Origin of the sequence: Bdellovibrio sp. ArHS (assembly GCF_000786105.1) — a bacterium.
GTDB lineage: Bacteria > Bdellovibrionota > Bdellovibrionia > Bdellovibrionales > Bdellovibrionaceae > Bdellovibrio.
Genome location: NZ_JTEV01000004.1, coordinates 1 through 103,162, shown reverse-complemented (window position 1 = coordinate 103,162; position 103,162 = coordinate 1). Strand labels below are relative to the sequence as shown.

The following is a 103,162-nucleotide window of genomic DNA, read 5'->3' as shown; positions in this document are numbered from 1 at the left end:
GACCCCGGAACTTTCAAGTTTTCTATTTTTGTATTTGAAAAAGATAAAAAAGGTGTTTTGCGAATTTATGCCTACACGGATGTCCGCTACTATCGTGAGTTTCTTCCAGTGGATCAGTTTGCCTCTGTTTATAAATCACTTTTGCATAGTGGTTATGTGATTCACAACTACTCAACAAACGATAGTGGCAAGGCGTTCGTTAAAGAGCTTCTTAAGGCCAAATAGGAACCCAAAGCATTGGCCGCCAATTGTCTGTACAGCAATGTAAAAAGCACAGACCGAGCCGCCCCTAAAGTCGCCCAGAAGGGGCTTGGGACGGCACGGATCTTGGAATAAGGTCCCTGTTGAAATGGGGATTTTATGAAAACAGTTCTTTCATTTTTTGCGACAATACTTTTCGGTGCCAATGCTTTCACCCAACAATCTTCGGCGGAGCTGACTTGCCGGGCGCAGGCCAAGGAAATCGCGATGCAGACTTATTCTTCTTGCATCACCGAAGCACGCAACAATCAGGTTGAAGAAATCCGAAAAAGCTATCAGAAGGAGCTTTCCGAGCTGAAAGCTAAATATGATAAAGAGTTGAAAAAGATGGGTGGCAAGAAGTCCGCGAAGACTTCCTCCCCTACCGTCCAGGAGGTCCAGGCGGCACGCCCTGTTAAAGGGATAGCCAAGCAGCTTCCTGGCAAGGCTCCGGCGGCTCGCGAAGCAACCCCTGTACAGACAGTCTCTGAAGGCACTAAAGTCGTTACCATGGGATCTGAGGACGCTTCTAATGCTTTGGAGCAGGAAGCCTCTGACGCCGATCAGGTAGAAATCGTTGAAATGCCGGTGGAATAACCTTCCGTTCTCGTTGATTTTCCTCCCAGACAGGTCTAAGAAGAGTATTCTTAAAGAAATTTCTGGGAGGCCCCATGGGTGAGTTTAGCCTTACGCACATTCTTCTTCTTGCAATTCTTGGTTTGATTTTCTTTGGACCAAGCCGTCTACCACAATTAGGACAGGGTTTGGGTAAAGCCATCCGTGGTTTCAAACAGGGTTTGAACGAAATTGACGTGGACCCTAAGGATATTCACGACCATAAACAGGTGAATCATTCTGCCCAACAAACGACACAAACACAAAAGCAGACGGAAGCTCAAAACTCTTAATACTGCGACCAAGAGAAGTCTTACGTCGCGGCGGAAGACTTCTCGCCAAGAGTGTCTGAAATAATACTTAAAGCCCCGGCCCGCAAATAGGCCTCAGCTTTCTCTTTTTCATTGACCGTCCATAATGCCACAGGCACTTGGCGTTTCCTCCAGGCCTTTACGTCTTCCACTGTCACGTAGTGATGATCCAAATGCAAAGCATGCACACGCACGTAGGGCGCAAGCCAAAGATGCTTCAGATAAATCTTATTGTCGGGCTCATCTTCTTTCGTTGCCAAAAGGGCGCGGGGAACTTGCGGTAAAAGACGACTTAATCGCCATACAGATAAGGGATTGAAACTTGAAAACAACACCTGCTTTTCTTTGCCGTGTTTTTTCACAAGAGCGGCCACCGCACGTTCCAAAACACCATCCCACACCGCGGATGTTTTCAACTCAATATTAATCAATTCAGGAACCAATTTAGATTGAAGAACTTCTTCCAAAGAGGGTGCTTCGACCAGCATTCGCAACTCGGCGGCCGTCATATCCAGAACTGATTTTTCAAGACCTCTCAGTCGCTTCAAATCCGTATCATGGAAAACCACGGGTATACCGTCACCGGAAAGACGAACATCAAGTTCGATCATCGCAAGACCACGCGTCTTCGCCGCGGCGAAAGAGGACAGGGTGTTCTCCTGAGCTCCGCCCTGCCAATAACCACGATGTCCCTGATAGGCTGGAGGATGAAGCGCCTCTGCGGGCCACGGCTGGGCCTGCCAAGTAAAATGCTTATACACAACAAAAGCCAGCACCGCCGCGACAAGAAAAAATAGAACCATCACTTCCTCTTATCTTCACTGAACGCTGGAGCCTCACGAGTTCCCTCGATGACCCAACGACGATGATTTTTACCGTCGCGCGTGTGCACCTGTCCCTTCAGCCGTCCCTGCTCATCCCAAGAGCCGTCGGTCAATAACCGCCCGTTTTTTCCAACTTGTGCCTGGAAGTTCTTCCACTCAAGATTTTTCAAATTCTTGAACTGAAACTGTCCCGTCAGACTGGACATATTCAAAGAGTTTTGGTTCCACCAGGAAGCTTCCGTCACCTGTTTAAAGATCGGCGCTCCCGCAGAGGCATCGTTCATTTTCAAAGACCGAACTTGGGCATTCAGCAGAACTTCGCCCCGCGCCCAATCCAAAGAGGCCTTAGTTTTATTAAACTGCATGCCTTCCACATTCATGGCTTCAACACGAACAAGGCCCTTCAGATAATCCAGTTGTCCTTCCTTCAGACGAATATCCCCATCAATACTGATCAGCCCGATGTCTCCGCCATTCGTCATTAGGTTCTGAACGGGCGCCGCAAAGGAAATTTCATCAACACCCGCTTTGATCTCGACCTGACGGAAATCGCGGTCGGCCTTGACCTTAATGTCGCCGATAAAAACGCCGCCTCGGGGCTCAACTCGTTTCACTTGGAAATTCCAAAGATCACCGTCCAGCGTGATATCCCCGACCATGTTTTCGATGACTTGAGTGACACGCTGACCTTTATTAGAAAAAACAAACTCCAACCCGCGGTGTTCGCCGGACATCTTCATTTTACGATCAGATTGAATTTCCGCTCGCCCCGTGAAGCTGCCCAGTTCCCCAAGCACACTGGTGTCTTTAGGACGGTTCAACAAAACCAGAAGTTTCGCGACATCCAGACGTTTCACGTCGACCATAATGGGGGAATACTTTAAGGGTTCAAGGGCGGTGATATCAATTTTATCAACACGCATTTCGCCAAGATCTCCTTCCAAACGAAGATCACGAACCTCGAGGGGGATCTTATACAAGTTGTCGACAGCCCCGACCATACGCGCTTTTGAAGAAATCCAGACTTGCCGTCCGTTAAGATCTTTCGAAGCGAGGTTGTACTTTTGCAGAATCCCGAGAATCTGACTCAGGGGAATGTGTTTAAGATCCGATTCCACCGCCAACATGCGGTCATCCAAAGTGTAATTGGCAATCAGACTGTAATGACCTTCACGCCAATTGCCAAAAAAATGAGTCTGTACGACGGGCTCAGGACTTTCCTTGTACTGCATGTAAAGATTGGCGTGCGAAAGATAATCCCCCACCTGCTCATCTTTTAAAAGATGACTTTTAGCGGTCAGTTCGATCACGCGCGGTTCGAAGGACTTCACTTTGACCGCGAAGTTTAAAAGCTCAGAGAAATACTGCGGATACTTTTCTGAGGTGATGCGCAATTTCTGAATATATACGCCGGTGACGTCATTGCGATATTTATTGGAGGGCTCTGACGGTGTCAGTGTCACCAGGGGCGCTGGCTCCTCTGAACCTCCCGCTGACGACGGTTCCGAGTTTTCATTCGCACAGTCTTTAATATTTCCTCGCACACTTAATTGCACCAAATTCGCTTCGATATTTCTTACCGGTCCTCGCCCACGAAGGACATTGAGGAAGGAAAATGGCAGACGCAATTCATCGACTTCCAAAAGCGGGGCTCCCCAGCACTCTTTTGTCGATTCCATGCGCACCCCCGTGATCACCACGGCAATACGCGGAAGAACGCCATCGGACAGACTGAAATGTGCGGAATTAAAACTGACTTTGACATCCTTGTGGATGTGACTGGCCGCCTTCTCAATTCGCGCCGCGACTCGAGCAGGAGACAGCAGCGATTTCGTCGTATAACCGATAAAAAACGCCAATAGAAAACCCGAGACGAGAATCGCCATTCCAGGTTGTTCTGCAATAAGATGTTTGTCTGAATTTGAGCGAGCGTAAGAGCTTTTGCGCGAGTCCATGACCTATTGTCTCTTGGAGGCCATGGACCGACAATGTCTTTTCAAAAAAAATTACTTATAATGGAACTTAAGGACTTCGAATTCCTTATCGCCCTTAGGGCTTTGTACTGTCACCGTGTCACCCACGCGTTTGCCGATAAGGGCGCGAGCCAAAGGTGAAAGAATAGAGATCAAACCTGCTTTGACATCAGATTCGTCCACACCTACGATTTGGTAGGTGAATTTTTCTTCAGACTCAGTGTCCACGATCTCAACAACAGCACCGAAGACAATGCGGTCTGCTTTGATGAGCGACGTATCAATGACTTCCGCACCCGCCAATTTGCCTTGGATTTCAGCAATACGGCCTTCGATCATAGCTTGGCGCTCTTTGGCAGATTCGTATTCCGCGTTCTCAGAGATGTCCCCTTGAGCACGAGCCTCTTCGATAGCGCGAATTACAGAGGGTCTTTCTTCCAACAGAAGTTTCTTGAGTTCGGCCTCAAGCATCGCTTTTCCGCGAATAGTCATGGGAAGTTTATCAGTTGTATTAGTGGCCATTTCTTCTCCGTTGTTAGAAGGACACTTGTTTTACAGGATTCTCCTGGACTTATCAATGTAATATAACGCACTGCACTTATGACCAGCAGACCGTACCTTTTTGCATTGCGCGGCATTACAATCGTGAGATGGGCGCTAAAAAGAAAAGCGAAATCATCTGTCGCTGCAACAATATCAGCCGGGAAACCATTGAGGAAGCCATCCGCAATGGGGCGCATACTTTGAATGACATCTTTGACTCCACCTCGGCGGGTGTCGGCCCTTGTGGCGGATCCTGCCGTCGCAAACTAGGCCCTCTTTTAGAGCATTATTTAAAAACCGGTACTTTCCCCGATAAAATAACTGAGGATCTTTCCGGAAAAATTCCTGGCCCGAAAAAAGACTAAGCTGTCTTTTTTCCCAAACGATAGTCGATTATTTTTTGCACATCAGGACGGCAGGTTCCACAATTCGAACTTGCGGCAGTTTGCCGAGTGACGACTTCAGGAGTGTGTGCGCCCGCAACAACGGCCTGATCCACGGTATGCGCCGGCACGCTACGGCAGTGACATAGTTCTTCGTCTGCATAGGGAAAATGCCATTCTCCCCGTAATTTAAGAATCATTTCTTTTAGTAAAAGACTGGAATGATCATGTCCTTCCGGGAGCGGCCACTTGCTAAGATCATTGCCAAAATGACGGCGCATCGTCTGCATCATTCCCATGAATTCCGCACAGCCCAGAATTGAAACTTTTTTCACAGTTCCCGGATGTTGAAGATCTTCACCTTCACAGTCCACTTCAATTAAGTCTCGGCCTTCGAGTTCTACTTTTATTTTCATAGGAAGCCTTATTTTAGTGGGAAGTGCGGCGACCTCCAAGGCCAGTTATTGTTATTAATCAATCTCACCTAGGTCTTGAAGTCCTTTTAAATAAAATGGACAATAAAAGGCATGAATTCGGGCCTCTTGCGAGTCGAACTCGTCCCTATTTTCGAAGATAACTACGTCTTTGTCCTGATTGACGAAGACCAGGGCCAAGCCGTGGTGGTCGATCCTGGCGATGCGGAACCCGTGCTGCGATTTTTAAAGGACCGCAACATACAACTCAGCGGTGTTCTATTAACCCATCATCACAACGATCATGTAGGCGGCGTTAAAGCTGTCGCAAGATCTTTCAATGCGCCGATCTTTGCCCCACTTAAAAATAAAAATCAAATTCCTTATGCGACAACTTACGTGCAGGAAGGCGACACCCTTAACGTGGGCAGATTTTCCTTCTCGGTCTTTGAATTGCCCGGTCACACTCTGGGACACGTGGCCTACTGGTGTGCCGAGAAAAAATGGCTTTTTTCGGGCGATGTTGTTTTTGGCTTAGGTTGTGGCCGATTGTTTGAGGGCACTTACGATCAGATGTACGGCAGCCTTCAACGCATCAAAGCCTTGCCGGAAGAAACGCTGATTTATTGCACGCATGAATACACCGAAGCCAACCTGCAATTCTGTAAAATGCTGTCGAGCCTCGACGACTCGCCGATCACGGGCGACGACGAGGATTTGGAAATGTATGAGAACGAACTGACCAACCGACGAGGTCTGGATTTACCCAGCGTTCCCTTAAAACTTTTCATCGAGAAAAAAGTGAATCCATTTTTGCTGGCTCGGAGTGTGCAACAGTTTGCCTATCTGCGTGACCTGCGCAATAAACAATAAAGGTCCTGCCGAACCAGCCCCAGTTCCTAGAGATACCAAGAAAGCGTCACCCCGAGTTCTTGAGGCGAATTCACCTGCTTATAGTTCACCGTCTGCCCACCAATCGAAGAAGTTCGATCATAAATCACGTACTGAGAATTCAGAAGATTTCGGACATAAAAATCTATTCCCATATTCCAGGCATTCATAGCGTATTGAACAGACGCATCCCAATAGAATTGCTCAGGGGAATCCAGCGTATTTTCGGCATTCCCATAAGAGGTTCCCAAATAGCGAACGGTGCTAGTGGCCGTCCACTCGGAATTTACGTGATAGAGGTAATGAATCTTCCCCGTCCAATTGGGCGCAAAGGGAAATTCATTTCCAGAATAATCTTTACTTCCACTGACGAAGTCTTTAAAGCGCGTCTTCACATATCCAGCACCCACCGTGAACTGATGGCGAGACACGGGCTGCATCTGCAGTTCCACTTCTGCGCCATACACTTCCGAGGATGCGGCATTCACAACCTGGGTGTCGAAAATATCATTTGAAAGCTGGATCTGAACCTGTTGATCCTTCCAGTCTGTATAAAACACGTTCGAACTTAAGGTACCAAATGACTCACTCCACTTGTAAGACAGCTCATAGTTGCTGGTTTTTTCCGGGTCATACGAGTCGACTTTGGCGCGCTTGCGATTGATGCTTAAGCCTCCCGTGCGATAGCCCTCGGAATAAGAGCCGCTGTAGCTATGGGCGCCGTTGGTCACGGTGTAAGCGGCTTTGGGCAGCAGGATCGAATTGTCGTTCGTGTCTTCGTAACTTCCCGATACGCTGTTTAAGTAGTTATCGATAGCGGCGTTGACTCCACCGCCCAGATTCTGGGTTCGTTTCGCTGTGACTGTCGCGCCATACTTATTTTTAACATACTCGTAGCGCAATCCCAGATTTAAGGATTGGGTGGAAGTGAACTTCCAAAGATAGGAATCGAACAAGGCGAAAACCGTGCGATACTTTTCCGTTTCCTGAGTCGAGTCAACGGGCGTGTAAACGCCCGCAGAAACCGGATAAAGAATATTAAAATGAGCCCGGTCGTTCAGATAATAATCATGAGCGTGGAAGCCCAGAACATTTTTCACCGAGCCGCTTTGGTATTTCAGTAAGTTTTCAAAACTCACGAAACGGTCTTGGTGCTCTTCGGTTCTGACTCCGGCTGTGGGGTTGCGAGTTCCATCGGCATCACTGGTTTCATCGTTGTGGGCCAAAGAAAAAGCCACCACCGCCTCATTACGCCAAGACTCGTTGATTTGTTTTGAATATGTTAACGAGGTCTGCTGATTGGTGGTCTTGCTGTCAGAATCCACGTCTTCATCGACTTCATAGTCAAAGGGGTTGGAACTTTGCACATAGTTTCCCCCGGTTTCATTCTGAAAAAGTTTACTATTCCAACGCAAAAAGTCCGTGGCATTCAGATCGTAAACCAGATCCAGCGTCAGCGCCTTTTTGGATTTCTTCCCCCACTTGGAATTATTGGTCGCAAGATTCTTGATAAATCCATCGTCTTGATCATGATTGTATGAAATCCGACCTTTCAGAGCGCCTTCAAGCCACGCAGTATTTCCCAAAAGAGAAAGATTCAAACGATTGTAGCTGCCGTATCCCAAACGTCCCATCACTTCATTGTCTGCCGTGGGCTTATTATGAAACAACAAAATACTTCCGGCCAAAGAGTTCACTCCCTGAGTCGTAGACTGTGGTCCCCGGTAAAGTTCCAACTGGTCGGTGTCCCACAATTCAAAGCTTCCGGCTTTGATGGCCAAGTCGGTCTGAAACACGTTGTCGATCAGGACCGAAGACAAATTATCCTTCTGAAACCCCGTCACACCGGTATTGTTAATACCACGAATACTGAAGCTATCATCATTCTTGTTCACCGTGACATTCGGAGAAGCATTGATGACCTGCAAGGATTCCTTTTGCACCGGGGCATCGACTTCATTGCTTTTCAGAACGGAAATACTTTCAGCGCTTTCCTGATAAGTCTTGTTTTCCTTATGACCTTGAACTTGGATACTTTCAATCTGGCTTGGCTGAGACTCTTCTTGAGCCCGGCCCACAGTTGGAATTAATAGCAATATAAATACAATGCTCTTCATATGTTCACCTAAATGTAAGTCGTAAAATTAGGAACCGCTCGATGAATGGGAAAAACTTCTTTTTGCATTAAGTCGTTAATGATCTTCGCGGACCGCCACGCCATCAAACTGGTCTGCGGCTCAGAGATGCCATGACCGTGACGACTGAAATTCAAAGCGTAGATCTTATTTTTCTGAGACCCTTGCCAAGAAATTTGGAAGTTTTCATTCATCTGAAAGCGACCGTCCTGATCAAAATGAATCAGGTCATGCAAAGGTTCAATGATGGGGGGAATATTCACTCGGAACCCTGTGCTTAAAATGACCGTATCGGCACCCGTTGTCTCTTCCGTTTGATTGAAGCCGTTCTTAATGGTCAATTTAAAACGATCCGCCCACTTTTGCAGACCTGTCACCCGACGATACGGAAGAATCTGAATTTCACGAGGGTCTTTCCAGACATGCTTTAACTGATAAAGATCGCGATATAATGTCTCGAGGTACTCTGGTGTATTGCCATCGCTGGCAAGCTTTTGATGTTTTACGATGGGATCTTTCAAGGACTGATCCAGTTGTAAGAAGTCCCGCACATAAGACGGCGCAAAGTATTCATTCACAAAAGGTGAATTATCCAAGGGCTCAAGATTGGGGCGACTGGCAATCAGCTTAAGACTTTTCGGCGAACCCCATTTTCCCTGCAGGCAGTTGCGAAAAACCTCAAGCCCCGTCTGTCCGCCACCGACCACCACAACATCTTTGTTAGTGGCATCCAAAACTTTAAGGTAGCTGGACTTGGCGTGGAACACTTCGGGCCCCTCAAACTCTTTGGCAAAATCCGGCAGGTGCGGCGCTAGGCCCGTGCCAATACAGATATGATTGGCGGTGTAGGTATCCCCATTGATTTGTAAAATGAATTTTTCCCCGTCATAGCGCACGGATTGAATTTCGCTATTGAAGTGTAAATGCTCTGGCATTCTTTCACTGGCCCACTGACAGTACATCTCAAATTCGCGCCGTGTGATGGCCTTGCGGTTCGTATTGATAAAGGAATAGTACAGACCGTTTTGCACCAAATAGTTCATAAAGGAAAACGGATTGGTCGGATCGGCCCCGGTCACCAGATCTTTCAAATAAGATGTTTGCATTTCTGAATCGGCAAACATGATTTCCGAGTGCCAGTCAAAGCGGTGTTTGCGATCAAAGAAGGCGAATTTAATTCCCTCGGTCTTGTGCAAAAGGGCCGCGACGCTCAGATTGAAAAGTCCGATACCCAGACCAATTAAGTCATAATGTTTATTCATACACTCACCTTTTTCAAAGACCGGGCAATAGGATTTATCAAGTCATCGCCCAAGATAGGCAACGGTCGCTCTGCCGAATCTGCATACCCAATCTTAAATCGCACCTTGTTCACCAACACGCGGTGGAATTTTTCTTGTAACAGATCAATACTTTGAAAATCTGGAGCATTCGTCAGTGCCGCATTGTCTTGCCCATACTTTTGCAGACACTGACCCAACAGGGCGTAAAACTCGTCTTCCGGGTACATATCGCACTCTTGCAAGGTTTCTGAGATAAATCGTAAAACCGTGACTAAATGACCAGTCAAAAGATCATGAATCAAATAATGTTTCGGTAATCGCGTAAGATCAAATTCTGAAAGAACTTTGGAATCCTGACTGAGTCTAAGATCCCCTTGAAAGTCCTTTAAGAAAATTCCCGTGGGCGTGTGATTTTTCAAGCGCACAACCACGTTTTGACCGTGAGCTACAAGCCCAACACCGTAGCGAACTTGCAGGTGGTAAAGAGGAATGACGATGTTCTTAAAGTAGCAGGTCAGCCACTCGCTCATGCTTAAACCGGAACTCTGCACATAGGCACCCATTAATGACTGCCCGTTCTCATCAACATGAAACAAACTGCCAGCTAAAATGGCTTTTTCATCGTGACGCAGGTGAAACGCCGAACTTTGTCGCCAAAGCACACCTAAAAATTCGTGGTACCGATAAGGTGCCGCGGATACTTTCTGATAAAGAGGATGCGTGACCGAAAGACCTGCTTTTTCTTCTAGAACGCACACGGAAGCCAATTGCTCGTCGTCACGACAGAGTTTCGTCAGCGCGCGACTTAAGGCAGGACCTTGTCGCATATATTTTCCCGGAATTCCGCGAATGGCCGACGTATTGAGAATTGTAATCGGAAGCTTTACATCCAGCTTTTCGGGACGAGAAATGTTAGAGAACGTGCGCAGGCTGATTTGTGGCACGTAGTGATCACCCCAAAATCCCAGACACTGAATATGACCTGAGTGAAGAAATGAGGCGAATTGAATTTTTATGTAACGTTCCCACTGCCAAGGATGAACCGGCAGGAAAAAATATTTCGCTTCATCTACAGACTTTTTCGCAAGCTCTTTTTTGAAGTCCGACAGGTTCTGCATGCACTCTTTAAGAAGGTCTTCTTGCTGAAGGTCTTCATCCAATCCCGCCAGGCACAGAGTACGATCAACCGCCAGCCAGATGAACTGGATCGGCTTTTTAAACTCCGGTCCATAAAGCTCTTGATCTGCGGCACTCCATCCCATGCGCCCTTTATTCAGAAGAATTTTGGGGTGTCCCTGAAGAAAACTTTGCAGCTCTTCGCCGTTCATAGAGGTCAATTGGTGGGACGTGAAATGACGACTTCTCTGCAAAATATTGAGATCCGCATAAAGTGTGTTATGCATTTCCTCCAAAAAGTTAGCCAGGATGATATCGTCCATTCCGGTTTCTTTTTGTATATCGATAAAAAACTGACCCGCGTCTGGGACTCTTTGTCCGTTGCGCAAAATCGAGGACGCCTGCACCTTCAGATCCGTCCAGACACCGCGCCAGGCGGTAAAACTATAGTGCACACCCGATGACAGTTTCAATTCATAGGCACCGACCGTGGTTTCATCACGCTTATCCAATGCCCGCGGATTCAGAACCTGCTCATAGGTCAGTTCCTGCAGACTTTTTGCAATCATTCGCGAATTAATTGTGTTCCAGTCGGTCAAAGAAATCATAGATAGTTATTCCCAAAGAAAGCTTCGCGTTTACATTCTAACAAGGCCGCACGTTTGTGAGGAAAATCAAATTCTTTCAGTTTGCTCCAGGCTTTGAATGTCTCTAAATATTTTAGAACGTTCGTGTTATCAGAGCGCGGTTCGGCCATGATTCTTCGTGTGCGAGGCTCTTCAAGAAAAATATAGTGACAGACTGCTTTCAGAATAGCGTCGGTGTTTTTAAATCCTAAGACATCGATGTTCCCGATTAAGAAGTGAAAGCCGCGGTCAAAGGCCTCTGCTTCGTAATACGGTCCCAGACGATCTTCCTTCGTCCAATACATCTCAAAATAGCCAATCGGAGTTTCATCAAATTCTAAAATCACCGGAAACTGATGCGAATCCTGCAAGCCTTTTTGCAGATAATCACGCAACTCTTCTTTGGGTTTGTCCAATTCCCAAAATTTCAGAACGCGAGGCTGATGATGCCACTCGTGAAAAATATCCAGATCCTTTGCTATATCAGCGACACGGAAGCGCAAAACTTTATCAAGACCCGGGATGTATCTTTGATAAAGCGTTTGTCCTTCTTGTACAACGGGACGTACCGGGTGCGACACTTCTTTTGTTTGCATCCATTTTTCCGGAGTCACGCCCTGCATTCCGTTATGCACCCACAAAGGACGCAGTTGAAAGAAGTCCGTGCGCTGAACCGTGATGGGTTCTGCCGTCAGTCCCAGAAGCTGTTCTAACTCGGGATGTTTTTCAGAAAGCGAAATCTTCTGCCATCCGGGATTTAAACCAAAAAGCGCTTCTAAAATCGCCAAAGAGCCGGTCAAAGAAATGTTTTCATCCCAGGAAAGAACTTGGGACTGTTCTGATCCGTCTAGCTGAAAATGCCAGTTCTGAGTCCCGTTAGTAATAGTTCCTGTCGAACCAGCCAAAGAGACCTGGAAGTTTTCCTTCGTAGCACAAGCCTGGGTATTAAATAAAACTGTGGAATTCATAGAACAGACTCCCTGTAAATCGTCGCAAGAGGATTTTCGATCAGATTGTAAATGGCCAAAGGATTGGCCGCTGTGTTTTCATTCAAATTTTGCAAACTGCAGATAAAGTTTCCCTTTTGATAGATGCGCGGCTGCTTTAGAACGTAGTCAAGGAAACTTGAGTCTGGTAAAGAGGGGTTACTCATCCCCGTCAGAAATTCGCTCAGCATTCGCAGAAGATCTGCTTCACCAAGTCCTTGGGGATGTGCGAGCGCGGCAATGACATTCCAAGTGGAATTGATTAAAAGATAATAAGCGAAAAGAATATTTCCTTTGTTATCGAGAATATTGCCATTTTCGCGATTCAACGAAGCCACGTCCTGGCAGAAAAGTTGATAGCCGTGCTCGCTGTAGCCCGTTCCCTGACAATCGCGGAAAAAAGCTTTTATCGGCAGGCCTTTTTCTATTTGTAGTATTAGATTCTGTTGATGGGCTCCTAAAAGAACACCGTATTCAGATTGCGCGACGATAAAAGGTTTCATCGCCACCTGCAAATACGCCCGGAACCACTTTGTGCTGGCGTCCGGTAAAGAAAGTCCCTCGTCCGTGGCAAGCTTTACAACTTGTTGCCAAAGCAGCGTTTCCCCACCCAAAGGGTTGTCCTGCGCCAAGGTGGCGACGACGATGTTTTCGGAAACCTCACTGTTTTTTAGAAAAGGATTTTCCCGACACACGACAATGCTTTCTGAAATGATCCCGCCACTGGGGTCCTTCAAGGCGGCAAAGGCCGGTTCGAAGATGATTTCAAACTGCGGGTTTTCTTGGCGGAACTTTTTCCCTTGCGCGGTGTTCATCACATCATAAACCTGCAGTCCGCGCACAACCTCGACATCCGTCAGATGACGAATGGAGTTTGTCAGTTTCACAGTCAAAGAAAACTTCAGCATATAGGGGCTTGTTTCAGAGTAAACAGATCGCAAAGACGAGGTGGGATACCAGGAGCCCTGCGAAGAAAGACCTGCATCGACCAAAGCGCCAGATCTGATGTAATCCTGGACCACCGCGTTTTTTAAAAGATGTTGCGCCTGCCAGGGATGCACCGGCAACGGCAGCATTCCCGCAGGAAGGACACCGGCCTTTTCGGATTCAAAAAGAACCTGAGTCCACTGTGATATTTTAAAGGCCGAAGCTTTTTCCAAATGCAAAACTTCAGGCTTTACAAAGAACCAGCGCAAAGCAAAACAACCGCCCATCTCGGGGGAATAAAGCGCAAAGTCTTGATCATCAAAACCTTCGCGCATTTTTGGATAAGGATGAAAGTTATGACCGATCATCAAGCCTTGCTCGGCCCGAAGGAACGACACCGGCTGACTGTAAAGTTCAGTTATATCCGAAGACCGCTGTCGGAGTGAGGTCTCAATATTTTGCTGACTGTTTTGCAAACGACGCAGGAAGGTTTCCTTCTTTTCGGGAGGTTCATTCCAGTGCCCGCATAAAAGATCTAAAAGCAGATCGACCGCTTTAGCGAAGTTTATGGACTCTAACGAGTTGTTATTTTGTAAATAAAAGCTTCCCTGATATTCATGACGTCCCAGAAGAGATTTTTTAGTGAGTGGGATTAAAAGCCGCCCTCTTTCCCCCACCTCTACCGCGATGGACATCTCTTGATAAGAGTAGTTTTGATATTCTCGAAATAAAGAATTCAAAAAACAAGACTCCGTGTGCTTAAGGGCGAGAGATTTAAAGTCAGACATATTTCTCCTCGCGTTTTCTGTTTCTATAGAGCAACGCTATGCTGGCCATCATCAGAAAGGCAAAAAGAGTCATAACCCCTTCAACACTGAAGAACTTCATTTTGAATATGAATGAAGCCACTGCGCCCCCTAAAGCATAACCAATCGTATTGGCGGCAGCAGCCAGTCCGGCGCGACGCCCGAAATGTTCTTGCGCGCCCTTGGTCGCCATCAGCGCCAAATAACAAGGAGGTATTAAAGAGATTCCCACAGACAAAAAGGCCACGGCCAAACCTAATTGCAGCTGATTTTCCATATACTGCAATCCCAGACTGCCCAACAAAAGACTGCAAGCTCCTAAAACCATCGCTCCCTGCCAGGGGTTTTTAAAAAGAATTTTACCAAGAGCTTGAGTTGCCACAGCCAGAAGAGCACTTCCCAACAGAACCTGCGCCATGAGCTCACTGGAATCTGCGCTGCTCAGTTTGAAAGTTTCTTTCAAAAGCGACGCCAGCGAAAAATTCAATATACCGATGAAACTGGTGAAAAGAAGAGCCAGAATCACCACGTTTTGCACTTGCACAACATCAGACCACCAGCTCTTAAACAAGCCTTGCGGCAAAGCCGTCGCACGAGGTTTCGGGCTGTTCTTCACAACTGCAAGATTCATAAGAAAAAGTACCAGAGAGCAGAAGGCCGCCCCCTGAAGGACCGCCAACATATTTTCTCCGCCACCTAACAATAATACCAGAGGGCCGAACGCGCGCCCTATATTCAAACTCATCGAGTTGCTGAGCAAGGACTTTAAAGCCGCCTGGTCGGGATGAAGATCGATTTGCAGAGCTTGCGCTACGGGAACTATCGCCGACGCCGTCAATCCATAAAGCAAACGACTGCTCCACATCAGCAACTCATTCTGAAAAATCGATCCAGGAAACAACAACAGATATAAAATAAGCGCTGACGAAAAAAAGAGGCCTAACATTCCCACCGCCAGGATCTTCATTCGTCCCTGGTGATCACTCTGTGACGCCCAAAACGGACTGGACCACAAAAACAGAAAAGAACCCACGCTGAAACTAAGAATAACAGAGGAAACACTTAAGTTTCCCTTTTCCGCCAGCAACGGAATAAAAGTGAAGGTCATCATTTGCATGGCGCTAAAGGTGACACTGTTCAGATGTCCTAGCAGGCTTCTTAGATTCATAGTGAACCCTTACGCAGCCACTGCCAGAAAACGCGCAAAACAAAATAGACCGGTAACACTAAGAGCAAAACTAAGAGCGTGTTGAAATAGCCTTCAGTTAAAAAACTTCCGACCACGGCCACCACAGAAAACACCGCAATCACCGTCGGCACAAGATAGCGTCGCTGAAAGTTTGACCCCTTCCAGATTCTTAACGAGATGGTTCGCACACCTTTATCGGGTTCGCTTCGTTTACGACGACGATCCAGCCAAATATAAAGGCCAGTCACTGGCAAAAACAAAGAAATCACGGAAAGAAGAAACCACACAATTTTTAAAATCAACCCACCATAATTGCCAAAATGCAGGGGCTCGGACAGCATCGCCGCTTTCAAGTACCAGGGCAATGAGCGCACCTCACTCAGCTGGCCTGACACCGCATCCACGACGGCGAGTTCAACCAAGCGTTCTGTCCAAGCAGTACTTCCGTGCATCAGTACCAGAAAATGTCCTGGAGGAGAAAACTGCGAATCCGGAAATGCCAAATAATCAAAACTGGCTCCCGGCAAAGCCTTGTGGGCTTCTGCAAGCACTTGATCCAGTGAGGCATAAGGAGGCGCGGGCGCTTGCGGATACTGTCTTGTTAACTTTTGCAATTCACTATATTGAAAGACTTTTATTAAAGTTGAAGAGACTCCCAGAAGAAGCCCCGTCAAAGCGATCATCAGCCCCCAGGCAAAAACACTGGTTCCCAGAAGACGATGCCAGTCACTGCTAAAGGTTCGAGGCGTTCCTTGGCGAACCTCTCCAAAGTAAGTTTTCTTAGCAAAATTACCGTAAATAAAAAAACCTGAGATTAAAACGAAGGCGTAGAGCAAACCCACAAGGCCCACATAGATTTTGCCGTTGGAACCTAAGAGCAGTTCTCGATGCAGTCGTAGAATAAAGTCCATGAAGGAACTGGGCTTCTTCGGTGCTGCGACCTCTTCGCCTGTATGAATATTAAAATAAATACGGCGAGATTCGCGAAAAAGCTTGGAGCCATTCAATCCCAGCCGCAGTTGCGCGATTTCAGGATGGTCTTCTTCCAAATTGAAAGCCAAAGGACGATCCGATGGATAGCGCTTCAGAATATTTTGCACATGAACATTTAGTTCCGGCAAAACTTCGGCTTCAACATGCTTTCCTTGTGCGACGGTTCCCTCTATTTCATCTTTGAAAAGAAGAATAGCTCCTGTGGTTATGAAGACAAAAAGATGAAGGGCGACGAACAGGCCGACGTAGATATGAAGCTTATAAAAGAATTTAAAAAAGCGATTTTTCACGACCAACCTGCGAATGGGAATCAATTCGGATCAGCGTTTCTAACATGATGAAAAAAGTGGAACAAGAGAGTTCACCTGAAGCGCTTTCTCTGAAAACGTAAAGAGAACTTGTTGCAAACGTAATGAGAGCACCTCGGAGTTCAGCCTCTACCGGCGCCTGGATGGCGCGAACCGAGCGACAGCCGGGCGGTGGCTGAGGCAGGAGGCCGTGCTGAACGGAGCACCGATAAAGTATTTCCTCCGCACCAAATCCCCTGCGCTACAACCAGACCCGTGGATCAGTTTCTACTTCACACGACCCGTTACTTGAAGGTGAAGACCGACTTTATCAGAAGAACAAAGCTTACCAGCATCGGCGACAGGAACGTACACCGCCACGCGACCGTGAAGGTATTTGTAGGCGTTAAAAGAAAGAAGATTATCCAAGAAGGCTTTACCAACCGCGCACGTCGACGAACCTGTCGTTGCGTAAGCATTGGACTGAACCAGCTTTGCTGTCCAAGCAGCATTGTCCGCCAAAAGAAGAGAACTGTAGCTGCACGTCGCGCCGTCTTCGACAAAAGTGGCTTTCAACAGGATATTATCCAAAGAATAGTCGGCAGAAGCCGTGGTGAACTGAATGTTCTTGGCTGCAATCTCTTCGGGCGTTGCCACTTGCGTATTTCCATCGTCGCAGACATAAGCCGTGAACTTCGCCAACCATCTTTCACCTTCTAGAACCAAGTCTTTGTTTTCTTGTGCGTGCGCTTGTGCGAAAGCGAAAGTAGTCAATAAAACCAATGCCATTTTTTTCATTTGATCTCCTTGTTGTTTTTATATCGACATCGCGATTACTAAAAACAAACCGATTCAAGGGTCAATAAATATCGCTTTCATTGTCTTTGAGTTTTCATTTACATGAACTCGTTCATTTATTGAAAACCTATTGATAAGACAATGAAAGAACACCTACCCCTTCTTCGGAATCTCCAAAGTCGAAACAAATTTGCGACGAAACGAAAATATCTTTTCAACGTCTTTGCGGACAAGCTTTCCGGCAACAAGCCATCCTAAGTACCCCATAGGTAATCGATAGCGAACCCGGTCGATCATTAAAGTTCCGCCACAGAACGGACGAAATTCGTGCGTGTGATGCCACAGTCGATAAGGACCTGAAAGTTGGTTGTCGACAAAGCGATGAGGTGGCTGCCATTCATCAATCTCGGTCTTCCATCCCACCGGCACGCCGTGAATTTTCAGCTTATAATCAATCAGTGTGCCCTGCTGAATTTCGGGAGTGGAAATCTTCACGATGTGAAAATTCAATGTCGGCGGAGTGATTCGTTCCAGATTGTAAGCATCCTGAAAGAAATGAAAAACTTTTTCCGGAGGTGCAGAAAGAAATTGTTCTGCGTAAAAAACATCCTCACCATTTTTATAGGGTTCACAGATTTGCTCTAGCGCCGCTTCCACAGTTCGATACTTAAATTGATAACCTAAGCCCTCGCTCTTTTGCGTAGAACCTCGCATAGACGACAACATAACCGTCGCCACCTCGCCAAAGAGAATCTTCAATGCGGATTCGGGAATCGCCGGCCCCAAACCTTTACCCAACTTTTCAGCAAGTACTCTGGAAAAATCCCGATTGGTAACTGGCTTGGGCGCCACACCGTTCAAAGCCCCTTGCACCTGCGAATTCTCTAACGCAAAAACGAAAAGGCCAACGATGTCGTCCAGATGAATCCAACTCATGTAATGAGAGCCGGCCCCCAAAACGCCCCCTAAACCGGCCCGGAACGGAAACATCATTTGTTCTAACGCTCCTCCCTGTTGAGACAACACAATGCCAGTGCGAATAAAGGCTTTTCTTCCGGGCGCTTTTTGTGCTTCGTTTTCCCAAGCTACCGTCACGCGAGCCAAGAAGTCTGTGCCGGGAGCATGATCTTCCTGCAAGGATTCATCACCGCAACTGCCATAGTAACCAATCGCCGAACTGGAAATAAAAGCACTCACCGACTCGGGAACACTTTGAATAAGATGACGAGTCCCTTGAACACGAGAATTATAAATTTTCTTCTTTTTCTCTTCAGACCAGCGCCCCTCGACAACGGCTTCGCCCATCAAGTTGATCACCGCATCGACATTGAGTTTTGGGTCCTGCACAGGACCGTCCATCAAGTCACCCACCACAACTTCGCATGGAAACGGCAACGTCTCGCGCGCTTTGGCCAGACTGCGGCTGATCACGACGATCTCGTGTCCCTTCTGCGCCAGGACTTTTCCAAGTTCTTTCCCGATAAGCCCTGTGGCTCCTGTTATTAAAATTCTCATTACGTCCTACTTTCTAAGAGCTTTTGCATAAGCCTGCAGACAACGACCTCGCGCTTCCGCGTGATCAATCATGGGTTCAGGATAAGCACTCGTCCCAATCTCTGGCACCCATTTCTTAATATATTCCCCGTCAGGATCAAACTTCTTTGCTTGCGCTTCCGGATTAAAGATTCGAAAGTAAGGAGCCGCATCGCAACCCGTGCCGGCGGCCCACTGCCAGTTTCCGTTGTTTGCGGCCAAATCATAATCCAGAAGTTTTTTGGCGAAATATCTTTCACCTTCGTACCAATAAATTAAAAGATGCTTACACAGAAAGCTGGCGGTCACCATTCGCACTCGGTTGTGCATATAGCCAGTGGCATTCAATTCCCGCATTCCAGCATCCACCAAGGGATAACCTGTTTTTCCTTCACACCAACGGGTAAAGTCGGCCTTGGATTTACGCCAAAGGATGCGATCATACTCCGGCCGGAAACTTTGTTTTTCCACCAGCGGATAGTGCCACAGGATCTGCATAAAAAAATCCCGCCAGATAAGTTCGCTCAACCACACCTCGGAATGCTTTCGGGCTTCGCGCGCCAACTCGCGAATACTGACCGTGCCAAATCGCAGATGCAGCCCCAGATGACTGGTCCCATGTTCCAACGCAGGAAAGTCTCGGGTATTTGCATACTGTTGGATGACTTTCGTAGACACCTTTGCCGACGGAAAATCTTGTTCCTTCCGTTCAAATCCCAAATTTTCTAAGGAAAGCATGTCCTCGATCATTGCGGTTTTCGCAAAAGCACCTTCATATTGACTATTAGGATAAGACTGCAAGTAAAAGGCATTCAACTTCGAAAGCACTTTTCTTTTGTAAGGCGTAAAAACAGTGTAAGGTTTGCCACTGTCGGTAAGAATCTCATCTTTTTCAAACAATGTCTGATCTTTAAAAGTCTTGAATTCGATCTTCTGCTGCGCGGCCCATTGGGACACTTTTTCGTCTCTTTCACGTGCGTAGGGCTCATAGTCATGATTTGTATAGATGGCCCGTACATCCTTTTCTTGTATAAGTTTTCTCAAGATGTCTAAGGGTTTTCCATGACGCACTAAAAGATCTGAACCGAGGTGATTCAGCTCTTTTTTAAGATTCATCACAGTTTGATGAATAAAAGTCACACGCGCGTCACGGCGGTCTTCGATTTTGTCCAAGATCTCGGTGTCGAAGATAAACAGTGGAAGAACATGCCCCTTCTCTTTAAGGGCCGCATAAAGTCCCGCGTTATCCTGAAGTCGTAAGTCACGGCGGAACCAGAAGATTGTCACATTTGCCATAATAAAAGTTTAATATTTCCGTAAGTTAAGGTAAATTTTGATTCCATGGACGACAAAAAGTCTGACAAAAAACAAACTAAGAATCTCGATAAGATTAAGTCTTCGATGTTTTCCCGTAGTTTGTCCTTAGCCAAGCTCACCATTCAAGCTGGCGCGTCCTTAGCCCAACATGGTGTCACATCTGCCTTAAAATCGAAAGAGGATAAAGAAGAGAATTGGAAAAAGCTTTTACAGAATCAAGCCTCCTTAATAAGTTCTGAACTCGGCGAACTCAAAGGAAGTTTGATGAAGGCCGGGCAAATGTTGTCCATGTACGGAGAACATTTCCTTCCTCCAGAAGCCAATCAACTTCTACGCTCCTTGCAGTCTGACTCCATTCCGCTTACTTGGGAGGCTATTGAGCCCACCTTAAAAAAACATCTTTCCGCTGAAAAGCTTGCCGCATTGGAAATCGAGAAGGAAGCTTTAGCTTCAGCCTCTATGGGGCAGGTCCATCGCGCTCGGGTGAAGGCCACCGGCGAAAGCATTGTCTTAAAGATTCAGTACCCCAATGTCGACAAAGCCATCGACAGTGACTTGCGCGCGATCCGAACTCTTTTAGGTACACTCAAACTTCTGCCCAAAGACTTCGATCTCAATCCTCTTTTTGCGGAAGTTCGCGAAATGCTGGTGCAAGAAACAAATTACGAAATTGAAGCCCAGCTCACTGAAGAATTTTACGAAAGATTGAAGAATGATTCGCGCTATGTCGTACCCAAGGTTTTACGCGAATTCTCGGGCCCTAAAATTCTGGCAACAACCTTTGAACGCGGCATCCGGGTCGATGACCCTCTGATTCAAAGCCTTCCCCAAGAACGCCGAAACAAGTTGGCACTTAACTTCCTGGATCTCTATTTCCGCGAGATCTTCGAATGGGGGGTCGTGCAGACTGATCCGCACAGTGGCAACTATCGAATCCGCCTTAATCCACAAGGACATGATCAATTGATTCTTTTGGATTTCGGCGCGACACGATCTTATGATGCCGCCTTTTTAACGCCTTATCGTCGCATGGTGAAAGGCTCTCTTTTGAATGATCGTCCGCTTTTTCAGGAAGCGGCTTTGGATCTTCGTTTTATCCAGGAAGGCGATGCGGAAGAATTAAAAAAACTTTTTGAAGAGTTCTGCTTCGAAACTGTTGAACCCTTTATCACTGCGGAAGATCCTCGCAATCAGTTTGGGCGCGTCGATAAAGAGGGTCTTTATGACTGGAAGAATACGGATCTTCCCCAGCGTCTTTCCAAAAAAGCGTTTCAGATCATTCGGCATTTTTCTTGGCGGACGCCGCCTAAAGAAATGATTTTCCTGGATCGAAAAACCGGCGGCGTCTTTATTTTTCTTTCTATCATTCGCGCCAAGATTCGCGGACGCGACCTTTTATTAAAATATATCGAAAGGATTTCTTAAGTGAGGCTGCGTCTTCTGCTTATTTTCTTATTCCTTCCCGTCTTGAGTTTCGCCGCACCCACCGCTGGTTTTGATGTGGACTTTAAACAGATTTCCGCCGTGCCTTTAACCCCCGCCAAAGGCATTCCTTTTGCGAATCTCAAAGGCAAAGTCGTCCTTGTGGATTTTTGGGCCTCTTGGTGCACACCCTGTAAAGACGCTCTTCCCCACTACAACCGCCTTTACAATACGTACAAAAACAAAGGCCTGGTGGTCATTGCCGTCAATGAAGACGACGACATGAAAGAGCGTGATGCCTTCTTAAAGACGCAGTCCTTTGATTTTTATATTTATCAAGATAAAGACAGAAAAATGCTGGGCGAGTTTAAAGTGCAGGCCTTACCCACTCTTTTTATCTTTGATAAAAACCTTAAACCCGTGACCTTCTATCGTGGGTTTGGTCCTGACAAAACAGCCCTGCTAGAGAAAACTCTTCAGGATCTTTTAAAATAAAAAGTGGCGGTTTTTAGCCGCCACTTTTTTTAAACTCAGATCCATAGATTTTTTATCTCTGACTCAGCTTCATTTCCGCCGGCGCCAGCCAGATATCGATGATATCCCCTTGCTTCACTTTGCCTTTTTCCGTGTACCAGAACTTGGCTCTTTCGCGAGCTTCCGCGTGACGGCCGATAGGTCGAACCACACCCTTTTCATAGTTCAACGAAATCTTAGTGATCTTTGCCGACAGTTTCACAACTTCTTCTTTTTGCGAAACCCCGTCACCATTGGCATCATTCCAAAGCACCAGTTTTTTAAATTCCTTGTCTTTTTTATCGATGAAGCCATCTTTGTTCGTATCAAATTTCTTCAACACCTCAAAGCCGTTGACCTGATCCGCATTGTCACCAAAAAGCTCGTTGCGTTGATCGATCATGCCGGAACCATCACGGTCCAAGGCCACGAACCAACCCGGAGATTTTGCCTCGGGCCACATGGTTTTACCAAAGGGATTCAACGGGAAGTCGCTGATCGCATCGAATTTAGGTCTTTGCTCGTCCCAGAAAACCATCAACGGAGACCAGTATCCTCCGCAGAATCCCGTTTGCCCTGGAAAGGCGACGTTGATGTCGATGTTGGACTTATCAGAAGAAACGGAGATCCCCCCGAAGGAGGCTGACAAGGGGCCAGATTTTCCCATGTAAGCACCGCAAGGATAAGTCGGCTGACTTGAAGAGTAGCCATAAGATCCGTAAACGGCTGTGCCCGTACAACTTGTCACTTCCTGATTGAAGGAATAACTTTTTAGATAAACCGGGCCTTTACCACTTTCCGTGATATTTCCTTCGTCATCCACCGAGACACTTGTCGGAATCGGCGTTTTCAAGATCACACTGTTACCAAAGATACCAGCGGAACCGCCACCGGGAATCGAATACTTGTCGGCATCCATGGGTGTAACGCTGACGTTACCGGATAACCCCGCAGCGGTAACCAGCATTGCCGGGTAGTCCACTTTAATTTCGTATTCTTTTCCACCCATCACCAGAATAAAGCTGGCTTTAATGATGGAACTTGGCGCCAGAGGATTTCCCACTCCACGAAGATTTGTGCCGAAGCAAGAGTTGTTCACCTTGACCATGACTTCGGTTTTTCCAGAGCGAGTCACAAGACCCGACGCCGGAGCGGATACTACCGATTCTCCTGACGTCGCCGAGTTGACTGACATCGGAAAATCTTTATCAGCCGCTAAGGATGGAATACCCCAAAACACGAGCGCCCCTAATGCGACACTGTTTTTTATAGACGTTCTCATACATTCCCCCTGAGACCTTTAAAGACCTGCGGTCTTTGTCGGGTCCTTTTTATCCATTTTCTTAACCTTAAAATAAATCATGCGTTTTAAGACAGAGTCCCGACGAAGCTGAAACTCTTCCACCCCGTCTGCCATCAGATACGGAGACGACCACTGCCCATTTTCATAGATGGACTTATAAAGATTTGCCGGCGTTCCCGCATAGCGCAGATCCTCGTGGGCCTCTAAATAATATCGGACCAGACGAACCGCCCGCATACGAATCAACGACTGACCCCCGCCAATCGAAGGTGCCGCTCGTAAAAATTCATCCACCGTCGCCAAAGTTTTTCCCGACTCAGGCTCGGTCGTATCAATCAAGCCTTTGATGGTCGCATCAATCTTCAGCGCGTTGCCGTCGACGTAGCCGATATAAATCGGACTGCGTGGGGCGATTTTCATATCGACCGATCCATCCGGATTGATGGGTCGCAAACGCGCGGGTGTATCTAACATAAGCGCGCGCCCATTTTTCCAGAAACTCTCTCTCTGCTTTTCCACCCACTTATTTCGATTCAATGATGAAAAAGAAAGAGTCGCGGATTTGTTAAAGTCTGCAGGAGCCGCACCAATATCGTAAGCCGCAACCGGATCATAATTCATCAAGGGACCCGCGCCGAGATCCTGCAGAAGAATAAACAACTCGGTCCGTCCCTTGAGGTTCAAAGTGATATTTCTTTCAAGGGCCTCTTTATTACCTAAAAGATTTGCGGGCACGTCCGGATAATAATCGAAAAAGGACAAACCCTTGTCATCCTTCACGGTCAAATTATTATAAGAAGGCTCTACCGCATTGAGATCGGAAAAAACCACCCGCTCGGCCAAATTCGTATCGATGGATTCTTCCAGTTTCGTTTGCAGCTTGACCTGCTCTTTGGTCACCATCAACTGCGTCGCTAGGACTGCCGTCGTCAGGATGGCAACCACACCAATACCAATGGCAATTTCTATGGCTGTGAAGCCTTTTTTATTCATCAGCATCATTTTGCACTCACCACGAAAACATAGTCCCGATAAGGATCGGTCCAGGATTTATGGGTCATTCTTAAGGTGACCTTGTAAAGGCCACGAAATTCTTCATAAGGCTGAATCGTATAACCATAGGTGCCGGCACATTCCTTACAGTCTTCGCGCCTTGCCACACGACCGCTGTCCCAGGCCATCGGCAACTTATCCAACGCCAAAACTCCAGAGGTGCCCTCTTCATAGTTGAAATTAACCTGATAATTTTCCACACCGGCTTTGATATTTTCCGCAATATCATTGATCTGTTTATCAGACGACGACAGTTGCACCGTCTGCGCTGTTGTTTTTCGCAACTGGGCCATGCCACCGACAAAAGCGGTTCCGACGATTGTGAGAAGAGCAAACCCCACCAGCGCTTCAACCAATGTCTGACCTTTGTTATTCCATGTTTTCATTATAAGCCTCCGTCGCGCGATTGCTCTGCCACAAAGAAACGGACCAAGCGACGCTTACATGTTGTATTTGATGCTCCCGAGATCAGACCACAATCGGGGTCTACGGCGGTCCACTGGAATGGATCGGCCTTCGCGCGCAGACTGATGGTATTGCAAGACATGCGATCCGCCACACCCTGAACCGAAGGGATCGGATGCCAGATCGGATCTACCCGTTTATTACAGTCGACCCCAGAAAGGGATTTTAAAATTCCCGCAGCCCGCAATTCTTTCGTCGCCTGCGGATGATAAATAGAGCTCCAAGTAATCCCTGCACGAAGGGCGTCAGGATGTAATTTCAATTTACCAACGATGAACGAACCAATAATACGAAGAGGTTTTGAACGAGCCTCAATCTCAAGCTCATCACAAGCATAAAAACCTGTCACAAAATCAGACGTGGAATCGATCAAACACTTGCCGACAATAGAACGAACCTGAAAAGTCGCCGTGCTTCTTGTCGAATTGACAATCTCTAAAGAAGGAAGTCCCGGATCTTTGCCGACCTCATCGCCGCCAGCGAAGTTCCAGGAAGTTCGCGTGCTGGTCGCAAAACTTGTATTCCATCCAGCGCCGCCAAAGGATTGAGAGGACTGCGCATTGCGGGCATTTTCACAATCTTCCGCAAGTTTCGCCCAATCCGTTGCGCCTTCATTCAGGCTTTCCGCCGTACTCGCGGGAGTCCGAGAGACTGCATTCGGAGGATTCAAATTATTTGTTGTCCCATCAAATGAGAAATTCAAATATCCCAAAAGATTTTCATTGGCAGGATTGACGATGGGATTACTTCTCCAATAAGTCCCGTCATAGGCTTGAACACCCACCACAGGTGCGATCTTTGTACCATCCTTGCCGATAAGACTTCCGGCATTCTTCACGCGAATTTGCAGATCCAACTTATCGTAAGAAACAAAACCCCAGTAAGACGTCACTTTATCCGTTTCGATTTCGATGATCGGCGGGTTGGCCACAAGGTATTCATAGTTGGTCACCGCACTGCGCGCCGTTTCTACCTGATAGTTGGCGTTTTCGACCGTCTTTTGTTGATCCACCAATTGCGTGTTTAAACTGGTGATAATCTTTTTGGTTTCTGAAATCTGCGCCTCGTAATCCGCGATTTTCACAGGATCCTGATAATCTCCTTTAGGATCGCCCGCCTTCTTCACAGGCTTCGCTTCTTCTTCTGCGAGCTTGGTTTCTAAAGACGTAAGTTTTGCGCGAGCGGCATCGAGATCATCCTCAATTTTGCCATAAGCCGCCACGGCACTATCACGCGCTGATTCTTTAGCAGAAACCGCCGCCTTCAAACTATTATAATAAGTCGTCGATCCGACTTGGGCCTTTAAAGTTAAAGTGGCTTCCCGAGGCATTTGCGCCTCGACCCACTTGTCACCAATATCCACCCGCACTTTTACCAGAGCGTCGTTGTAGGTTTTGCCTGAGTCCAAATTCGCTGTGCCTGAGCCCCAGTTGTCTTTGTTCACGGTCAATGAATCTGTCTGTCTGCTAAAGTAGTTCCCGTTAGATAAGAACAAACGATAGTCAAAATTGTTATTATTCGATGAATTTAAAGTGACTCCCAGCTTCGACTGATACATATATTCACGGCTGGATTGTTTTTTTGTCAGCTCAATACACTGACTCATCAAATCACTCTTCGGAACTGTTCCGGTCAGAATGCGGGCGAAGTATTGTAAGCCCAAATCCAGACCACCGTCATTTTCAATCCCTTTAAGGAAGCCACCGAAAGTTCGCGCATCCGCCCAATACCGGTCCGTCATACCGCCGGAAGTGCGTGGCATAAAGTTAGAGCCTTTCGACTTCACCCAACCGTTGCCAAGATAAACACGGTCCGCAAAGGTCACTGGCGAATATTGAATGGCGGCAGGATCCGTTTCGTCCGTGCCGTTATCGACCGCGATGTGAATATTTCTGTTAACAAAAACCGGACTTAAGAAGACCAACCCCTGGCTATTGCCTAATTCCGCACGATTGTTAAACTTATGAATCGACAGATCCCCTTTGTCCATTTGTGCGTCCCACGTCGAATCTAAATGAAGATCGTTAGGGACCAACAACGCAAAAGACCCGACTTCACGGGGGTAAATCACAATCTGCGAGCTGATCATCAGTTTTTTGCTGCCAATAGTAATAGGCTCGGCCTGATCTCGATGTGTTTTTAACGACACCGAAATCGTCGCATACACTTCACGACCGGAACGCGGCAAGAAAGGACTGTCGTCGCGCGTGATTTTCACGCCGATCCCGTCGATAGACACGGGCTTGCCATCAGCACCACGAACCATTTTCAAACTTTGCAAAACCGGAAATAAGGGATGGTTTGTCGAAGCCGCATTCACGCGAATGTAGCGGTCGATTTTTTCAAGACGAATATTGTTGGTATCGACTTCACCAACACTTTGACCGTTGGCCACCAATTGACGAATGAAATTTTCCTGCTCTACGGACATAATCAGCCGTTCGACACTTCCCGTATTCGTCAAAGTGCACTTTTCGGTGGGTTCGTTTAAGAGCATGTCATCGTTGGAAAAGCAGTATTTCTGGCGCACACCAAAAATCACATAATCCATCGCACTATTCAGCGCAAAACGAACATTGACCAAGTTCGCAGTTTTCGTGACTTGCTCTTTTTGGCCAATCACAAAGTTCGTGAGAAAGTAAAAGGAGGTACTCATCACGGCGGTGGCAGCCAAAATTTGCAACAAAACGTTACCTGCGGAGTTACGTACCAAATTTCGCATAATGTTTCCTAACGTTTCCTTAGCGTACTTATCGGACTTTATTAGGAAAAACTTATGTTAAGCGCGGAGACATAACGAGATTTTAATGCGGGAAACGTTCCGACTTGAGACAGAAACAGATTTCGTTTTTGCAACAGTTTATTTGTGTTCAGGATCGAGACACATGAAACCAGCCACTTCCGTTTCAATCGTGGCCTCGACAATGCCAAAATCTTTGACCAACTTTTTGACCTTCATTTTTACGTTCTCCATATCAGAGACCGTTGCTTGCGCACTAAGGACCACGTGGCCGGTATAAATATGATTCTCTCCATCCAGCGACCAAAGATGTCCGTGGTGGACATCTTCCACTTTATCGATTTTGCGAATGGCCTTTTCGACGGACTCCACATCGATATTGGCCGGTGAAGCCATTAAAAAGACCTTAAGTGCTTCACGCACGTTCTTAAAAACATTGAACATGATCCACAAAGCCAACGCGATGGCCATCCCCGCATCCAGTTGGGGCAAAGAAAAGAACTTCATAGCCAAAGCGCCGATTAAAACCAACACCCAGCCCATGACGTCTTCAATCATATGCCACATCAACATCTTTTCATTCAGCGACTCACCTTTGGAAACTCGATAGGCGGCAAAACCATTTACCGCCACCCCCAAAATGGCTAAGAGAATCATCCCATCCGCATGGGGCTGCTGCGGATTCACCAGGCGTGGCACGGATTCGATTAGAATCAGAACAGAGCCCACGATCAAAATGATTCCGGTGATCAAGGCTCCCAGGGTGGAAAAGCGTCGATATCCATAAGAAAAATTCTCGTCACTTTTTTTATGCGACAGTTTTTCCAGTACGATGGCTAAAGTCACAGCCAGCGCGTCGCCGAAGTCATGCAAGGCATCACTGAGAATAGCCACACTGTTCGTCCAGAGCCCACCGACCAATTCAATACAAGCAAAAGCCAAATTGAGTGCCAAAGCCCATTTCATCCTGCCCATCACAGCGCCGTGAGAATGATGGTGATGATGCCCGGAGGCATGCGAGTGTTGATGGTGATGATGGGCGGACTTTGGCGTTTCTGACATAGTTCATTTAACTCTTTTCTATGTCAGGAAGTCAATCGGCGCCCCTCAAGATTGACCGCATTTTCGGAGCGTGCTACTTCTTTTTTCTATGACAAAACCTACTTTCAAGAAATTTGCATTTGGCCTTCTGTTTTACACAATTCTGGTGATTTTGTGGGGGGCCTGGGTGCGCATTTCACACTCGGGTGACGGCTGTGGCGACACCTGGCCTCTTTGTCATGGCCAACTGATCCCGGAAGCTCAACGTGGCAAGACCTGGGTGGAATACGGTCACCGTCTGATGTCGGGCATCTATGGGCTTTTGGTTCTTTATTTCTGGTGGGTGGCACGAAAAATCTATCCCAAAAAACATTTCGCCAGAAAGATGGCAACGGCCACTTTAATTTTCACAGTCACTGAAGCTCTTCTGGGGGCGAAGTTAGTTCTTTTCGGTTTGGTCACCACCAACGATACTCCTTACCGCGCTTTTGTCATGGCCCTTCACCAACTGAATTCGTTCATGCTCACTGGAGCTGTGGCGTTGACCTTTTCAGCTTCCTTGCTGCAAACCGAACTTCAAACTCCTTCCAAAGAAGACAAGCGTTACCGCTATCTGCCCTGGGTGATCGTCGCTATCGGTGTCACCGGAGCCTGGGCTTCGCTTTCAAATTCTCTCTTCCCTGCAGAGAATCTTTTTGATGGTTTTTTGGCGGATCTTGATGCCAACTCGCACTTTTTGGTGCGTTTACGCGGCTTGCATCCACTGCTGGCTCTTATCGGCGGCGGTGGCCTGGCCTTGTTTTTCTGGGTGAAGGCACAGACGGCGGAATCACTTTTAGTGGAACGTCGGTCCTATCAAATGAGTCTGACTCTGATCACAGCTTTGGTATTTGGAATTCTGACTTTACTTCTTCATGCGCCAGTGTGGATGAAAGTCGTTCACTTGGCTTTAGCTCACACGGTGTGGGTGATCTTGTTGCAATGGGTTTACTTCGTTCGCGCCGAAACAGTTCATCTGGAAACGATGGAAACAAGCCCTGTTAAGTCGTAAGCTCGTTCGATTCAACCAGACGGTGCAGAAAGCGCACCTTCTCGTTGATGTCGTCGTATTCTAAAACCATCTGTTGCAAATCGTAATCTCGCACCAAATAAGAGGCGAAGCTTCCTATGATCTCTTCCGGGCTGACCAGATTGCGCATAAAAATATCGCGCTGTTGGGGATCAGGCACATGCGTCTGAATCCAGCGAGTCAGAATCCGATGAAGAGCGTTCAACTCTGCTTGATATCTGGGTTCAAGAATGGTTTTTTCGGGAATGATGTGACCTTCACAAATAATATAAGGCGTGCCCCGATCAAGCACCTTGCCTAAACGTAACTTGCCTTGCCCCTGCAAAAAGATCAAAAGAGTTCCGTTAAGTCTTTCCTCGACGATTTGTGCATATCCATATCCCGCAATGTCGCGAACAAACGGAACCGTCTCGCCGGGCCGAACCGACGCGACCTTAGCCGGGTCTTCGATAAAACCCAAGGCAATGGGCGTCTGAGTTGCCACAGCTTCTTTAATCATCGAGAGATAACGGGGTTCGAAAATATTGAGAGGCTTTGTTGTTCGCGGAAACAATGTGACATTAACAAGAGGGAATAAAAAGACTTCCATGAACAGGACTCCTCAACTTGAAACTTCATTATAAAGACTGTAGCCTAGAATTGCTATGGAAAAGGTGGACTTAAAAATGCGAAACGTGGTCTTTTTTGATGGGGTTTGCCACCTTTGTAATGGTTTTGTCGATGCAGTTATCAGTCGTGATAAAACTCACTTTTTTCTTTTCGCCCCCTTGCAAGGGGTCACGGCCGAAAAGCTTTTGTCCCCTGCAGACAGGACCAATCTTGATACAGTGATTTACTTTGAGAAAGGCAGAATCTATCGTCGCTCTGCTGCGGTTCTGCGCATTTTATCGGGACTGGGTGGAGCCTATCGAATCTTTGCTTTGGCGCGAATTATCCCGGGACCTCTGCGCGATCTCCTTTACAATTATGTCGCAAAAAACCGCTATCATTGGTTTGGCGAAAGAGAGTTCTGTCGCCTGCCGACTCCGCAAGAGCGCTCTTACCTACTTCCCTAAAATTTTTCCGACAAACGGGCGATCTGCCTCTGAAAGATCACTTAAAGAAATTTCTTCGGGCAAACACCATCTAAAGGCATCGTGCTCTGTTAATACCAGATCTCTTTCCTGAGTCTCAGCCCAATAGACCCGCAGGCGTATGAGCTTTGTGGGGTATAAAAAGTCCTCTTCGCCGATAAAGTCACCCACCCGGATGGCAATTCCCAGTTCTTCCTCGATTTCCCTTTGCAAGGCCTGCTCAGAAGACTCATCCATCTCGACTTTTCCGCCGGGAAACTCCCAAAAACCCGCGCCACTTTGCTCCGGCCCCCTGCGCACAATAAGGATTCTCTTTTCCGGATCTGCAAAACGGCGAATGACGGCGGCAACCACCACGACCGGTGTCTTTTCTGTCATGTTTTTTCCTCTTTCTTAGGTCTAAGTATATAGGGGCCTTTTGTCTTTTTTGAAGATTTGTTTTAATCTATTTTTCAGAATGTTCTCATATCACCAAACTCTTTCTCACTTCAGTCGTTCTAATGTCACCATCTGGCTTTCCATGGCCTTTCAAGCAGGCGCTATCAATGCCGGGGGCTACTTGGCCTGCCATCGCTTTGTTTCGCACGTCACTGGGTTCGGAACTTTAGTGGGAACCGAAGCCGCACAAGGACGCTGGATGCAGTCCTTGGCGATGTTTGCTGTCCCGGGATTTTTCATCGGCGGCACGATGCTTTCGGCTTTCTTCGTAGATCGCCGCATCCAAACCGGCCGCAAACCTCTGTATCCGATTGTGATGTTTCTGATTTTCTTTCTCACCACTTCCGTCGCCATTTCTGGCACTCTGGGAGTCTTTGGCGAATTTGGTGCTCCTTTGGCGCGTCACGGCCATCTTCTGTTAGCAGCTTTGTGTTTAGCTTGTGGTATTCAAAATGCGACGGTGACTTCGGCCTTTGGCGCCATCATTCGCACGACTCATCTGACCGGGATTACCACGGACTTGGGAATCGGCATCGTGCGGGTTCTTTCTCACTCTCACAAAATTCAACCCCGCACGAACGAAGTGCGTGCGAACTGGATGCGTGCGGGTCTGATTTCATCTTTCACTTTGGGTTCATTGGTCTCGGCCTATGTTTACCTTCACGCACAGTATTGGGGCTTCCTTATTCCCGCCTCCATTGCTACAATCCTCTTCTTTTGGAGCCTTATTCACTTTAACGAGCACGACGGAACTTCATCATGATTGATACCCACAATTCCTATTTCATCATCCTGGTCAGCGGGGTGGCTCTCTTTTTGTACGGGATGGGACTAGCCTCGTCGTCGCTCGAAAAGTTGATGGCGGGAAAAATCACCCTTTTACTCAACCGTCTTTCGCAAAGTAAATTCTTGGCGATTCTCACGGGTGTCGTCCTCACGACACTTATGCAAAGCTCTGGAGCCGTCACGTCTATGTTGGTGGGACTGGGGTCTGCCCGAGTTATCAATTTACGCCAGGTGATGGGTGTTATTATTGGCACGGCGATCGGCACCACCCTGACCGTTCAGTTCATCTCCTTGGACTTAGGCTCTTATGCCCTGCCCGTTTTTGCGATTGCTTTTGCGTTCTATTTTAAGGCCAAAAAAACTGTCTTTAAGAATCTTTCTTTGGTCTTCATGGGCTTTGGCTTGCTTTTCTTAGGTCTGAATTTGATTTCGGTTTCTTCACATCACTTCGCCGAAAATCCGATGCTCACCGACTTGTTCCAAAGTGTTCGTGACAATCCTGGATACTCTTTACTTATTTCCATTGTTTTCTGCGCCTTTGTGCAAAGCAGTGCCGTCACTATCGGGATGGCGATGAGCCTTGCCGCTGTGAAGGCGATCACCTTCTACGATGCGATGATCTGGGTTTATGGTGCCAACATCGGAACCACTTCAGTTGCATTGATCGCTGCGGCTGGAGGCAATTACGTCGGCCGTCAGGTGGCGTGGGCGCATTTCTTCTACAAAACAATCAGCGTTGTGATTTTCTATCCATTCACACAGCTTTTCATTGATTTTCTGACCACCTTCGACACCAGCACTTCCCGTCAGATTGCCAACGGCCATCTTATTTTCAACGTTCTTTCTGCGGTGATTTTTTATCCCTTCATCAACAAAGGCGCAGAACTGATCGAAAAGATGTTTCCAAAACAAGCTTCCGAAGAGTTTGGCACTGAATTCGTCAAGCTCGACAACTATCAATCTTCGGCTTTGGCCGTTTCCTATGCCAATCGCGAGATCATGCGCACAGCCGACATCGTTTTGGGGATGATCAAAGACTCTATCCGGCTTTTTGAGACCAACGATCCCAAAGATTTTGACTCGATCAAAGATCGCGACAACAAGGTGGATTTTCTTTATCGCGAGACCAAAATGTTTCTTCTGGATCACGCCAATAAGTCCAACACCGTCGTCCATCAGAATATTATGAATATGATCATGTTCTTAAGTGATCTTGAAAGAGCGGCGGATGCCATTGACATCAATATTCTGGCCTTGGCGATTAAGAAGAACGCCCTAAAGCTTGAGTTTTCTACCGAAGGCTGGGCAGAAATTTGTCAGATGCACCAACAGGTTGTTAAAGTGGCCGCGATGGCCATCAATGCTTACCAAAATAAAGAACTCTCCGAAGAGGCCATACAGCTGAAGCGCGACCTTGCCAAAACGGAAATTTCCTTGCGCGAAAATCACATCAGCCGCTTGAATCGAGGGATGAATTCGTCGATCAACACCAGTTCCATCCATTTGGATCTGTTGAGCGAATACCGACGTATTGCAAGTTTATTATGTAACCATGCTTACAATTCGAGATCATCAACATGACACAAAGCCTAGTTCCCATCAGTCTTTTAGTTCTCTCCAATGTTTTTATGACATTTGCCTGGTACGGGCATTTGAAGTCCTTCAAAGAGTCGGCTCTTTGGGTGGCTATTCTAGTCAGTTGGGGCATTGCTTTTTTTGAGTATGTTTTGCAGGTTCCAGCCAACCGAATTGGCTACAACCACTTCACCTTACCGCAGTTAAAAATCATGCAGGAAGTGATCACCATGGTGGTCTTTGCCGGCTTCTCGGTTCTCTATATGAAACAGTCGTTAAAGCTTGATTTCTTATGGGCGGGCTTATGTTTGATTGGAGCCGTTTATTTTATTTTTCGCTCCCCTTAAAAATTATTTTACTTTCCTGACTCATTTCAAGATATACTAGGGGTATGAAGTTCATATACATCCTCGAAGATGATGAACGAATCCAGAAGGATCTATTCGACACCCTCAAAAGTATAGATCCCAAGCTTCATATTCGCTTCTTCTTCAGCCTTGCAGAATTTCACGAATGGCTCAAATCAGCACTGATGACGGGCCCGTTGGCTTTGGCCCCGGGGGGCCGTAAGTATAAAGATGATACAAGCGAAGACATCGCACCTGCCGCGACTCATGAACTTCGCTTGGTGGTCGCTAAGAATGAATTTTTTGGTGTGCAGAACATGGGCCTGATAAAACGGGCCCGTGAATTTTTCGTGCGCAAGAAAATGTGTTCCGAACAAGAGCCCACCGCCCTGATCCTCACCGCCTTTGACAGTCCCGATTTCGATATTGGTCTTGCCGAAGAACGCATCATCAATAATGTGATCTTTAAGCCCTTTGATAAGCTCATTCTGAAGCAGCATTTAGAATATGCGTTGACAGGACACCACCCGGTGACCTCAAGCACCGTGGCGTCCATGAATATTCGTTCGACCATTGAGATGCTGAAAGAAGTTTCCCTGAATTCGATTTCGGAAGTGGGTTTTACAACGCTGAATAATCACGAAATCAAGATCGGCGCGATGACCAAGTACTATAGTGATTCTTTCACATCTGGAAATATCAAGAGTGTGCTGGCCTATTGCAAATCCTGTAAGGCCGTGTCCGACAAAGAATTTCTGTGTGAGTTTCTGTTTTTTGGCGCGGATAACAAACAAGTCAGTCAACTGCGCAGAAATATTCTTCAAAACAAAGCCCATCAGCCCACGGAACTTCTCAACACCCATGGACGCAAAACCCGTATCCTGATTTTAGACGAAGATGCGGCGTCAGGACTGGAAATTAAAAATTTCTTTACTGATAAGTTTTCCAATGCCGAGGTCTTTCAATACACTTTACTAGGACAATTGCTTTCCGACCTTGCCGACAAGGACACGGTTCATAAACAAGAACTTCCTGAAACCTTTGATCTGGTTTTTGCAAACTATGAAATATTCGAAGTGGAAAAACAGAAGCGCTGGGAACAGATTCAGCAGTATCTTAAAGATCGCGCGGCGAAGCGCGGGTTTGAGCTGAAAGACATTCCGGATCTTTACTTAGTCTCGAAAAGAAAACTGAGCTTTGACATCATGAAGGAGCTCTCTGCCTGGGTGAAAGAGATCTTTTTTACGCCGCTGGATAAGTCCTATATGCTTAAAAAGGTCCTGTGCATGAATCCAGGCCTCTTAAACAAAGAAGCCACCTCCGTGGCTAGCGCAATGAATTCGGGCTCGTTGAAAGTCGCAAATCCCGTCGAAATCACCCAAATTTCAGAAGCCGGTCTGGTATTAAAATACTATCGAGCTATCAGCATCGGCGCATTCCGAGAATTTATCTTGTGGCGCCCTGAAGAGCTGGACACACCGGAAATCATCGGCACTGTGAATTTTCATGAACCGGATAAAGCGGGCGGCGCTTATCTTAATCATTTTGTCTTTTTTGGCATGAAGGACTTCTATCTAAAACATATTCGCCGATGGTTGTTGGAAGCCTACATTAAAACCAAAGACAAAGAGTAGTCTTTGCCTTTGGTTTCTTGATCACACTGGCCTATATGGATTTCCGTTTTAACAACAACGAATTGCTGACTACAGAAACCGAGCTCATAGCCATGGCCGCTCCCGCAATCACTGGATTCAACATCCCAAAGGCCGCTAACGGAATTCCCAAAACATTGTAGAAGAAAGCAAAAAACAAGTTCTGGCGGATTTTTCTTAATGTCATTTCGGAAAGCTCAATCGCATGCACCACGGACTGCAGATCATTTTTCATCAATGTTACGTCAGCCGTTTCAATGGCGATATCGGTTCCCGAGGACATTGAAAAACTAACATCCGCCACCGCCAAGGCAGGGGCATCATTAATACCATCCCCCACCATCGCGACACGCTCTTTGCGTCTTTTCAACGCCACAATGACACTGGCCTTATCTGCGGGTTTTACGCTGTGTTTGTATTCGTCGATACCCGCTTGTTTAGCGATTTCTTTGGCCGTGCCCTCGTTATCCCCGGTCAACATGATGACTTTAACACCCTTCTTTTTCAGTTCCGCAATCGCTTCCTTGGAGGTCGTGCGAATTTTATCAGCCACGGCGATATAACCTAAAATACGCTCGGCATCCGCTAGCGCCATCACGGTTTTTCCCTGATTTTCAAAACCTGCAATGACTTCTTTGTTCAAAGAAAAATCCGCTGCCACCCAGTGAGGTCTGCCCAGCTTCAAAGACCTTTCTTCAATGACACCCTCGACACCTTGACCCGTCACGGATTTAAAACTTTCCACCAGGAATAAATCCTGCTGAAGTTTTTTTGCTTCTTCAACGATGGCGGCAGCTAAGGGATGAGAAGAGCCCGCCTCAAGGCTGCCTGCCCAGCGCAGAATATCTTCTTTAGACCCGTGCACCGCAAACACGTCCGTCACCTGAGGACGTCCCTCTGTGATGGTGCCTGTTTTATCTAAAACCAACACTTTGATTTTTTCCGCTAGTTCCAGGGCCTTTGCGTCCCTGAAAAGAACCCCGGCTTGAGCCCCCTTACCAATACCCACGACGACCGCCGTCGGTGTCGCGAGTCCTAAAGCACAGGGGCACGCAATAACCAACACCGACACCGACGCGATAAATGCCGATGTCAAGTCTCCCGCAAAAAACCAGGTGGCAAAGAAAGTAAGAATACTGATCAACACCACCACGGGCACAAAAACGCCCGAGATCTTATCGGCCAACCGCTGAATCGGCGCTTTTGAGCCTTGCGCCGTGGTGACGATTTTGATGATTTGCGCTAACTGGGTTTTGCTACCCACGCTTGTTGCTTTGATCTTCAGTGTTCCTTCTTGATTCATAGTGGCTGCATAAACGGCATCGCCTGAGGCTTTTTGCGAAGGAATGCTTTCTCCCGTCAGCATGGATTCATCCACAGAGGATTCTCCCCCCACAACCACACCGTCCACAGGAATACCTTCGGCATTTTTCACGATAACAATATCACCGACTTTCAACTCAGAGGTCGCGACTTCCAACACCTGTCCGTCTTTTTCGATAAAGGCCTTTTTGGGCTGTAAACGCAAAAGACCTTCCACCGCTTCCGAGGTTTTTCCTTTCGCCCGGCTTTCCATCAATTTTCCTAGAAGAATCAAAGTCACGATGGCCGTACTGGCCTCAAAGTAGACATGCTGATCCGTCCAATTAAAGACCGTCACAACCACACTTAACAGATACGCCATGGAAGTCCCCAGCGCCACTAAGACATCCATATTGGCACTCTTAGAGCGAAGAGCAAAATAAGAACCGCGATAGAATCTCCATCCAATCCAAAACTGAACCGGCGTCGCTAAAATCAACTGCAGCCATCGCGGCATAAACTCATGATGTCCGCCTGCAAACATCCAGACCATCTCAAATAGAAAGGGCACCGTTAAAACGGCAGAGATGATAAAGTGTGTGCGCTCTTTTTTATACTCAGCCGCCGCCTCTTCCTTAAATTTCGCCGCATCGACATCGTCGTTGATTTCATAGGCTTGGTAACCAATATCCTGAATCGCCTTTAGCAGCTCAGACATCTGAGTGTTGCCCCGCAACTCGACGTGGGCCTTTTCAGTCGCAAAATTGACCGAAGCCTTCACATCAGGAAATGAGTTAAGAGTTTTTTCTACTTTCGCCGCGCAATTAACACAGGTCATACCCATTAACTGTAGTTCAGCCGTATTTTCCGCATTATTGATTTTTTCAGAGTCCATTTTTACCTGCCGATCTGTTCTCAAGACTAGGAGACCACCCCGGTTTTAGTGACAAAATAAATTTGCTAGATTTTTGTCACAAATCCCCAACCCTTCTCCTATGATGGATTGAGAGCAAAGGAAAATCATGAAGAAACTATTGACGCTGTTGTTTATGACGCCATTTATAGCTTTCGCCCATGGCGAAGACAAAGAAGGCCCTCATGGGGGACATATTCGTATGCCCGGCGCCTTCCATACCGAGCTGATGCTAGATGAAAAGCACGAAGCGCATATCTTCCTTTTGGACATGGAGTTTAAAAACCCCACCGTGCAGAACTCAAAAATTGAGGTCTATGCACTGAACGGAAAGACAAAAGTGAACTTCCAGTGTTCCATTATGGGAAAGAATCATTTTCACTGTGTGCCTGAAAAGAAGTACCCTTTAAAAGGAGAGCTGCGAGTTAAAGCCGTTCGCGACAACCTTCCGGGTAACGAAGTCAGCTATAAATTGCCTTTGCCTAAATTCGCGGAAGAAAAGACCCCCTCGGGTCATGACCATCACTAAGAAACAGGGCGCACTTTCTGCGTCGCTGTCACTATGGACGTAAATTCTTTTTGAAATTTCACCATCAGAGCCTCGGCCACCTGCCGAGGCTCCATCTGCAAATCTTGTAAAGACAAGGTTTTCACAGGCGTTCCCTGGTTCGTGACATTCATCGCAAAGTGCACCATCACAGAGACCGGCGACTTGGTCGCAATGCTGATACTGAGCTTGCGATCTTCCCAATAAATATCATCCCCGTCGCGCACCAAAGAAGCGTTTTTTAAAACCGCAGAATTAGACTGAAGATAATCTTTTGCTATAGCGGCAAACATTCGCTGCAACGCCACGCCCGAGAACAAATCACGATCGAAAACTTCGATAATAAAATGCAGCATCTCATCGCCTTTAATTTGCGCCTGCTCTAAAAGGTCTTCTCCATCCACCATATGCTCAAAGGAAATAGAGCACGGTCCTTGCCAAGAAACGATGGAAGGCCCCAGAACTTTGTGTTCCAGATAGGCAAACAAAGAGTGCAACTGAGTTCCGTCATAGGGAAATTTTCGCTCGATAAAAAGTGTCTTCATTCAGCAGAGTCCTTAAAAAGATGTTTCACATCCACATTCGCCGAAGCAAAGGCGCGCTTGGCGCGCTGACAGGATTCACACTGCCCACACCACTGTTCACCCGAAAAGTAGCAAGGCCAGATCATTTCCCAAGGAACCTTAAGGCCATGCCCCAAGCGAACGATATCAGGCTTTTTCAAATGAACCGTGTAGCATCCGACAGTGACATGATTTGACGTCGAGTAATACAAAGCCTTGGTTGCTGTATCCATAAATTCTTTGGAATTGTCAGGAAAGGTTGCCGCTTCCTCCACGTTAAATCCGGGAATGACGGCGATAGCCCCCAACGCCTCTGCGTAAGCGGCAGCGATATTCAGGAAAATACCGTTTCGATTAGGAACCCACACCGACTTTGCGGATTCCGCCGACTTTTGTAAATTATCGATTTCGACCTGGGCGCCGACCGGCACGGCCTGTTCCGCAACAAGAAGAGACGACTTGTTAAAATCCTTAAACCACGGAAGATCCACAACCTTATGGGGAATTTTCAAATGAGCGGCAATTTTGGCCGCCGACTCAACTTCCTTTTGCGCCGCCCGCTGACCATAGTTGAATGTCAACGCCAATACGATTTCATGACCATGCTTGATGGCATCAAATGCATTCACCGTCGAGTCCAAGCCCGCCGATAGAAGTACCACAACTTTTTTTACTGGTTTCATGTGCTAGCTACCTTTAAATCGCGAATCAGAATCTGCACCGTTTTTTGACCGGCGTAATAGTTCCACTGAAGCTCTCCTAGAATGTGGTAGAACCCAGGAACGTTTTGCAAAGTATCCAGTTGCCGAGGTGTCGGCGTGAAAAGAAGCGCTTCTGCCGAAACCTTGCCTTCCGGATCGGCAATTTTCAAACGCAAATGGCCCCCTTTCAATTCTCGTTTTGAAAGGACCTGAATATTTGAAAAATGAATCAAAGGAATGGCGAAACCCGCCCCGAAAGGGCCGACGAAATCGTACCACTTCATAAGAGGTGCTCCGACCTCAGAAAGCTGAGCCTCGACATCGTAGAAAATTTCTAAAGGCTTGGGCTTTTCGCGAAGTTCGGAAAAATGGCCATCCAACTTTTCAATAAAGGTTGCGACCCGTGTTTCCGCTATTTCAAAACCCGCCGCGGCCGAATGCCCGCCAAAACGGCTTAAGAAATCTTGGGCGCTGGACATAGCCTCGACCAGACAAGCTTCCTGCCCCTGGGGTAAACGCGCGCTTCCCACAATCATACCATCGTCACCCACCGATCCGACAAAAGCGGGCTTGTTGTAGATTTGGGTCAACTTGGTGGCAATCAAACCAACCACGCCCCGGTGAAAAGACTTTGAGGCGACAAAAACAAAATCCTGATAAGGCCATTCCTTAAGTAAAGCTTGAGCTTCAATTTCGGCGTCGTTCTGTAATTGCACACGGGTCGAGTTGTTCTTCATCACTTCCCGCACCATGCTTCGCGCCTTTGCGGCATCTTCTAAAAGAAAAATATCAATAGGCAAAACACCCGACTCCATGCGGGAAAGCGCATTGAGCTTAGGCGCAAAGCGAATCGCCACATCCTGACTGGTTAACGGACGATCCACCAGATCCAACTCTTCAAGTAACGCTCGAAGTCCCGCTCGTTTGGTCTCTGCAAGTTTTAACAAGCCATGTTTTACCAAAACGCGATTGTCGTCCACCAAAGGAACCATATCGGTCAATGTGCCGATTGTGAAATAATCCAGAACTTCTTTTAAATCCCAATTGTTTTTAGGCAGTTGAGCATGATCTTGAAAGTAACGTTTTAGACCACGCAAAAGATAGAAAGCAACACCGGCACCGCAAAGATATCCTAAGCCTGACGGACAATCCCCCTGGTTCGGATTCACCACAACATAGGCGTCGGGAATCGTGTCAGCGGGAAGATGGTGATCTGTAAGGATCACATCAATACCCAACTCTTTAGCCCGGTTCACCGCCGCATGAGCCGTAATCCCTACGTCCACCGTAATTATGACAGTAACACCTTGCTTGTGCAGTTCTTCTACTGCCGCGACGTGAAAACCATAACCTTCGGATAACCGCTTAGGTTGGTAATGCAAGACCTCGGGAAATCCCAAAGCCAGCATCCCTGTTTTAAGCAAAGCCAAACCCGAAGTTCCATCCAGATCGAAGTCAGCATAAATGCAGATTTTTTCTTTATTAAGATAAGCCTGACCTAGACGCTCAAGAGCTTGAGACATCCCCTTTAACAAAAGAGGATCTTTCAAATCAGCGAGCTTCGGGAAAAGAAGCTTCTCCACTTCTGGAGAAGCCGCGAACCCCCGAGCCGCTAAGATCTTACCGATAAGAGGCGGCCACTGCCCTTCAACCATGGAGGGCACTTCAGCTTCTATCGTTAAATCACGCGGCTTCCATAAAGGGTTCATTCCGTCCTTACTTCTTACGCTCTGGCTTTTTTAAGATTCAACTTTTCCATCAAAAGCACCAGCGGAGCTGCTACGTAGATAGAAGAGTACGTACCGAAGAAGATCCCCACACACATCGCGAAGGCAATGTCTTCAACTGTACCGTCGGCAAAAACGTACAAACAGATCGCAGAAATGAATGTCGTGCCTGAAGTGATCAGGGTACGAACCAACATTTCATTGATAGATCTATTGATAACGAATCCGAATCCTTTTTCGTGGTGATGACCTTCGATTTCACGGATACGGTCAAAAACCACGATCGTATCATTCAGCGAGAAGCCGATCAAAGTCATGATCGCCGCCAAAATAGCCACGTTCACTTCTTTACCTACGGCCACGAAAACCGCCAAAGTGATCACCGCATCATGGAATAGACACAAAACCGCACCAGGAGCGAATTTGTAGTCAAAGCGAAGCGCCACGTAAATCAAGATAACCAACAAACAGTAGAAAACTGCCAGAAGGCCATTACGTTTAAGCTCCGCCCCTACCTGAGGACCCACAGTATCAACACGACGAATGTCAGGCTCAGCCGAAGCAAACTTCGTTGTGATCACACCACGAATCTGCGTCAAATCCGCATTAAGGATTTCATTCGTTTCTTTATCGGTTTTACCCGTGCGGCCTTGGAAACGAACGATGTATTCATTTCCCTCGCCGAAAGATTGAACTCCCACTTCGCCCAACTTCAGATCATCGATAGATTTACGAAGATCCTCAATTGTCACAGCCTGCGCAAACTTCACCTGAATTTCTGTTCCACCCTTGAAGTCGATACCGTAGTTGATACCGTTCACAGCAAGATAAATCAGAGAAGCAATTGTTAAAAATAGAGAAATGCCCCCAAACAACCAGGCTTTTCCAACAAAATCAAAACGTCCGAAAGAATCATTTTTAATAGTCATGCTGCACCTTCTACACTGCCAACTTTTTCACTTTAAATTTGTGAACCAAAAGATCCACGATGACTTTCGATACGAATACGTTTGCGAACATAGAAGTCACAATACCGATCAAAAGAGTCACAGCGAAACCACGCACCGGACCTGTACCGAAGTACAACAAAACCACAGCTGTTGCCGCCGTTGTAACGTTGGCGTCAATGATCGCCGACATCGCACGATGATAACCTTCTTTCACCGCCACAGTAATTCCGTGACCTAAACGAAGCTCTTCTTTGATACGCTCATTAATCAGAACGTTGGCGTCAACCGCAAAACCCACAGTCAGAGCAATACCGGCGATCCCCGGCAAAGTCAGAGTAAAACCCATGCTCGTCATCAAGGCGAACAAAGAAAGAATATTCACACCCAATGCAACACTCGCAACAACGCCCATTGCTCGGTAGTAAACCAACATGAAAATAACGATGATAGCGGCGCCGACATAGGATCCCAGCTTCGCTTTATCAATCGCATCCGCACCCAAAGTAGGTCCAACACGACGCTCTTCCAATTGCTCCAAAGAAGCTGGCAAAGCACCCGCGCGAAGGGCGGTGGAAATCATCTTCGCTTCATCCATCATTCCATTACGGTCACGGCCACCACCCAAAGTGATCACCGCCTGACCGCCAGCAATACGATCACGAATGCTTGGTGCTGATTTAACAACTTTATCCAAAACAATCGCCATCTGTCTGTTGACGTTATTGCCAGTCAGGTCCGCGAACTTTGTCGCCCCCGCTGAGTTGAAATGCAATGATACTTGAGGAGCCCCGTATTGATCGTAACCCACAAATGCGTCATCCAAAGCATTGCCGCCTAAATCCGTGTCCGTTTTTAGAAGGAATGGGATCGCACCGGCTTCCATCGTCGTCGCATTCGCTGATTTTTCGAAATAGATCACCGATTTTTCCGGCAATTTGGCAGCCAAGTCCGCATTGAGCTTGGTGACGTAGTCGGAATACTTCATGGTCGTCATGTTATAATTTCCAGCTTTTTCCGCATCTGCGATCATCGCTTGAAGCTCTTGCTGGGACTTTTCATTAGACACGATCATGAAATCCAATTTCGCCGTTGTATTGATCAACTGCTTCGCTTTTTCCGCATCCGCCATACCCGGAAGCTGAATCAGAATGCGATTAGAACCTTGCTGAGAAATAGACGGTTCTGCCACACCGAATTCATCGATACGGTTACGGATAGTTTCAATGGCCTGCTGAATGACGCGATTTTTGTAGTCATTCAAATAAGCATCGAAGTAACGAGTTGTGATCGACGTGTCTGTTGAGTTCATAACCTGCAGAACAGTCGAGTACTTTTCTGATAAGAACTTTTCCACAGCTGCCTTACCAGCTGCATCGTTCACATCAATAGTTAGCTCACCCAAGTTAGGATTTGCAGATTTCACATCTTTGAAAGCGACATTTTCTTTTTGCATGTCTGCTTTCATCGAAGTGATCAGGCGGTTTGTACTTTCAGAAACAACGCCATCCACGTCCACGCCCATCACCAGGTGCAAACCACCCTGGATGTCCAAACCGTAGTTCAGCTTTTGTTTTGAAGGCCACCAAGCCTTTTCACCGAAATTAATAACATTTGGGAGTACCCAAACGATGGCTGCCGCCACGCCAAGTGCTGCGAGAATAGATCTCCAACGAAGTCCTTCCATTATTTCTTTTCCTCTGCTGTTGCTGCCTTCTGAGATGTTGCAATCTGACTGCGAAGCATTTTTACTTTCACACCGTCAGCGATTTCCAAAGTAACGAATTGATCCGTGATGCCTTCCACGCGACCCAAGATGCCAGATGACGTGACCACTTCATCGCCACGTTTTACTTCCGACAAAAACTTCTGATGATCCTTTTGTCTTTTGGCTTGAGGGCGGATGATGAGGAAATAGAAAATAACGAAGATGAAGATAAATGGCACAAACATTTCAAAGGCTGAGGGTTGAGTGCCTGTTGCTGTCTGCGCATGAGCTGTTGATGCAAGAAGTCCAAATAACATGATTCCTCCAAGTTAATAACTGACAGTAAAATTCAGCATTATTCTTGAGAAGAATCAATATTTTAGTCGAGGGAGCTCGCAGATAAGGTTTTTCTGCGTTGCCGCGTCGAAGCGGCTAGCTGTCCTTCTTTGCGAATCGCGTCAAGCAGTCGTTGCGATACTCTTCCCAACGGCCTTCTTCAATGGCCTTACGGGCACGCTCCATCAATTTCATATAGAAATAAATATTGTGAATCGTGTTCAAGCGCGAGCCTAAAATCTCACCACTCAGGAATAAGTGGCGCAAATACGATTTGCTGTAATTGCGACAAGTATAACAATCACATTCAGGATCCAGAGGCGATGGGTCCTCACGGTACTCGCTGCGTTTGATACTGACCTTCCCCCGCCAAGTGAAGATGGTTCCGTTACGTGCCACTCTTGTAGGCATAACGCAGTCAAACATGTCGATGCCTGAATCTATAGCAATAATAAGATCCGTAGGCGTCCCCACTCCCATCAAATAGCGTGGCTTATTGGCTGGCATTTTGGGCGCGACATGCGGCAGAAGCTCATGCATCAGGTGAATGGGTTCTCCCACACTGAAACCACCCAAAGCGTAGCCCGGCAGGTCCACAGAGCAAATCTGTTCCATGCTTTTCAGACGATGCTTCAGACTGAGGCCGCCTTGCACGATCCCGAACAACAAACTTTCTTTACGAACCATGGCATCACGCGAACGCAACAACCAACGATAGGTCAAGGCCATGGACTTATCGATCTCTTCTTCCGTTGCCGGATACTGAAGACATTCGTCAAAGGCCATGATGATATCAGAGCCCAGATCCATCTGGATCTCCATGCTCTTTTCAGGGGAAATAAAGTGTTTGGCACCATCCAGATGCGAACGAAATTCCACACCCTCTTCGGACATGTTGCGCAACTGAGACAAAGAGAAAACTTGAAATCCACCAGAGTCCGTCAGAATCGGGCCATGCCAATTCATAAACTTATGCAGACCACCCATCTTCGCGATGGTTTTTTCTCCGGGACGTAAATGCAAATGATAGGTGTTGCCCAGAACCACCTGAGTTCCGCACTCTTTCAGCTCTTCCGGAGTCATCGCCTTCACCGTAGCCTTGGTACCGACCGCCATAAAGACCGGCGTTTGCACCGGGCCATGAGCTGTCATAAGGGTCGCGCGACGTGCGTTTCCGGCCGTATGATGAACTTTGAATTCGCCTGTGGTCATGGTTTTGTTTCCGTCTAACATTTAATCCTCAATTGGCAGGGGCTCCGGCTTGTCGTCTCTTGTCCAACAAGAAAGGTCTCCGTAAGAAAAGAGCCGGAACTTTCTCTCAATAGCCCAGTGATAGCAAGCTTTTACTGTTTCCAGGGAAGAAAATCCAGCGACCAGGGCTAAGAGCGTGGACTGGGGCTGATGAAAGTTCGTTAACAGGCGATCGACGACTTTAAACTGATATCCTGACTGAATAAGAAGCTTCGTAAATCCGCGAAATCCCTCTGAAGAATTTCCCTGCAATAAACCTTGCGCGGCACTTTCCAGCGAACGGGTCGTGGTCGTCCCCAAAGACCAGACTTTGCCGCCCTTTTTACGAGTGTTGTTCACGACTTCCCAAGTGGCTGCCGGGATCTCTACATATTCTTCGTGCATATCATGGTCGTTCAGATCTTCGGCGGTCACCGGCAAAAAGGTGCCCAAGCCCACGTGCAAAGTGACCTCGCCAATGACGACACCCTGGGCTTTTAAGGTTTCCATGTCTTGCGCAGAAAAGTGCAAACTTGCGGTCGGCGCCGCAAAACTTCCTGGAGATTTTGCCCAGGCGGTTTGATACCAAGACTCATCCGCCTCGACCGTGTGACGTTGATCCCGGGCTTTTTGAATGTAAGGAGGCAAAGGCAGTTCGGCGACTTTCTGAAAGTAGTCTTCTTGGACCTCTTGGCTGAGGCGCACTTTTTGCGGGCGACCTTTTTCAAGCAAAGTCATACTCAGTCCCAAAGGCAGCTCTAAGACCGCTCCGACTTTGTATTTTTTTGAAGGGAATAAAACTTCCCACTCCAAAGCCTGAAGCTGCTTGAGAAAAAGAATTTCTACATCTCCTGCAAATACGCGACGCTTTAACACCCGCGTATTATTAACAACCAGCACATCGCCGGCGGGAATGCGCGCCATCAGATCCTGCAAGGAAATTTCTTGCGGTCTGCCGTGCCCAACCCACATCACGCGGGATGGCCTTTGCGGAGACGTCGCGATCAACTCTTCGGGAAAGGTGTAATCTAAATCTGCCAATTTCATGAGCCCCGTTAAATACCACATTTTTAAGGGGGCCGCTTCTTTTTTGTACTTCAGCGCGGCATTCGCTGCAGCGAAGTACAAAAAAAGGTAGGATGTTTTTATGAGTGCGGGTCCTTTATTGCTTATCGGTTCGGCTTTTTTGCATGCGGGCTGGAATGCCCTGGCCAAAAACTCGAACGACAAAGAAAGCTTTCTATTTTTAACGATTTTACTTTCAGGAATTTTCACATTTCTGACCGTCCTTATCTTCGGCCACATGGAATACCCCAATAAAATCGTAATAACTCTGGGAGTTGTTTCCGGAATATTTGAGGGACTGTATTTTTTAACTTTAGCAAAAGCTCTGCGCGCCACCAGCCTGGGAAAGTCTTATAGTATTATGCGCGGAGGAGCGATGATCGTGGTCTGGATTGTCTCGACTCTCTTTCTTCACGAACAAGCGGCGGCCGTACAATATCTCGGGGCCTTCATTATTTTTTCCGGCATCATTGCCATGAACTTAGCGGGAAAGCAGGCTGAGGACGCCTTCTTCGACAAGCAGGACATGTGGTCCTATCTCAGTGCTATTTTTATTGCGGGTTATCATCTTACTTACCATCAAGCCTTGGAACAAGGCGCGGAACCGCGCACTCTCTTTTTTATTGCCATGGTGATATCTTTGCCCTTTTTATTTTGGAGTCTTCGTCAGAACCCGTTCACAAGAATAAAATCGACACTGCAAACTCAGGGCGGGACAGTTTTAGCGACGGGCGCTGGCGCCACGGCCTCGTTTTTGATCTTTCTTTATGGTTTAAAAGTCTCGGCTCCTGGCTTTGCCATTTCATTGCGAAACACATCCATTTTTTTTGCTGTCGTCTTTTCGTACTTCCTAAAAGAAGCTCTGACGAAAAAACAAATACTCAGCGCCTGTGCCATCGGCATCGGCGCCTTTCTTCTAAGTTTGTAAGAGCCTTTTTACAATGTCAGCGGCAGCGATATACTTACGACGCCCAACTTGTTTTTTAATTTATTGTCGATCTCGCCGGAAAGCGGGCCGGCTTTTTCTATATTCGTGTCGTCGTATTCCAAATCCATGTACTCGACGTTAAGACTGACCATGAAAATTTTGAATCCAAGTCCGACCTTGGGGCCTTTGGCTCCCGTAAATTTCACATCCAGGCCACCGCTTTCGTCAGGATCCAGTTCGCCGCCAAAAATATACCCGCCCCAGATGCGCAAGCCGATGTGAGGCATCTGCCCGCCCAGAATCATACCGTATAAAGTCGACTTTGCATCGGCATCATAATCCGACGCTGAGTTTTCAAATTTTGGTTGCGAGTACGCACCATCCAATCCCACAAAAAAGGCAGATTCGTAGTGGAAACCCAGCTTGAGGTTCGCCCCCAACCCCTTCGTGTTTCCCGTAGAATCCCCCAAGGGCGTCGGCCACTCCAATTCATTATCTCCCTTTTCATAAGTGATGCCCGGCTCGATGTAAAATCCAGCATAAGCGTGAGTGGACACGAAGAATCCAAACACCAGCAATAAAATACTCAGATTTCTCATGGGGGACCTCCTTCACAGGTTTTTGCGAAACCTACTCCATGTAAACCATAATCACAGCCTTAGAGGCTTTGGCCTTCTGGCCGAAAAATCCGGTTTCGTCTTGAGTTTTTGGCGCGGAACCACTTTGCTCAAGCGCTGTTTTGGTTTTTTCGGTGGGCGTTTTAAAGAACTTCTGAAGTGCGTTGGGTCTTTCGGTCATGTTGTACGTATTGATGTCATTGACAGCGAGTTCTTTTTTTACAAATGCTTTGATGTTTTCACCGCGCTTTTTGGCAAGATCAATATCGGACTTTGAAGCCTTGGTGTCCTTCGCGGGATATTCACGGTCGGCCCAGGCCGCCACTTTTAGTTCGTCGATCTTGCCGCTTTCTTTCGCAGATTTAATCAAACCACGAATTTCTTCTTTCGCAGAGTCATTTAAGGCCGCTTGACCTTCGTCAAACGAAATTTCTGTCACCATCGCGGCGCCCAGATTTTTAGAAGCTGTTTCCGTTTCAGAGTCCACAGCGGCTGCAGCCTTCATTGAAACCAAAGAGAGAAATGCGAAACCTACGGCGACTTTGTTGATTATTTTCATCGAAAACTTCCTTTCCTTGATAATCAGAGAAGGCCCCACCACGGGGCCCCGTCTGTTTAAACTAAATTAATGCCTAACGTTTGTCTGAGCGTGAGCCGCCCATATTCTGACCCTGGTTTTGATTCGAACCTGAGGATCCTCTTTGACTTCCGGAGTTTGATCCCTGTTGGTTGGATTGACTGGTTTGGTTGGGATTTCGGGATTGGTTCCCCTGTTGTTGATTTGATCCTCCTTGCGGATTTCTGGACCCTTCCCCGAATTTGAGGGGTTGATTGGAATTTCCGGTTTGGGAACCGAAGTGTTGCGTGTTTTGTGCTCCATGAGTAGGACCTCGTTGTTCGGGATTGTTAGAAGGCGTCATGCTTTCTCCTTTTTTGTTTTAGTGCAATCACAGGAAGAGCGACTGCACATTCTGTAAAGCAGGAATCGGACCAAGAAGAAAAGACAGTGAGATCGAATAAAAAAGAGACGAAAGATTTTCTGCCTAGGGACGGCCCATCTTGCCCCACAGCTTAAGGGGAATAATTCCGCCTGGGCCGCCTACGAATGACAAAAAGAAAACGCTATTCAGTGATGGCCATCACAATGGACTTTGAAGCCTTCGACGGCGTTTTGACAGCGGTGTCGGTTGTCGGCACACCCGCAACTTCCAAAGATTTTTTCACGCGTGCATCTGCGGTATTAAACATTTCCTGCAAAGCATTGGGTCGTTCCGCCATGCTGTAAGTTTCAACATCAACACCTTTGCTCGCGGCCTCGATATATCTGCGGATCGCCGTATTTCTTTTTTTAACCAGTTCCACCTCGGCCTTTGATAGCTTTTCGGTGTGGGTGGAAGGATATTCCGAATCGCCCCAGGTGATCACCTTAAACTCTTTCACATCACCACGCTTCTTCGCCTGATTTACCACCTGCAGAATATTCTTCTTCATGCCTTCTGATAACGTGGCCGAACCTTTTTTAAACGCAAACTCGGTCACATAGGAGGACTCTTCTTCGGCTGCCACTTGTTTGGCCTCAATACTGGGCCCTGGGGCAGCAGCGGTTTTTTCCGCCTCTTTTTTTTCTTCAGTGGCACAACCAAAAACAAAGGTCGATACTAAACACAGAGACATCAGCTTCACGTTCATAACTCACTCCTATTTTCCTTTTGGGTTTCTATCCATTTGATATTTGTTTTCAAGACCGGTGGGAAGTTCCTTGGTGTAGCCATGCTCCAAAGCGCTTTTCACAATGCCAGCCTTGTCCAAATTCAGTGTTCCTTTTTCATATGAAAAGTTCACTCTCGTCGCGACCGTTTTGTCAGATTTTCTGCTAAAGATCAAATTGGCCAGTTCTCCCGAGATTTCAATCCCGAAATGTTTGACTCCTTGAAAGTCTTTTTTATTCCCCACGGCCTGCATATTTTTAATAAAGGGTTTTGCATACCCCTGAAGCGCATTATCTGCTCCCTTCACTTCCGCATAGACATCCATTTTTCCGCTTTTGAAACTCAAGGGCAGTTTATGGGTCAGAAAAGGATTCAAAGAGGTGATATCAAATTCTTTCACCTCAAATGAAAGGAGCCACTCCGCCGGGACCTTCCACTGATTCACTTCCCCCACGGCGTACATGGTCGCAGAGTCTTGCAGAACCGCCTTGATCTTAGCTAACGTGATCGGGTCCTTCTCTGTCGCGGTGGCGTTGCTCACCCGACCTTCCATTTGTGTGACCTTGATCTTCAGCTCTTCCGGCAGCCCTTTGACATCGGCGATAGACACCTCCGAGTTTTTAATCTCAATACTGGAGATACGAATCGGCAAAACCTTCTTACCAAGTTTTTGCGTGTCTTTGACAGATTGTTCTGCGTTCTTTTTGACGGCCTCCATAAGTTGATTGCTCAACTCCAACTGTAAGCCTTCGATCACCATATCCGTGCGAAGATTTCCATGGAGCAGATCGCGCCACGCTAAAGAGACATCAACATATTCAACCTTTAAAAACCGAAAGGAAGGATCTTTAACTTTAGCTTCAATTCCCTCCAGACGATAGGCGCCGCGCAGAAAACTTAAACTGAGATCGTCGGCGCGAATCAAAAACACTTTTGAAAAATCCCCAAGAAATATATTGAGCGGATATAAAATAAGGTAAGGAAGCGCGATACGAAAAGCGACGAGCAAAAAAAGAAGAATGATGAGTGTGCGTTTTTTCAAACCGGCCTCCGGAATCGATGAGCTTAAAAGAAAAGACCCCCTCGGATTCGAGGGGGTCTTCGAGGGAAACAGACTCAAAACTAAATCTGTTGCGAACGATTTTTTTCGCTGGCTCGTTCATCCGCCGTTTTTTGACTGACTTCAGAGGAGCTGGAAATATCTTTGGCTCCACAGGTCTCAAGAATTCTTTCCGCTTTTTCTTCCCAATCCGAATCATCAACATGAACGGAAAGAAGGATGCCGCCTTCTTTCACAAATTTTTCATATCTTTTGGCTTCATATTCGGGCATTCCGATTCCCACCAGAGCGCCAGCAATTCCACCCACGGCGCCTCCGACTCCCAATCCCGCCAGAGCGGCCATGATCGGACCCGCGGCAACAAGAGGACCGAAAGCAGGTATGGTCGCAATCGCCCCGATACCGGCTAGCCACCCCAACGTTCCACCGACGACCGCGCCAGTGCCGCTACCGACCGCCGCACCTTCTGGGGCTTTAGTCCCTTTTTCATGCGCGAAGGTGGCTGTATCCCCTTTATCGGGCATCAGAACAGAGACGTCCTCGGGACGGAAGCCTTCTACCTTTAAGCTGCTCACGCAGCTTTCCAGACCTGAACGATTTTGAAAAATACCAAACACCACTTTTCTACCTTGTTTAGGCATAACGACCTCCTTGATTTTACAATCTAATAATTTGAAACTTCAGTTTGATTATCTACATTCCTAGCGCCCTGAACCCGCCCAGCCAGTTCTTCAACGCGCGCTTTTTCCTGATTTGTCGCCACGGCACCCTTCAAAGTAATATTTCCGTTTTCAGATATAACTGTAATATTTTTTGCGCGCACAGAAAGTCCAGGGTCATTCACCAGTTGCTGGCGCACTCGGCGTGTCAGATCGGTGTCTGACTGACCCATGGAGGCTTGATCCATGGCTGTCACCCCTGCGGCACCTCCGACAGCTCCTGCACCATAAGAGTTACGGCGTCCCGATGATGAAGACGAAGACATGCCAGATGGTTCCCGGCTGGTTTCAGAGTTTCGCATCGATCGATCATAATTGCTTTCCCTTGCAGATCGACTTGACGAACCCCTGTTCGTGCCATTGGCTTCCCTGTCTAAAGAACTTCCCAGAGACTTGGTTGCCAGCTCCGTGTCTGTCATGTTTTCCCCAATAGCGAACGCCAAAGAAGAACTCAGTCCCACCGCAAGTATTGTGATAATACTTTTTTTCATAATGACCTCCAGTTTTTGATTCTCGTTTTTTTTGCGACCGCTTTAATCATAAGACAAGATGAAAACTCACTCACCGTGTTTGATAGCATCATCTACGGACAAAGCTCTGACGAATGTCACTAGTCGTTCAAAAATGTAATGTGTTTCAAAAAGATTTCTATTTCATGCTGAGACTTGAATTTCCAACTCCAGGAGGAACACGATGGCACAGCAACCCCGAAGTTCACATGGACGTAAGCAAGAAAACCGTCCCCGCCGAATTGATGAGCGCGAGGACTGGTATGAGCGCGACCCCATGGATGAAAGATCCGGTTACAGAAATGATCCGCCGTTTTCAGAGGAACGTCAGACTTTGCGTCGCGATGACCGCTCTGAATATTCGCGCCCGACCGACTATTATCAAAAAAGAAGCTACGATTCGTCCTACGACTACACCGGCCGGGCCTATCCGCGACCACGTTATCAGGGCTCATCGGAATACCGCGAAGAACTGGACAAGGCGTATCGGCAAAACTATGGCGAATACAACCCCGCTTCGGCAGCCTATGCTCCCTCATCGGGCTTTATCGGGTCTTCTTCGTCATCAAGCTATTTCACCAACCAGCAAGAGTCCGCAACGCAAGGACAGTATTATGGCAAAGGTCCCCGCGGCTTCACACGCACCGATGAGCGCATCAAAGAGGAGGTTTGTGAAGGACTCACGCGCCACGGACTTATCGACGCCCAAGATATTGAAGTGGATGTGGACAACGGCATCGTCACTTTGGCCGGCACCGTGCCCGAACGTAAAATGAAACATCTTGCAGAAGACTGCGCAGAAAGCTGTTTGGGAGTCAAAGACATCGTCAACAACATTCGCGTAAAAAAAGAAGCTGAAGAAGACAGCCTTCCCGCCTCACCGTCCATCGAAAAAACGACCTCCAAAAAAGGCCGAACCACCCCACGACATTAAAAACGAATTAAGGAGATAGAAATGGCACAATCACTTAAAGGAAAAAATATCGCAATTCTCGCTACCGATGGTTTTGAAGAATCCGAATTGTTCGAACCCAAAAAAGCTTTAGATGAAGCCGGAGCCAAAACCACGATCATCTCGTTGCAGGAAGGAAAAATCAAAGCCTGGGCGAAAACGGATTGGGGAAAAAGCATTGACGTGAATGTGACCGTCGAAAAAGCCCGTCCTGAAGACTACGATGGTTTGATGCTACCAGGGGGCGTGATGAATCCCGACAAACTTCGCAATGACAAAAAAGCCGTCGAGTTCACAAAGAAGTTCGCAGAATCGGGAAAACCCATTGCCGCGATTTGCCACGGGCCTCAACTTCTTATCGAAGCCGGCACTGTGAAAGGCCGCCGCATGACATCTTATTCTTCGGTCAAAACCGACTTGAAAAACGCCGGCGCGAACTGGCAGGACGAAGAAGTCGTCACCGACAATGGCTTGGTCACAAGTCGTGGTCCCGATGATATTCCGGCCTTCAATCGAAAAATGATCGAGGAATTTGCGGAAGGCCGACACATGCAGCGTCCCGGAATTGATGCCTCGATTTAAATTTGTTATTTTACATTTCCGATAAAAGCTCTCTTCAGATATGGAGAGAGCTTTTATTTTTCCAACCCTAAGTGGAGTTTGTCGGAGGATTTCTAGGAAGGACGACCAAAGAGCGAGACAATAAAACCTGCAATAGGAATCAAGGAGGTTTTTATGAAAACTCTACTTGTTATCGCACTGACTAGCCTCTTTGCAGCTAGTACGGGAATGGGACAGATGACAACGTCACCCAGCTCGACGGGCACTACGTCGGGAGCAACAACGGGTTCTTCCACCACCAGCACGACAAATACAGGTTCGACATTGGATAACTCTACGTCCAGCGTGAGTGGCGCGCCCACAGGACCCCAAGGTCTGCCTCCCGCAACCAGTCCACAAACTTCACAAAACACTTTGCAACCGGGACAAAGTGAACTGGAACGCTCGCAACTAGAAATGCAAAGAACTATGGAAGAAAACCAACGGGATTTGCAAAACCAAACAACCCCAGCAAGTCCCTCGACAACAACACCCTCCTCAACACCCGGTGGTACCAGCACCTTCTAAGGAGTGAAAATGCCCTGAGACTTTGGCTCCAGGGCATTTTTTATACTTTTAAATCTTTTTCGAAGTAGTCACACAAAGAATCAACCACAGACTCTAAAGACTGGTTTTGCGCAAAGACCTCGCGCTGTTCCTGATAACTGGGCGAGGCCATGTCTTTTTCGACCATATCTTGAAGATATTGTTCATAGCGCATGGCTGCCGCGTCCTCTTTCATTTCCGAAATCAGATCCAATATATCTTGGCGCACGGACTTGGTGTTTCCCTCGTTATCAATCAGAACTTCTGCGTCCAAACCATAGCGAGAAGCTCGCCACTTGTTTTCACGGATCAACCAATCCTGCGGTGTGGGTCGTTGTTGATTACTATCTAATCTTTTTTCCAGATAGCGCGCTAACAAGTGAATGAAAGAAACCAGGCGAGAGGTGCGGCGAATGCCTGGCAGACCATCACAAATACGGATCTCGAGTGTCCCATAGTGAGGACTCGGCCGAAGATCCCACCACACGTCTTTGAAGCTCTCAATACTGCGACTCTTAGTCAGTTTATAAATGATGCTTTCAAAATCCGCCCACGTCTCGACTTTGCAGGGGTGCCCCCCGGCGGGATGCGATTCAAAAATAGTGATGCGCGAAGAAGCGAGGCCAGTATCTCGTCCCGACCAATAAGGTGAACTTGCCGACAACGCCAGGAGATGGGGCAGATAGTACAAAAACTCATTCATCATCTGAATGCAGCGGTCGCCATCTTTCATGCCAATATGGACATGCAACCCATAGATCATCAGCCGTCGGGCAATATGTTGGTTGCGCTCAATAATATATTCGTAGCGCTCGGAAGGATAATAAATCCGATCCTGCCACCGGGCAAAAGGATGCGTGCCATTGGAGGAAATGCGTGCCCCCGCCTTCTGGCAAATGCGATGCAACTCACGAGAGGAAAGCAAAAGTGTTTCTTCCACCTCTTGAACATTGCGACAAATAGGCGTGTCGATTTCCAACATACTTTGGAAAATCTCGGGCTTTAAGTGCGGCCCCGGCAACGACCACTCATCTAGAATTTCTGGAGAAATCGGATAAAGATCACGCGTCTGGGGATTGATGATTTGCAATTCAACTTCCACCCCTAACGTCAGAGATTCCGATTTTCCGAAGGCAATATTTGGTATCGTCATAATTTCACCCTACGGGAAAGATTCTTGTTAGGGCAAATTTATATCGACAAAAACGAATGATAACGCTCTGCTCGCGTTAAATTAGACCTCGGTCTAATTTTTAAATCAGAATATCTGTTAGTTCGCGACTGTCCATTTTTTTGACGAACGATTCTATTTTTCAAATCCGAGCTCCCCTTCTTTCCAAAATTGGAAAAACCGATAAATTCTAACGGCACAAAATAATCCAAAGTTATAAAAAGGCGGTTCCCGTGAAAAAGTTGAAAACATGGTTGTTCGTCGCTCTTTCGTCGATACTTTTCTTTGCGACAACAAGTCATGCGGCCCTGAATCGTGCCGATCTTGGTAGTCTTTCTGCCGGCGTCTACAAAATTGATTTGGGCGATGATTATCAGGTGACAGTACAGATCAATAAAAAATTAGCTGTGACATTGTTGGCAACGGATATTGAATTAGAACCAGCCCTGGCGTCGCACACCCCTTCGCTGAAATCTTTGGCTGGCGGACCTGATGGACTTCCATTTCTTCAAGTTTACGTCATCCTGGGAAGTGACGAAGATACCACGACCTACATCATTCGTCTTTTCCCCAAACAGGACGCTGAAGACCGTGCTTCCCTGGAACTGGTCGATGTCGTGAAGACCGTGAACGACGGCCCCAATTCCTATACAGATGTCACCGTATTGAAAGACGCGAAAATACAAAAACTGAAATAGCAACGAGCCCCCGCTCCTCCGCCGAATCAAGGCGACGCCGTCGAAAAAGAAACACTGAAAAAACACATCCCTTCTACCGCCATCGTGGTGGTAGAACCTGGATTGCTTAGTTTATCAAAAAACTTTAACCTGACATCGCGGTCACTTATGCAAGAACAAATATCTAAAGGAGAGCTTATGAGCTACGTGGACGGATATCTCATTCCTGTGAAAAAGACCAAAATCAATGCCTACAAAAAAATGGCAAAGCTTGGCTGCAAAATATGGATGGAGCACGGAGCTCTGCAATACTTCGAATGCGTTGGGGCCAATCTTAAAAGCCCGTGGGGTACCCCTTTTGCAAAAGTCTATAAATTGAAAGCGAATGAAACCTTGATTTTTGCGTTTATCATTTACAAAAACAAAGCCCATCGCAACAAGGTCGTCAAAAAAGTCTACGCGGATCCGCGCATGCAGGCACAAAACGGCGAGATGCCTTTTGATATGAAACGGTTTTCAGTAGGAGAATTTAAAGCGGTTGTGGAAGCTTAGTAACGTTGCTTTCAGCGGGCCTTGCCGAAAAATTGGGTCCGACGGATCTTCTTAAAGCCTCATCTGTGCTGATATCATAAAGTATAGACCTCTCCTAGAGGGTTGTCAAAAAAAACCGTACTGTTGGGCTCTTTATTTTCACCCCATTGAATTTCTCTTCCCTTTTTTATAAAGCCTTCCCACCATCAAGGTGGAGGCGCCGATGACCAAATCGCTGACACTGAAAGCAGATTCCCAAAGTTTATTAACGCAACTCATTGCCAATGCAGATCTGGTTCGCGATATTCAGAACCTTGATTCAGGGGTTGTTAAAAAAATTATTCAGCAGATCGGCTTAGAGGACGCGGGCGAATTTCTAATGCTCGTCAGTTCAGAACAACTTCACGATGCTATGGAACAAGATATCTGGTTAAGCCCAAAGCAGGGCGCTGACGAACAGCTCAACTCTGAGCGTTTCCTCACCTGGCTAGAAATTCTTTTAGAGATTGGCGCCTCTTTCGCCGTCGAAAAAATCGCGGAAATGGACGAAGATCTTCTTTGCGCCGTGCTCGCAGAAAAGATTTTGGCTATCGAAAACGATGAGCTGGCCTTGATGGCCCAGGAAGCCGATGAAGACGAACACAGTAAAAACCGCTACCTGGAAAAAGCCCTGGAAAGCGTTCACAATATGGACCTGGGTGAATATGTCATTATGGCTAAATCCGCCCAGCATTGGGACACGATCTCGCATCTTTTAATAGCTATGCAAAAAGAGCATCAGGATATTTTAGATCGTCTTCTTTCGCGCCTACAAAGAATCAGCCTGGAGGAGATTGATGACTCGGACGGACTTTATGAACTTCTGAGCGAAGGTGAAGTGATCACAGGTGATGTCACCGCTAAACGCAGCGAGCGCCGTGAAGAGCAAGGTTTTGTTACCGCCTCAACGTCCACAGCATTCTTAAAAATGATCGAACAAAGCACGCTGGCAGAGCTGCAGTCTGAGAAGGAGCAGGATCACATCACTAAAATGTACTTTCGCAACCTTAAGCCTGGTAAACCTCAGGGGGTTAAAACGATTTCGCCAAATCTTCTACAAATCCTCAAAATGCACAGCCTTCACGCGGAAACAAGTTCAACTCCTTTGCAGCTATCTTCGGCCAAAGAAAGATCGGCTATTCGAAACTATCTCACCGAACTGCGGACGAGCAACCAAGAGCTTTTTCAGAAAAAACTTGGCGAGCTGAACTATCTGGCGAATATTTTAATGACCGGATATCAGCATCGAAAAGAACCTTTGCGTCCTATTGAAGCCATGGATTTAGCCATATCTGTTTGTGATCGCGGTTTTCAAGTCGCTCAGAGTATGCAAGACGATATCAACGAAGGTGAACTCGTGAAGCTGTTTAAAATCGGCTGGAAGAAATTTAAGAAGTAATTTGCGTTCATAGATTCCACGTTTTTTTTCAGTCCTGACCACCTCGGAGCGAAACACTTTGATGAACCTTCTTGGTAAAGTGGCAAAGGCCCACCAACTCAATACGAACCCCATTGAATAGCCGGAGAATTCATATGAGCTCACTTATTGAAACTCTTAAAGAAGCCCAAAAATATGCCCTGTCCATCGAGCACATTCCCCGAGTTTCTTACCACCACGTGGAATGCGGGTGTTGTCAGCTATGAAGCGGATTTTGTGAATCGAAAAGTCACTTATTACGGAGTTAATGGCGAGTCCTGCGTGGAAGACTATCCGGCCATCGAAATTAAAAAGTAGTTGGAGCCTGGACCGACCCCAGAATGAACAGCAGTTTAAAGCTGTTAGTGGTGCGCGGAGAGGGACTTGAACCCTCACGCTTGCGCATACGCCCCTCAAACGTACGTGTCTACCAATTCCACCATCCGCGCGCGAGACTTAATAAGACCATTGTCATTCCCCAGAGTCAATATATTGCAGTACGCAATAAAATCACGGCCTGGACCTCGAAATGCACACATTTTTAGCAAAAAACTTTAACCTGAATATGTAGCCTACCAGTCCTATGAGTAAGAGCACGGATGCTCTTAAGACGGAAACAAGAAGACGCTAGGATGGCACTGCTTGAATCCGAGGCCAAGGAAGGCCGAATAAAGGAGACGAACTTATGACTGAATTACATGACGTAGCAATGTTCTGTATCTTCTACTCCGGAGTCGTAATGTACGCCCTCTGGATCACAGTGGCCCGCCGCCCCCAAAGGGTGGAAGTGAAGAACAAAAGGGCCTCTTGAAAGTGATTTAAATTCTATGTGTTTTGCGACTCTTCGAAGGTTTGGTGGTTCCCTTCGTGAGTCCGGGGGAGGGATGACCTCCCCCATTTTTTTTGCCAAAGACTTACCCATCCCCATTCTTTTTTACACAATCTTTGCCGTTATAAAGTAAACATCAGGCGCTCTAGTCTAAGCAGAGCGAATTCGTACACCTCTTTTTGAATATTTCCCCTGTCCTTAAAGGGTTTCATTTAAACTGCGCGAACTTAAACCCAACCCTCAAGGAGAATTTCATGAAAATAAAAACAGGTTTCGCCCTTATTTTAACGACTCTATCCGTAAGTGCTGCTTATGCAGAACAGGTCTCTTATTCCAATAACGTCGCTACTTCCGCCAGCGCCCCGGACGGATCTGGCAGTCAGATCACAGAAGGCCAACCCATTTCCGTCAGCAAACACTATAAAAAAATCGTGGATGCCGCTCAAGTCGACGCCGTCGTAGCCCTTCAAAATGGAGAAGTTTCCGATCTTCTGGTTGAGGCGATCACGATCCTTCGCCAAGAAGCCACAACTCAGCAGGTGGTTCTTTCAGACGAAGAAATCATTAAACTTATCGCTAAGGGTCTTTAAGATGAAACACAAGCCCTTCGTTTTAAGGTCCTTTGCATTTTTTGTGATGATCAGCATCTCCGCAAATGCACTTGCCAAACCGAACGAGGGGCTGGTCACTGAAATTTATCATCAGGCGCTGCAAAAACTGCCGCCGATGATGCAAAATACGCTGACCAAAGCTCGCGTGCAAGTCGATCCCTCTTTCAGCGATCCAGATCACATCGCTTATCAAAAAGGAAAGTCCATCTTCGTGGGCAAGACATTTCTTTCCCTCGCCACTTTCTGGGGACAGCGCCGCGCCATCACCGATGCGACGGTCGTTAAGACCACGGGTCTGGACTTCCAAAAGAAATCCTTCCACCACCGCAATGTGGATCAATTTTTAATAGCGACCCTGATTCATGAAGCAGCACATATTTACGATCAAGCTCGGGACTTCACGGCTCTGGAGTCCAATGCGATCGTGAATTGCCTTAACGACGGCGGAACGACGGGCTTAAGCTGTGAGTTGTATAGAAACAGACGTTTCTCGATCTCTGATAGCCATACTTTTTTAAATCTCGTCGGTTGGGTGGCACAAAGTTCTCTGAATCACCGCCGCTTGAACGAGCTTTTGCTTTCTCGCAGCCCCGATCCTTACGAATACTCTAGCCCTCAGGAAGCTTTCGCGGTGAACCTTGAGTACTTTCTGCTTGATCCTGAATATAAATGCCGTCGCCCTTTTCACTACGAATTCTTTAAGTCCCGTTTTGACTGGGCCCCCTTTCCTTCAACAACTTGTCCCGAGTTAAATAATACTGTTTTTGTGACGGACCCATCGTCTTTTAGCAAAACATCAATGGCTCTTGATCCGGAACGACTTTATGCCGTCGATTATTTATTGGCAGGCCCTGGCCCCGAGGTCATGAGCCGTTGGGGGCATGCGATGATCCGATTCATTTTCTGCCCGAAGAACACGCCCCTGCAAGAATCCTGTCGGAATAACACAGCCAATAGCATAGTGCTGAGCTTTCGCGCCCGGGTCGATGAACTATTCATTAACAACGCGATGGGACTGCAGGGAAAATACGACTCCGTCGCCTTTTTCTACCCGATGGCTTCAATCATTACGGAATACAACACCAACGAGCTTCGCGATCTACAAAGTTTCGAAATACCTCTGACGAAAGAACAGAGGAAAAAGTTTCTATCTGCCGCCATTTATTCCCATTGGAATCATCAGGGCCGTTACTACTTCCTGAGCAACAACTGCGCTACCGAAACCCTGAACCTGATGAAATTCGCATTCCCCGAAAATGAGCTGTTACAGGAAGTTTTCGCGACAACGCCAATTTCTTTGGCCGAAACCCTCAAGCAGATCGGCGCAATTCAATCTTTACAGAAGAGGCCGGGATATTCCTACCCGTCCAAACTTCGGGTCTTCAGCGACGCTATAAAAAATCTCAATGAAAAATTAGGGACGTCCTTCCGCTCCCTTGAGGACTATGCTTCTTGGAATGAAACTTCGAAAAGTCGCCACTTCGCCAATCTGCAGTCCTTGCCCCGCATCACCCTGCTGAATCTTTATCTTCTGGAAAACCGTCACTATGCTCTATTGCGCGTCAATACCTGGTCGCAAATTTATCGGTCACTGGAAAAAAACGGCGACGACTTTGTGATAAATGATTCCTATAAAAAAGTGTCTTTACTGAATCGCAACACCTCCACCCCTGGCCTGCTCTTAAGTTCAAAATCCTATGGCATGCCATTGAAGAACGAGGTCGAAGACCTCAATGACAGCGACCTTTGGCCGAGAATTGATGAGGCCTCCCAAGACTTCAAAAGCGCCCGCGAACATCTTCAGTCCAAGTACGCCCCTTTGTTAAACGATGTCGTCGTAGCGGAGCAGCGGCTGCGAGTTTTGCAGGCTCTATTTTAAACTGCGTCTTTGCCCGGACTCATGAAATATTTCCATCGCTTAGATGTAAACACAGCACAGTTTTCAATGCCTCCGCAGAGGTCTTGAGAATTTTTTTCCAGAAGCCCTTCCCAGACGAAACTTAGCTCCCGTTTTCCCGACGAACGCTTTATATCGTTCTGGTCAAAATACATCGAGGTACAAATGAAATTGCAGGTCTTGCTGTCACTTCTAGTGACTGCATCTATTTCTCATGCACAAGAAAACACGCCACCACTCACTTTAGAAGAGGCGGCGAAACTTTACAAACCGACTTACAGAACCAACTTCAGCACAGACATGAGCGCATTCATGCAAAACTCTCCGATCTTTAACGGCTTGGGTTTTGTCTACGTCAATCCCAACGGTGTTTCGCCTAAAATCACCGAGTCCGTGGTTTTTCACACCAACACAGTTAAGGTTCCGGTCACCACGACAACCATCGTAGATGTCCCTTACACCTACACCGTCCCCGTAACGACAACAACGACGGTCACGGTTCCTTATACCTACACAGTTCCGGTAACAACGACTTGGACGACAACTTCCGTCGTACGAACAGAGGTCGTCACCCCCTATTCAGTTACCAACTCAACAGCATCGTACGCCCTCACTTCTGGATGGGCTTCTTCAAGTGTCTCAACGGTGGCTGATGTAACGAACAGCATCCTGGCGAATAGTGCCCAGCTCACCCCTAGTGAATCTCAAAAAATCTTTGGCGGCGACTACGCCAACTATTGGGTGATCCATGGTGCCCCCACCAGTGCTGAAGATGTAAAAGCGGCGTTAGCTTCGTCAGGGACGAAGGCTCCTTGGGACAATGGTGTTATCGATATCTCTGGCTGGACGACCACGGGGGTTCGCAACGCCAATACGACGACAGTTATTTCTAATCCCGCCGACTACGTGGATGGATCTGGAGTTCTTCATCGCGGACGCACGATCACAACGACCACTTATAATGCTGTCGAGGATAGAACAAAAACGAGTGTCGCATTCTGGCAAGATACCAATAGCAACGGTTTGGTTGACGATACCGATACCGTCTATGTCTATACAAACGATCAAATGCTTATGACCGGGGATGCCACTCGCACCGATGTTACAGAAGCCGGTGAACGCGTCACTTACCGTGACGACTTGGTGACGGAAACACATTCTGAAACGCATATGGAAGAGCGTACTGGCACTCGCGAAGAGACAGTCACCGAAACTCATGACGAAGAACGCACGGGAGTTCGTCAAGAAGAGCGCACAGAAACTCACGAAGAAGAAAGAACAGAAACCACACAAGAAGTTGTCCGTAATAAAAAGAACACCTGGAAGTTCAGCTTCTCGCCGATTCTTTCTTTGGACATTCAGACGCCGACTAAAATCACGAGTCTTGATTCCCAGTTTGTGGTCCCAACGGTTTCCCAGGGAACCAGCCGGAAATTTATCGAGCCGGCCTCGGCGACCAAAGGTTTCTTAGTTGAAAAGAAAATGGCTGTGACCGGCGCGATAGGTGGCGCCGTGGTCGCTCAATATTCAGCCTGGAAACCCGGCACCGCTTTAACTTTAGGAATGGCCCCTATTGCTGGAACGGAAAAAACTTATCGCACGATCGTGAAAACCGGCTACGAGGCTGAAAACGTCACCGTGCCTGCTGTTCCCTCGTCATTGTCAGATCTGAAAAAATTGAAAGTCGGCGACACGATCAGCTTCGCTCAAGTGGGTGGCGTGATGTTCTCTGCCGGCGCGGCCTATGTGGCCTTGAATGTCGGTGTCAATTACATCGCGATCGGACAATGGAAAACAGACATCCAAAAAGTGAATGATTCCATTTATTATGTGAATCGCACCGCCGTTAAAATGAATAACTTTGGAGCCTCCATCGGTACGACGTTGACGATTGCTTATTCGGCAAATCAATTTAAATCGACGGACTCGCAATTCAGTTGGGTCTTCAATGCCGCCGATCCTCAGGGCGCCAAAGCCTTGGAAAACTTTGTTTTCAAAGGTATCGCTTTGGATGCGCAAAAACTGGTAAATGCATCGGGCGAAACTGCGGTTCTGGCCGTGACGAAACAGGATAACATTGCCCACGGCGCCTTGCGCACGATCAGCATGGGCGTTCCCTACATCACGACAAGCTGGGGAAAAGGTCGTATTAATCAAACCCAACTTACGCAGTACTTCCCGGACAACACCCTTGGTGACGCCAACTATTCAGTTTACCTGAAGGCTCGCGACAGCCGGATGTTCAACTGGATTGAAAATTCAACAGTCGCGTTTTCTGCGGGCCGTTACAATGTTCGTGACGTGAATACAAACGAGCTTCAGGACTCGGGTTACATGGGGCAGTTCATCGTGTCTTATACTGACACTCACACCAAAGGTTCTGAACTTCAGCGCGTGGTGAACCAACTTGTGGCATTGACGGGAATGCATAAGGAACTTTACGTAGAAGTTCCAAAAATGAACAACCTGGGCTATGGCGCCCTGTCTTTCCAACTGACTTTTGATAAGTCGGCCACGGATTTCTTAATGGCATTGGCAACCGATCGCTCAGCTTCGCGCAAGCTTGAGCGTGATGCGCAAGTCTTCTTAAATGGTTATGTCCGAGGTAATGGCTTTGACCGTAAAAACAACTGGTCTTCGACAGATCCAATCGGTATGTGTGGAACGATCTATGACTACAATATCGATGTCTGTATTGGCCAGGCTCAGGAAGCGACCTTAGCTGCGACGGGCGAGGCTATTGTCAATCTGCGCGACATGAAGGCGGCGTTAGAACGTGGCGATCGCCGTGCCTTCACCACCGCTTACGCTGACTTTGGTAAGTCATTAACGGCAAGTCCTTTCACATTCCAGGCAGTCCTTTCGGCGGCCGTCGCCGGAACTGCGGGTAAGGGTGTTAGCGCCTCTTACAACGTTTCTGGAACTAGAATTAAAAACTATTCTTTGACGCCTTCCTGGGATGCGACTCTTGTCAACGAAATCAATCCGCTGACAAAGTAATTCCTCACACGATATGAAACAGAAAAGCCGGGTCTTCCCGGCTTTTCTGTTTTTCTTGAATCACATTTTAATTTAGATACGTCTCATCCTAAATCCGCGCCCCATCAACCTATCGATTAAAGCCGCAGGTAAAAAGCGTCCCATCGCCGCGAAAAGCTTCACGTTCTTGCCTAACAAATAATAGCGGTCAGGACGAGGTGATTCTATTGACTGAAGCATAACCTCCGTCACGGTTTCAACCGGAATCGCCGTCTTCACCGTTTCACTCACACCCTCTTTGAGAGCTTCCAACTGAGGACCGTAGACTTTTCGCATCTCTTCACTCATTTCGCGTTGCCGGTCCTCGCTATGGGAAATGGATTTGGACCAGATCTCGGTGCGGACCGGGCCCGCTTCGATCAAAATGACCTTCACCGCGAACGGCATCATTTCCCGGCGTAACGAATCGTTAAAGGACCGCAACGCAAACTTGGAAGAACAATAAGGCGACAAAAAAGGTGTGGAAATTTGCCCGCTGATAGAGCCAACGTTAACAACCCTGCCGCGGGTTTCCCTTAAAAGAGGCAAAAAAATCTGCGTCAGACGAACAGGCGCAAAAACATTCACGGCAAAGAGATCGCGCCACTCCTTTAAAGGCAATGCCTCGATCGGCCCCCCGATGGCCACGCCCGCATTATTCACTAAAATAAATTCTCGGTGACGATCCCACGTTTCGGTGACTGTTGTAAAAGCGTTCTGAATATCTTGTTCGTTCACGACATCTAATTTCAACACGGTCAAGAGTTCAGGATATCGGGACTGCAAGGATTGCAGAACTTCGGGACGTCGGACACCGGCCCATACCCGATGACCTTTTTCACAAAGCCTCTTGGTAAGATCAAACCCAATGCCCGTCGACGCTCCTGTTACCAAAATCTGTTTCAAGAAAAACTCCCTTGCTGTTTCTTTGGTATCATGACCCGTCTTCAACTGTCCACCTTCGCTCGACTGCGACCGGGCCTTGTGGAAAATTATAAACCTGACCGAGGGACGCAAGGAGAGCGTCTCCCAGAGACACACAAAACCCTGTTGCTGCGAATTTCCACCTCGCCACAGCTTTCACAAAGGAACAAAGGTCCAGAGTCCCCTAGGGTGGAAAACACTCCTCCATTTCTTATTCTCTGAAATATCAGAAGAGTCCCGTTAACTCGTTCTTTAAAAATCCGAAACGTAACCATCCAATGAGGAGGACGTTTTTTTATGAACAAAACAAAGCACTACGAGTACTACGGATATCAGTTTAAATCTTATTATAAACCTGCGGGTCACGGCTACGAAGTTGGTTTCACTTTCGAAGGCAAACCCTTATTCGTGGGTAACTTCGTACACAAGAAAGAGGCTATGGAATGGTGGCGCTCTTTCAATCAGGAAATTCCTTACTTTTTCGCAAAATATCAATTCCCTGTAAACGGCCCGCACCAATGGATGACAAAGTTCTTCACCAATTACATGTACACTTGTTATTACGCATGGCTTGACAAGAAATTCAATAAGTACACAAAAGAGTACTCGAAGTCTTACGAAAACAATGTGAAGTTCTATAAGAAAATGCAACCTGTTTGGAAAAAACGCGCTGAAAAGCGTGCGGCTTAATAATCAAGGCGCCAATTCAGAGGAGATGGCAGAGCTGTCTCCTCCGTTCCGCCGACGCCCCCCCTTTATCTCCCGCGACGCCCCACCCCAAGCGACTTATTGTGAGACAGATCTGCGCCACTCTGAGATTTCCATAAAGCTTCAATACTTCTGTTATTCAATGAATTCATGAATCGCAAAGCTCTGATAAAAATGTCTCTGTTCGGTATCTTGTTGGCCCTCGTTTTAAGCGTCACCTCGCTGCTGTTTTTAAATCGTTTTGCTTCTACTCAAGCGTCTCGATTCCGGGAGGAATTTTTAACTTTTTATGCTTCGTCCCTTTCCCGTAAAATTCAAAAAATGTCCTGGGAAGATCTTCGTCATGCAAAAAAGATTCTGCAGGAAGATCAGGGTTTCGGTCCTCCTCCACCGTTTGGTCCGCCAGGCCCTCATATGCCACCACCACCGAATGGCTTTCGTCCACCAAGACCGCCGAGGCCGCCGGGACCACCGCCGGGTCCTGAGATGTGGTTGGTCTCTGAAACGGGTGAAATTCTTGCACAGAAAGGGCCGTCGAAATGGAACCTGTCTTGGTCGTCCTTGCCTCGTCCCAATGACGAAAAGAAAATTCTCAATCAGGAGGACTTCTTCCGTCTTCGACCGTCTGTCTCTGTGATTAAGCTTGCCACCGATCTTCCGCTCTTTTTAGTGGTTCGCGAGAATAAATCCCTGCCCTTCGCACCTCTATTGATCGCGCAGGCTGTTCTGACTTCGGCGATGATCCTGATCGGGCTGGTAATCGCATTGGTTGTACTATTTTTCTATCTTCATAGAAAATCAAACGAAGCCCGCTCGGTTCTTCATCGTCTGGAGCAAGGCGACCTGAAAGCCCGCTTTGAAATCCGGCGCTTTGATGAATTTGCGGGACTGATGGTGGACTTCAATCGGATGGCTGAAGAAATTGAAATGCTGGTGGGCCGCATCCATACCACCGAAAAAAAAAGAAAGGAACTGCTACAGGAACTAGGACATGACTTACGCACTCCTTTAACCAGCTTGAAAACGAATTTTGAAACTTTGGAACTTCATCACGAAAAATTAGGTTCCGAGGAAAAACACCATCTGTTTAGTGTCTTAAATAGTGAGGTGGACTATTTGAAAGATCTTCTGGAAAAACTGATGACAATCGCCGCTCTCGATGAGCCCCATTATAAAGCCACCACTGCGCACATTGATTTGCAAGAGCTTCTGCTTCAAGAAATTAAAACGCGACAAAATGCTTCGGGGAACAGCCTGACCTGGACACTCGACACCCAACTGCAAGACATCGAAGGCATTGTACTTGGTGACCCTCACTTGATTTTACGCCTATTACGAAATGGATTGGACAACGCTTCTCGTTATGCGGAAACAAGAGTCCATGTCGAACTAAAGAAAGAAAAAGACAAACTTCAAATCCATATCAATGACGACGGCCCCGGCTTCGACGACGAGTCTTTAAAAAACTTTGGCGTTCGCAAGGAATTTCAAGGAAGGAAAATCACCAAAGGAGGCCATATCTCTTTAGGCCTGGGCGCCGTAATTATGCGAACTATAGCTGAACTTCACAACGGCAGCATTCACATCTCCAATCAGCGGGCGATAAATCAGAAGGCAGGTGCCTCTTTAAAAATTGAACTTCCTCTTTCATATTAGGGAAGCAAATCAAGATCAGCAAAATGGCGGAAATCCTCCTTCGGAGGATTTCTCAACGAATTTTCACCTAGCGGGATTTATTCTCAACAACTGGATTCTTATACAAGCCTTCCCGTATCCTGAATAAGGCGGAGGTGCACCATGCGAGTGGTTCGTTTGTTTTCCGGAAGCGAATGTCAAAGTTCCCAGCTCTCAAAAGAGGCCATGATCCTGATTAAAACACTGGATAACAATCAAGGCTCTTTCCAAGACATCGCGAAACGATGTTGCCAAGCCGGCGCCTGCCCAGTTCTATTCCTGTTGCGACGCAAATAAAAAACCCACGACAACAGTGCCGTGGGTTCTAGGAACAACGCCCGGAGAATGAGTCGAGACACTCTCCGGAGGAAATCTATTTCTTCTTCGGTAAAAGTACGCCATCGATGATATGAATAATACCATTCGCAGCAGGGACCGAAGCTACGATCAAAGCATCGTCCACATAAAGCTTGCCGTCTTTTCGGTGAATCGTCACATCGGTCAGATCGACTTGATTCAAGACGCGCCCGTCAGTCAAATCCGCCTCTTTAAGAATTCCAACAAAAACGTGATGCTGAAGAATATCTGCCAGCGCCTCTTTTTTATCCGCTTTCAAAAGACCTTCCACGGTGCCCGCAGGAAGTTTATCAAAAGCACTGTTCACAGGAGCAAATACCGTAAACGGCCCGGGATTAGCTAGAACGTCAACAAGCTCTGCCGCTTGAAGTGCTTTCACCAGCACCGTGTGATCTTTAGAACCCACAGCAATCTGCACAACATTCTTTTGTGAAACATCATCGACCACCGCGGCCTGTCCTGGCACCGGAGCCGCCGCCGTTCCTTCTGAAGAAACATCTGCTTTATTGGTGCAGGAATTGAGTGCAACAGCAATCACCATTAAACCAACTATCTTTTTCATATACTTTTTCCTCTATTTTTTATCGATACTGCGGAAGTACTCAAGAATCGCTCTGGTTTCATCCTGAGTGACATTCTGAAAAGTCATTTGTGTCATGTACTCACCCAGAAGTTCCTGAGCGATTGGATCCTTTTGTGTCATCTCTTGAGGATTCAAGATCATATTCATGATCCACTCGGGCTTTCTTCGTTCCGTGACACCTTTCAGATCCGGCCCCACATATCTTTCTCCCATCTTATGGCAAGCAGCGCATTTAGCCGAAAAAACTTCCGTACCATGTTTAACCAAGTCGGCTTTAATTTCTGACTCAAGAACCAGAGAAGTAATAGGACCCACTCCAATGTCTCCACCTCCAGTCGTAGGTGCTGCAGCCGCAGAGAAAACATCGGGACTACTCACTTCTTCTTTCTTCGTACAACTCACAACTGAAAACATATTGATAACAAGAAACGCTAAGACAATTTTCTGCATATTCTATCTCCTTATGACGAAGGACATAATATCCGAACAACGAATTAAGATAAGTGATGTAAGTCATGTTATGGCACAAACACCAATGGCAACGTCAAAAAAAATGAAAGGAACTGCCATGAAAATAAATAACAAAACTATGGTCACTGTCGCAGTGGGCATCGGCTTTGCGGCATCAATGTTTGCCTGTACGCCGAAGAAACCCTCCAGCGCGGGCGGCGCATCGGTCAGTAAAAACGCAGCAGAAAAAGTTTATGTAGCACCTGGTAAGCACGACGAATTTTACTCATTTCTATCTGGAGGTTTCAGCGGTCAGCTCGCAGTCTACGGCCTTCCTTCAGGTCGACTTCTTAGAGTGATTCCCGTGTATTCAGTGAATCCTGAAAACGGCTACGGATTTACCGAAGAAACAAAAAAAATGTTGAACACCAGTCACGGCTTCGTCCCGTGGGATGATTCGCACCATCCGCAATTGTCTTTAACGGACGGAAAAGTGGACGGTCGTTACGTCTATATCAATGCCAACAACACTCCTCGTATTGCCAAAATTGATTTAAAGACATTCAAGACGACTGAGATTATCGAGATCCCCAACTCTGGCGGAAATCACGGATCTCCGTACCTTACGGAAAACACCGAATACCTTATTGCCTCGACACGTTTCTCGATTCCACTTCCCAATAAAGACGTGGCGTTGGATAAAATGAAAGAGGAAGTAAAAGGAACCATTTCCTTTATTAAATTCGGTAAAGAGGAAAAAATGGAAGTGGCCTTCCAGCTTTTGGTTCCAGGTATCGACTATGACTTGGCTTCCTGTGGTAAAGGCATGTCTCACGGATACTGTTTCTTGACGTCTTACAATTCCGAAAAAGCATCGACTCTTATTGAAATCAACGCTTCGAAGAATGACAAAGACTTGTTGGCAATCGTGAACTGGAAAAAAGCGGAAGAATGTGTCGCCGCCGGCAAAGCGAAAACCGTTGACGGCCAGCACGTTCACAATGAGTTGAATGAAGCCACTCATACCGCCACTTCAACGACCATCGAAAAAGTCAAAATGTTGGATATTAAGGACTGTGACGGCGTTCTATACTACGCCCCGGTCGCAAAATCGCCTCATGGTGCTGACGTCGATCCATCCGGTCAATACATCATTGCCGGAGGCAAACTGGCGGCTCAGATCACCGCTTATGACTTCAACAAGATCGTCAAGGCGATTGAAGACAAAAAATTCAGCGGCGACTATGACGGCGTGAAGGTTTTGGACTACGAATCTGTTTTGGCCGGAGAAGTTAAAAAACCCTGTTTAGGTCCTTTGCACACTGAATTTGACGGTAAAGGCAATGCTTATACATCCTGCTTCGTCAGCTCTGAAGTCGTGAAATGGAAACTCGGAACTTGGGAAGTTGTGGATCGCATCCCAACCTACTATTCTTTGGGTCACATCATGATTCCAGGCAGTGGCTCAAAACAACCTTGGGGTAAATACCTTTTGGCGATGAATAAGATCACCAAAGACCGCTATCTGCCCGTGGGACCAGAGCTGCCGCAATCCGCGCAGTTGATCGATATTTCGGGCGATAAAATGGAAATGCTTTTGGACTTCCCGACCGTCGGTGAACCGCACTATGCCGTGGGATTCGAAGCCAGCCTAATTAAAGACAAGGTGAAAAAGATCTACACATTGGAAGACAACAAGCATCCGTTCGTAGCTCGGGGCGAAAAAGAGGCTCGCGTGGTTCGCGAAGGCAATGTGGTGCACGTTTATGGAACAGCCATTCGCTCTCACTTCATGCCTGACAACATCGAGGGCATTAAAGTGGGCGACACCGTCTACTTCCACGTGACGAATCTTGAGCAGGACTGGGATATTGCGCACGGATTCTCTATCATCGGTGCCAACACCTCAGAGCTTCTTTTGATGCCAGGTGAAACTAGCACGTTCAAATGGACGCCTTCAAAACCAGGCATCTATCCATTCTACTGTACTGACTTCTGTTCAGCGCTGCACCAGGAAATGCAGGGTTATATCCGAGTTTCCGCGCCGGGCTCGTCAACTCCGCTAAAATTCAATCAAGGAAAATAACGGAGATCAGAGAGGGGCGATGCAAGTCGCCCTTTTGAATTTAGAGGTATCTATGAATAAAAAAATAATTCGAATTCTTCTTCTGGTGAGTCTCATTTTTTTGGCTTCAACACTGATTTTGCCGCTTTGGGATATCGCTATTTTTGCGCCCCAATATCCGGAAGGATTGAATCTGCAAATCTGGCTGAATAAGATTTCAGGTGATCTTAATAATATTAACATTCTGAACCATTATGTCGGAATGAAAGCGATCACGCCATCAGACATTCCCGAGCTGGTTTATTTTCCCAAGCTCATCGCGGGCATTCTGGTTGTGGGTGCCGTGGCCTTGGCATGGCCTCATCTTGTCAGTATCGGTCTTTATTTCCTGAGTTTCGCAGCCTTTTCGCTCTTCGCGCTTTATGACTTTTGGAAATGGGAATACGACTATGGCCACAACCTCAGTCCGGATGCTCCGATCAAGGTGCCTGGAATGTCTTATCAACCGCCTCTTTTCGGTTCAGAGACTCTGCTGAATATTTCCATCTATTCCTATCCCGCAATCGGCGGGTGGCTGATGATGGTCTCCTTTTTAGCGGTTCTTTATGTTCTCTATTTAAGAGCCAAAGAGCTCTGGGGATAAATTTATGAAACAATCGCTGCACCTTCTTAGCATCCTTATTCTATCAACCCTGCTATTGTGGGGTTGCACGGAAAAAAAAGTCGAACCGATTCATTATGGGCACGACTATTGCGATCATTGCAAAATGCAGATCACGGATAAAAGATACGGTGGAGCTTTATTAACCAACGAAGGTCGCACTTTGAAGTTCGACTCTGTGGAGTGTCTGGCCCACACCCATCACTCTGAAAAGGATCATATTAAAGAGGTCTATTTCGTTGACTTTGCAAGTTCCGAACTCACCCGTCAGGACCGCATCCAGCTTTATAGAGACGAAAGCATGCGGGGCCCCATGGGTACGAATATTCAAGCTCACAAAAAGGAAATGAACTTACCAAAAATAAATTTAAATGAGGCGGAGCGATGAACTTTTTCGCCCTTCTTTCAATATGCCTGCTTTCTTTCTTCGGCACTTCCGCATTTTCGCGAACGTTGGAAGTGTGCGCTCATTGTGACCTCCAAACGATTCGGTCTGCACTACACAAGGCCCAAGACGGCGATCTAATTCTGGTCAAGGCCGGAGAATACAAAGAAGAAACCCTGACGATCACAAAAAGCATCAGCCTTATCGGCGAAACTGGTGCCACAATTTTCCACCTGGGTGAGGGGGATACAATTCTCATTCAGGCGCCCAACACCACAGTCAAAGGATTTAAAACTGTCGGCTCTGGCAAAAGCACCTATCATGACTACGCCTCTATCAAAGTTTCTAACACCTCGGGCTGTCTGATCGCAGACAACCAGATCGTGGACTCACAATATGGAATCATGATTGCCAATTCCAGCGCCTGCAGCGTCAGCGGAAATAATATCACCACCAATTCCGTACCGGCAGGTCTTTTAGGTGATGGAATTCACCTTTGGAAAACGACACACATGCGGCTGACAAAAAACACCGTGCACGGTCATCGCGATGGCATCTATCTGGAGTTCACCGAAGCCGGAGAAATCTTCGACAATACAATCCGGGGAAATCAACGCTACGGACTGCACTTTATGTTTTCTAATGACAACACCTTTCGTAACAACACGTTCAGCGGTAACGACGCTGGTGTCGCCGTGATGTACTCTAAAAGAGTCAAAATGCTGAACAATGAATATGCGGACAACAAAGGGTCTGCCTCGTTCGGTCTTCTTTTGAAGGACATCTCGGACTCTGAGATCGTCGGCAACGAATTCCTCAGGAATACCGTGGCCATTTTTATGGAAGGTTCCAACAGAAACAATATCCATTCGAATCGTTTTGATAAAAACGGCTGGGCCATTCGCCTGCTCAGCTCGTGCGATTCGAATCTGTTTCAGGGCAACGCCTTCCTGGATAATACTCTGGAAGTCGCGACAAACTCGCAAACGAACTTAAATACCTTTAAAGGAAATTATTGGGCTCACCACCAGAATGTCGATTTGAATCAGGATGGAATTGTGGATCTTCCCTACCAACCCACCAGTTTTTCCTCATATTTACTTGAGAAATACAATCTCAGCATTCTTCTTGTGGGCACGCCGATTTTGAAATTCCTGGATTGGGCAGAGCAGATGTTTCCGGCCATTTCTCCAGTCAGTCTACGCGATCCAGAGCCTCTCATGCCGCATTTATCCCGGGGGAACAAATGATAGAAATTCGCAGTCTTAGTAAGTCTTATGGCAAAAAGAAAGTCCTGGATCGTCTGAACGGCAAGTTCGAAGAGGGATTGATTCATGGTATTCTGGGACCGAACGGTTGCGGCAAAACGACTTTGATCAAGTCCATGCTGGGACTGGTCCATATCGACGCAGGCGACGTTCTTTTAGACGGCGTGCCGTTGAAAAATTGCCGAGAAAAAGTCTCCTGGTTACCCCAACACCCCGAAGCTCCGCGCAACACCTCGCCGCAAGAACTTTTCACCTTCATCGAAGATCTGCGCGGAGAAAAAGCCGTTTTCAAAGACTTGCTGATCCGTGAATTTGATTTTTCCAGCGAACTGACAAAGCCTTTAAAGGCTCTTTCCGGCGGAAACTTTCAAAAGTGTTTTCTGATTGCGACTTTAATGTTTGATGTCCCTTTGATCATACTAGACGAGCCTACAGTGGGCTTAGATCCCGTGGCTGCCGCCCATTTTAAAAAAATTCTTATGGCCAGGGCACACAAGACCACCGTTCTTTTAATCTCGCACATTACCAGTGAAATCGAACAACTTTCTGACAAGGTCCACTTTCTTCTTGATGGCCAATGGGCCTACAGCGGTCTGGTCAGTGACCTCGAAAGTCAAACTGGCGTAACGGGCTTTGAAAGTTCGATCGTCCATGTTCTTTCTAAAAGCAATGAGGTGTCTCATGCGAAAATTTAAGACTCTTTTTAAATATGAATCCCTCGCCCTCGCTCAAAGCCGTTGGCTGTGGATTTATTTAGCGGCCTTCAATCTTATTCTTTTTGCCCTCCGTTACTTTAGCAACGAGCCTCAACAGCTTTTTGTCAGCACCATGAACTCAATCTTATTCTTTCATTCAATCGGGCTTTTGCTTTTTGCGACCCTTTCTTGGCAAAACAACTCAGAATTCATCTCTTTGATACTGACCCAACCTATTCAAAGAAAAACCGTTTTCATCGCCCGCTTTCTGGCCTTCGGCCTTTCCCTTGCTCTATTTACGGATGCCTCCTTGCTTTTGCAAATGGGGGCTTCTTTATCCCCTGAAGAAAACTTGCGCCTTCTGGTCAGCCAAACCGTCGTCGAGATTATTTTTACCGGTCTCGGATTTCTTTTGGCTATTCAAATTCAAGATCGACTGAAAGCCATGGCCGTTGCAGCGGGACTCGTTCTTTTATTCTGCCTTGTTTTGGACAGTGTCAGTCTGTGGATTATCATCAATTATGCGTCTTATCCCTTAGAGAAAATTATCTTAGGTCTCAGCGCCTTAAACCCTCTGACTCTTTTGAAATTCCAGAACCTGGCACACGACGAAAATTCGCTATGGATCGGTTATGCCGGACTGCTTTTACAGCGAGCCTGGGACAGTGGATTCATTCAGACTCTATGCGGTCTGGCACTTTCATTGTGGATTGTACTGCCAGTCTCGGCCGCCTGGGTCAGATTTAAATACAAAGACTTTTAAAAGTGACGGCAATATCGAAATTCGTATAGGCTTTTAATATGAAAGAAAAAGTAGCTATCCTTGGTGCCAGTAAAAATCCAGAGCGTTATTCTTACCTTGCCTTGAAGATGTTGCAGGAATACGGGCACACGGTCTTTCCGGTGAATCCGGGCCTTGAGGAAATCGAAGGTGTGCCCGTTAGCGCGTCTTTAAATGATTTAAAAAATATCGACACCGTGACCCTCTATATGAATCCCACGAATCTGCAGGCCCATGTTGATAAAATTCTTCAGCTTAAACCGCGACGGGTGATCTTCAATCCCGGGACGGAATCTCGGGATATCGAAGCCACCTTACAGAAAGCAGGCATTGAGACATTAGAAGCCTGCACTTTGGTGATGCTTCGTACGAACCAGTTCGAAAAGTAGATCAAGTGGTCCAAGCTTATCAGAGCCCTATTTTGTTCTGATGTGCAAAGACTCTGCATCTCATAGTGAAACAGCCCTTCAAACCTTTGAAACGCTTCATTAAATCCAAGGTTCTCCGGATCGATGGACGGCACCTGCTTTGCTAATAAAAGAAAGCAGGAGAACCTTTGATGCAGCTTTTGGCTTTATTTATAGTCCTATTCCCCGCGCTCTCGGCATTCGCCACAGAGAATCTGCGTCTTTTTGAGTGGCATACTCAAGAAGCCATGGCACCTTTAATACTGCCTGTTCGCAACAATGAAACTCCGGAAGCAGCGGCAGAACGCTATCTGAAAAACCTGGAAAAGAATCCTGATCTGATGGAACTCTTCGAAGGACGTCGTCCTTTGCTTTCTGCAACTCGCTTTATTCCGGTGACGCAGGAAAATCGGGAAAGCCGCGCTTTGTTGATTGCAAACCTGCCAAAAGACTACACGCGAAACTCCTTACGCGTGCAAAACTTCAAGCGTCTGTTTCAGCAATCTCGACAAACTTCTTATATTCTTCCCGTCAATGCAAACTTGGGTTTAAGTCACGATGAAACCCGGGAACTTTTCAAACATATCGCAGAGAAATTTCCGCTGATGGTTGCCATGGGTGGGGATGACGTCGACACCTATCTTTATAAAAAAGAAAACATCCATGCAAAAAACACGAATCCTACGCGAGATCAATTCGAAGTGGCTTTGATCAAGTCTTATGTTGCACAAGAAAAAGGTTTTTTACTTGGCGTCTGCCGCGGCTCACAAATCACTTCTGTAGCTTTAGGATATCAGTTGATTCAAGACATTCCCTTTCATATCGGCGCTCAGGTTGCCCATGGCAATGACTGGCACCCGATCCAGGTGGTGGAAACGAAGTTCAATCTTTTAAAGCCATTCGCAGATGCGCAGATGAAGATGACCGTGAATTCCTTGCATCACCAATCCGTCATTTTTAAAGAAGGTGGCTTCCTGCAAATCGCAGCGCGAAGCCACGACGGCGTCACCGAAGCAACGGAGTTTAAAAATGGCCGAGGACTCCTTCTGCAGTTTCATCCGGAATTGATGAATAACGAATTGGGCGCAAAAATTCTGTGGAAACTTGTGCAACAAAAAAACCAAGTGATGGCCGCCCGCTGCGCCAAAATCTTCTGATTTCGACAGCCCGTTATGCCAACTTCCTCTCTGACTGTTGGCACTCCTTTAAGAGAGTTTTTGCGCTTCAACGAAAAATAGGCGTTGCTTCCCCGGAATGCTCCTCTAACATAAAGTCATGCTTGAACAGATCTTCCTGCACCAAAAACAATTCAGTCTTCAACTTCGCAAAGAGTCTTTAAAGACCCGTCTGGAATCACTTAACAAGCTGGAAGAGGCCATCCGTTCTCACCTTGCGGAAATTATTGAAGCCTTGGCGAAAGATTTCCAAAAGCCCGCCGCGGAAACATTGCTTTCAGAGGTCTATCCTACTTTGCATGAAATTCATTTTGCCAAAAGCCAGCTAAAAAAATGGACTCGGCCCCGTACCGTCAAGACCCCTTTTCTGCTGATGGGAAGTACCAGTAAAATTCACTACGAACCACGCGGTGTGTGTTTAATCATAGCTCCCTGGAACTATCCATTCCAGCTCACACTGGCGCCGCTTATCTCTGCCCTAGCGGCGGGTAACTGCGCTATTCTTAAACCTTCGGAATATACGACACACACTTCCAGACTCTTGAAAAAACTGATCGACGAAACCTTCGCACCTGAATACGTAAAACTCATTGAGGGCGGACCTGAAACCAACGCGGCGCTGTTAAGTCTGCCATTTGATCATATCTTTTTCACTGGCAGCACACGGGTCGGAAAAATTGTGATGGAGGCCGCCAGCAAACATTTAACCAGCGTCACCTTAGAACTGGGTGGAAAATCTCCGACGATTGTCGACGCCTCTGCGAACCTCGCCCTGGCTGCCGAAAAGATCGCTTGGGGAAAATTCTTGAATGCTGGTCAGACCTGCGTCGCCCCAGATTATATTCTGGTGCAAAATGAAGTCTTGAGTGAATTTAAAGCAGAGCTCTTTAAACACATCGAAGGCTTTTACGGTAAAACGCCCGATGAAAGAAGAAAGTCGCCGCATTTCGCGCGGATTATTTCCACCCACCACACGCAACGCCTAGCGAATATGCTCAAAGAGGCGCAAAAAGATCAGGCCCTCGTTTCTTTTGGCGGAGACGTCGACATCGAAAACCATTATATTGCCCCGACGGTTTTAGAGAAAGTCGACGCACACAACGATCTTATGAAAGAAGAGATCTTTGGCCCGCTTCTGCCCTTAGTTCCTTATAAAGATATCACCGAAGCGATTCACTATATCAACGAACGCGAAAAACCTTTGTCCTTGTATATTTATTCAAATAGTAAATTGAATATTGAACGCGTTCTTAACGAGACCAGCTCAGGTGGGGTTTGCGTGAACGATTCAATTCTACACTTCATGAACCCCCATATGCCCTTCGGCGGCATCGGACATAGCGGCATGGGCAGCTCTCATGGCTTTTATGGGTTTCGAAATTTTTCACACGAAAAGGCCGTACTGACTCAGTCCTGGCTGGGGCGAATGACTCGTTTGATTTATCCGCCTTATTCCGACTGGAAATTGAAGCTGATCCGTCTTTTGCTTAAATGGAAGCTTTAATCCAGTTGCAAAATTTTATCTCGATCACCCACAATCCAAAGAACATCCCCTTTGCGCAAAGTCTCTGACGAGTCGGGATTCAGAAGACGCTGACCTTCCCTTTCAATTCCGACAACAAGACCATTCGTAGATTCGCGCAATCCCGATTCGCGAATGGTTTTGCTTAAATAAGGTGACTCTTCGGTTAACAGATACTGCTCTAGGCTGTATTGCGCCGCCTCGCCATCGTTCAGGACCGAGGAAACATCAAAACTTTCCGCATCAATAAAAGCTTTAAACTTCAAAAGCTGCTCGTCCGTACCAATCACATGCACTTGATCATGCGGCATCAGACACTCGTTGCGACCTGGAGCCGTGATGCGCTTTCGCCCCCTTTCAATCAGAGCGATCGTCACACCATACTTTTCCCGGATGGAAAGCTGATGAAACGGAAGACCTACATAGGGTGCTTCCGGAGGAATAATAAATTCCGTGATGTGCGCATCCCAGGGAGCCAAAGCACGATTGCTTTTCCGGGCATGCTTCTTTTGCACATCATCATGCAGATTAGAAAGAAAACGATTCTCAAACCATTGGTAAATATCCCGCAACTTATGCGACAGAACATAGCCAACAACAACCACCATCCACAACGTGATTCCCACGGCCCATGCCAAAGGCACAAACTGAGCCACCATCGCCCCTAAAAGTCCCACGGCAAGCATGATACGCGAAACCAAAAAGACGTAGTTGTGACTTCCCTTGCCTTGTTCGACCAAAAGAATTTCAAATTGCTTCGTTCGACCAAATGCCAAGGCCCAAAGAAAAGGTGCCGTCAAAATCAGTGTCGCACTGAGGGCAATAAACTTCGCCGGCCCTTCTTCCACCTGGCGTTCCAATAAAAAAGGTAAAAACACCCGAGACATCAGTAAAAATAGGGCGACAACGACAACGGAATTTAGGACGACTTTTAAAATATAAGCACGAACTTGTTCTTTCCATTCACGATTTCCCGACATCGAAAAAGAAATCATACTATAGCTATCCAAAGCGGCGATCAGTTTGGCGGGAAGAACCTTTTCCAAAAAAGCGTAAACTTTTTCGGACGATCTAAGCATATATGGCGTCGTAAAAGCGGTCACGACCGAGACCGAAACCGCAATAGGATAAATCTTTTCACTGACAACCTTTAAAGTTAAACCCAAAGTGGCGATGATAAAGGAAAACTCGCCGATTTGTGCAAGACTCATCCCAGACTGCACCGAAGATTTCAAGGTTTGTCCCGCAAGCAATGAACCAATGGTCACACTAAAGGTCTTTCCGACAATGACCACGGCCGAAAGAATCAAGACCTCTTGCCAATTATCACGAATCACGACGGGATCAATCAACATACCCACAGAAATAAAGAAGACTGCGGAAAAAAGATTCTTGATCGGCCCGACCAGGTGATGAATACGCTCACCTTCAATGGTTTCCGCCAAAATAGAACCCATGATAAAGGCCCCCAAAGCAGATGAAAAACCCACAGAACTAGCAAAGACCACCATAACCAAACAAAGACCGACAGCGACCACCAGAACGGTTTCTTCCGTTAACAGCTTTTGTGCCTTCTTCATAAAAGATGGCAGCATAAAAATACCTGCCACAAACCAAATTGACAGGAAGAAGGACAGCTTCACGATCGCGCCTAACATTTCTGTACCCGCGAAATCCCTGGTTAAGGCCACCGTGGTCAGCAATACCATCAAAAGGACGGCGACCAAATCTTCAATCACCAAAATCCCAAACACCTGACTGACGAAGCGAAGGTTCTTAAAACCCAGCTCTTCCACTGTGCGTATAATAATAGACGTGGAGGAAATGGACAAAATCCCGCCCAGAAATAAGCTGTCCATCGGAGACCACCCCAACAGGCGTCCCGTGACATAACCAAAGACAATCATCATGGAGATTTCAAGAATCGCCGTAAAGCTGGAAGAACCGCCCACCCGGAACAGCTTCTTAAAGCTAAATTCCAATCCCAGGGCAAAAAGTAGAAAAATTACGCCGATTTCAGCCCAAAGATGAATACTGTCGTTACTGACAATCGTCGGAAAAATCGTGGTCTTGGGCCCCACCAGAAAACCGGCTACCAGGTAGCCAAGAACGATGGGCTGGTTGAGTTTTTTAAAAATCAAAGTCACTAGCCCCGCAGTTCCAAGAATCAGGGCTAAATCAGAAATCATTGCAGGTAGATGTTGCATATAAAGAGTATGACAACTCTTGAACCTGCTCACAAATAAAAAACGGCCTCCTTTTTCAGGAAGCCGTCTTTAGTTTTGGATTGAAAGAACTCTTACTTCGCGCTGATAGCTGCAGCAACGGCCGCTTCTGCGTTCACAAGACCCGCACCGTACTCATTGTTCGTATTAGGACCCAATGGAGTTGCAGTTTGTTTTAGAAGAGCTTTTACTTGTGCGCCTGTCAAAGCTTTGTTTGCAGACTTCATAAGAGCAACAACACCAGATACGTGGGGAGTCGCCATTGAAGTACCATCAAACGGAGAGTAGTCTGTCGCAACTGTTTGTAGAGTCGCTTTTACCGTCTCGCCTGCCGCGATAGATTTCACGATTTGTTGACCTACGCTTTGTTCGATCATGAACACAGAGATAGGAAGAACAGAACCGTCATCAGTCAAAGCACCATTGATCAAACCAGGAGCGTTGTTGAAGATAACCGCACCAGCTGCACCCGCTTTGATCGCATTTTTGATTTTGTCAGCAAAAGTGATTTCACCACGGCTGATCAAAGCGTATTTGCCTTTAACGTCGATGTTTGCGAAGTCCGTGTCTTTACCAAGACCTGCAGGCACAAGAACGTTGATTTCAGGAGCCAAAACTTCTTTTGCACCTTGGAAAGTTGTCGAAGCGACTTTCGCAGATTTTGTACCGATAGCGATTGTCACAGAAGACTCACGTCCCGTGCCTTGTGGTACGGAAGAAACTACCGCAACACCCGGAGCTACGATCGCCAACTCAGGACCATATTGAGAGAAATCCGCTTTCGCGTTGTTGATGTCAGTAGCACCAACCGCGATCACTGTAGAAAGAGCCGCTGGGTAAGAAACACGGTTAGAACCGTTGTTACCAGAAGCTGCAACCACTGTGATTCCCGCTTTGTCCGCTTTTGCAACAGCATCACGTTCTGCAGGAGTCGACCACATACCACCCAAAGACATAGAGATTACATCCACTTTTTCTTGGATACCCCAGTTGATACCTTGAGCGATAGATACGTTTGAACAACCGTTTTCAGAGCACACGCGACCCGCAAGGATTTTCGCCTTAGGAGCGACACCCGTGAAACCAGTTTTATCCATCGCACCAGCGATCGTACCAGCTACGTGTGTACCGTGACCGACGTGATCTGTGTAATCAGAACCGTTGCTGTCGCCAGTGAAGTCCTGTCCTTTTTCGAAGTTTGTTTTCAAAGAAGGGTGACCTTGGTCAATACCTGTATCAAGAACAAGAACGCGAGCGCCTTGACCTTGACCCGCAAGAGCCCATGCTTGCGGAGCTTTCACTGCATGGATACCCCATGGAGTTTTTTGTCCAACTTTTTGTTGAGACTTTTGCGCTTTTGCCAAGAAACCTTTTACTGGGCGTGGCGCCTCATGAAAAATTTCTTTTTCGACATAAGCAACTGCAGGGTTTGCTTTTAGTTTAGCAATCTCTGACTCGCTTTTTGTGTCGATGATTAGTGTGTTTAGATTCTCAAGGCTGTCTTCAACTTGGCCATCAACTTGTCCCAATCCATTTGGTTGTTGATTCCAGTTAAAACCTTTAAGTGCATAAGACCCCTTCATCTTATACGCCATGTGTGCAGATTTGAAGGCTTGTTTGTCCTTCATAATAACAATCACACGCTCAGCTTGAGCCGCAGTCGCAAACAACACCGTCAGGATGAGTGCAAATACGTTTTTCATTAAAAGTCCCCCCATATCCATGGACTCCAACTATTGAAGTCCTCTATGGGTAGGCACTTCATTTCAGGTTGAAAGATTTATCAAGTACTCTTTTGGAACCACTTCACTTTTTTTAATCGACATAAAAAGTGAAATTTTCTGTCATGGCACCTGTAGTTCCAAAGTGGCACCTCAGCTCAAATTTATGACAGCGGCGTGGTTAAATATAAGAAACCCTTATGGAAGACATTATTGAGGTGTTTGGATAATGCTTAATATTAAATCAAAGAAAATGATGCGACACGTCTTTATTTTCTTGTTGGAGACCAAAGATGGCTACTTTAAGAAGACGAACTTTTATCCGCGCAGACGCATTTTAAGTTTAATCACCGCCCATAACATCTCCAGGCTGTCACGAACGATGTGCACGTGAGAAAAATCCTGATGGCGCCAACGAATGGGAATCTCTGTGACGACTTTGTTTCGTCGTAACAGAAGCAGAATTAATTCCACATCCCAGGCAAATCTTTGCACCTGCAGACGCGGCAGAATTTCAGAGCGAAAGACCGCATCATTGCGTAAAAGCTTAAAGCCACATTGCGTGTCCTGAAAGGGCAACCCTACCACCAGCTTGATGATTTTATTAAAAGTCTTCCCCATATTTTGCCGAACCCAGTGCTGACGTCGCTCGATCTGACTTTGCACCAGTCCGCGCGACCCCATCACCAGGTCCGCACGGCTCGTCGCTGGAAAAATCTTGTTCAGTTCGTCCCAAGGCGTCGCCATATCCGCATCGGCAATCAGAATCCACTCGCCCCGCGCTTCATTCATGCCGGCATGCACGGCCGCGCCTTTACCTTGGTTTCGTGGCAGTGAAATCAGCCGTAAAAGTGAAAACTCGTTTTGCAGTTGTTCAATCTCAGCAACTGTTGCATCAGTCGAACCGTCATTGACGACAAGAACCTCCTGCAACTCCCATCCGGCGTGTTCTGCAGAAATAAATTCCTGCAACCCGCGCAGTGTTCGCGGCAGACGTCGCTCTTCATTATAAGCCGGAATAACGATAGAGATTGACGTCTTCAATGCCCGCTTCCGTTCGACGAAGATTTAACAGTCGCGCCCACAGGAATAAAGAAACTGAGGGGACTAGCGAAAAATCTTTTCGCGATGGCTTTACGAATCGCTCGGCGCTCAGTGACGTTCACGCCACGCGCTTTGATCGCGGTATAGAAGGCCATGCCGAAACTGACTAACACGTTGAAGGCCCCGATAAAAAAGATTCCGATGACCGCACGCCAAAATTCCCAGGTCTTCAGAAAGTCGAGACCCAATACGGGAAGCGCACCTGCCAAAGTTCCCGACGATAAGGTCACGTGTCGCACATCCAGAGGAACGCTTAAGAACTTCATAATTTCAGGCACCATCCCCAACATAAATCCTAAAGAGATATTCCCCAGAAGACCGGAAATATTGTTTTCCAAAAAGACTGCGATATTGCGCGCGCCTCGTTTACCAAAGATCGCCCGTAAGCTTGGACTGCGCGCCAAGGTTTTTCGCAAAGAATTCAGCGCAAACCAATTATCACCCCAGCCCGCAATTAGACTTGAAGAATATAAAAGAATTCCGGTAAAGGCCGCATAGATAACGGCAGGCCCTAAGATGTCGACAGATTTATAGGCCGACACCGCCTTTTCCATCGACATAATATTGTGTCCCACCAGAAGAAAGAACGCCGTATCAATCAGGATCACCGTGGGAATGACAAACATCACGTTGCCTAAAATGGAGGCCACCTGCGAACGAATCAGATGCGTGATCTCAGTCACGAGCTCAGACATCCCTTTTTCGGTATCGACATCTTCCATTTTTTCCGCAAGTGCGGGAGCCGTCATGGCCGGTTGCTTGGTTCCCAAGGTGAAACCCGCCAGATGAATCAGAACGAAACTCAAAGCGTAGTTCACCGAAGCAAAAAAACCTTCAAGGAAGCCACCCAGCCCCAACGCCAGAATTCCCACTTTCAGATACACTGTGATCGCCGTCACAGCCCCGCCGCCCCCGGCCGCCTGAAGCATGTGGCGATATTGTTCTTTCGTGCGGGTGATGTAGTGTTCGCCGGTTTCCGCCGCTCGCTCTACAACTTTGCGCGCGAATAAGGCGATATTCTGCGAGAACAAGGACTTAATACTGCGTAGATCTTGATTTTCTTCCACGAGTTTAGAAAAGAAACTCGTCACCTTACGACTGTCCAAACGTTCTGTCAGAAGAATTTCCAACAGGCTGTCAATCCGTTGCAGATATGTGCGCAGCTTGGCAATCTGAAAAACCAGCGAGATGCTAACACCGTACTCATCCAGATGTTTATGAACCTGAACAAGTTCCCGTCGGCACTCCCAGACGATCATGCGAAATCGCGAGGCCTTTTCAAACGCCTGATTGCGATCTCCGGCCAGATAGGCATTCATAAATTCTTCATGCGCGCGCATCATGGCGAAAAAGGCCGAATCACGAAAAGACGTCTTATCAAGTCGGGTGCGAATCGCCGAAGACAGACCGATCGCACGAACCTGAATCACCAGATAAATCAGGGCGTCTTCCAAATCACTTTGCAGACGATTCCAGTCCTGCTCTTCGGGACTGACTTCATATTGAAAAAGCTCAACCAATTTATCAAAAGTGACATTATCAATCGACGCCAACCACAGAGGATCATCTTTGTCCGGGAAAAGCGCCCAGAACAAATATCCCAGTTCATGATCCAAAGGGGGTGTCGGCAGTAGTTTCATCATCAGACGATCTGAAAACTCACTCCATAGGCCCAGCTCTTTCGGCAGACCGGTGTCTGTGTAAAGTTCCATACCGCTGACTTTATGAACGACAGTTCTTAATATATGTGCGACGTCCTTTTTCCACCCTGGGTTTCTGTCCAAAACCATCAATAGAAACCGCAAACGGGCGACCGGCAGACGTCCCGTCTCTTTTTCCAGATGAGAGTCGACAGATCCTTCATAACGAATCCATTGCATCACTTTGACCAGCCACTGCAGCTTATCTTCCAGTTGGCGGTTTTCTTTAGCGCCGGATAACAAAACATCGAGGTCGCTGTGGACTTTTCCACTTCGCTTGTATTGAATGAAACGTGCTCGGAGGGCCTTAAGTTTTGTAAACATACGGAAAGTTTACTGAAATCCGTTGTAAAAAGGTACGAAAGAGCCCCATTTTGAATGCGTCGCGCCGTGCGATGGTTTTACGCAACATTTGGTGGCGTTTGCCTAATAGACCGTCCGTGTTAGAAAGGGGCCTATGCAGAAACTCTGGACACTCCTCTTGCTGACCCTTTGGGCATCACTTTCTTTCGCAGTCCCCCCGCTGGAAGGAACAGATGTCATTTCACAAAAAGAAATCAAAATTGCGACAACAGACAAAGAAGCGACCGTCGTGGTTTTTGTTTCTGCCAAGTGTCCCTGCTCTGCCAGTCACGAGTCTTTGCTAAAGTCTTACTCGGCCGAATTTAAAAATGTCCAGTTTGCCGGCATCCACGCCAACAGTGATGAAAGCCCAGAACAGACGCAACAACATTTTGCCGAAGCTCAACTTCCCTTCCCTGTGATTCAAGATAGAAAATCAAAGTTAGCGAATGAACTGGGGGCCCTGAAAACACCGCATGCCTTCGTCTTTAATAAAAAAGGCGAACTGGTGTATCACGGGGGCGTGACCGACAGCCACGTCGGCCCCAGTGCCAAGAAATTTTTCTTGAAGGAAGTTTTGGAAGATCTTCACGCCGGCAAAGAGCCTCGCCATAAAGAAGGCCGCGCTTTGGGATGTTACATTCCAAGAGAGGACGACTAGATGAAAGCTCTTTGGCTTCTTTTTAGTGTTTTGGGGCTCGTCGCGTGTGCCAACCCTGACTATGTCTCTGATGACGACCAGCAGGTGCAAAACAAACCAATGGCCGATGGTGCGTATTTTTCGAAAGTTCGCATCCTTGCTAAAATTAGTTGGGAAAATACACCGAACAGCGAACAGGCCAACGCCTTTATTTTAAACTTGTCCGCCCCTTCAGATCAATTCAATGAGTTGGCTGTCAGCTTGTGGATGCCCTCGATGGGGCATGGCTCGATTCCTGTTAAAATTGAAAAAATCAATCCGACTCAATACCGCATCACCGATGTCTATTTTCTAATGCCGGGTGATTGGGATATTCGCTTTACTTTGAAAAACAACGGAGTCGTGATCGACTCTGCCTATGCCTCGATGATAGTACCATGAGACTTCTTCTTTTTATCTTTATTCATCTAAGCGGCTCCCTTTCTTTCGCGGCAAGCTGTTGTGGCGGTAGCTTTTCTTTTCCCGCACTGATTTTGGCTGACGATAAAGCACAAATCACCAGCACCTATTCCTACTCACAGGTCAGCGACGACGTTCTGGCGAGCGGAAAATGGTTGCGTCGTCACGATGGCAATTTAGCGCAGACTTTGAAATTGGAAGGAGCGGCTCTGGTCTCTGACAGTTTTCAAGCTGGATTCGCTCTGCCCGTGATGATGAAATCTGCCGACAACTCTGCAAGTTCGGGAGGCGTTGGCGATATTTCTCTGTATCTGGGGCATGAAACATTTCCGGAAAAAACTTATTCCCGCTGGAAGCCTAAGGGGTTGACGTTCTTACAAATCACTCTGCCGACCAGTCCCTCCATTTATGATTCGTCCATTTCCACGGCGACCGATATTCGCGGCCGCGGTTTTTATTCAGTCGGCGGCGGCATAGCCCTGATGAAGGCCTGGGCGACCTGGGATATGAACTTCAATGGTGAAATTCATTACTCGCTTCCGCGCACTGTCGCCAATGAAACCTACGGAGGCGAAGTGGACGTGCAACCAGGATGGGGCACAACTCAAACCATCGGAATGGGTTGGAATCGCGGCGACTATCGCATCGGCTCATCGTTAACGTACTTGCACGAAGATGCCATCCGTCTTCGCGGCGCCACAACCAGCGATGGCACCGCTCAGAAAAACTTCACTTTGGGTTTTTCTGGCAGCTACATGATCAATCTGGAATCCGCCGTCACTGTCAGCTATGCGGATCAAAGCTGGATCGGTGCTCCCGTAAATTCAAGTTTATCGAAAACATTTAATATCAGCTACCAACAGCGGTGGCCACGATAGGAGAACTCATATGAAACTGTTTTTTTCAATTCTTTTAGGTGCCGGCGCCATCATCGCGGGACTTCTTTACAGCGCCAATGCGCGCGCCCATGTCGAAGCGACGTGCCCCGTGTACTTTCAAACGGCGGATCTTTGCGCTGCGATTGAATTTACCAAAGGTCCTTTCCATGGCGAAGAATCTCAATTTTTGGTAAAGTTTTATGAACACCACTCGGCAGGAAGCGAACCTGTGATGATTGACCCACAGAACTTGAAAGTCGACCTGTGGATGAATATGGGTCATCACGGTCACGGCTCCGGCCCCGTCAAAGTGGTGAAGCAGGATCAAGGCACTTACTATGTCTCCGAAGCTTATTTCGTGATGGCCGGACGTTGGCAGATTCGTCTATTCGTCAATGGCGAAAAAGCCGAGTTCAACGTCGACGTGAAACCTTAAAAGACCTATGACGTCGGATATCACCGCTGGTATCCGACGCTCTCACACTGCCTATTTTTCTATCATATTCCCGCCCATTTTTTCATTTGGTTCTTATTTGAGCCCCTTTTGCCTGCGCGACTGGCCCCAGTGTGTTTTCAGAGGTATTTTGCCGCCTCCTACAGGAGACAGGTATGAAAAGCCTTTTGATTTTTTCTTTGACGGCCATGGCTGCGACAGCTTTGGCACAAGAGAACGTACAGAAACAGACCGAGACCATCAACCTTCCTACCATTCAAGTCCTTAGCGACAAGCAGGAAGAGGTTCTTAAAACTCCCGGTGCTATCACCGTGGTGAATAAAGAAAACCTGCGCGAAACCCGCCCCGTCAGCGCTCAGGATGCCGTCAAAAAGACCGCCGGCGCCAATGTGATTGAAGCTGAAGGTATTGCTTACATCGGGATGCGCGGACTCAGCCCAGATGGCAGTCGCAAAGTTTTGCTATTGGAAGACGGCGCCCCATTGGCTTTGGGACCTTATATTGATTCATCAGCTTATTATGCGCCGATCATCGAACGCATGGAACGCATCGACATCCGCAAGGGCAGCAGCTCTTTGGCATTTGGTCCTTCCACGATTGGTGGGGTCATCAACTTCATCACAAAAAATCCGACGAAGGATCACGGCAACGCCGTGACTTTGACTGGCGGAAGTCGTGACTACAAAGAACTTCTGATTGAAGGAAGCTCCGTACGCAATGACTCGGGCTTGCTCGTAAATCTTTTTGCTAAAGACGGAAACGGCTCACGCGATAACACGCACTTTAACACCCGTGACGTTTTGTTGAAATACGGCGGTGCTTTATCGGACAAGAGTTATGTCGGCATTAAACTGAGCCACTACAAAAGCGAAGCGGAGTTGACCTATCTCGGCCTGACGCAAAAGCTTTATGATCAGGATGCCTATCAAAATCCTGCGGAAAACGATGTGTTGTACATCACTCGCTACGAGATGGATTTGACTTACGATTATCAGATCGATGGCCGCTCTCGCTTTTCAACCCTATTCTATGTCAATCAAACCATGCGCGACTGGTGGAGACAGGATTTTTCTAAAAATGCTTCTGGCGATATCACGATGGCCGGCACCAACAAAGGCCGCAACCGCACTTTTGACGTCGCAGGTATTGATACCCGCTATTTCCTTAACTGGAACGCTGGCGAAATCAGCAACGATCTGCAAGTCGGACTTCGCCTGCACACGGAAGACATGCGCAATGTTGAGGTCAAGGGCGCAACAGCGACAGCTCGTTCCGGCGTGATTGACGTTGATGACAAGCGCTATGCAGATGCCCAAGCTTTGTATGCGGAAAACACTCTTAACTTTGAAAAATGGACCATCACCCCTGGCGTGCGCGTTGAGTCCTATCGTCAAAGCCGGATGATCTATCGAAAATCTTCGGCGGACTTTAATCAGGGTTCGGAAAATCGTAATACCGAATATCTAGGTGGTTTGGGTACGACTTACCAATTAGCCGCACAACAATACGTTTTCGCCGGTATTCATCAGGGCTTTTCTCCTCCCCGTGTACAAGATGCGATTGATAACAACGGACAGGCTGTGGATTTGGATGCAGAACGCAGTGTGAATGTCGAACTGGGTTATCGCTCTGCCAGTGACAACCTTCATCTTGAAGCGGCTTTGTTTCAGTTGGATTTCTCAAATCAGTTGATTCAGGCGACAGAATCCGGTGGTGCCGCCACCGGCCTTACGAACGGAGGCAAAACTTTGCACCAAGGTTTAGAGTTGGCCGTTCGTTATATTCCCGAAATTCATCGTTCGATGTTTATCGACTTAAACGCCACTTATATGCCGGTCGCAAAATTTAACAGCACCCGCATTATCGGTGGCGCGGATCGCGAAGGAAATCGTCTGCCTTATGCACCGGAATACATGGTCAACACGGCCGTGGGTTACAAGCGCCAAGACTGGCTGGCAAGCTTGCAGTACAGCTTCGTGAGCGAACAATACGCTGATGCGGAAAACACGGTTGAAGGATCAGTGGATGGTATGCGCGGCGTTCTGCCTTCTTACGGTCTGTTCCATCTAACAGGAGAGTATCAAGCAACCCAAGATCTGACTTTGGAACTTTCTGGAAGAAATCTTGCTGATACGACTTACATTTCTTCGCGCGCGCCTCAAGGAATTTTCCCTGGTATGCGCCGAACTTTCTACGTGGGTCTAAGATCCGCTTTCTAAGAACACATCTTTTTCTTGGATAAGCCTTGAGGAATCAGGGCTTATCCCTTCTAAGCATCGACACAATAATAAGGAATTTCTACGACGGCCCGGATGCCTTTGCGCGCCAAGGTGGCACTGATCACCGCCCGCACTCCGTTGATGTTTTTCCCCTTCGCACCGATAATTTGTCCCAAACATTTCTGGTCGCATTCGACTTTGTAAACAGTCGTTTTGTCGCCGCAGCTATACGACACGACAACGGATTCCGGATTATCAACAAGACCCCGAATGAGGGTGCTTAACAATTCCTTTCCTTCTTCTCGAACTCGACCACAATCCAGGCTTTTTACTTCAGCACGCTTTTTAATGACTTTGATCTCGTTCGGCCCCGACATTATTTCACTCCAGTAATGTTTGTTAATAAACCTTTCGGGAGTTGTTTATATTCTCTCAAGGTCCAAATCGGATCATTCACATTAATTTTACAAGAGAATGTTCGCCAGGCCCTTGAAGCGAGTCCGTAATTCCGAAGGTCCTATTGTTTATTACAAAAAAACTTACATTTTTGTGTTTGTGACCTCTGGAAAAAATCGCTCGCGGAAAGCAAACAAGTTGATCGATCCCCCTACTCGGTCGACAAAGACACAAAGACACACAACAAACAGTCACGTGAAGAGAACCCTTTTTAGGAATTTTTGAACTTATCAACAGTTGCGTGAAGAGAACCAGAGAACCTGAAGAGAACCTTTTAAAAATGATTTTGGAAAGATTTGGAGGTGGCGGCCGGAATTGAACCGGCGTGAGCGGTTTTGCAGACCGCGGCCTAACCACTTGGCTACACCACCTCAAAAAGGAGTCTCAATTTACGGTTTAGGCCTCTTTAAGTCAATTGGAAAGACAGTTCATCCATAGATCTCCTCCTTAACAGCCGAGACGCTTCAGGGCTTCAAAGGGGACGTAAGTGACTTTCAAAGCCCGCTCTACATGTTGCGGTTCTAACTTTTCACTCTTGTCCAGGTCCGCGTAGCTTCTTGCGACTCGCAGCGTCGCAAGATCTCTTCGCCGCGAGATCATCTCTTTGGGAAACAGTTCCTCCATGTAGAATCGAGGCAGATCCTGAATCAGTTCTTCCCATGACCACCGCGACGCGACCTTCTTGAATCTTGCATCCTGAAGCGACAGATTTCTTCGAAAGACTCTCACATCTTCCAAGATCGCCAAAAGATCTTCGCCTAAAATGCTTTCCCCTGTTTCACGCTTTTGTGTGAAGAACAGAATCTGAAAGCGATCGACCAGGGGGCCTGACAGCCTTTCCGTATAAGACTGACATTTCTTTAACGAGCGACCACACACCACTTTGGATTGAGGCACCCAATCCCCGCACGGACAAAGATTCGTCGTTGCCACCACCAAAGCTTCCGCAGGATGTTCTTCGATAAAGCGACCTCGACGCAAGCGAATGCGAAACTCCTCCATCGGTTCACGCAAAGCTTCTTGCGCGCGAGGATTGAACTCTAAAAGTTCATCCAATACGAGAATCCCTTTGTGGGCCCGGGAAAACTCACCTTTAAAAGGAGGCACACCCCCACCAATCAACCCGAGGGGCGATGTTGAGTGATGAGGGTGCACCAAGGGACGCCAAGACAATGGAAATTTAGTTTCTTTGTTGTTGCGAAAAATCTCGTGGAAGTCTTCTTGTGAAGGCTCCTGCAAAAGCGACAGCAACGTTTTGGCAAGAGTGCTTTTCCCCGAGCCTGCCGGACCAGCTAGTAAAAGCGAATGCTCGCCAAGGGCCACCAGCTTCAGAAGCTCGGCCTGGCGCTGAGGAAATTTTAAGTCCAAGCCGAAACAGGGTCTTTGAATAAGATACTCGCGAGCGACGGCGGGATAAATCAAAGGCTCGTGCAAATCACGAAGCTCTTTTAAACAGGCTCGCGCAAAGGGAGTTTTTCGCACACTCCCCGTCCCTGTCCAGACCACGTGATCGTCGTGGGAATCAAAGTCCTCGGTTAAATCATCGGGCTCAAAGACCGCGCCACTCAAAGACAACTCTCCGTACACCAAGACAGATTCTTCGTTGGGTTTGGGGGCTTGGCCACTTTCCCAAAGAAGTCCCAACGCGACAGCCAGCTCTAACCCGCGCGATGATTTTTTTAGATGTGAGGGACGAAGGTTCACTAGAATTTGCTGCGCTTTGGGGAATTCAAAACCTTGGGCACGAATAGCGCTTTTAATACGATGAATGCTTTCTTTGATGGCCTGATCCGGCAATCCTAGAAATTGAATTTGTGGAAGTCCCGGAATGAAAGAGATTTCAACTTCTACAGGAACAAGACGATCATTTTCGCGAATAAGGGATTGTATTTTCATGCCGAGAGTTCGTTGCAAAAAGAATCTCGACCTTTGAGAAAAAACAAAGGGCTTCTTATTCAGAAGCCCTTTCGAGGTTCGGACAGTTATTTATCCACTTCCACCATTTGTGAAAGAGGATGATGTTCTTCGATCGTTCGCGACATCGTGTTGGTGGTCACACTCGTATAGATCTGTGTCGTCTGAATACTGGCATGACCCAGCAACATTTGGATTGAGCGAAGATCCGCACCACTTTCCAAAAGAGCCGTCGCGCAGCCGTGACGGAAGCGATGTGGATTGACGGGTTCAGGGAATCCTGCTCGCAACGACCAAGCAGCAAGCCATCTCCACACATCAACACGTGAAGGACGATGTCCACGATCGTTGATCAAAATCGAAGGACTGTTTTCCTTCACTAAGGCCGGGCGATGATCTTTCAGATAGGTCGTCAGATTTTCCGCGAGCTTTTCAGTCAAAGGCACTAAACGTTCTTTGCTGCCTTTTCCTAACACTTTAATCCAACGATCCGTGGCGTTGAAATCCACAATATTCAGCGCAATCAGCTCGGAAACACGACAGCCCAAACCGTACAAGAAAAGCAATGTCAGTTGATTGCGTGCTGTGCGCACCGGGTCCTGCACTTCAGCCGCATCAAAAAGCATTTGGAATTCCTGCGGAGTCAAAACTTTGGGAAGACCGACTTTCACTTTCGGCGGACGAAGTTCTCGCAGTTCTTCGCATTTCATTCCGCGTGATTCACAGAATTTAAAATAAGTACGCAACGACGAGATCACGCGTGCCTGAGAGCGGGTCGAGAGTTGGTTTTTCTTCATAAACTCGTAGAAGCCGCTGACAGTTTTGTTGTTTTTCTTGTATTCCATATAGAGTTCTAAATCGCGGCGATAAGCCATCACCGTATTTTGAGAACGTCCCCGGACATTTTGAAGCTCATCAAAGAAGTCGATCCAAAGAGGTAATTCCATGACAACATTAGACCCAGACTTTCCTCTAAGCGCAAGCAAATATTATGTAAGACTTTTTTAAATAAAAAACCCCAAGGTTTCGGCCTTGGGGTGTAAATTCAATTTTTCACTTCTGCTTTACAGGATCGAATCTGCAAACAAGGCTGAGCAGACATACCCATTTGCTCGCACGATAGAAACTTTCGCGTAAAGCTTGCGACCTTCATCAACGAAGCCACCGCCAGCCACTCCTGCGGATTCAATCTTCAACTCGATATTGCCAGTCGTCGTCATCAAAGACGGAACCAAGACATCAGCACCCAAGTTTCCAAGCTGCCCGACAGAATAAGTCTGCAAGTAGTATGTTCCCGCCGGAACGACACAGCCCGAGTTGGTTGTATCATGGAAAGCGGTGGGAACTGTCAATTGTCCCTGGATAGCGATCGGACCGTTATACCATTTGTAGTTGTATCCAGAGGCATTTGGTTGAATCAAACCCGCCTGAGCATACACCTGCATATTTGTTAGAGCGAAGGCACCTGAGGCCGCCTGGCTGTTGAAAGTCGTTAAAACAGTTGGAGCCGTGATCGCACCGCAGTTTTGACAGCCGTTGATACCGACGACGATGGGAGCGGAGCCTCCACCATTGTCTTTACCACATGCCGCTAGCGTTAAAACTACTCCCAGCGTTGCCAAAGCTCTTGTGAATACCATTGCTGGAAAACTTAAAGTCTTTTTGTTAAGTCTTTCCATAAAATCTCTCCTGTTACCGATCTTTTGTCCTTGTTTCGTTACACTTTTAATCTAACTTTATAATCATTCTTCGTTTTCTTACTTAATCGCTGCTGCTTTAGAAAGTCCTGAGAAAGTTCCCAACTTTCTGTAACCGTCTCCTGGGTAGGGAGTGTTTTTATTAATCACAGCAGAAGCGCGGCAATTGTAAGGACCGTCATAGATGTACCAGCACTTTCTGTAAGGTGACTGTTGCACATAAGATTGAGCGAAGTTTTTGTAATAAACCGAGCCCGACAATGTTCCTGAACCTTGCGCATCACCTTGATTGACGTAGTTATCAACCACCAACACGACCGCACCGTAAGCGTCTTGAAAGAATGCCGAGAAGTAGTACTTACCGTTGATGATGAACCATCTGTTGAACTCAGCTTCCATAAGACCTGCGTCTTTTAATTTGTAAGCATCCACGTTTGTGCCAGAACCTGCTTCAAATTTACCTTCATATTGATAGCCAGTATCCACGTAAGAGATCTTTACAGTTCCCGCATAGCGGCCATTGCCAGCGTTATTCAAATCAACTGTCAGTTTAAAGTTCGTTGGATTGTTCAACGGATGCATAGCTACATAAGAGTTGAACTCAGCAATCGACACAGGAGTGAAAGTCACCGTGTTAGAACCTGTTGAAGTCGAACCGTTGCTGTTCGAACCACTTCCATCTGGAGAATCAGGGATGATGCCGTCTCCGCCAATAAGTGGTGGCTGAACTACTGAATTCGTTTGGAACTGATTGCTTTGACCGCAGCCAACACCCATAAGTGCGAATGCTGCCATCGTGAGGATCAGTTTTGAGTTGAATGTTTTCATATCAGCCTCTCTTTAAGCAGTCCGGTTTAAAAGGAACCGCTCACAAGATGACTATTGCGATGCTTGTGCCAAGCCCGATAAAAACGCATAACCCTTTGGAATTACGACGGATTCACGACCATTCTCGGACTGAAACAGCCCCCTGTTTGTCGTCTAATGTCTGTGGGATGAGCGCAAAAAGGGCACTGCTGTCACATCTTGAGATGGTCAAAAGTTCGACGAAAACAAAAATATTTAAGATTTTTCCTCACCTTACCGAAATGGGATTGTATCGAAACTATAAAGGAAATAGTCATGACTATCACAGCGACAAATGCATTGATCTTGGGAGCGGTTTTTATGTTCGCGGCCCGAGTCTTTTTGGGATTCTAAAAATTTACTGATTTTGGGCTTTCCAATTTTTTTTCGCAGGTCTTTCTTGCGAAGATCCTTTTTTTATTTCCTGACCTTCTTCTTTCCCTGACTGGCGCAATAAAAACTTTAAAACAGTTACTTGAGCTTCGCTAACGGATAATAGTGGCTTAGGATTTGTTGGTAATTCAACCCTGATCGCGACAAGGCTCGACTTCCCCACTGACAAAGTCCGACGCCGTGACCGAAGCCACGCCCTTCAAAGACAAAACTTTCGCCCACTTTTTTCATCTCAAAAAGAGCACTGCGAAGTTCGGTAAATCCGATCTTCTGCCGAAAGTCATTGGCCGAAATCAATTTCTCTGAAGAATCGTTCAAGGCCACCTTTACTTTGAGAACTCTTTGGTCGGCGACGTTGCGGATAAAGTCGATTTTAGCAATGGGGGGTAAGCCCAAACGCCGATGCAATTCGCTTTTACTTAAGGCAAGTTTCCAGTGCGCGCGTGGATTCGTGGGACAGGAACTGTCCGTGGCGACCCCCGTGTTCACGCCATAATTCCAGACGTTTTTAGGTGTCGTGGTTTTCCCGCCGCAATCGGAATGAAAGAAGGCCTTCAGCACTTGATCGTTTGCACTGTAAAGCTTTTGCCCTTGGGTTTCTTTCACTGCTTGCAGGGCTTTTTTAAGCAAAGGATCCTTTTCATCTTCCGCTAGCACATGCCGAAAAACCTGATCCAGAATGTTGCTTTCCAAGTGATACGGCTGTTCTTTACGCTCGTTCATCACGGCCAAAGCGTATGAGCGCGCGGCCACGGCCTGAGCTTTTAAACTCTCCATCGGCCAGGACAACGGCATTTCGCTGGCCAGGACACCCACGACATAATCTTCCAAGGGCATCACACCCACGACATCCACTTTTTCTTTGCTGGCGTGAAGAAGAACTTTTTGGGGCAAAGCCTGCGCTCCCACGCGCAGGTTTTCACCTTGAATATAAAGAAATTTTTCGGAAAAAAGAGTCTCGGGGTCTTTGTTATTAATACGTAGAGACCACACCTTCTTGCCTTCTCGCTGCATCAAGCGAACTTCTGCGTGACCATTATTGGGAATGGCCACAGGACGATAAGGACGATCCAAATTGTGAAACTTTAAGCCCAGGCCCGAAATTTGAACTTTTTCCGTTGTCGACAACAAACGCACACGAACCAGCTCTGATCCCTGGATCAGAGAGGATTTTGCTTCAGAAAGAAAACTGACATACACAAAGATGAAACACAAAGACGCCCAAATCAGTTTCACTGACACTCCATCCATGAAGGTTCAAGCAAAGGGGTGGCATCATGCCTACCCCTTTATTAAACAGCACAGATGAGCGCAGATGAAAGTCTAGTTTTGCTTTTGCGAATCCAAAAGAGGCTTAATGATATCCAGCGGCAAAGGAAAAATCACCGTGTTCGTTTTATCACCAGCGATTTCTGTTAAGGTCTGCAGATAAGCCAATTGCAACGCGGAAGGCGAACCAGCCAAAGTATTCGAAGCTTCTTGAAGCTTCTGGGCCCTCTGAACCTCACCGTCGGCACTGATGACTTTCGCACGACGCTCACGCTCAGCTTCCGCTTCTCGCGCCATCGCTCTTTGCATTTCTTTGGGAAGATCGATCTGTTTTACTTCGACCATCGTCACTTTGATCCCCCAGGCTTCCGTGTGTTTATCCAAAATGCCTTGCAGGGCAGAGTTGATTTTATCTCTGTGCTCTAATACGTCATCCAGAGGATACTGACCCATCACCGAACGCAAAGTTGTTTGCGCCAATTGGCTTGTAGCAAAGTAGTAGTCTTCAATTTTTGTGATCGCCTCTAAAGGGGAAATCACTTTGAAATAAACCACCGCATTTACCTGCATACTGACGTTGTCTTTGGTGATCACGTCTTGAGGCTGCACGTCCATAGCGATGGTGCGAGTGTCGATCTTGATCATGCGCTCGATAAAAGGAATGAGTAAAATCAGGCCCGGACCGCGAACACCGACGGCTTTACCCAGACGCAGAACCACGCCGCGTTCCCAATCGTTTAAAATCTTGATCATGGAACTTAGGATGATTCCACCGATGATGACTATGGCTATTAAAAATTCCATTGCTTTCTCCTTATAAAACTTTTTTTACGTTCAATGTCAGTCCCTGGCGCCCCGTGACCTGCACCTGGTCGTTCACCTGCAAAGAGTCTTCGGAAACGAAGAACCAGGTTTCGCCCATGATTTGAATCTGCCCGCGATGCCCCAAGGCTTCAACTGCGACCACGACTCCCTTATGGCTGGCTAAATCAGCATCCGCATCTTTACTTTTATGACGGATGGTTTTTAGGGCCAGATAGCCAATTCCTAAAAAGAAAAATCCTAAAACTGCGACCACAGATAAAATCAAAGACAAAGGCAGAGTATAACCCGTCGCCTGTGCATCAAAGAGGAACAAACTTCCAACGAAGACCGCCACCAGTCCTCCAATCCCCAGCAAACCAAAACTTGTTACGAAAATTTCCAGAATCAAAAAAACGATTCCCAGAAGAATCAAAGCCAGTCCACCCCAGACGATGTCCAACTTATGGAAAGCGACTAAAGATAAAACCAACCCGATCCCACCGATCACTCCCGGCGCGATCAAACCTGGATGGGTGATTTCGACATAGAGCAATCCCAAACTGCCCATGAATAACAAGTAAGCAAATTCCGGATCCGCAACAAAACTCAGAACTTTATAACGAAGATCCGGAGAGAACTCTCGCAGTTCACTGACTTTGACCGTGAACTCTTTCTTCTCGTTCACCAGAACTTTGCGACCCTCTGCCTGTTTCAGAAAATCCATTTCATTCTGTGCCAGAATATCAAGGGCCTTGGCTTTATGCGCAGCCTCGCTACTTAACGATTTCGCCTCGGTGACAATTTCTTTGGCGAAATCCAGATTGCGACCGCGAAGCTGAGTTACGCCTTCCATCCAACTGACTGTATCGTTAATAATTTTTTTGCGGAGATCTTCGGGAGTGTTTTCGCCGGTGCCAAGAATCGGAGTTGCCGCACCGATGTTCGTGGCCGTCAATCCGCCGTTGACATGACAGGCCTGCAGAATAATAGCCCCCGCACTGCCCGCGCCTCCGCCACTGGGAGTAATCAGACATAAATAAGGAATCTCAGATCTTAGAATCTGTTCAACAATCAAACGTGTGCTTTGCAAACTTCCGCCAGGAGTGTTCATACGCACAAAAAGCGCTTCGCACCGATTGTCTTTGGCGATACTTTCAGCTCGCGCCAGATAATCCGAAGTCGACGCGGTGATTGCATCATTGATCGTCACCGCCAGCGTGCATGTCGCCTGGGCCTGTAACGAAAACATGAACAGGATGAACAATGCGATCAGAGTTTTTTTCATAGATCGAGCTCCCGCATCACTTTTTGCAAATCGTTCCAGACCACTTTTTTGGCAGCGGCATCTTCCAACAAATAAGCCGGGCTATAGGTTTCTATCCATTTGCCAGGTCCTTTAAAAATCAGCTCACCAATATCTTTGGGAAAAGAACTGAAAACAACAACCACACGGCTTTCACAAATTTCTGCAAGTTCAGAAGGAAGCTGCGAGCGATCTTCCACGGTGCAATCAAGTTCCAGCACCTGCAGGTTCTTAAGCTTCATCGCGTTTTTCATTTTGTCGAAAAGATCTCGGACTTCCGGCAAAAAGAAACTTTCTTTGCTTTGGGTAAGAATGTTCAAAAAGACCAATTCACAATAGTGTTTTTCTGTCGGCGCAAAGACTCCATCCAGAGTAAAAAAATGTGTCTGGGCCTTGCCGGCTTCAGAGGCCGGCAGCATCACATTTTGCAGGCCTAAAACGTCTTGCAGATATTGGATATAGTCTTTCATGGAAGGGAGTTTACCCAGACCTTCGCCTATAGACTAATAAAACCGGACGTAATGCAGCGCTCAAACCACCGCATTGACCGCAAAAAAGTCTCAAGTTGAGACGATGCGGACCGATAAGTTTATTACGGTGCCGAAGCGGCGCGGACCTTGAATAAAGCAAAGGAGATCCCATGGAAGTTTTCAAATTCAATATTATCCCTACCGAAGAATTTAATAAGCGTGAGGACTTCCGCAAAGAGATTAATAACTGCGATATCTGTGGTGGAGCTTTAGAGTTTAGCTATGAACAAGCCGCTGAGTTTCATGTTCTGCAAGAAAAAGCGCAGTGCCCGTGTTGTTCCAGCGAAAAAGAACCGCGTCACCATCGCGTCCACTAGGCACGTGCGCGCAGACCTTTGGAAAAACCGATCAGCGCCAAGGCTACTCCCGCAATAATCAAGGCCCAGGAAGTTTGTGACACCCGGGCCACCGCTCCCCAACTGACAGAGCCCACCGCCATCCCTGCATAGAAAACAGCGAGAAAGACTCCTAACATAGTGGCCTTTAAGTGCGACTTTCCGGTGATCTGGCGTGAACTCATATTCATCAGTGTGGAAAGCACCAGCCATCCCGTTCCACAGAAAAACATGGCAAAACACATCACCCCAAAGTTAGGCGCGACCGCTAACAACAAAATACCCACAGCATAGACAATGTAGGAACCCGCCAAAGAGTTCTTGGTCCGATGCGGCTGCATGATTTTTTCAGAAAGAAATGCACTGACACAAGCCCCCAAACCAAAGCAACCCAACAAAGACCCGTACTGCCAGGAATTAAGAGCTAACTCTAAACGACCTCGCGTCGGGTAAAGAGCCCACATGGAAGAGGCACAAAAGGTGACCAGAAAAATCTCGACCCAAAGTTTCAGATTGTGCAAAGAAAAAAGCGGCTTCCAATCATCTTCCGTAAAAGTGATTTTTTTTGGACTTTCTGTAGGCGCCTCTTTCACAGGCCATATCCAGAAGAAAAAAATCAGTCCTAAAAAAGAAATGCTGTTCACTAAGAAGGCGGTGCTAGGACCAAAGAAACTTAACAATCCTCCGCCCACTGTCGGACCGAGAACACGCGTGATGTTAATACCCATGTAGTACACCAAAACCGCCTGTTGCTGCAGGGGATGTGGCACCAAGTCGGTCAACACCGATTGAAAAGCCGGATTCGTCAAGGCGAAGCCCACTCCCATGGTCAACGCGAGCGCCAAAAGGCTGAGTTCAGTGATTTGTTCCTGCCATACCAGATACGCTAAAAGTCCCGCGGCAAAAAACATCAGACCTTGGGCAAAAAGCAGCACCCGACGACGGTGTCCTAGATCCGCTATAAACCCCGCCGGAATGCTTAAAAACAAAATGGGTAAATTGCTGGAAAATGAAAGCAAAGAAATCACTAGCGGAGACGTATTTAAATGTGTCATCACCCAACTGGCCGCCACGTCCTGAGTCCACGTGCCTAAATTTGACAAGAAAGCACAGATCCAGAAGGATCGATATAAAGAAATTTTCAGAGGGGACCAGACGGGCTCATTCATGACATCGCCAGCATACTACGGAAAAACTTTGCGACCAATTTCTTATTAGTAAAAAATAAAAATGTCGGAGGTCCTTATGAAAATGCTTTTGCCTCTTTTTCTAAGTTTGTTTTTAACACTCCCTGCCGTCGCTAGCCCTTCTCTGGAAATCAAAACTCAACAGGGCCAGTTAGAGACCAAGGCAAACCGCTACTATTCTTATAATTTTGGCAGCCAATGGCTACACTTCAGCCGCTGTGTGGATTTCACCCTTCGCAATACCGGCTCGCAACCGGTTCAACTTCGTGGGGTTTTTATCATGGGCTCTTCTTTTTGGGCACAAAGCAATTGCCCACCTTGGCTGGCGCCGGGACAGGTTTGTCTGACGCGCGTAGAGTTCCGCCCGTGGTTTGAAGGGTCCCACCACGGCAGACTGCGCTTTGCTTTCATCGAAGACAGCATCTATGTGGAGCTGTTTGGTTGGGGTGTTCGTAATTAGGGCGCCGCTATATACAAAATGGCGCCGCTGGATCCTTCGCGCACAGCCATGCTTTGATGGCATCAAGTTCTTTTGATTTCTTGGCGTTGTCCTGCTCAAGCAGTTGAATCCTGTGATCCTTAGAGGCTAACTCCTGATGAACAGCTTGGCTATCGGTCGACCAACGATGATAAAGCTCCTTCACTGAGTTGATGAGGACGTAAGTCAAAGCCGTGTAGTTGACCTGCTTGATTTCAGTTGTTTGACTGTCATCAGAATGGAGCTTCACTTTCTTCGGAACGATGAGTTCTGGCGCTGTCATTTCAACTTCTTGCGCAATTACGCCGAGTTCAAACTCCCGACTGGCAGGCTGCCCACCCAGGCCGTTATATTTAAAGTAGCGAGGGTTGACTCCTAAAAGTGCTTCAAGACCCAAAGTGAAAGATTGTACATCCTGTTTCAAACGTTCATCAGAAGCGCAGGTTCCGCCCAACGTGGAGTTGCTAGCACGAACACACCCCGTCGCATTGACGTCGCCGGTAACATCAAGATTGTACGCGGGACTGAAATTACCCACCCCTATTTTTCCAGCGAAGTAGCTGGGGGCGGCAGCGTCACTCACAAAAATGGACCATGCATTTGTCGCAACAATGGGTCCGAGAAAAAGTCCGTAGCCATTGGTGATGGTACCGCTGTTGCGCCGAACCGTTCCTGTAAAGGCATAGGAGTTAGCAATAGTTCCTCCGGCATGATCATTTAGGATTTCGCCATTTACACCAACAGCTGAATCAATTGTTCCCGCCCCCAAATTCTGCGAGTGGCCCATCACCGCCACCGCGCTGACGAGTGTTCCAACACTGGTATTCTGGGCGCCGCCGATGAGACCAATTTGCGAGTTTATTGTACCAGAGCCATTGTTTTGAGCGTACCCTTGGAGTCCCCTTTGGTCATTCAAAGATCCAGAGCCATTGTTAGCAGCGAAAGCTCCGCCGGCCATTTGTGTCCCACTACTTCCAGTGCTCGTGTTAACAGTAGAACTCATAAATCCCCATTGGGCATTTATGGCATTCGAGGTGCTGGCCGCAACCTCAAGCCCCGCTTGATGACCTGTAGCCGCAATCGTGCCATCATTGACGGCGCTCACACCCATTCCCCTTTGATAGGTTACTGTTCCTGAAGCGTTATTAGTCGCAAAGCTATGCGCTCCAAGCTGTCTCTCGATCGTTCCAGAATTCGCTGAAATAGAGGAAAGGCCACGCACTTCCTCAGCACTACCACCTGTCGTGTTTACACTGGCTGTAAAGTGCCCACCGAAAACACTTCCGACCGTTGAGGCTTGATTGGTTGAATTGTAGTTTGCCACGTTCGCAGTACCTTGAAGACCGACAAGAAAACTTCTGGCGCCCGCGCCAAAATACTGCACTCCTATATCGGCCCCATATAAAGAGCCCGTCGTGCCCACGGCGGCATAATCTCTGACCTTGGCAGACACTCCAATGTTCGTGGACTGATTATTATTGGTGGCCGTGGGTGGGACTACGATACTCACGTACCTTCCCGACAAGCTCGAGCTCACAGGAGCCGAGGGATTTAAAATGATATGATCCAGCCCTATTGTCGTAACGCCGTCGGCAATAAGACCTGTTAAGTTTGCCTCATTGTAGGAATTGCTCGGATAAACTGTAAGCGGGGTGGGGTACGTGTTCACTGATGCGGCAAGGGTGGGAGTTGCGGCCGTACGGGTGTCAACAAGCGTAACCGGACTCGTTGTTCCCAAACCTACCTTTCCCGTATTAAAATGGATGTCAGAACCATTTGTCGTCCATTGTGTCACCGCCGATGTCGGCAAATCAGAAGTGGCGATAGATCTGAAGACCGGAACACCAGCGCTGCCCTCGGGGGCCGCAAAAAAATTCCCTGCAGCTTGTGAACCGAAATTAACTTGAGAATCATCAATAGCAATATCGGTACATGCTAATGAATCTGTCGTAGAAATCCACGTCAACGTCTGCGCAGCTGTACAGCCTGTCGTCAACGCTTGAGTGCCAGTCACCTTA

98 protein-coding genes, 2 tRNA genes and 1 pseudogene are annotated in these 103,162 nt (G+C 47.2%); 44 read left to right on the top strand and 57 right to left on the bottom strand.

The features are described from left to right. The 3 genes from OM95_RS02740 to OM95_RS02730 form a co-directional block, all read left to right on the top strand. The coding region (locus OM95_RS02740) for a hypothetical protein (protein WP_041870038.1) at positions 1-225 on the top strand (225 nt) is incomplete at its 5' end. A gap of 135 nt (positions 226-360) precedes the next feature. Continuing rightward, positions 361-837, top strand: coding sequence for a hypothetical protein (locus tag OM95_RS02735; protein WP_041870036.1), 477 nt, complete (start codon positions 361-363; stop codon positions 835-837). 74 nt (positions 838-911) lie between these two features. After that, positions 912-1,148: a twin-arginine translocase TatA/TatE family subunit gene (locus OM95_RS02730; protein WP_041870034.1), complete on the top strand. Its 237-nt coding sequence runs from the start codon at positions 912-914 to the stop codon at positions 1,146-1,148. A gap of 20 nt (positions 1,149-1,168) precedes the next feature. Here OM95_RS02730 and OM95_RS02725 read toward each other — a convergent pair whose 3' ends face one another. Genes OM95_RS02725 through greA form a run of 3 tightly spaced genes read right to left on the bottom strand, consistent with a single transcriptional unit; the run spans position 1,169 to position 4,485 of the window. After that, the gene (locus OM95_RS02725; RefSeq protein ID WP_041870032.1) at positions 1,169-1,969 is read right to left on the bottom strand and encodes a glycerophosphodiester phosphodiesterase family protein; all 801 of its coding nucleotides are present in this window, start codon (positions 1,967-1,969) and stop codon (positions 1,169-1,171) included. Further along, positions 1,969-3,945 (bottom strand): hypothetical protein, encoded by a 1,977-nt coding sequence (locus tag OM95_RS02720; RefSeq protein WP_291515479.1) that lies wholly within the window; start codon positions 3,943-3,945, stop codon positions 1,969-1,971. The genes OM95_RS02725 and OM95_RS02720 overlap by 1 nt, the downstream gene beginning before the upstream one ends. A 51-nt stretch (positions 3,946-3,996) precedes the next feature. Then, complete coding sequence (gene greA / locus OM95_RS02715) at positions 3,997-4,485, bottom strand: transcription elongation factor GreA (protein WP_041870031.1); 489 nt, start codon at positions 4,483-4,485, stop codon at positions 3,997-3,999. 128 nt (positions 4,486-4,613) lie between these two features. On the opposite strand from greA, the gene OM95_RS02710 reads away from it, so the two are divergent. Continuing rightward, positions 4,614-4,871, top strand: coding sequence for a (2Fe-2S)-binding protein (locus OM95_RS02710; RefSeq protein ID WP_041870029.1), 258 nt, complete (start codon positions 4,614-4,616; stop codon positions 4,869-4,871). Here the strand turns inward: OM95_RS02710 and OM95_RS02705 are convergent. Beyond that, positions 4,868-5,305, bottom strand: coding sequence for a (2Fe-2S)-binding protein (locus OM95_RS02705; protein ID WP_041870027.1), 438 nt, complete (start codon positions 5,303-5,305; stop codon positions 4,868-4,870). The two genes, OM95_RS02710 and OM95_RS02705, sit on opposite strands and share 4 nt — an antisense overlap. A gap of 111 nt (positions 5,306-5,416) precedes the next feature. Between OM95_RS02705 and gloB the strand changes: the two genes are divergently transcribed. Then, on the top strand, positions 5,417-6,175 hold the full coding sequence (gene gloB / locus OM95_RS02700; RefSeq protein WP_291515478.1) for a hydroxyacylglutathione hydrolase: 759 nt from the start codon (positions 5,417-5,419) through the stop codon (positions 6,173-6,175). Between the two features lie 26 nt (positions 6,176-6,201). Here gloB and OM95_RS02695 read toward each other — a convergent pair whose 3' ends face one another. From OM95_RS02695 to OM95_RS02650, 10 genes are all read right to left on the bottom strand, one after another. Next, on the bottom strand, positions 6,202-8,310 hold the full coding sequence (locus OM95_RS02695) for a TonB-dependent receptor (RefSeq protein WP_041870025.1): 2,109 nt from the start codon (positions 8,308-8,310) through the stop codon (positions 6,202-6,204). A gap of 8 nt (positions 8,311-8,318) precedes the next feature. Continuing rightward, a complete protein-coding gene (locus tag OM95_RS02690; protein WP_041870023.1) occupies positions 8,319-9,590 on the bottom strand; it encodes a SidA/IucD/PvdA family monooxygenase in 1,272 nt (423 codons plus the stop codon). Continuing rightward, on the bottom strand, positions 9,587-11,335 hold the full coding sequence (locus OM95_RS02685; RefSeq protein WP_041870021.1) for an IucA/IucC family protein: 1,749 nt from the start codon (positions 11,333-11,335) through the stop codon (positions 9,587-9,589). The genes OM95_RS02690 and OM95_RS02685 overlap by 4 nt, the downstream gene beginning before the upstream one ends. Then, positions 11,332-12,321 (bottom strand): GNAT family N-acetyltransferase, encoded by a 990-nt coding sequence (locus tag OM95_RS02680; protein ID WP_041870020.1) that lies wholly within the window; start codon positions 12,319-12,321, stop codon positions 11,332-11,334. Before OM95_RS02680 ends, OM95_RS02685 begins: the two co-directional genes overlap by 4 nt. After that, positions 12,318-14,006, bottom strand: a complete 1,689-nt coding sequence (locus tag OM95_RS02675) for an IucA/IucC family protein (protein ID WP_291515477.1) — start codon at positions 14,004-14,006, stop codon at positions 12,318-12,320. Before OM95_RS02675 ends, OM95_RS02680 begins: the two co-directional genes overlap by 4 nt. 40 nt (positions 14,007-14,046) lie before the next feature. Beyond that, a complete protein-coding gene (locus tag OM95_RS02670) occupies positions 14,047-15,240 on the bottom strand; it encodes an MFS transporter (protein ID WP_041870018.1) in 1,194 nt (397 codons plus the stop codon). Beyond that, on the bottom strand, positions 15,237-16,544 hold the full coding sequence (locus OM95_RS02665) for a PepSY-associated TM helix domain-containing protein (RefSeq protein ID WP_041870016.1): 1,308 nt from the start codon (positions 16,542-16,544) through the stop codon (positions 15,237-15,239). Before OM95_RS02665 ends, OM95_RS02670 begins: the two co-directional genes overlap by 4 nt. A 285-nt stretch (positions 16,545-16,829) precedes the next feature. Then, positions 16,830-17,339, bottom strand: a complete 510-nt coding sequence (locus tag OM95_RS02660) for a hypothetical protein (RefSeq protein WP_041870014.1) — start codon at positions 17,337-17,339, stop codon at positions 16,830-16,832. A gap of 153 nt (positions 17,340-17,492) precedes the next feature. After that, positions 17,493-18,854: a TIGR01777 family oxidoreductase gene (locus OM95_RS02655; protein ID WP_041870012.1), complete on the bottom strand. Its 1,362-nt coding sequence runs from the start codon at positions 18,852-18,854 to the stop codon at positions 17,493-17,495. Positions 18,855-18,860: 6 nt separating this feature from the next. Beyond that, the gene (locus tag OM95_RS02650) at positions 18,861-20,168 is read right to left on the bottom strand and encodes a deoxyribodipyrimidine photo-lyase (RefSeq protein ID WP_041870010.1); all 1,308 of its coding nucleotides are present in this window, start codon (positions 20,166-20,168) and stop codon (positions 18,861-18,863) included. 45 nt (positions 20,169-20,213) lie between these two features. Here OM95_RS02650 and OM95_RS02645 point away from each other — a divergent pair, with 45 nt between their 5' ends. Together OM95_RS02645 and OM95_RS02640 are read left to right on the top strand one after the other, a co-directional pair. Beyond that, entirely contained in the window at positions 20,214-21,614 is a 1,401-nt protein-coding gene (locus OM95_RS02645; RefSeq protein WP_041870009.1) for an AarF/ABC1/UbiB kinase family protein, read from the top strand. Next, positions 21,615-22,106, top strand: a complete 492-nt coding sequence (locus tag OM95_RS02640) for a TlpA disulfide reductase family protein (RefSeq protein ID WP_291515476.1) — start codon at positions 21,615-21,617, stop codon at positions 22,104-22,106. 52 nt (positions 22,107-22,158) lie between these two features. Here the strand turns inward: OM95_RS02640 and OM95_RS02635 are convergent, their stop codons facing one another. The 5 genes from OM95_RS02635 to OM95_RS02615 all read right to left on the bottom strand — a co-directional run bounded on the left by OM95_RS02635 (position 22,159) and on the right by OM95_RS02615 (position 28,747). After that, entirely contained in the window at positions 22,159-23,406 is a 1,248-nt protein-coding gene (locus OM95_RS02635) for an EF-hand domain-containing protein (RefSeq protein WP_041870007.1), read from the bottom strand. Positions 23,407-23,424: 18 nt separating this feature from the next. Next, a complete protein-coding gene (locus OM95_RS02630) occupies positions 23,425-24,429 on the bottom strand; it encodes a type II secretion system protein (RefSeq protein WP_041870005.1) in 1,005 nt (334 codons plus the stop codon). After that, positions 24,426-24,866, bottom strand: a complete 441-nt coding sequence (locus OM95_RS02625; protein ID WP_041870003.1) for a prepilin-type N-terminal cleavage/methylation domain-containing protein — start codon at positions 24,864-24,866, stop codon at positions 24,426-24,428. The genes OM95_RS02630 and OM95_RS02625 overlap by 4 nt, the downstream gene beginning before the upstream one ends. After that, complete coding sequence (locus OM95_RS02620) at positions 24,866-27,667, bottom strand: hypothetical protein (RefSeq protein ID WP_041870001.1); 2,802 nt, start codon at positions 27,665-27,667, stop codon at positions 24,866-24,868. The genes OM95_RS02625 and OM95_RS02620 overlap by 1 nt, the downstream gene beginning before the upstream one ends. A gap of 138 nt (positions 27,668-27,805) precedes the next feature. Then, entirely contained in the window at positions 27,806-28,747 is a 942-nt protein-coding gene (locus OM95_RS02615; protein WP_041869999.1) for a cation diffusion facilitator family transporter, read from the bottom strand. Positions 28,748-28,835: 88 nt separating this feature from the next. Here OM95_RS02615 and OM95_RS02610 point away from each other — a divergent pair, with 88 nt between their 5' ends. After that, positions 28,836-29,777, top strand: a complete 942-nt coding sequence (locus tag OM95_RS02610) for a COX15/CtaA family protein (RefSeq protein WP_291515475.1) — start codon at positions 28,836-28,838, stop codon at positions 29,775-29,777. Here the strand turns inward: OM95_RS02610 and OM95_RS02605 are convergent. Further along, positions 29,767-30,384: an LON peptidase substrate-binding domain-containing protein gene (locus OM95_RS02605; protein ID WP_041869997.1), complete on the bottom strand. Its 618-nt coding sequence runs from the start codon at positions 30,382-30,384 to the stop codon at positions 29,767-29,769. The two genes, OM95_RS02610 and OM95_RS02605, sit on opposite strands and share 11 nt — an antisense overlap. A 55-nt stretch (positions 30,385-30,439) precedes the next feature. Here OM95_RS02605 and OM95_RS02600 point away from each other — a divergent pair, with 55 nt between their 5' ends. Continuing rightward, complete coding sequence (locus OM95_RS02600; RefSeq protein ID WP_041869996.1) at positions 30,440-30,850, top strand: DCC1-like thiol-disulfide oxidoreductase family protein; 411 nt, start codon at positions 30,440-30,442, stop codon at positions 30,848-30,850. Here OM95_RS02600 and OM95_RS02595 read toward each other — a convergent pair. Beyond that, positions 30,839-31,246, bottom strand: coding sequence for a (deoxy)nucleoside triphosphate pyrophosphohydrolase (locus OM95_RS02595; RefSeq protein WP_041869995.1), 408 nt, complete (start codon positions 31,244-31,246; stop codon positions 30,839-30,841). The two genes, OM95_RS02600 and OM95_RS02595, sit on opposite strands and share 12 nt — an antisense overlap. 79 nt (positions 31,247-31,325) lie before the next feature. Here OM95_RS02595 and OM95_RS02590 point away from each other — a divergent pair, with 79 nt between their 5' ends. From OM95_RS02590 to OM95_RS02575, 4 genes are read left to right on the top strand one after another with little or no spacing between them, the layout of a single operon-like run. Beyond that, positions 31,326-32,069 (top strand): YoaK family protein, encoded by a 744-nt coding sequence (locus OM95_RS02590; RefSeq protein WP_041869993.1) that lies wholly within the window; start codon positions 31,326-31,328, stop codon positions 32,067-32,069. Beyond that, entirely contained in the window at positions 32,066-33,673 is a 1,608-nt protein-coding gene (locus OM95_RS02585; RefSeq protein ID WP_041869991.1) for a Na/Pi cotransporter family protein, read from the top strand. Before OM95_RS02590 ends, OM95_RS02585 begins: the two co-directional genes overlap by 4 nt. After that, a complete protein-coding gene (locus tag OM95_RS02580; RefSeq protein WP_041869989.1) occupies positions 33,670-34,014 on the top strand; it encodes a DMT family protein in 345 nt (114 codons plus the stop codon). The genes OM95_RS02585 and OM95_RS02580 overlap by 4 nt, the downstream gene beginning before the upstream one ends. Positions 34,015-34,058: 44 nt before the next feature. Beyond that, a complete protein-coding gene (locus OM95_RS02575) occupies positions 34,059-35,648 on the top strand; it encodes a hypothetical protein (RefSeq protein WP_041869988.1) in 1,590 nt (529 codons plus the stop codon). 31 nt (positions 35,649-35,679) lie between these two features. Here the strand turns inward: OM95_RS02575 and OM95_RS02570 are convergent, their stop codons facing one another. Next, positions 35,680-37,863, bottom strand: coding sequence for a heavy metal translocating P-type ATPase (locus tag OM95_RS02570; protein ID WP_041869987.1), 2,184 nt, complete (start codon positions 37,861-37,863; stop codon positions 35,680-35,682). 127 nt (positions 37,864-37,990) lie between these two features. Between OM95_RS02570 and OM95_RS02565 the strand changes: the two genes are divergently transcribed. Further along, the gene (locus OM95_RS02565) at positions 37,991-38,410 is read left to right on the top strand and encodes a hypothetical protein (protein ID WP_041869984.1); all 420 of its coding nucleotides are present in this window, start codon (positions 37,991-37,993) and stop codon (positions 38,408-38,410) included. Here the strand turns inward: OM95_RS02565 and OM95_RS02560 are convergent. The 8 genes from OM95_RS02560 to queA form a co-directional block, all read right to left on the bottom strand. Further along, a complete protein-coding gene (locus tag OM95_RS02560; RefSeq protein ID WP_041869982.1) occupies positions 38,407-38,973 on the bottom strand; it encodes a DUF366 family protein in 567 nt (188 codons plus the stop codon). The two genes, OM95_RS02565 and OM95_RS02560, sit on opposite strands and share 4 nt — an antisense overlap. After that, positions 38,970-39,674 (bottom strand): 7-cyano-7-deazaguanine synthase QueC, encoded by a 705-nt coding sequence (queC, locus tag OM95_RS02555; RefSeq protein ID WP_041869980.1) that lies wholly within the window; start codon positions 39,672-39,674, stop codon positions 38,970-38,972. The genes OM95_RS02560 and queC overlap by 4 nt, the downstream gene beginning before the upstream one ends. Then, complete coding sequence (gene recJ, locus OM95_RS02550; protein ID WP_041869979.1) at positions 39,671-41,401, bottom strand: single-stranded-DNA-specific exonuclease RecJ; 1,731 nt, start codon at positions 41,399-41,401, stop codon at positions 39,671-39,673. The genes queC and recJ overlap by 4 nt, the downstream gene beginning before the upstream one ends. A 14-nt stretch (positions 41,402-41,415) precedes the next feature. Next, positions 41,416-42,348 (bottom strand): protein translocase subunit SecF, encoded by a 933-nt coding sequence (gene secF / locus OM95_RS02545; RefSeq protein ID WP_041869978.1) that lies wholly within the window; start codon positions 42,346-42,348, stop codon positions 41,416-41,418. Between the two features lie 10 nt (positions 42,349-42,358). Next, positions 42,359-44,053, bottom strand: a complete 1,695-nt coding sequence (gene secD, locus OM95_RS02540; protein ID WP_041869976.1) for a protein translocase subunit SecD — start codon at positions 44,051-44,053, stop codon at positions 42,359-42,361. Beyond that, positions 44,053-44,391: a preprotein translocase subunit YajC gene (gene yajC, locus OM95_RS02535; RefSeq protein ID WP_041869974.1), complete on the bottom strand. Its 339-nt coding sequence runs from the start codon at positions 44,389-44,391 to the stop codon at positions 44,053-44,055. Before yajC ends, secD begins: the two co-directional genes overlap by 1 nt. A 115-nt stretch (positions 44,392-44,506) precedes the next feature. After that, positions 44,507-45,643 carry a tRNA guanosine(34) transglycosylase Tgt gene (gene tgt, locus OM95_RS02530; RefSeq protein ID WP_291515474.1) on the bottom strand — a complete coding sequence of 379 codons (1,137 nt, stop codon included), beginning with the start codon at positions 45,641-45,643 and terminating at the stop codon, positions 44,507-44,509. Further along, entirely contained in the window at positions 45,644-46,768 is a 1,125-nt protein-coding gene (queA, locus tag OM95_RS02525; RefSeq protein WP_291515473.1) for a tRNA preQ1(34) S-adenosylmethionine ribosyltransferase-isomerase QueA, read from the bottom strand. It abuts the gene before it with no gap. Positions 46,769-46,787: 19 nt separating this feature from the next. Between queA and OM95_RS02520 the strand changes: the two genes are divergently transcribed. Next, the gene (locus tag OM95_RS02520; RefSeq protein WP_041869972.1) at positions 46,788-47,633 is read left to right on the top strand and encodes an EamA family transporter; all 846 of its coding nucleotides are present in this window, start codon (positions 46,788-46,790) and stop codon (positions 47,631-47,633) included. A gap of 8 nt (positions 47,634-47,641) precedes the next feature. Here the strand turns inward: OM95_RS02520 and OM95_RS02515 are convergent, their stop codons facing one another. The 6 genes from OM95_RS02515 to OM95_RS17040 all read right to left on the bottom strand — a co-directional run bounded on the left by OM95_RS02515 (position 47,642) and on the right by OM95_RS17040 (position 52,229). Continuing rightward, positions 47,642-48,232: an outer membrane beta-barrel protein gene (locus OM95_RS02515; RefSeq protein WP_041869971.1), complete on the bottom strand. Its 591-nt coding sequence runs from the start codon at positions 48,230-48,232 to the stop codon at positions 47,642-47,644. 31 nt (positions 48,233-48,263) lie between these two features. Beyond that, a complete protein-coding gene (locus OM95_RS02510; protein ID WP_041869969.1) occupies positions 48,264-48,809 on the bottom strand; it encodes a hypothetical protein in 546 nt (181 codons plus the stop codon). Positions 48,810-49,372: 563 nt separating this feature from the next. Then, positions 49,373-49,939, bottom strand: coding sequence for a hypothetical protein (locus OM95_RS02500; RefSeq protein WP_041869966.1), 567 nt, complete (start codon positions 49,937-49,939; stop codon positions 49,373-49,375). A 9-nt stretch (positions 49,940-49,948) separates the two neighbouring features. Beyond that, positions 49,949-51,001: a DUF748 domain-containing protein gene (locus OM95_RS02495; RefSeq protein WP_041869965.1), complete on the bottom strand. Its 1,053-nt coding sequence runs from the start codon at positions 50,999-51,001 to the stop codon at positions 49,949-49,951. An 80-nt stretch (positions 51,002-51,081) separates the two neighbouring features. After that, a complete protein-coding gene (locus OM95_RS02490) occupies positions 51,082-51,660 on the bottom strand; it encodes a hypothetical protein (RefSeq protein ID WP_041869963.1) in 579 nt (192 codons plus the stop codon). A 23-nt stretch (positions 51,661-51,683) separates the two neighbouring features. Next, positions 51,684-52,229 carry a BON domain-containing protein gene (locus tag OM95_RS17040; RefSeq protein ID WP_291515472.1) on the bottom strand — a complete coding sequence of 182 codons (546 nt, stop codon included), beginning with the start codon at positions 52,227-52,229 and terminating at the stop codon, positions 51,684-51,686. 202 nt (positions 52,230-52,431) lie between these two features. Here OM95_RS17040 and OM95_RS02480 point away from each other — a divergent pair, with 202 nt between their 5' ends. The 3 genes from OM95_RS02480 (at position 52,432) to OM95_RS17035 (ending at position 54,327) form a co-directional block, all read left to right on the top strand. Then, complete coding sequence (locus OM95_RS02480) at positions 52,432-53,181, top strand: BON domain-containing protein (protein WP_291515471.1); 750 nt, start codon at positions 52,432-52,434, stop codon at positions 53,179-53,181. Positions 53,182-53,202: 21 nt separating this feature from the next. Continuing rightward, the gene (locus OM95_RS02475) at positions 53,203-53,781 is read left to right on the top strand and encodes a type 1 glutamine amidotransferase domain-containing protein (RefSeq protein ID WP_041869961.1); all 579 of its coding nucleotides are present in this window, start codon (positions 53,203-53,205) and stop codon (positions 53,779-53,781) included. Between the two features lie 153 nt (positions 53,782-53,934). Next, the gene (locus tag OM95_RS17035; RefSeq protein WP_291515470.1) at positions 53,935-54,327 is read left to right on the top strand and encodes a hypothetical protein; all 393 of its coding nucleotides are present in this window, start codon (positions 53,935-53,937) and stop codon (positions 54,325-54,327) included. 40 nt (positions 54,328-54,367) lie between these two features. Here OM95_RS17035 and OM95_RS02465 read toward each other — a convergent pair whose 3' ends face one another. After that, a complete protein-coding gene (locus OM95_RS02465) occupies positions 54,368-55,498 on the bottom strand; it encodes a YbdK family carboxylate-amine ligase (RefSeq protein ID WP_041869957.1) in 1,131 nt (376 codons plus the stop codon). 251 nt (positions 55,499-55,749) lie between these two features. Here OM95_RS02465 and OM95_RS02460 point away from each other — a divergent pair, with 251 nt between their 5' ends. The 4 genes and pseudogenes from OM95_RS02460 to OM95_RS02445 all read left to right on the top strand — a co-directional run. Continuing rightward, positions 55,750-56,214, top strand: coding sequence for a hypothetical protein (locus OM95_RS02460; RefSeq protein WP_041869955.1), 465 nt, complete (start codon positions 55,750-55,752; stop codon positions 56,212-56,214). 177 nt (positions 56,215-56,391) lie between these two features. Further along, positions 56,392-56,745: a DUF1428 domain-containing protein gene (locus OM95_RS02455; RefSeq protein WP_041869952.1), complete on the top strand. Its 354-nt coding sequence runs from the start codon at positions 56,392-56,394 to the stop codon at positions 56,743-56,745. A 202-nt stretch (positions 56,746-56,947) separates the two neighbouring features. After that, positions 56,948-58,162 carry a DUF6178 family protein gene (locus OM95_RS02450; RefSeq protein ID WP_041869951.1) on the top strand — a complete coding sequence of 405 codons (1,215 nt, stop codon included), beginning with the start codon at positions 56,948-56,950 and terminating at the stop codon, positions 58,160-58,162. A 189-nt stretch (positions 58,163-58,351) separates the two neighbouring features. After that, a pseudogene (locus OM95_RS02445) lies at positions 58,352-58,498 on the top strand (DUF1398 domain-containing protein); the annotation flags it as partial. A gap of 48 nt (positions 58,499-58,546) precedes the next feature. Here the strand turns inward: OM95_RS02445 and OM95_RS02440 are convergent. Then, a tRNA-Leu gene (locus tag OM95_RS02440) sits at positions 58,547-58,629 on the bottom strand. Between the two features lie 634 nt (positions 58,630-59,263). Between OM95_RS02440 and OM95_RS02435 the strand changes: the two genes are divergently transcribed. The 3 genes from OM95_RS02435 to OM95_RS02425 all read left to right on the top strand — a co-directional run bounded on the left by OM95_RS02435 (position 59,264) and on the right by OM95_RS02425 (position 64,517). Then, entirely contained in the window at positions 59,264-59,599 is a 336-nt protein-coding gene (locus OM95_RS02435) for a hypothetical protein (RefSeq protein WP_041869950.1), read from the top strand. A 1-nt stretch (position 59,600) separates the two neighbouring features. Beyond that, positions 59,601-61,499 (top strand): DUF4105 domain-containing protein, encoded by a 1,899-nt coding sequence (locus tag OM95_RS17030; protein WP_291515468.1) that lies wholly within the window; start codon positions 59,601-59,603, stop codon positions 61,497-61,499. Positions 61,500-61,682: 183 nt separating this feature from the next. Beyond that, a complete protein-coding gene (locus OM95_RS02425; protein WP_041869948.1) occupies positions 61,683-64,517 on the top strand; it encodes a hypothetical protein in 2,835 nt (944 codons plus the stop codon). A gap of 72 nt (positions 64,518-64,589) precedes the next feature. Here OM95_RS02425 and OM95_RS02420 read toward each other — a convergent pair whose 3' ends face one another. Continuing rightward, entirely contained in the window at positions 64,590-65,441 is an 852-nt protein-coding gene (locus OM95_RS02420) for an SDR family oxidoreductase (RefSeq protein ID WP_291515467.1), read from the bottom strand. Positions 65,442-65,756: 315 nt separating this feature from the next. Here OM95_RS02420 and OM95_RS02415 point away from each other — a divergent pair, with 315 nt between their 5' ends. The 3 genes from OM95_RS02415 to OM95_RS17025 all read left to right on the top strand — a co-directional run bounded on the left by OM95_RS02415 (position 65,757) and on the right by OM95_RS17025 (position 68,138). After that, positions 65,757-66,149 carry a hypothetical protein gene (locus OM95_RS02415; RefSeq protein ID WP_041869944.1) on the top strand — a complete coding sequence of 131 codons (393 nt, stop codon included), beginning with the start codon at positions 65,757-65,759 and terminating at the stop codon, positions 66,147-66,149. Between the two features lie 168 nt (positions 66,150-66,317). Next, complete coding sequence (locus OM95_RS02410; protein ID WP_041869942.1) at positions 66,318-67,823, top strand: ATP-binding protein; 1,506 nt, start codon at positions 66,318-66,320, stop codon at positions 67,821-67,823. A gap of 141 nt (positions 67,824-67,964) precedes the next feature. Further along, on the top strand, positions 67,965-68,138 hold the full coding sequence (locus OM95_RS17025; protein ID WP_291515466.1) for a hypothetical protein: 174 nt from the start codon (positions 67,965-67,967) through the stop codon (positions 68,136-68,138). 76 nt (positions 68,139-68,214) lie between these two features. Here OM95_RS17025 and OM95_RS02405 read toward each other — a convergent pair whose 3' ends face one another. Then, positions 68,215-68,760: a fasciclin domain-containing protein gene (locus OM95_RS02405; RefSeq protein ID WP_041869940.1), complete on the bottom strand. Its 546-nt coding sequence runs from the start codon at positions 68,758-68,760 to the stop codon at positions 68,215-68,217. Between the two features lie 12 nt (positions 68,761-68,772). Next, entirely contained in the window at positions 68,773-69,231 is a 459-nt protein-coding gene (locus OM95_RS02400; protein ID WP_041869938.1) for a c-type cytochrome, read from the bottom strand. A gap of 118 nt (positions 69,232-69,349) precedes the next feature. Between OM95_RS02400 and nosZ the strand changes: the two genes are divergently transcribed. From nosZ to OM95_RS02355, 9 genes are all read left to right on the top strand, one after another. Continuing rightward, complete coding sequence (nosZ, locus tag OM95_RS02395) at positions 69,350-71,317, top strand: Sec-dependent nitrous-oxide reductase (protein WP_041869937.1); 1,968 nt, start codon at positions 69,350-69,352, stop codon at positions 71,315-71,317. A gap of 52 nt (positions 71,318-71,369) precedes the next feature. Further along, positions 71,370-71,939, top strand: coding sequence for a hypothetical protein (locus OM95_RS02390; RefSeq protein ID WP_041870049.1), 570 nt, complete (start codon positions 71,370-71,372; stop codon positions 71,937-71,939). Between the two features lie 4 nt (positions 71,940-71,943). Next, positions 71,944-72,345: a hypothetical protein gene (locus OM95_RS17020; RefSeq protein ID WP_291515465.1), complete on the top strand. Its 402-nt coding sequence runs from the start codon at positions 71,944-71,946 to the stop codon at positions 72,343-72,345. Beyond that, on the top strand, positions 72,342-73,592 hold the full coding sequence (gene nosD / locus OM95_RS02380) for a nitrous oxide reductase family maturation protein NosD (RefSeq protein ID WP_291515464.1): 1,251 nt from the start codon (positions 72,342-72,344) through the stop codon (positions 73,590-73,592). The genes OM95_RS17020 and nosD overlap by 4 nt, the downstream gene beginning before the upstream one ends. Next, the gene (locus OM95_RS02375; protein ID WP_041869936.1) at positions 73,589-74,305 is read left to right on the top strand and encodes an ABC transporter ATP-binding protein; all 717 of its coding nucleotides are present in this window, start codon (positions 73,589-73,591) and stop codon (positions 74,303-74,305) included. The genes nosD and OM95_RS02375 overlap by 4 nt, the downstream gene beginning before the upstream one ends. Continuing rightward, positions 74,292-75,068, top strand: a complete 777-nt coding sequence (locus OM95_RS02370) for an ABC transporter permease subunit (RefSeq protein WP_041869935.1) — start codon at positions 74,292-74,294, stop codon at positions 75,066-75,068. Before OM95_RS02375 ends, OM95_RS02370 begins: the two co-directional genes overlap by 14 nt. Positions 75,069-75,106: 38 nt before the next feature. Next, positions 75,107-75,475, top strand: coding sequence for a CoA-binding protein (locus OM95_RS02365; protein WP_041869933.1), 369 nt, complete (start codon positions 75,107-75,109; stop codon positions 75,473-75,475). A gap of 170 nt (positions 75,476-75,645) precedes the next feature. Next, a complete protein-coding gene (locus OM95_RS02360) occupies positions 75,646-76,650 on the top strand; it encodes a gamma-glutamyl-gamma-aminobutyrate hydrolase family protein (RefSeq protein ID WP_041869931.1) in 1,005 nt (334 codons plus the stop codon). Between the two features lie 118 nt (positions 76,651-76,768). Then, entirely contained in the window at positions 76,769-78,172 is a 1,404-nt protein-coding gene (locus tag OM95_RS02355) for an aldehyde dehydrogenase family protein (RefSeq protein WP_041869929.1), read from the top strand. Here the strand turns inward: OM95_RS02355 and OM95_RS02350 are convergent. From OM95_RS02350 to OM95_RS02335, 4 genes are all read right to left on the bottom strand, one after another. Further along, positions 78,169-80,397 (bottom strand): cation:proton antiporter, encoded by a 2,229-nt coding sequence (locus OM95_RS02350; RefSeq protein ID WP_041869927.1) that lies wholly within the window; start codon positions 80,395-80,397, stop codon positions 78,169-78,171. The two genes, OM95_RS02355 and OM95_RS02350, sit on opposite strands and share 4 nt — an antisense overlap. Before the next feature lie 92 nt (positions 80,398-80,489). Beyond that, positions 80,490-82,118 (bottom strand): S8 family serine peptidase, encoded by a 1,629-nt coding sequence (locus OM95_RS02345; protein ID WP_041870043.1) that lies wholly within the window; start codon positions 82,116-82,118, stop codon positions 80,490-80,492. A 336-nt stretch (positions 82,119-82,454) separates the two neighbouring features. After that, positions 82,455-83,180 carry a dolichyl-phosphate beta-glucosyltransferase gene (locus tag OM95_RS02340; protein WP_041869925.1) on the bottom strand — a complete coding sequence of 242 codons (726 nt, stop codon included), beginning with the start codon at positions 83,178-83,180 and terminating at the stop codon, positions 82,455-82,457. Then, positions 83,177-85,264 carry a site-specific recombinase gene (locus OM95_RS02335; RefSeq protein WP_041869923.1) on the bottom strand — a complete coding sequence of 696 codons (2,088 nt, stop codon included), beginning with the start codon at positions 85,262-85,264 and terminating at the stop codon, positions 83,177-83,179. The genes OM95_RS02340 and OM95_RS02335 overlap by 4 nt, the downstream gene beginning before the upstream one ends. A gap of 133 nt (positions 85,265-85,397) precedes the next feature. Between OM95_RS02335 and OM95_RS02330 the strand changes: the two genes are divergently transcribed. The 5 genes from OM95_RS02330 (at position 85,398) to OM95_RS02310 (ending at position 89,932) form a co-directional block, all read left to right on the top strand. Next, a complete protein-coding gene (locus OM95_RS02330) occupies positions 85,398-85,943 on the top strand; it encodes a redoxin domain-containing protein (RefSeq protein ID WP_041869921.1) in 546 nt (181 codons plus the stop codon). Continuing rightward, entirely contained in the window at positions 85,944-86,363 is a 420-nt protein-coding gene (locus OM95_RS02325) for a hypothetical protein (RefSeq protein ID WP_041869919.1), read from the top strand. It abuts the gene before it with no gap. Beyond that, a complete protein-coding gene (locus OM95_RS02320; protein ID WP_041869918.1) occupies positions 86,360-87,259 on the top strand; it encodes a hypothetical protein in 900 nt (299 codons plus the stop codon). The genes OM95_RS02325 and OM95_RS02320 overlap by 4 nt, the downstream gene beginning before the upstream one ends. Before the next feature lie 10 nt (positions 87,260-87,269). Beyond that, entirely contained in the window at positions 87,270-87,695 is a 426-nt protein-coding gene (locus OM95_RS02315) for a FixH family protein (RefSeq protein WP_291515463.1), read from the top strand. A 173-nt stretch (positions 87,696-87,868) separates the two neighbouring features. Further along, positions 87,869-89,932 (top strand): TonB-dependent receptor, encoded by a 2,064-nt coding sequence (locus OM95_RS02310; protein ID WP_041869917.1) that lies wholly within the window; start codon positions 87,869-87,871, stop codon positions 89,930-89,932. Positions 89,933-89,982: 50 nt separating this feature from the next. Here the strand turns inward: OM95_RS02310 and OM95_RS02305 are convergent, their stop codons facing one another. The 10 genes from OM95_RS02305 to OM95_RS02255 form a co-directional block, all read right to left on the bottom strand. Then, the gene (locus OM95_RS02305; protein WP_041869915.1) at positions 89,983-90,309 is read right to left on the bottom strand and encodes a KH domain-containing protein; all 327 of its coding nucleotides are present in this window, start codon (positions 90,307-90,309) and stop codon (positions 89,983-89,985) included. 376 nt (positions 90,310-90,685) lie between these two features. Next, positions 90,686-90,759, bottom strand: a tRNA-Cys gene (locus OM95_RS02300). A gap of 76 nt (positions 90,760-90,835) precedes the next feature. After that, entirely contained in the window at positions 90,836-92,284 is a 1,449-nt protein-coding gene (locus OM95_RS02295) for an ATP-binding protein (RefSeq protein ID WP_041869913.1), read from the bottom strand. Between the two features lie 86 nt (positions 92,285-92,370). After that, positions 92,371-93,249, bottom strand: a complete 879-nt coding sequence (locus tag OM95_RS02290; RefSeq protein ID WP_041869911.1) for a site-specific tyrosine recombinase — start codon at positions 93,247-93,249, stop codon at positions 92,371-92,373. 117 nt (positions 93,250-93,366) lie between these two features. Beyond that, positions 93,367-93,981 carry a hypothetical protein gene (locus OM95_RS02285; protein ID WP_041869909.1) on the bottom strand — a complete coding sequence of 205 codons (615 nt, stop codon included), beginning with the start codon at positions 93,979-93,981 and terminating at the stop codon, positions 93,367-93,369. A gap of 78 nt (positions 93,982-94,059) precedes the next feature. Beyond that, positions 94,060-94,827, bottom strand: coding sequence for a hypothetical protein (locus tag OM95_RS02280; protein WP_041869907.1), 768 nt, complete (start codon positions 94,825-94,827; stop codon positions 94,060-94,062). A gap of 489 nt (positions 94,828-95,316) precedes the next feature. Then, the gene (locus tag OM95_RS02270) at positions 95,317-96,474 is read right to left on the bottom strand and encodes a SpoIID/LytB domain-containing protein (protein ID WP_291515462.1); all 1,158 of its coding nucleotides are present in this window, start codon (positions 96,472-96,474) and stop codon (positions 95,317-95,319) included. A gap of 87 nt (positions 96,475-96,561) precedes the next feature. After that, on the bottom strand, positions 96,562-97,311 hold the full coding sequence (locus tag OM95_RS02265) for a slipin family protein (RefSeq protein WP_041869903.1): 750 nt from the start codon (positions 97,309-97,311) through the stop codon (positions 96,562-96,564). A gap of 10 nt (positions 97,312-97,321) precedes the next feature. Beyond that, a complete protein-coding gene (locus OM95_RS02260) occupies positions 97,322-98,596 on the bottom strand; it encodes a nodulation protein NfeD (protein ID WP_041869900.1) in 1,275 nt (424 codons plus the stop codon). Then, entirely contained in the window at positions 98,593-99,084 is a 492-nt protein-coding gene (locus OM95_RS02255; RefSeq protein WP_041869899.1) for a hypothetical protein, read from the bottom strand. Before OM95_RS02255 ends, OM95_RS02260 begins: the two co-directional genes overlap by 4 nt. A 170-nt stretch (positions 99,085-99,254) precedes the next feature. On the opposite strand from OM95_RS02255, the gene OM95_RS02250 reads away from it, so the two are divergent. Then, entirely contained in the window at positions 99,255-99,461 is a 207-nt protein-coding gene (locus OM95_RS02250; RefSeq protein WP_041869898.1) for a hypothetical protein, read from the top strand. Here OM95_RS02250 and OM95_RS02245 read toward each other — a convergent pair. Continuing rightward, positions 99,458-100,648: an MFS transporter gene (locus tag OM95_RS02245; RefSeq protein ID WP_041869897.1), complete on the bottom strand. Its 1,191-nt coding sequence runs from the start codon at positions 100,646-100,648 to the stop codon at positions 99,458-99,460. The two genes, OM95_RS02250 and OM95_RS02245, sit on opposite strands and share 4 nt — an antisense overlap. A 76-nt stretch (positions 100,649-100,724) precedes the next feature. Between OM95_RS02245 and OM95_RS02240 the strand changes: the two genes are divergently transcribed. After that, positions 100,725-101,126 carry a hypothetical protein gene (locus OM95_RS02240; RefSeq protein ID WP_041869895.1) on the top strand — a complete coding sequence of 134 codons (402 nt, stop codon included), beginning with the start codon at positions 100,725-100,727 and terminating at the stop codon, positions 101,124-101,126. 7 nt (positions 101,127-101,133) lie between these two features. Here the strand turns inward: OM95_RS02240 and OM95_RS02235 are convergent. After that, a partial coding sequence (locus OM95_RS02235) for a tail fiber domain-containing protein (protein ID WP_041869893.1) occupies positions 101,134-103,162 on the bottom strand: 2,029 nt, incomplete at its 5' end.

What these genes read in the sequence shown, in the direction of transcription:
- OM95_RS02735 (WP_041870036.1), top strand. Translation starts at nt 361, where the DNA reads ATGAAAACAGTTCTTTCATTTTTTGCGACAATACTTTTCGGTGCCAAT.
- OM95_RS02730 (WP_041870034.1), top strand. Translation starts at nt 912, where the DNA reads ATGGGTGAGTTTAGCCTTACGCACATTCTTCTTCTTGCAATTCTTGGT.
- OM95_RS02725 (WP_041870032.1), bottom strand. Translation starts at nt 1,969, where the DNA reads ATGGTTCTATTTTTTCTTGTCGCGGCGGTGCTGGCTTTTGTTGTGTAT.
- OM95_RS02720 (WP_291515479.1), bottom strand. Translation starts at nt 3,945, where the DNA reads ATGGACTCGCGCAAAAGCTCTTACGCTCGCTCAAATTCAGACAAACAT.
- greA (WP_041870031.1), bottom strand. Translation starts at nt 4,485, where the DNA reads ATGGCCACTAATACAACTGATAAACTTCCCATGACTATTCGCGGAAAA.
- OM95_RS02710 (WP_041870029.1), top strand. Translation starts at nt 4,614, where the DNA reads ATGGGCGCTAAAAAGAAAAGCGAAATCATCTGTCGCTGCAACAATATC.
- OM95_RS02705 (WP_041870027.1), bottom strand. Translation starts at nt 5,305, where the DNA reads ATGAAAATAAAAGTAGAACTCGAAGGCCGAGACTTAATTGAAGTGGAC.
- gloB (WP_291515478.1), top strand. Translation starts at nt 5,417, where the DNA reads ATGAATTCGGGCCTCTTGCGAGTCGAACTCGTCCCTATTTTCGAAGAT.
- OM95_RS02695 (WP_041870025.1), bottom strand. Translation starts at nt 8,310, where the DNA reads ATGAAGAGCATTGTATTTATATTGCTATTAATTCCAACTGTGGGCCGG.
- OM95_RS02690 (WP_041870023.1), bottom strand. Translation starts at nt 9,590, where the DNA reads ATGAATAAACATTATGACTTAATTGGTCTGGGTATCGGACTTTTCAAT.
- OM95_RS02685 (WP_041870021.1), bottom strand. Translation starts at nt 11,335, where the DNA reads ATGATTTCTTTGACCGACTGGAACACAATTAATTCGCGAATGATTGCA.
- OM95_RS02680 (WP_041870020.1), bottom strand. Translation starts at nt 12,321, where the DNA reads ATGAATTCCACAGTTTTATTTAATACCCAGGCTTGTGCTACGAAGGAA.
- OM95_RS02670 (WP_041870018.1), bottom strand. Translation starts at nt 15,240, where the DNA reads ATGAATCTAAGAAGCCTGCTAGGACATCTGAACAGTGTCACCTTTAGC.
- OM95_RS02660 (WP_041870014.1), bottom strand. Translation starts at nt 17,339, where the DNA reads ATGAAAAAAATGGCATTGGTTTTATTGACTACTTTCGCTTTCGCACAA.
- OM95_RS02655 (WP_041870012.1), bottom strand. Translation starts at nt 18,854, where the DNA reads ATGAGAATTTTAATAACAGGAGCCACAGGGCTTATCGGGAAAGAACTT.
- OM95_RS02650 (WP_041870010.1), bottom strand. Translation starts at nt 20,168, where the DNA reads ATGGCAAATGTGACAATCTTCTGGTTCCGCCGTGACTTACGACTTCAG.
- OM95_RS02645 (WP_041870009.1), top strand. Translation starts at nt 20,214, where the DNA reads ATGGACGACAAAAAGTCTGACAAAAAACAAACTAAGAATCTCGATAAG.
- OM95_RS02635 (WP_041870007.1), bottom strand. Translation starts at nt 23,406, where the DNA reads ATGAGAACGTCTATAAAAAACAGTGTCGCATTAGGGGCGCTCGTGTTT.
- OM95_RS02630 (WP_041870005.1), bottom strand. Translation starts at nt 24,429, where the DNA reads ATGATGCTGATGAATAAAAAAGGCTTCACAGCCATAGAAATTGCCATT.
- OM95_RS02625 (WP_041870003.1), bottom strand. Translation starts at nt 24,866, where the DNA reads ATGAAAACATGGAATAACAAAGGTCAGACATTGGTTGAAGCGCTGGTG.
- OM95_RS02620 (WP_041870001.1), bottom strand. Translation starts at nt 27,667, where the DNA reads ATGCGAAATTTGGTACGTAACTCCGCAGGTAACGTTTTGTTGCAAATT.
- OM95_RS02615 (WP_041869999.1), bottom strand. Translation starts at nt 28,747, where the DNA reads ATGTCAGAAACGCCAAAGTCCGCCCATCATCACCATCAACACTCGCAT.
- OM95_RS02610 (WP_291515475.1), top strand. Translation starts at nt 28,836, where the DNA reads ATGACAAAACCTACTTTCAAGAAATTTGCATTTGGCCTTCTGTTTTAC.
- OM95_RS02605 (WP_041869997.1), bottom strand. Translation starts at nt 30,384, where the DNA reads ATGGAAGTCTTTTTATTCCCTCTTGTTAATGTCACATTGTTTCCGCGA.
- OM95_RS02600 (WP_041869996.1), top strand. Translation starts at nt 30,440, where the DNA reads ATGGAAAAGGTGGACTTAAAAATGCGAAACGTGGTCTTTTTTGATGGG.
- OM95_RS02595 (WP_041869995.1), bottom strand. Translation starts at nt 31,246, where the DNA reads ATGACAGAAAAGACACCGGTCGTGGTGGTTGCCGCCGTCATTCGCCGT.
- OM95_RS02590 (WP_041869993.1), top strand. Translation starts at nt 31,326, where the DNA reads ATGTTCTCATATCACCAAACTCTTTCTCACTTCAGTCGTTCTAATGTC.
- OM95_RS02585 (WP_041869991.1), top strand. Translation starts at nt 32,066, where the DNA reads ATGATTGATACCCACAATTCCTATTTCATCATCCTGGTCAGCGGGGTG.
- OM95_RS02580 (WP_041869989.1), top strand. Translation starts at nt 33,670, where the DNA reads ATGACACAAAGCCTAGTTCCCATCAGTCTTTTAGTTCTCTCCAATGTT.
- OM95_RS02575 (WP_041869988.1), top strand. Translation starts at nt 34,059, where the DNA reads ATGAAGTTCATATACATCCTCGAAGATGATGAACGAATCCAGAAGGAT.
- OM95_RS02570 (WP_041869987.1), bottom strand. Translation starts at nt 37,863, where the DNA reads ATGGACTCTGAAAAAATCAATAATGCGGAAAATACGGCTGAACTACAG.
- OM95_RS02565 (WP_041869984.1), top strand. Translation starts at nt 37,991, where the DNA reads ATGAAGAAACTATTGACGCTGTTGTTTATGACGCCATTTATAGCTTTC.
- OM95_RS02560 (WP_041869982.1), bottom strand. Translation starts at nt 38,973, where the DNA reads ATGAAGACACTTTTTATCGAGCGAAAATTTCCCTATGACGGAACTCAG.
- queC (WP_041869980.1), bottom strand. Translation starts at nt 39,674, where the DNA reads ATGAAACCAGTAAAAAAAGTTGTGGTACTTCTATCGGCGGGCTTGGAC.
- recJ (WP_041869979.1), bottom strand. Translation starts at nt 41,401, where the DNA reads ATGAACCCTTTATGGAAGCCGCGTGATTTAACGATAGAAGCTGAAGTG.
- secF (WP_041869978.1), bottom strand. Translation starts at nt 42,348, where the DNA reads ATGACTATTAAAAATGATTCTTTCGGACGTTTTGATTTTGTTGGAAAA.
- secD (WP_041869976.1), bottom strand. Translation starts at nt 44,053, where the DNA reads ATGGAAGGACTTCGTTGGAGATCTATTCTCGCAGCACTTGGCGTGGCG.
- yajC (WP_041869974.1), bottom strand. Translation starts at nt 44,391, where the DNA reads ATGTTATTTGGACTTCTTGCATCAACAGCTCATGCGCAGACAGCAACA.
- tgt (WP_291515474.1), bottom strand. Translation starts at nt 45,643, where the DNA reads ATGTTAGACGGAAACAAAACCATGACCACAGGCGAATTCAAAGTTCAT.
- OM95_RS02520 (WP_041869972.1), top strand. Translation starts at nt 46,788, where the DNA reads ATGAGTGCGGGTCCTTTATTGCTTATCGGTTCGGCTTTTTTGCATGCG.
- OM95_RS02515 (WP_041869971.1), bottom strand. Translation starts at nt 48,232, where the DNA reads ATGAGAAATCTGAGTATTTTATTGCTGGTGTTTGGATTCTTCGTGTCC.
- OM95_RS02510 (WP_041869969.1), bottom strand. Translation starts at nt 48,809, where the DNA reads ATGAAAATAATCAACAAAGTCGCCGTAGGTTTCGCATTTCTCTCTTTG.
- OM95_RS02500 (WP_041869966.1), bottom strand. Translation starts at nt 49,939, where the DNA reads ATGAACGTGAAGCTGATGTCTCTGTGTTTAGTATCGACCTTTGTTTTT.
- OM95_RS02490 (WP_041869963.1), bottom strand. Translation starts at nt 51,660, where the DNA reads ATGCCTAAACAAGGTAGAAAAGTGGTGTTTGGTATTTTTCAAAATCGT.
- OM95_RS17040 (WP_291515472.1), bottom strand. Translation starts at nt 52,229, where the DNA reads ATGAAAAAAAGTATTATCACAATACTTGCGGTGGGACTGAGTTCTTCT.
- OM95_RS02480 (WP_291515471.1), top strand. Translation starts at nt 52,432, where the DNA reads ATGGCACAGCAACCCCGAAGTTCACATGGACGTAAGCAAGAAAACCGT.
- OM95_RS02475 (WP_041869961.1), top strand. Translation starts at nt 53,203, where the DNA reads ATGGCACAATCACTTAAAGGAAAAAATATCGCAATTCTCGCTACCGAT.
- OM95_RS17035 (WP_291515470.1), top strand. Translation starts at nt 53,935, where the DNA reads ATGAAAACTCTACTTGTTATCGCACTGACTAGCCTCTTTGCAGCTAGT.
- OM95_RS02465 (WP_041869957.1), bottom strand. Translation starts at nt 55,498, where the DNA reads ATGACGATACCAAATATTGCCTTCGGAAAATCGGAATCTCTGACGTTA.
- OM95_RS02455 (WP_041869952.1), top strand. Translation starts at nt 56,392, where the DNA reads ATGAGCTACGTGGACGGATATCTCATTCCTGTGAAAAAGACCAAAATC.
- OM95_RS02450 (WP_041869951.1), top strand. Translation starts at nt 56,948, where the DNA reads ATGACCAAATCGCTGACACTGAAAGCAGATTCCCAAAGTTTATTAACG.
- OM95_RS02435 (WP_041869950.1), top strand. Translation starts at nt 59,264, where the DNA reads ATGAAAATAAAAACAGGTTTCGCCCTTATTTTAACGACTCTATCCGTA.
- OM95_RS17030 (WP_291515468.1), top strand. Translation starts at nt 59,601, where the DNA reads ATGAAACACAAGCCCTTCGTTTTAAGGTCCTTTGCATTTTTTGTGATG.
- OM95_RS02425 (WP_041869948.1), top strand. Translation starts at nt 61,683, where the DNA reads ATGAAATTGCAGGTCTTGCTGTCACTTCTAGTGACTGCATCTATTTCT.
- OM95_RS02415 (WP_041869944.1), top strand. Translation starts at nt 65,757, where the DNA reads ATGAACAAAACAAAGCACTACGAGTACTACGGATATCAGTTTAAATCT.
- OM95_RS02410 (WP_041869942.1), top strand. Translation starts at nt 66,318, where the DNA reads ATGAATCGCAAAGCTCTGATAAAAATGTCTCTGTTCGGTATCTTGTTG.
- OM95_RS17025 (WP_291515466.1), top strand. Translation starts at nt 67,965, where the DNA reads ATGCGAGTGGTTCGTTTGTTTTCCGGAAGCGAATGTCAAAGTTCCCAG.
- OM95_RS02405 (WP_041869940.1), bottom strand. Translation starts at nt 68,760, where the DNA reads ATGAAAAAGATAGTTGGTTTAATGGTGATTGCTGTTGCACTCAATTCC.
- OM95_RS02400 (WP_041869938.1), bottom strand. Translation starts at nt 69,231, where the DNA reads ATGCAGAAAATTGTCTTAGCGTTTCTTGTTATCAATATGTTTTCAGTT.
- nosZ (WP_041869937.1), top strand. Translation starts at nt 69,350, where the DNA reads ATGAAAATAAATAACAAAACTATGGTCACTGTCGCAGTGGGCATCGGC.
- OM95_RS02390 (WP_041870049.1), top strand. Translation starts at nt 71,370, where the DNA reads ATGAATAAAAAAATAATTCGAATTCTTCTTCTGGTGAGTCTCATTTTT.
- OM95_RS17020 (WP_291515465.1), top strand. Translation starts at nt 71,944, where the DNA reads ATGAAACAATCGCTGCACCTTCTTAGCATCCTTATTCTATCAACCCTG.
- nosD (WP_291515464.1), top strand. Translation starts at nt 72,342, where the DNA reads ATGAACTTTTTCGCCCTTCTTTCAATATGCCTGCTTTCTTTCTTCGGC.
- OM95_RS02375 (WP_041869936.1), top strand. Translation starts at nt 73,589, where the DNA reads ATGATAGAAATTCGCAGTCTTAGTAAGTCTTATGGCAAAAAGAAAGTC.
- OM95_RS02370 (WP_041869935.1), top strand. Translation starts at nt 74,292, where the DNA reads ATGCGAAAATTTAAGACTCTTTTTAAATATGAATCCCTCGCCCTCGCT.
- OM95_RS02365 (WP_041869933.1), top strand. Translation starts at nt 75,107, where the DNA reads ATGAAAGAAAAAGTAGCTATCCTTGGTGCCAGTAAAAATCCAGAGCGT.
- OM95_RS02360 (WP_041869931.1), top strand. Translation starts at nt 75,646, where the DNA reads ATGCAGCTTTTGGCTTTATTTATAGTCCTATTCCCCGCGCTCTCGGCA.
- OM95_RS02355 (WP_041869929.1), top strand. Translation starts at nt 76,769, where the DNA reads ATGCTTGAACAGATCTTCCTGCACCAAAAACAATTCAGTCTTCAACTT.
- OM95_RS02350 (WP_041869927.1), bottom strand. Translation starts at nt 80,397, where the DNA reads ATGCAACATCTACCTGCAATGATTTCTGATTTAGCCCTGATTCTTGGA.
- OM95_RS02345 (WP_041870043.1), bottom strand. Translation starts at nt 82,118, where the DNA reads ATGAAAAACGTATTTGCACTCATCCTGACGGTGTTGTTTGCGACTGCG.
- OM95_RS02335 (WP_041869923.1), bottom strand. Translation starts at nt 85,264, where the DNA reads ATGTTTACAAAACTTAAGGCCCTCCGAGCACGTTTCATTCAATACAAG.
- OM95_RS02330 (WP_041869921.1), top strand. Translation starts at nt 85,398, where the DNA reads ATGCAGAAACTCTGGACACTCCTCTTGCTGACCCTTTGGGCATCACTT.
- OM95_RS02325 (WP_041869919.1), top strand. Translation starts at nt 85,944, where the DNA reads ATGAAAGCTCTTTGGCTTCTTTTTAGTGTTTTGGGGCTCGTCGCGTGT.
- OM95_RS02320 (WP_041869918.1), top strand. Translation starts at nt 86,360, where the DNA reads ATGAGACTTCTTCTTTTTATCTTTATTCATCTAAGCGGCTCCCTTTCT.
- OM95_RS02315 (WP_291515463.1), top strand. Translation starts at nt 87,270, where the DNA reads ATGAAACTGTTTTTTTCAATTCTTTTAGGTGCCGGCGCCATCATCGCG.
- OM95_RS02310 (WP_041869917.1), top strand. Translation starts at nt 87,869, where the DNA reads ATGAAAAGCCTTTTGATTTTTTCTTTGACGGCCATGGCTGCGACAGCT.
- OM95_RS02305 (WP_041869915.1), bottom strand. Translation starts at nt 90,309, where the DNA reads ATGTCGGGGCCGAACGAGATCAAAGTCATTAAAAAGCGTGCTGAAGTA.
- OM95_RS02295 (WP_041869913.1), bottom strand. Translation starts at nt 92,284, where the DNA reads ATGAAAATACAATCCCTTATTCGCGAAAATGATCGTCTTGTTCCTGTA.
- OM95_RS02290 (WP_041869911.1), bottom strand. Translation starts at nt 93,249, where the DNA reads ATGGAATTACCTCTTTGGATCGACTTCTTTGATGAGCTTCAAAATGTC.
- OM95_RS02285 (WP_041869909.1), bottom strand. Translation starts at nt 93,981, where the DNA reads ATGGAAAGACTTAACAAAAAGACTTTAAGTTTTCCAGCAATGGTATTC.
- OM95_RS02280 (WP_041869907.1), bottom strand. Translation starts at nt 94,827, where the DNA reads ATGAAAACATTCAACTCAAAACTGATCCTCACGATGGCAGCATTCGCA.
- OM95_RS02265 (WP_041869903.1), bottom strand. Translation starts at nt 97,311, where the DNA reads ATGGAATTTTTAATAGCCATAGTCATCATCGGTGGAATCATCCTAAGT.
- OM95_RS02260 (WP_041869900.1), bottom strand. Translation starts at nt 98,596, where the DNA reads ATGAAAAAAACTCTGATCGCATTGTTCATCCTGTTCATGTTTTCGTTA.
- OM95_RS02255 (WP_041869899.1), bottom strand. Translation starts at nt 99,084, where the DNA reads ATGAAAGACTATATCCAATATCTGCAAGACGTTTTAGGCCTGCAAAAT.
- OM95_RS02250 (WP_041869898.1), top strand. Translation starts at nt 99,255, where the DNA reads ATGGAAGTTTTCAAATTCAATATTATCCCTACCGAAGAATTTAATAAG.
- OM95_RS02245 (WP_041869897.1), bottom strand. Translation starts at nt 100,648, where the DNA reads ATGAATGAGCCCGTCTGGTCCCCTCTGAAAATTTCTTTATATCGATCC.
- OM95_RS02240 (WP_041869895.1), top strand. Translation starts at nt 100,725, where the DNA reads ATGAAAATGCTTTTGCCTCTTTTTCTAAGTTTGTTTTTAACACTCCCT.